The 114635-nt window shown below is 66.4% G+C and carries 109 protein-coding genes and 2 pseudogenes (1 of these 111 running past the window's edge); 78 read left to right on the forward strand and 33 right to left on the reverse strand.

The window, feature by feature from the left end; translation table 11 throughout:
• The first annotated feature begins 389 nt into the window (after positions 1-389).
• The 7 genes from FNH21_RS08225 (at position 390) to FNH21_RS08250 (ending at position 5191) form a co-directional block, all read left to right on the forward strand.
• A complete protein-coding gene (locus FNH21_RS08225) occupies positions 390-860 on the forward strand; it encodes an RES family NAD+ phosphorylase (RefSeq protein WP_152815017.1) in 471 nt (156 codons plus the stop codon).
• A 42-nt stretch (positions 861-902) separates the two neighbouring features.
• Positions 903-1082 (forward strand): hypothetical protein, encoded by a 180-nt coding sequence (locus tag FNH21_RS16875; RefSeq protein WP_206687058.1) that lies wholly within the window; start codon positions 903-905, stop codon positions 1080-1082.
• On the forward strand, positions 1021-1827 hold the full coding sequence (locus tag FNH21_RS08230; protein ID WP_206687046.1) for a phosphotransferase: 807 nt from the start codon (positions 1021-1023) through the stop codon (positions 1825-1827). The genes FNH21_RS16875 and FNH21_RS08230 overlap by 62 nt, the downstream gene beginning before the upstream one ends.
• 78 nt (positions 1828-1905) lie before the next feature.
• The gene (locus FNH21_RS08235; protein ID WP_152814246.1) at positions 1906-2811 is read left to right on the forward strand and encodes a GNAT family N-acetyltransferase; all 906 of its coding nucleotides are present in this window, start codon (positions 1906-1908) and stop codon (positions 2809-2811) included.
• Positions 2812-2923: 112 nt separating this feature from the next.
• On the forward strand, positions 2924-3472 hold the full coding sequence (locus tag FNH21_RS08240; protein ID WP_152814248.1) for a hypothetical protein: 549 nt from the start codon (positions 2924-2926) through the stop codon (positions 3470-3472).
• A 90-nt stretch (positions 3473-3562) separates the two neighbouring features.
• A complete protein-coding gene (locus tag FNH21_RS08245) occupies positions 3563-4558 on the forward strand; it encodes a PIN domain-containing protein (protein ID WP_191931766.1) in 996 nt (331 codons plus the stop codon).
• A gap of 63 nt (positions 4559-4621) precedes the next feature.
• Positions 4622-5191 carry a P-loop NTPase family protein gene (locus FNH21_RS08250; protein ID WP_152814250.1) on the forward strand — a complete coding sequence of 190 codons (570 nt, stop codon included), beginning with the start codon at positions 4622-4624 and terminating at the stop codon, positions 5189-5191.
• Between the two features lie 64 nt (positions 5192-5255).
• Here the strand turns inward: FNH21_RS08250 and FNH21_RS08255 are convergent, their stop codons facing one another.
• From FNH21_RS08255 to FNH21_RS08265, 3 genes are all read right to left on the reverse strand, one after another.
• Positions 5256-5945, reverse strand: a complete 690-nt coding sequence (locus FNH21_RS08255; protein WP_152814252.1) for a hypothetical protein — start codon at positions 5943-5945, stop codon at positions 5256-5258.
• Between the two features lie 228 nt (positions 5946-6173).
• Positions 6174-6980 (reverse strand): hypothetical protein, encoded by an 807-nt coding sequence (locus FNH21_RS08260; protein WP_152814254.1) that lies wholly within the window; start codon positions 6978-6980, stop codon positions 6174-6176.
• Complete coding sequence (locus FNH21_RS08265; RefSeq protein ID WP_152814256.1) at positions 6977-7540, reverse strand: RNA polymerase sigma factor; 564 nt, start codon at positions 7538-7540, stop codon at positions 6977-6979. The genes FNH21_RS08260 and FNH21_RS08265 overlap by 4 nt, the downstream gene beginning before the upstream one ends.
• A gap of 151 nt (positions 7541-7691) precedes the next feature.
• Between FNH21_RS08265 and FNH21_RS08270 the strand changes: the two genes are divergently transcribed.
• Positions 7692-7943, forward strand: coding sequence for a hypothetical protein (locus FNH21_RS08270; protein WP_338403212.1), 252 nt, complete (start codon positions 7692-7694; stop codon positions 7941-7943).
• 58 nt (positions 7944-8001) lie between these two features.
• On the opposite strand, the gene FNH21_RS08275 is transcribed toward FNH21_RS08270, so the two are convergent.
• Positions 8002-9411, reverse strand: coding sequence for an aminotransferase-like domain-containing protein (locus FNH21_RS08275; protein WP_152814260.1), 1410 nt, complete (start codon positions 9409-9411; stop codon positions 8002-8004).
• Here FNH21_RS08275 and FNH21_RS08280 point away from each other — a divergent pair.
• Complete coding sequence (locus FNH21_RS08280) at positions 9410-10348, forward strand: DMT family transporter (protein ID WP_152814262.1); 939 nt, start codon at positions 9410-9412, stop codon at positions 10346-10348. The two genes, FNH21_RS08275 and FNH21_RS08280, sit on opposite strands and share 2 nt — an antisense overlap.
• 50 nt (positions 10349-10398) lie before the next feature.
• Here FNH21_RS08280 and FNH21_RS08285 read toward each other — a convergent pair whose 3' ends face one another.
• Complete coding sequence (locus FNH21_RS08285; protein WP_152814265.1) at positions 10399-11106, reverse strand: class I SAM-dependent methyltransferase; 708 nt, start codon at positions 11104-11106, stop codon at positions 10399-10401.
• Between the two features lie 144 nt (positions 11107-11250).
• On the opposite strand from FNH21_RS08285, the gene FNH21_RS08290 reads away from it, so the two are divergent.
• From FNH21_RS08290 to FNH21_RS08325, 8 genes are all read left to right on the forward strand, one after another.
• A complete protein-coding gene (locus tag FNH21_RS08290; protein WP_152814267.1) occupies positions 11251-11784 on the forward strand; it encodes a hypothetical protein in 534 nt (177 codons plus the stop codon).
• 671 nt (positions 11785-12455) lie between these two features.
• Positions 12456-13202, forward strand: a complete 747-nt coding sequence (locus FNH21_RS08295; protein ID WP_152814269.1) for a hypothetical protein — start codon at positions 12456-12458, stop codon at positions 13200-13202.
• 73 nt (positions 13203-13275) lie between these two features.
• Entirely contained in the window at positions 13276-14079 is an 804-nt protein-coding gene (locus FNH21_RS08300; RefSeq protein ID WP_152814271.1) for an aspartyl protease family protein, read from the forward strand.
• A 134-nt stretch (positions 14080-14213) separates the two neighbouring features.
• The gene (locus FNH21_RS08305) at positions 14214-14582 is read left to right on the forward strand and encodes an SdpI family protein (RefSeq protein ID WP_152814273.1); all 369 of its coding nucleotides are present in this window, start codon (positions 14214-14216) and stop codon (positions 14580-14582) included.
• Positions 14583-14592: 10 nt separating this feature from the next.
• Positions 14593-15141, forward strand: coding sequence for a glycosyl-4,4'-diaponeurosporenoate acyltransferase CrtO family protein (locus FNH21_RS08310; RefSeq protein WP_152814275.1), 549 nt, complete (start codon positions 14593-14595; stop codon positions 15139-15141).
• Positions 15142-15266: 125 nt separating this feature from the next.
• Complete coding sequence (locus tag FNH21_RS08315; RefSeq protein WP_152814277.1) at positions 15267-15986, forward strand: hypothetical protein; 720 nt, start codon at positions 15267-15269, stop codon at positions 15984-15986.
• Between the two features lie 67 nt (positions 15987-16053).
• Positions 16054-17118: a hypothetical protein gene (locus tag FNH21_RS08320; RefSeq protein WP_152814279.1), complete on the forward strand. Its 1065-nt coding sequence runs from the start codon at positions 16054-16056 to the stop codon at positions 17116-17118.
• Positions 17119-17272: 154 nt separating this feature from the next.
• A complete protein-coding gene (locus tag FNH21_RS08325; protein ID WP_152814281.1) occupies positions 17273-17689 on the forward strand; it encodes a RidA family protein in 417 nt (138 codons plus the stop codon).
• Positions 17690-17721: 32 nt separating this feature from the next.
• Here FNH21_RS08325 and FNH21_RS08330 read toward each other — a convergent pair whose 3' ends face one another.
• A complete protein-coding gene (locus tag FNH21_RS08330; protein ID WP_152814282.1) occupies positions 17722-18105 on the reverse strand; it encodes a hypothetical protein in 384 nt (127 codons plus the stop codon).
• A 38-nt stretch (positions 18106-18143) separates the two neighbouring features.
• Positions 18144-18419, reverse strand: coding sequence for a hypothetical protein (locus FNH21_RS08335; RefSeq protein ID WP_152814284.1), 276 nt, complete (start codon positions 18417-18419; stop codon positions 18144-18146).
• A gap of 1010 nt (positions 18420-19429) precedes the next feature.
• Here FNH21_RS08335 and FNH21_RS08340 point away from each other — a divergent pair.
• The 3 genes from FNH21_RS08340 (at position 19430) to FNH21_RS08350 (ending at position 22478) form a co-directional block, all read left to right on the forward strand.
• Positions 19430-19996: a hypothetical protein gene (locus FNH21_RS08340; protein WP_152814286.1), complete on the forward strand. Its 567-nt coding sequence runs from the start codon at positions 19430-19432 to the stop codon at positions 19994-19996.
• A gap of 261 nt (positions 19997-20257) precedes the next feature.
• Complete coding sequence (locus FNH21_RS08345; protein WP_191931860.1) at positions 20258-20935, forward strand: ABC transporter ATP-binding protein; 678 nt, start codon at positions 20258-20260, stop codon at positions 20933-20935.
• Between the two features lie 46 nt (positions 20936-20981).
• Positions 20982-22478 carry a DUF6297 family protein gene (locus FNH21_RS08350; RefSeq protein ID WP_191931767.1) on the forward strand — a complete coding sequence of 499 codons (1497 nt, stop codon included), beginning with the start codon at positions 20982-20984 and terminating at the stop codon, positions 22476-22478.
• A gap of 1162 nt (positions 22479-23640) precedes the next feature.
• On the opposite strand, the gene FNH21_RS08355 is transcribed toward FNH21_RS08350, so the two are convergent.
• Complete coding sequence (locus tag FNH21_RS08355) at positions 23641-24546, reverse strand: helix-turn-helix domain-containing protein (RefSeq protein ID WP_152814290.1); 906 nt, start codon at positions 24544-24546, stop codon at positions 23641-23643.
• Positions 24547-24697: 151 nt separating this feature from the next.
• On the opposite strand from FNH21_RS08355, the gene FNH21_RS08360 reads away from it, so the two are divergent.
• Complete coding sequence (locus FNH21_RS08360) at positions 24698-25024, forward strand: hypothetical protein (protein WP_152814292.1); 327 nt, start codon at positions 24698-24700, stop codon at positions 25022-25024.
• Between the two features lie 386 nt (positions 25025-25410).
• Here the strand turns inward: FNH21_RS08360 and FNH21_RS08365 are convergent, their stop codons facing one another.
• A complete protein-coding gene (locus FNH21_RS08365; protein WP_152814294.1) occupies positions 25411-25677 on the reverse strand; it encodes a hypothetical protein in 267 nt (88 codons plus the stop codon).
• Between the two features lie 580 nt (positions 25678-26257).
• Here FNH21_RS08365 and FNH21_RS08370 point away from each other — a divergent pair.
• Entirely contained in the window at positions 26258-26731 is a 474-nt protein-coding gene (locus FNH21_RS08370; protein WP_152814295.1) for a GreA/GreB family elongation factor, read from the forward strand.
• Positions 26732-26798: 67 nt separating this feature from the next.
• A complete protein-coding gene (locus FNH21_RS17505; RefSeq protein WP_191931768.1) occupies positions 26799-27227 on the forward strand; it encodes a DUF488 family protein in 429 nt (142 codons plus the stop codon).
• A 324-nt stretch (positions 27228-27551) separates the two neighbouring features.
• On the opposite strand, the gene FNH21_RS08380 is transcribed toward FNH21_RS17505, so the two are convergent.
• On the reverse strand, positions 27552-28337 hold the full coding sequence (locus FNH21_RS08380) for an ANTAR domain-containing protein (protein WP_191931769.1): 786 nt from the start codon (positions 28335-28337) through the stop codon (positions 27552-27554).
• A 610-nt stretch (positions 28338-28947) separates the two neighbouring features.
• On the opposite strand from FNH21_RS08380, the gene FNH21_RS08385 reads away from it, so the two are divergent.
• On the forward strand, positions 28948-29388 hold the full coding sequence (locus FNH21_RS08385) for a hypothetical protein (protein WP_152814301.1): 441 nt from the start codon (positions 28948-28950) through the stop codon (positions 29386-29388).
• Positions 29381-29674, forward strand: coding sequence for a transcriptional regulator (locus FNH21_RS08390; protein WP_191931770.1), 294 nt, complete (start codon positions 29381-29383; stop codon positions 29672-29674). The genes FNH21_RS08385 and FNH21_RS08390 overlap by 8 nt, the downstream gene beginning before the upstream one ends.
• Before the next feature lie 1662 nt (positions 29675-31336).
• Here the strand turns inward: FNH21_RS08390 and FNH21_RS08395 are convergent.
• Positions 31337-31585: a hypothetical protein gene (locus FNH21_RS08395; protein ID WP_152814305.1), complete on the reverse strand. Its 249-nt coding sequence runs from the start codon at positions 31583-31585 to the stop codon at positions 31337-31339.
• Positions 31586-31879: 294 nt separating this feature from the next.
• On the opposite strand from FNH21_RS08395, the gene FNH21_RS08400 reads away from it, so the two are divergent.
• The 3 genes from FNH21_RS08400 to FNH21_RS08410 all read left to right on the forward strand — a co-directional run bounded on the left by FNH21_RS08400 (position 31880) and on the right by FNH21_RS08410 (position 34388).
• The gene (locus FNH21_RS08400) at positions 31880-32356 is read left to right on the forward strand and encodes a nuclear transport factor 2 family protein (protein WP_191931771.1); all 477 of its coding nucleotides are present in this window, start codon (positions 31880-31882) and stop codon (positions 32354-32356) included.
• 229 nt (positions 32357-32585) lie between these two features.
• Positions 32586-33230: a dihydrofolate reductase family protein gene (locus tag FNH21_RS08405; RefSeq protein WP_152814309.1), complete on the forward strand. Its 645-nt coding sequence runs from the start codon at positions 32586-32588 to the stop codon at positions 33228-33230.
• A gap of 663 nt (positions 33231-33893) precedes the next feature.
• The gene (locus FNH21_RS08410; RefSeq protein WP_152814312.1) at positions 33894-34388 is read left to right on the forward strand and encodes a hypothetical protein; all 495 of its coding nucleotides are present in this window, start codon (positions 33894-33896) and stop codon (positions 34386-34388) included.
• 215 nt (positions 34389-34603) lie between these two features.
• Here FNH21_RS08410 and FNH21_RS17410 read toward each other — a convergent pair.
• A pseudogene (locus FNH21_RS17410) lies at positions 34604-36121 on the reverse strand (MFS transporter).
• A gap of 241 nt (positions 36122-36362) precedes the next feature.
• Between FNH21_RS17410 and FNH21_RS08420 the strand changes: the two are divergent.
• Together FNH21_RS08420 and FNH21_RS17510 are read left to right on the forward strand one after the other, a co-directional pair.
• Positions 36363-36691 (forward strand): annotated as a pseudogene (locus tag FNH21_RS08420) (DUF4396 domain-containing protein).
• 363 nt (positions 36692-37054) lie between these two features.
• Positions 37055-37186 (forward strand): ribbon-helix-helix protein, CopG family, encoded by a 132-nt coding sequence (locus tag FNH21_RS17510; RefSeq protein ID WP_422108766.1) that lies wholly within the window; start codon positions 37055-37057, stop codon positions 37184-37186.
• 263 nt (positions 37187-37449) lie between these two features.
• On the opposite strand, the gene FNH21_RS08430 is transcribed toward FNH21_RS17510, so the two are convergent.
• Entirely contained in the window at positions 37450-37860 is a 411-nt protein-coding gene (locus FNH21_RS08430) for a hypothetical protein (RefSeq protein WP_152814316.1), read from the reverse strand.
• 405 nt (positions 37861-38265) lie between these two features.
• On the opposite strand from FNH21_RS08430, the gene FNH21_RS08435 reads away from it, so the two are divergent.
• The 3 genes from FNH21_RS08435 (at position 38266) to FNH21_RS08445 (ending at position 39680) form a co-directional block, all read left to right on the forward strand.
• On the forward strand, positions 38266-38703 hold the full coding sequence (locus tag FNH21_RS08435) for a hypothetical protein (protein WP_152814318.1): 438 nt from the start codon (positions 38266-38268) through the stop codon (positions 38701-38703).
• A 95-nt stretch (positions 38704-38798) separates the two neighbouring features.
• A complete protein-coding gene (locus FNH21_RS08440) occupies positions 38799-39146 on the forward strand; it encodes a hypothetical protein (protein ID WP_152814320.1) in 348 nt (115 codons plus the stop codon).
• A 351-nt stretch (positions 39147-39497) separates the two neighbouring features.
• Positions 39498-39680 carry a hypothetical protein gene (locus FNH21_RS08445; RefSeq protein ID WP_152814322.1) on the forward strand — a complete coding sequence of 61 codons (183 nt, stop codon included), beginning with the start codon at positions 39498-39500 and terminating at the stop codon, positions 39678-39680.
• A gap of 216 nt (positions 39681-39896) precedes the next feature.
• Here FNH21_RS08445 and FNH21_RS08450 read toward each other — a convergent pair whose 3' ends face one another.
• From FNH21_RS08450 to FNH21_RS08470, 5 genes are all read right to left on the reverse strand, one after another.
• A complete protein-coding gene (locus tag FNH21_RS08450; RefSeq protein ID WP_152814324.1) occupies positions 39897-40157 on the reverse strand; it encodes a hypothetical protein in 261 nt (86 codons plus the stop codon).
• Positions 40158-40984: 827 nt separating this feature from the next.
• Positions 40985-41272 (reverse strand): DUF1905 domain-containing protein, encoded by a 288-nt coding sequence (locus tag FNH21_RS08455; protein ID WP_338403213.1) that lies wholly within the window; start codon positions 41270-41272, stop codon positions 40985-40987.
• 225 nt (positions 41273-41497) lie between these two features.
• The gene (gene trpS / locus FNH21_RS08460) at positions 41498-42538 is read right to left on the reverse strand and encodes a tryptophan--tRNA ligase (protein WP_152814328.1); all 1041 of its coding nucleotides are present in this window, start codon (positions 42536-42538) and stop codon (positions 41498-41500) included.
• 157 nt (positions 42539-42695) lie between these two features.
• Positions 42696-43871 (reverse strand): IS30 family transposase, encoded by a 1176-nt coding sequence (locus tag FNH21_RS08465; protein ID WP_152815024.1) that lies wholly within the window; start codon positions 43869-43871, stop codon positions 42696-42698.
• Positions 43872-44269: 398 nt separating this feature from the next.
• On the reverse strand, positions 44270-44698 hold the full coding sequence (locus FNH21_RS08470) for a hypothetical protein (RefSeq protein ID WP_152814330.1): 429 nt from the start codon (positions 44696-44698) through the stop codon (positions 44270-44272).
• A gap of 736 nt (positions 44699-45434) precedes the next feature.
• Here FNH21_RS08470 and FNH21_RS08475 point away from each other — a divergent pair.
• From FNH21_RS08475 to FNH21_RS08485, 3 genes are all read left to right on the forward strand, one after another.
• Entirely contained in the window at positions 45435-46808 is a 1374-nt protein-coding gene (locus tag FNH21_RS08475) for an MFS transporter (RefSeq protein ID WP_152814332.1), read from the forward strand.
• Positions 46809-47012: 204 nt separating this feature from the next.
• Positions 47013-47351, forward strand: coding sequence for an ArsR/SmtB family transcription factor (locus FNH21_RS08480; protein WP_152814334.1), 339 nt, complete (start codon positions 47013-47015; stop codon positions 47349-47351).
• Between the two features lie 140 nt (positions 47352-47491).
• Positions 47492-48109 (forward strand): DinB family protein, encoded by a 618-nt coding sequence (locus tag FNH21_RS08485; RefSeq protein WP_152814336.1) that lies wholly within the window; start codon positions 47492-47494, stop codon positions 48107-48109.
• Positions 48110-48238: 129 nt separating this feature from the next.
• Here FNH21_RS08485 and FNH21_RS08490 read toward each other — a convergent pair whose 3' ends face one another.
• Positions 48239-49090 carry a LysR family transcriptional regulator gene (locus FNH21_RS08490; protein ID WP_152814338.1) on the reverse strand — a complete coding sequence of 284 codons (852 nt, stop codon included), beginning with the start codon at positions 49088-49090 and terminating at the stop codon, positions 48239-48241.
• Positions 49091-49176: 86 nt separating this feature from the next.
• On the opposite strand from FNH21_RS08490, the gene FNH21_RS08495 reads away from it, so the two are divergent.
• A complete protein-coding gene (locus FNH21_RS08495; RefSeq protein WP_152814340.1) occupies positions 49177-50067 on the forward strand; it encodes an EamA family transporter in 891 nt (296 codons plus the stop codon).
• A gap of 178 nt (positions 50068-50245) precedes the next feature.
• Positions 50246-51190 carry an oxygenase MpaB family protein gene (locus tag FNH21_RS08500; protein WP_152814342.1) on the forward strand — a complete coding sequence of 315 codons (945 nt, stop codon included), beginning with the start codon at positions 50246-50248 and terminating at the stop codon, positions 51188-51190.
• Between the two features lie 117 nt (positions 51191-51307).
• On the opposite strand, the gene FNH21_RS08505 is transcribed toward FNH21_RS08500, so the two are convergent.
• Entirely contained in the window at positions 51308-52585 is a 1278-nt protein-coding gene (locus tag FNH21_RS08505) for a PrsW family intramembrane metalloprotease (RefSeq protein WP_152814344.1), read from the reverse strand.
• 96 nt (positions 52586-52681) lie between these two features.
• Here FNH21_RS08505 and pyrR point away from each other — a divergent pair, with 96 nt between their 5' ends.
• The 13 genes from pyrR to FNH21_RS08570 all read left to right on the forward strand — a co-directional run bounded on the left by pyrR (position 52682) and on the right by FNH21_RS08570 (position 67962).
• Positions 52682-53269 (forward strand): bifunctional pyr operon transcriptional regulator/uracil phosphoribosyltransferase PyrR, encoded by a 588-nt coding sequence (gene pyrR / locus FNH21_RS08510; protein ID WP_152814346.1) that lies wholly within the window; start codon positions 52682-52684, stop codon positions 53267-53269.
• Positions 53266-54306, forward strand: a complete 1041-nt coding sequence (locus tag FNH21_RS08515) for an aspartate carbamoyltransferase catalytic subunit (RefSeq protein WP_191931772.1) — start codon at positions 53266-53268, stop codon at positions 54304-54306. Before pyrR ends, FNH21_RS08515 begins: the two co-directional genes overlap by 4 nt.
• Positions 54303-55730 (forward strand): dihydroorotase, encoded by a 1428-nt coding sequence (locus tag FNH21_RS08520; RefSeq protein ID WP_191931773.1) that lies wholly within the window; start codon positions 54303-54305, stop codon positions 55728-55730. The genes FNH21_RS08515 and FNH21_RS08520 overlap by 4 nt, the downstream gene beginning before the upstream one ends.
• Positions 55731-55741: 11 nt before the next feature.
• The gene (locus FNH21_RS08525; protein ID WP_241743140.1) at positions 55742-56293 is read left to right on the forward strand and encodes a PH-like domain-containing protein; all 552 of its coding nucleotides are present in this window, start codon (positions 55742-55744) and stop codon (positions 56291-56293) included.
• Positions 56290-57639 (forward strand): glutamine-hydrolyzing carbamoyl-phosphate synthase small subunit, encoded by a 1350-nt coding sequence (carA, locus tag FNH21_RS08530; protein WP_191931774.1) that lies wholly within the window; start codon positions 56290-56292, stop codon positions 57637-57639. The genes FNH21_RS08525 and carA overlap by 4 nt, the downstream gene beginning before the upstream one ends.
• Entirely contained in the window at positions 57639-60944 is a 3306-nt protein-coding gene (gene carB, locus FNH21_RS08535; RefSeq protein WP_152814348.1) for a carbamoyl-phosphate synthase large subunit, read from the forward strand. Before carA ends, carB begins: the two co-directional genes overlap by 1 nt.
• The gene (gene pyrF / locus FNH21_RS08540) at positions 60934-61815 is read left to right on the forward strand and encodes an orotidine-5'-phosphate decarboxylase (RefSeq protein WP_152814350.1); all 882 of its coding nucleotides are present in this window, start codon (positions 60934-60936) and stop codon (positions 61813-61815) included. Before carB ends, pyrF begins: the two co-directional genes overlap by 11 nt.
• Positions 61816-61945: 130 nt before the next feature.
• A complete protein-coding gene (mihF, locus tag FNH21_RS08545) occupies positions 61946-62284 on the forward strand; it encodes an integration host factor, actinobacterial type (RefSeq protein WP_191931775.1) in 339 nt (112 codons plus the stop codon).
• Positions 62285-62293: 9 nt separating this feature from the next.
• Positions 62294-62863, forward strand: coding sequence for a guanylate kinase (gmk, locus tag FNH21_RS08550; protein WP_191931776.1), 570 nt, complete (start codon positions 62294-62296; stop codon positions 62861-62863).
• Positions 62864-62906: 43 nt separating this feature from the next.
• Positions 62907-63167: a DNA-directed RNA polymerase subunit omega gene (gene rpoZ, locus FNH21_RS08555; protein WP_055771293.1), complete on the forward strand. Its 261-nt coding sequence runs from the start codon at positions 62907-62909 to the stop codon at positions 63165-63167.
• 10 nt (positions 63168-63177) lie between these two features.
• Positions 63178-64389, forward strand: a complete 1212-nt coding sequence (gene coaBC / locus FNH21_RS08560) for a bifunctional phosphopantothenoylcysteine decarboxylase/phosphopantothenate--cysteine ligase CoaBC (RefSeq protein ID WP_191931777.1) — start codon at positions 63178-63180, stop codon at positions 64387-64389.
• A gap of 110 nt (positions 64390-64499) precedes the next feature.
• Positions 64500-65711 carry a methionine adenosyltransferase gene (gene metK / locus FNH21_RS08565; RefSeq protein WP_338403214.1) on the forward strand — a complete coding sequence of 404 codons (1212 nt, stop codon included), beginning with the start codon at positions 64500-64502 and terminating at the stop codon, positions 65709-65711.
• A 43-nt stretch (positions 65712-65754) separates the two neighbouring features.
• Positions 65755-67962: a primosomal protein N' gene (locus FNH21_RS08570; protein WP_152814354.1), complete on the forward strand. Its 2208-nt coding sequence runs from the start codon at positions 65755-65757 to the stop codon at positions 67960-67962.
• Positions 67963-68049: 87 nt separating this feature from the next.
• Here the strand turns inward: FNH21_RS08570 and FNH21_RS08575 are convergent, their stop codons facing one another.
• From FNH21_RS08575 to FNH21_RS08595, 5 genes are read right to left on the reverse strand one after another with little or no spacing between them, the layout of a single operon-like run.
• Positions 68050-68334, reverse strand: coding sequence for a hypothetical protein (locus FNH21_RS08575; protein WP_152814356.1), 285 nt, complete (start codon positions 68332-68334; stop codon positions 68050-68052).
• A gap of 34 nt (positions 68335-68368) precedes the next feature.
• Entirely contained in the window at positions 68369-69490 is a 1122-nt protein-coding gene (locus FNH21_RS08580) for a glycosyltransferase family 4 protein (protein ID WP_152814358.1), read from the reverse strand.
• A complete protein-coding gene (locus tag FNH21_RS08585) occupies positions 69487-70365 on the reverse strand; it encodes an alpha/beta fold hydrolase (RefSeq protein WP_152814360.1) in 879 nt (292 codons plus the stop codon). Before FNH21_RS08585 ends, FNH21_RS08580 begins: the two co-directional genes overlap by 4 nt.
• Positions 70365-71198 carry an aldo/keto reductase gene (locus FNH21_RS08590; RefSeq protein ID WP_152814362.1) on the reverse strand — a complete coding sequence of 278 codons (834 nt, stop codon included), beginning with the start codon at positions 71196-71198 and terminating at the stop codon, positions 70365-70367. Before FNH21_RS08590 ends, FNH21_RS08585 begins: the two co-directional genes overlap by 1 nt.
• Positions 71199-71256: 58 nt before the next feature.
• Positions 71257-72255: a sugar-binding transcriptional regulator gene (locus FNH21_RS08595; protein ID WP_152815040.1), complete on the reverse strand. Its 999-nt coding sequence runs from the start codon at positions 72253-72255 to the stop codon at positions 71257-71259.
• Between the two features lie 155 nt (positions 72256-72410).
• On the opposite strand from FNH21_RS08595, the gene FNH21_RS08600 reads away from it, so the two are divergent.
• The 9 genes from FNH21_RS08600 (at position 72411) to holA (ending at position 85397) form a co-directional block, all read left to right on the forward strand.
• Positions 72411-74123 (forward strand): glycerol-3-phosphate dehydrogenase/oxidase, encoded by a 1713-nt coding sequence (locus FNH21_RS08600; protein WP_152814364.1) that lies wholly within the window; start codon positions 72411-72413, stop codon positions 74121-74123.
• Positions 74124-74262: 139 nt separating this feature from the next.
• A complete protein-coding gene (locus FNH21_RS08605; protein ID WP_152814366.1) occupies positions 74263-75009 on the forward strand; it encodes an MIP/aquaporin family protein in 747 nt (248 codons plus the stop codon).
• A 66-nt stretch (positions 75010-75075) separates the two neighbouring features.
• Positions 75076-76593: a glycerol kinase GlpK gene (glpK, locus tag FNH21_RS08610; RefSeq protein WP_152814368.1), complete on the forward strand. Its 1518-nt coding sequence runs from the start codon at positions 75076-75078 to the stop codon at positions 76591-76593.
• 374 nt (positions 76594-76967) lie between these two features.
• Positions 76968-79466 carry a leucine--tRNA ligase gene (leuS, locus tag FNH21_RS08615; RefSeq protein ID WP_191931778.1) on the forward strand — a complete coding sequence of 833 codons (2499 nt, stop codon included), beginning with the start codon at positions 76968-76970 and terminating at the stop codon, positions 79464-79466.
• Between the two features lie 43 nt (positions 79467-79509).
• The gene (locus tag FNH21_RS08620) at positions 79510-80370 is read left to right on the forward strand and encodes a DegV family protein (RefSeq protein ID WP_152814370.1); all 861 of its coding nucleotides are present in this window, start codon (positions 79510-79512) and stop codon (positions 80368-80370) included.
• Positions 80371-80728: 358 nt separating this feature from the next.
• A complete protein-coding gene (locus FNH21_RS08625; protein ID WP_152814372.1) occupies positions 80729-81628 on the forward strand; it encodes a helix-hairpin-helix domain-containing protein in 900 nt (299 codons plus the stop codon).
• A gap of 92 nt (positions 81629-81720) precedes the next feature.
• Positions 81721-82194 (forward strand): hypothetical protein, encoded by a 474-nt coding sequence (locus FNH21_RS08630; protein ID WP_152814374.1) that lies wholly within the window; start codon positions 81721-81723, stop codon positions 82192-82194.
• Positions 82195-82358: 164 nt separating this feature from the next.
• Complete coding sequence (locus tag FNH21_RS08635) at positions 82359-84176, forward strand: ComEC/Rec2 family competence protein (RefSeq protein ID WP_191931779.1); 1818 nt, start codon at positions 82359-82361, stop codon at positions 84174-84176.
• A 207-nt stretch (positions 84177-84383) separates the two neighbouring features.
• Complete coding sequence (gene holA / locus FNH21_RS08640; protein ID WP_152814378.1) at positions 84384-85397, forward strand: DNA polymerase III subunit delta; 1014 nt, start codon at positions 84384-84386, stop codon at positions 85395-85397.
• A gap of 223 nt (positions 85398-85620) precedes the next feature.
• Here the strand turns inward: holA and rpsT are convergent, their stop codons facing one another.
• Both rpsT and FNH21_RS08650 read right to left on the reverse strand, forming a co-directional pair.
• Positions 85621-85881, reverse strand: coding sequence for a 30S ribosomal protein S20 (rpsT, locus tag FNH21_RS08645; protein WP_055771245.1), 261 nt, complete (start codon positions 85879-85881; stop codon positions 85621-85623).
• Positions 85882-86089: 208 nt separating this feature from the next.
• Positions 86090-86650: a type II toxin-antitoxin system PemK/MazF family toxin gene (locus FNH21_RS08650; RefSeq protein ID WP_152814380.1), complete on the reverse strand. Its 561-nt coding sequence runs from the start codon at positions 86648-86650 to the stop codon at positions 86090-86092.
• A gap of 188 nt (positions 86651-86838) precedes the next feature.
• Between FNH21_RS08650 and lepA the strand changes: the two genes are divergently transcribed.
• Entirely contained in the window at positions 86839-88692 is a 1854-nt protein-coding gene (lepA, locus tag FNH21_RS08655; protein WP_191931780.1) for a translation elongation factor 4, read from the forward strand.
• A 27-nt stretch (positions 88693-88719) separates the two neighbouring features.
• Positions 88720-89949, forward strand: coding sequence for a radical SAM family heme chaperone HemW (gene hemW, locus FNH21_RS08660; RefSeq protein ID WP_152814382.1), 1230 nt, complete (start codon positions 88720-88722; stop codon positions 89947-89949).
• A 71-nt stretch (positions 89950-90020) separates the two neighbouring features.
• Here hemW and FNH21_RS08665 read toward each other — a convergent pair whose 3' ends face one another.
• Both FNH21_RS08665 and FNH21_RS08670 read right to left on the reverse strand, forming a co-directional pair.
• Entirely contained in the window at positions 90021-90437 is a 417-nt protein-coding gene (locus FNH21_RS08665) for a DUF4870 domain-containing protein (RefSeq protein ID WP_152814384.1), read from the reverse strand.
• A 79-nt stretch (positions 90438-90516) separates the two neighbouring features.
• Positions 90517-91368, reverse strand: coding sequence for a DUF3097 domain-containing protein (locus tag FNH21_RS08670; RefSeq protein ID WP_152814386.1), 852 nt, complete (start codon positions 91366-91368; stop codon positions 90517-90519).
• A 175-nt stretch (positions 91369-91543) separates the two neighbouring features.
• Here FNH21_RS08670 and hrcA point away from each other — a divergent pair, with 175 nt between their 5' ends.
• The 3 genes from hrcA to FNH21_RS08685 all read left to right on the forward strand — a co-directional run bounded on the left by hrcA (position 91544) and on the right by FNH21_RS08685 (position 94534).
• Positions 91544-92557: a heat-inducible transcriptional repressor HrcA gene (hrcA, locus tag FNH21_RS08675; RefSeq protein WP_191931781.1), complete on the forward strand. Its 1014-nt coding sequence runs from the start codon at positions 91544-91546 to the stop codon at positions 92555-92557.
• Positions 92558-92633: 76 nt separating this feature from the next.
• Positions 92634-93764 (forward strand): molecular chaperone DnaJ, encoded by a 1131-nt coding sequence (gene dnaJ / locus FNH21_RS08680; RefSeq protein WP_191931782.1) that lies wholly within the window; start codon positions 92634-92636, stop codon positions 93762-93764.
• A gap of 2 nt (positions 93765-93766) precedes the next feature.
• Positions 93767-94534 (forward strand): 16S rRNA (uracil(1498)-N(3))-methyltransferase, encoded by a 768-nt coding sequence (locus FNH21_RS08685; protein WP_152814388.1) that lies wholly within the window; start codon positions 93767-93769, stop codon positions 94532-94534.
• A 55-nt stretch (positions 94535-94589) separates the two neighbouring features.
• Here FNH21_RS08685 and FNH21_RS08690 read toward each other — a convergent pair whose 3' ends face one another.
• A complete protein-coding gene (locus tag FNH21_RS08690) occupies positions 94590-95579 on the reverse strand; it encodes a GerMN domain-containing protein (RefSeq protein WP_152814390.1) in 990 nt (329 codons plus the stop codon).
• A gap of 451 nt (positions 95580-96030) precedes the next feature.
• Between FNH21_RS08690 and FNH21_RS08695 the strand changes: the two genes are divergently transcribed.
• The 5 genes from FNH21_RS08695 (at position 96031) to FNH21_RS08715 (ending at position 101533) form a co-directional block, all read left to right on the forward strand.
• Positions 96031-97065 (forward strand): PhoH family protein, encoded by a 1035-nt coding sequence (locus FNH21_RS08695; protein ID WP_152814391.1) that lies wholly within the window; start codon positions 96031-96033, stop codon positions 97063-97065.
• Positions 97062-97535, forward strand: coding sequence for an rRNA maturation RNase YbeY (gene ybeY / locus FNH21_RS08700; protein ID WP_152814393.1), 474 nt, complete (start codon positions 97062-97064; stop codon positions 97533-97535). Before FNH21_RS08695 ends, ybeY begins: the two co-directional genes overlap by 4 nt.
• The gene (locus FNH21_RS08705; RefSeq protein ID WP_152814395.1) at positions 97532-98842 is read left to right on the forward strand and encodes a hemolysin family protein; all 1311 of its coding nucleotides are present in this window, start codon (positions 97532-97534) and stop codon (positions 98840-98842) included. The genes ybeY and FNH21_RS08705 overlap by 4 nt, the downstream gene beginning before the upstream one ends.
• Positions 98829-99758, forward strand: coding sequence for a GTPase Era (gene era / locus FNH21_RS08710; RefSeq protein ID WP_152814397.1), 930 nt, complete (start codon positions 98829-98831; stop codon positions 99756-99758). Before FNH21_RS08705 ends, era begins: the two co-directional genes overlap by 14 nt.
• Before the next feature lie 182 nt (positions 99759-99940).
• On the forward strand, positions 99941-101533 hold the full coding sequence (locus FNH21_RS08715) for an LCP family protein (protein WP_152814399.1): 1593 nt from the start codon (positions 99941-99943) through the stop codon (positions 101531-101533).
• Between the two features lie 78 nt (positions 101534-101611).
• Here FNH21_RS08715 and FNH21_RS08720 read toward each other — a convergent pair whose 3' ends face one another.
• Positions 101612-103585: a M13 family metallopeptidase gene (locus FNH21_RS08720; protein ID WP_152814401.1), complete on the reverse strand. Its 1974-nt coding sequence runs from the start codon at positions 103583-103585 to the stop codon at positions 101612-101614.
• Positions 103586-103811: 226 nt separating this feature from the next.
• Here FNH21_RS08720 and leuA point away from each other — a divergent pair, with 226 nt between their 5' ends.
• The 3 genes from leuA to FNH21_RS08735 all read left to right on the forward strand — a co-directional run bounded on the left by leuA (position 103812) and on the right by FNH21_RS08735 (position 107204).
• Positions 103812-105554 carry a 2-isopropylmalate synthase gene (gene leuA, locus FNH21_RS08725; RefSeq protein ID WP_152814403.1) on the forward strand — a complete coding sequence of 581 codons (1743 nt, stop codon included), beginning with the start codon at positions 103812-103814 and terminating at the stop codon, positions 105552-105554.
• Positions 105555-105660: 106 nt separating this feature from the next.
• Entirely contained in the window at positions 105661-106407 is a 747-nt protein-coding gene (gene recO, locus FNH21_RS08730; RefSeq protein WP_191931783.1) for a DNA repair protein RecO, read from the forward strand.
• Positions 106404-107204 carry an isoprenyl transferase gene (locus tag FNH21_RS08735; RefSeq protein ID WP_152814405.1) on the forward strand — a complete coding sequence of 267 codons (801 nt, stop codon included), beginning with the start codon at positions 106404-106406 and terminating at the stop codon, positions 107202-107204. The genes recO and FNH21_RS08735 overlap by 4 nt, the downstream gene beginning before the upstream one ends.
• A gap of 23 nt (positions 107205-107227) precedes the next feature.
• On the opposite strand, the gene FNH21_RS08740 is transcribed toward FNH21_RS08735, so the two are convergent.
• Entirely contained in the window at positions 107228-108322 is a 1095-nt protein-coding gene (locus tag FNH21_RS08740; protein ID WP_152814407.1) for an alpha/beta hydrolase, read from the reverse strand.
• A 108-nt stretch (positions 108323-108430) separates the two neighbouring features.
• On the opposite strand from FNH21_RS08740, the gene FNH21_RS08745 reads away from it, so the two are divergent.
• On the forward strand, positions 108431-109501 hold the full coding sequence (locus tag FNH21_RS08745) for a quinone-dependent dihydroorotate dehydrogenase (RefSeq protein WP_152814409.1): 1071 nt from the start codon (positions 108431-108433) through the stop codon (positions 109499-109501).
• Between the two features lie 121 nt (positions 109502-109622).
• Here the strand turns inward: FNH21_RS08745 and FNH21_RS08750 are convergent, their stop codons facing one another.
• A complete protein-coding gene (locus FNH21_RS08750; RefSeq protein ID WP_191931784.1) occupies positions 109623-110213 on the reverse strand; it encodes a DUF3043 domain-containing protein in 591 nt (196 codons plus the stop codon).
• Between the two features lie 92 nt (positions 110214-110305).
• On the opposite strand from FNH21_RS08750, the gene FNH21_RS08755 reads away from it, so the two are divergent.
• The 4 genes from FNH21_RS08755 to ctaD all read left to right on the forward strand — a co-directional run.
• The gene (locus tag FNH21_RS08755; protein WP_152814413.1) at positions 110306-111727 is read left to right on the forward strand and encodes a dipeptidase; all 1422 of its coding nucleotides are present in this window, start codon (positions 110306-110308) and stop codon (positions 111725-111727) included.
• Positions 111728-111896: 169 nt separating this feature from the next.
• Complete coding sequence (locus FNH21_RS08760; RefSeq protein WP_152814415.1) at positions 111897-112277, forward strand: HesB/IscA family protein; 381 nt, start codon at positions 111897-111899, stop codon at positions 112275-112277.
• A gap of 203 nt (positions 112278-112480) precedes the next feature.
• The gene (gene ctaC, locus FNH21_RS08765) at positions 112481-113353 is read left to right on the forward strand and encodes an aa3-type cytochrome oxidase subunit II (protein WP_191931785.1); all 873 of its coding nucleotides are present in this window, start codon (positions 112481-112483) and stop codon (positions 113351-113353) included.
• On the forward strand, positions 113353-114635 hold the 5' portion of the coding sequence (gene ctaD / locus FNH21_RS08770) for an aa3-type cytochrome oxidase subunit I (RefSeq protein ID WP_152814419.1). Its footprint extends 445 nt past the window's final position; the window shows 1283 of its 1728 coding nt (coding positions 1-1283); the start codon lies at positions 113353-113355; its stop codon lies beyond the right edge, outside the window. The genes ctaC and ctaD overlap by 1 nt, the downstream gene beginning before the upstream one ends.

A 114635-nucleotide genomic window follows, 5' to 3' on the forward strand; every position in this document is an offset into this window, starting at 1 on the left:
CGATCGTCCCCGGCAGGTTTTGAAATGGGCCAGCTCCAACGAGCTCTACCAAGCCCACATCACCACCTTCGATCAGCCCGCGATACCCTCAAGACCACAGGTGGTGCATTGACCGGTTGAGGTCGCCTTAGGTTTTCGAGACGCGTCTCGGTGGCCGATCGACCGGATCAGCTGTTGCAGTTGTGGTACCTCTGCGCCCGTCTTCATCGTCCCGGGTAAACGTCCCTTCGCCGGTCCGGCGGTGCTGATCGTCGGAACAAAGTGTCAGAAGGTACAGAGAACCACCGGCTTACGGGCGTGTAGACCTGTCCATTCGAGTCGACCGCAGAAGTGCGAAGGTTGTTGTCATGAAGCGAGATGAACCAGTATTTACTCGGGAAGGCGCCGTGATGCGCGCGGTCACGGGTGTGTTCTACCGTGCCGTGGATCCTGCTTACCGTGATACGGCTCTAGCGGGCTCCCGGTCAGCTGGCCGATACTCGCCTCCGGACGTACCAACTCTGTACCTTAGCTCCTCGCCCGAAGGTGTCGCCGCTGCAATGATCGCCCACGCCGACGATCGAACCCCTGATCTTGAGGTGCTGCAATTCGAGGTAGAGGCTGGTCGGATTATCGATCTGCGTGATCACGAAGCTTTGGAGTCGATAGGGGTTAGTCCCGCGGACGCGGCAGCGGATTGGCAGCAAGCAGTTGCCACGGGCGATACGCCTCCATCGTGGAAGGTTCGAGAAGCTCTGCAGAGTCTGGGCGCTCATGGGCTGATAGACCCCTCACGCAAACAGCCGGGTCTATGGCACCTAACCCTGTTCAACTGGAACGCCGACGGCGTTCCGCGTGTCTGGCAGATTCCCGCCCGGTAAGGGACCGTCTTACGGGCAGCAGTGCGCAGTAGTGTCGGCAGCATGGCGATGCACGAGGATCAGCTTGAAGTCAGTGCTGCGACTGTGCGGCAGTTGGTTCTGGAGCAGTTCCCCCAGTGGAGCCACGAAACCGTTGAGCCGGTGGTGGCTCACTGGAACAGTGAACGCGATCTACCGCATTGGAGCACTCAAAACCGCGCGGCTTCCACTTCGCTTTGCTGATCCACTCCTCGTAGCTGCAGACCTGCAGCGGGAAGCGTCGGCTATGCGGGAGATGCTGGCGGTATCTCCGGTTCCTGCCCCGGTACCAATCGCCGTCGGTCGCCCGGGTCGTGGATACCCGTTGCCGTGGTCAATTCAGTCGTGGCTGCCCGGGGACGTAGCGACACCGGAAGGGACCGCTCATTGCGAACAGTTCGCCGAAGATTTAGCCGGCCTCATCGGTGCATGTCGTTCCGCCCCGACGCGAGGGCGCCCCTTCGCAGGTGCTGGGCGTGGTGGGCAGTTGCCGGACTCGGATGCGTGGATGGAGACCTGTTTTCGGGAAAGCCTGGACATCCTCGACGTCCCTGTCCTCAGAGGTTTATGGGCACAACTCCGGGTTCTGCCCCGAACCCAGGCAGATTCCATGACGCATGGGGACCTCATTCCGGCGAACCTCCTGACCGAGAACGGACGTCTGATCGGCGTCCTCGATACCGGCGGCTTCGCACCGGCCGATCCCGCCCTCGATCTCGTAGCGGCCTGGCACCTGTTCGACGCTGAGACCCGGTCGGTCTTCCGTCACGCGCTCGGTACCACCCTCATCGAGTGGCAGCGCGGTGCTGCGTGGGCGTTCCAACAAGCCATGGGCCTGGTCTGGTATTACCAAGCATCCAATCCTGGAATGGCCCAGCTCGGTCGCAGCACGCTTGCACGCATCACTAATGATGATGAGCTTGTGAGCACTCTTCCCTCTGTTCGGTAGAACAATGCATAGGTGGATCAATGCGATGGAAGTACCAACGGTGTGGTTCGGCGCGGTTGCGATGGAAGGTTAGGGCTCATGGATGTCGAAGTGAGAAAACCGCAGGTTGACGAGCTCGATCGGATTCTTCGTGTGCTGAATGAGTGGCAGGATGACAGCGGACCACTGCATCTGCATCCCGGTGATCTGGGTTGGTACTCGCTCCGTGGAGCCACAGCCACTGCCGCTGCAACGCGGGTGTGGTCGCGCGGTGACACCGCTTTGGCGATCGCGCTGATCGACGGTCCCCAGCTGCTGCGGTTCGCGATAGATCCGGCGCTGCACGGGGACGAAACGCTCGCCCGTCGCATCGCCACGGATGTTGGTGAGCCGATCAAGGGTGTCCTCGATCCAGGAAGCGCGACTATTGAGGCGCGCGGCGCATTGGCTCTTTCTGAGCAACTCGCGATAGCGGGATGGTTACCCGACGAGGCATGGACGCCATTACGTCTTGATTTGGCGGAGCCGGTCGCTGATCTGCAAGGTCTCGTCGACGTTGCAGACGTCCGCGTCGAAACTGTTGAACCAGGTCGCACCGATGAGTGGGTAGCTGTTCATTGGTCCGCTTTTCGTGGAACACCGATGCCAGACGAACGGCTTCGTAGCTTCGTGGCCGGATGGCGGGCAGCCGCTGAAGGCCCATTTCTCGACTCCGGGCGCATCCTGTCGCTCTACAACGACGGCAATGTAGTCGCCGTCGCCGCGGTGTGGTCGGCTGGGGCAGGGCGTCCCGGTCTCATCGAACCGATGGGCGTACATCAGGACCACCGCGGTCACGGATACGGCACGATGATGACGCGCGCTGCCGCCACTGCGCTTCGCGAGATGGGTTCATCGAGCGCCACTGTCTGTGCAGAGAGTTCCAATGTCGGTGCGTTGTCCACCTATCTGTCGGCCGGATTCTTGGCCTACCCCGAGGTCACCGACTGGCGCCGCGATTCGTGACGCCTCGGCAAAGCCCGCGTCGTAGCACTGGACCATCCCGCTACGGGACCCCTCCGTGGGGTCGGATCTAGATAGGGTCGTTTCGATGAGTGCCCCGGCATAGGGTTCCGTCATGAACACCATTCATCCCGGTGAGTCCCTCAATCCGCCTCCTGCGGTGATCGTTCAGTTGTTGGAGCGGGTCGTGAGCGAGCAGTGGCCTTCGGGGCCCGAGCATTTCGCAAGCTACTTCACCCGCCTTGGCTGCACGCTATGCGCACGACTAGAGCCTGACGAACAGGCTTCCTTGGGTGTGACTCGAGGGCAGTTCATCGTGCCAGGGTCTGCAGTGGAGAACGCTTCCTGGTCAGCGCTAAGCGATGAGCTCTTCAACCTAAGCTTCTTCGCCTATGCCGGCGCATGGAAGTCCTCGCCCGCGGATGTGAACGCTGGCTATGACGCAATTCGGGCAGGCATCGCTGCTGCCTTCGGTCCTTCACCGGATGAACGCACCGACCAGGGCGGTAATCGATCTGCGGTCTGGTTCAGCCATGGAACCACGATCGAGTTATACGCGCATGTGACCGAGGCGCCTGTGTTGCAGGCCGGCGCCTCCCATCAGGAGCGCACAGCGAGGTTTCAAGGTCTCCTCGAGCAACGACCAGACCAACCGAAATATTGAACTTCTGAATCGAGAGAACATCAGCTACAGCCGCAGCCATCTGTACGGTCAACGATCCTCCTGTGGAGCAGCTCCGCATAGGCTGACCTTGTGCTGCACTTCCTCATCGACACTTCTACATGCCTCGACCTTGCGCAACGACGAGACGGGCAGCGCTGGATCGTCGCTCTGCGGGTACTCATTCACCAGGGAAACCTGCAGCTGCTGGTTCCGCCCGTGGTCATTGAGGAATTCGACCGCAACGAAGCCCGCGTGCAGGCGGCCATGACGTCCAGCATTGCGGCCAGGTTCAAACAAATCCGCCATGATCTCGTGACCTACGGCAGCGACGACGATGGTCACGCCGTGGAGGTCATCGAAAACCTCGGCCGACACCTCCCACTCGTCGGCGCGATGACGACCCGGAACTTCCGCGAGATCCGTGAACTCCTCATCGCCGGTCAGAAGGTCGAGCAATCGGAGGCCGAGACGAACCGCGTCATCGAGCGGGGGTTGAGAAAGGCCGCGCCATTTCACAGCGGGAAGAATAGCGTCGCCGACGCCGTCATCTTCGAGCTCTATCAGACCGCTATCCAGGGAGCTGACCTCACGGAGCATCCACACGCCTTCATCACCACCAACCACACCGACTTCTCTCGAATGAATGGCGATAGGCGAGAACCACATGACGATACTGCAGATGCGTTCGACGGAACCGGTAGTCGATATGCCCTCGGGGTGGACGGCCTCGACATGGTCCTGCGTAACCACTTCGGTGAGGAAGTCGAGGAGCTCTTCGAGGAAAGTGACTTCCAGGAGGAGCCCCGCCGGCTGGACGAGATTCTGGCCGCGGAGACGGAATTGTTCGACCGTCTCTGGTACCACCGGTCCTTGCAGCACGATTACCGGGCCGAGCGGAAAGGGGACGCAGGGGAGCTTGAGCGCCACCAGGCCATCGCCGGCCCCGGCCGGGCGCGCGTCGAGGCCACCTACACCAAGCCCGGGCAGCTCGGGCCGTACACGGACTTCGAGCTCGGGATGCTGAACGGGAAGATGAGCGCTCTGCGGTGGGTGCTCGGTAGCGAGTGGGATTTCCTCGACACCTGATCCACGGTTCGTAAGCCGATCCTTAAGCTTCTTCTCCGGGAATTGGAAGCTACGGTGGAGGCCATGACTCCTCGACCCGCTCAACGGGTGCTCTTCCATGGTGTGACCGGCAGCGGGAAGACCTCCGCCGCCCACGCGTATGCCCTTGCTGTCGACGTCCCCGAATTCTCGGCCGACGACGACCTGGGGTGGCTGCCCGGATGGAAGGGCCGCCCGATCGAGGACCAATATCGGATCGCGACAACCATCGCCACCCAGGACCAGTGGGTCCTCGACAGCGCCTACTCGTCCTGGCGAGAAATTGTCCTCGCCCGTACCGAGCTCATCGTGTTCCTCGACTACCCGAGATGGCTCTCACTCGGACGCCTCGTCCGCCGAACCATCCGACGCATCATCAGCAAACACCCGGTGTGCAACGGCAACACCGAGACTCTCCGCCGCGTCCTCGCGAAGGACTCCATCATCGCCTGGCACTTCAAGACCTTCACCCGAAAACGGGACGCGATCAAGACGATCAGGGCCGACCCGTCCATGCCGCCTGTCCTGTCCTTCCAACGACCACGCGACCTCGACGCCTGGATCGCATCAGGCGCTTACCCGCCCCACGCCGACCGGCCGGCACACAATCAATGAACGTTGTCCGATCCTCTAACGGGCAGAGTTGGCCCGTACATGGTGGTCTGTGGGCCCACCGGTCTTAGGAGGGTGCATCTCCGTCGGTTGAAGCTTGCTTAGCCGCTGCTGTGAGTAGGGATTTGCGGGCGCGCTTGATCGCTATGGTCGCGTTCTTACCGAGCTGCGTTCCTTTCGCGGTCGCCTCGACCTGCTCGAGGTGCGGTATCGCTGCAGCGTTGCCGATCGTTTGTCGTAGCGCCGACATGGCATGAAGGCCTACTTCATGGTCATGAATCAGTTCGAGGAGGACAGGCGCGACGAGCTCACTTTTTCGGTACCGCCAGAGTGAATCAACGAGCTCCTTCCGGGCCGTACCAAAGCGCTTATCGGTGGCGAGTTCCAGCAGCTGTGGCAGCTGGTCGACTGTCGCCGTCGTGGCCAATGAAGCGCCGATCAGCCATCCCGTTGTGTTGGTGACATCTGTGACTGCCCAGCGACGGAAGCCTGCCTCCAGGACTGGGAATACTTGCGGGCGTAACTGTGGATAGCCGAGGTAACTCGCCACAGTGCCGACCACCTTAGGTTGGTTCAACCGCGGGAACCACTCCAACAGGACGGGCCAGGACGCTCTGATATCGAACGTTGATGGTGCGAAGTAAGTGGTGTTGTTGACGAAATGGCCGAAGTCCGCCAAACCCGCAACCCCGTGCGCAGCAAGAGCTGTCAGCAGCGCATCCCGCTCCTCATCCTCCGCAGCATTATGTACATACATACGGTGTAGGCCCTTTCTCGTAGCGACGGTTCCAGCGTATACACGCCGTACTCAGTGCCTGCCGATGCCATCAGCGGGATGATCTGAAGCTCCGTGCTTGCTTATCGGAGGAGCCTGAACGAACTCACGCGTCCGCAGCGTCCCGCTGCGGGATCCTCCTGCGTGCACCTACTGACTTTTGATCACAAAGTGTCCCGGGTAGGGATGGTGGTTCTGGCGGCGGTGCCTTCAGAGGCTGAGCCTGTGCGTTCCGGTGCTGCCGTCTGAGTAGACGACTGTGACATCGAGCCCGCTGCTGGCGTCTCTGAGTTCATCTCCGGGTAGCCAGAGGGCGAACTGACCTCGTGCCACGGTTGCGGTGACTTCTCCCAATATCGGGCTGTTGTAGGTGACTCCGGTGACGTCTGTCCCGGCAATGCCAGCGGCCATGGAGATGTCACCGGCACTCATCGATCCGGTGCCAAGACTCACGGCTTTCAGATCCCTCGAACCTAGAACGGAGTGGTCGGCCGTCCGGCCGATGGAACCGATCATTGCCTTGCTGAAGAGCGAAGCTGAGTCATCGGTGATGCACATGGCGGAGAAACCGTCCGAACCGGTAAGAACAACGGTCGTCCAGGTGCCACGGCGTTCGGCGATCGCGGCCTGCGCCCGGTTTAGGTCATCGGCATACTCGCTAAGGATGCCAGTGTCCTGCTGTGATGCTCGGCAGGCATCAACTGCTTCTGCTTGGTCCTGGACACCATCGATGCTGGCCGGTGTTGCTGTCCAGCTTGCGAAAGCCTGATCGCCGCCCTGTGTGAGAGATGGCATGACGAGTGCTGCGGCAGTGGCAGCCGCTACCAGGCCGCCGGTCAGGACCAACTTGCGTGCGCGTCGAGGCCGCTGTACTTGTGAGCGTGCGGGGGCTGAGACGTCGGTGGTGAGGATTCGGTGGAGGTCCGCTCGGGCGCGCGGGGAATCGGCATGGTGGGCTCGCGCATCGGCAGGGTCGAGGGAGCGCAGGATGTTGTCAACGTCGTGGAGCTTGGTCATGATCGTGGTGTCCTTCCGGAGAGTTCGACGGACTTCGGAGTTATCTGTGGCAAGTGGTCGAGGTGGAGTTGAAGGGCTCGTCTGGCGCGGCTGAGCCGGAGCCGGAACGCGACCGGTGAGATGCCGAGTACCGCGGCTGCTTGTGGTGCTTTGAGTTCCTCGAGGACCGCAAGACCCAGGGTTTCTTGATGGACTGCCGAGAGCATGAGCCACGCTCTGCTGACATCGACGCGAGTCGCGACCAGGTCGGCACCGGAGTCATCGGAGAAGGCGGTCGTATCTGTTAGTCGGACCTCGAGCGAGGAGCGGCGCTGCTCGCTTCTGTGGTTGTTCAGCAAAATGTTCCTGGCGATGCCGAAGACCCAGGCTCGCGCATCTTCATGGTCTTTCGGCAGCTCGTCGAGGCGGCGCCATACAACGAGAAACGCGTCAGCGACGACGTCTTCGGCGTGATGCGCGTGGGTGCGGCGTTGCACGAACCGGATCAGATCCGAGTAGACGGTTTGGTACAGGAGCTGGAAGGTTTCCTGCCGGTCAGGGGGCCGCGAAGAGTCACTCATACCCTGTACATGTCCGGCACTCGGGGAAGTGTGTCGCAAACAATAGGTACCGGATGCATGTTGTCACCAATCCCTCCTCCGGAGGTGTCTGTTAGGACATTCTGGTCCTATGGACCCACGTAGTCACAGATGGCGGGACACCGTCGAAGCGGTGATCACAGCACTGAACGAGCTCGACCCCTACGGGTTAGATCCCGGCACCGTTGACGGCGCACCCCACGACGAGTACGAGCCAGAGGCCCGCCCCATGGCCAGCCTGTTGCTCACCAGAGGCTCAATCAGCCGAGCCCAGATCGACGCGATCTGGCAGGACTGGTTCCACGAACCCCTCAGTGACGTCATCAGCCCTGACGAAACTCAACGCTTCTGCACCAAACTCAACTCGCTTCACCCGCCGGCCTGACATCCTCTCGAAGCGCGCAAGCCGATCTGCTTCCGGGCGCTGGTAAAGCTGTGGTGTTTTAGCTGATCTGGTGGAGGGTGTGGCCGATGATGCGGGCGGCTTCTGGGTAGGCGCCGGGGTTGGGGCCGGAGTAGTTGAGGCGGACGTAGGGGCCGGTGGGCTCGGCGGGGAACCATTCGGTGCCGGGTGCGACAAGGACGTTGTGTGTTTCGCATTCCCGGATGAACGCGGTGAGGTCGGTGCTCTCGGGCAGTCTCAGCCAGAGGTTCAGACCGCCTGGCGGGATCAGGGTGAGGTGCGCCGATGGTGCGTGCTGGGTGAGGCTGGTGATGAGCAGGTCCCGGCGGGAAAGTAGCTGGTGGCGGAGCCCGCGGAGGTGACTCTGCCACCCGGGGTGGGTGACGATGTCCAGGGCGGCGGTTTGCAGGATTCCGCTGACGTACATGGACGCTGCCGCACGGTCCGCGAGAATCCGGTCCCGTGCAGGTCCGCGGGCGATGATCGCGGCGACCCTGAGCGCCGGGGAGACGCTTTTGGTGAGGGAACGGATGTAGACGACGTGTCCGTTGTCGTCCTGGGCTGCTACCGGGGTGGGATTCGTGGTGATCCCGAAGTCGTGGGCCCAGTCGTCCTCGACGAGGAACGCCCCATATGTTCTGACGACGTCGAGGATCTGCTGCGCGGTGGTAGCTGACCATTGGGTCCCGGTGGGGTTGGCGTAGTTCGGTTGGGCGTAGAACGCCCTAGCACCGGTTTCCTCGAACGCCCGTGCGACATGGTCCGGGTCAGGGCCGGACGGGCCGGACGCGATAGGGACCAGGCGGACGCCGGCTTGTGTTGCGGCGAGGATCGCACCCCAGTACGAGGGGGACTCGATAAGCAGCGGCCTACCGCCTGTGACCAGGGCACGGAAGATGGAACTGAGCCCGCTCTGGCTACCCGGGAGCACGATCACATCACTGGCCTGGGGTGCTGTGATACCAGTGGGGGTGGCGGAGGCGAGTTCAGCGGCGAACCACGCCTGCAACTCCGGTATCCCGGCGATGGGTGAGCGGGTGAGCGCGGTATCGCTGCGGCCCGCTCGAGCAAGGGCGGCACGGACCAGGCGTTCGGGCAACAGTTCCCGGTCCGGGTACCCACCATGCAGGGCGATCGCGTCAACCGAGGCGGCACGCATGGTTGCCGGCTCCGAAGACAGGCGGTTGCGCGGAGACCCCAGCGCCCCGGTCTGCCACCCGTAGTCAGAGGGTCTCGCGGTGCGCACAGCACGGACGAACGTCCCTACCCCCGGTCTGCTCTCGATCAGTCCCTGCCCGGTCAAGATGCGTAATGCCTTCTGCACGGTGACCGGGCTCGCCTCGTACCGGGCCACCAGGGATCGGGTTGAGGGAAGTTTCGCACCAGCCGGAGCCGCTGCGATCCACGTTTGGAGGTCGGCCACGATCCTCGTGCTGCTATCGTTGGTCATGAATCCACATAGTAGCGCTACCCTGGAAACATCGATGCCGCTATCGCCTTCCCGGGCGGGACTGGCCTGGGGTTTCCTCGGTGTCCTCGCATTCTCCTTCACCGTGCCGTTCACCCGGGTCGCGGTCGGCGGACTGTCGCCCCTGTTCATCGGCTCGGGTCGGGCCGTGATCGCCGCGACCTTAGCCATCGCAGCTCTGTCCCTGACCCGGCAACGATTCCCCGCCGGAGTCCAGTGGGTGCGCCTGGCCGTGGTCGGCGGCGGTATCGTCATCGGCTTCCCGCTGTTGACCTCGTATGCCCTGACCACCGCACCAGCCAGCCACGGGGCCGTGGTCATCGCACTGCTGCCGGCGGCGACCGCTGTCATGGCCGTGATCCGCGGTAAGGAGCGACCACCGGTGTCCTTCTGGGTGACGGCGGGTATGGGTGCCGTCGTCGCTGTCGGATTCGCCGCCCTGCAAGGCGGCGGCCTCACCCACCTGACAGCCTCGGACCTGTTGCTGTTTGCCGCCGTCCTCGCTGCTGCCATCGGGTACGCCGAAGGCGGTCTCCTCGCCCGTGAACTCGGCGCTTGGCAAACCGTGTCCTGGGCCCTCGTCATCGCGTCCCCGATCATGCTCGCCCTGACCATCACTGCCGTCGCACAACAACCGCCCAATGGCACTCCGACCGAGTGGGCTGCATTCGCCTACCTCGCGGTCGTCAGCATGTTCCTCGGCTTCTTCGCCTGGTACCGGGGACTCGCGATCGGGCCCATGGCGCAGGTCAGCCAAGTCCAACTCACCCAACCCGTCCTCAGCATCCTCTGGGCAGTCTTCCTGCTGGGCGAGCACCTCACGGCTACCACCGTCATCGGAGGGATAGCCGTCATCGCCTGCGCCGGTGTCGCGGTACGGACACGACTCAACCGCCCCAAGCCAGCGTCCCGCCCATGAACGATGACGGATCGTTCAGCGGACGTTCGGCGTAGGGGAACCTTTTAACTTCAGGACGCTTTGCTGACGATGTGTAAGAGATATCCGTACGAGAGTGTGCTTTGTCGTGCGTGAGCCTGGAGCCAGCTGTCGGCAGAGTTGTCTGGGAACTCCATGGCAACGACCTTCGCCAGGTCCTCGGGAGTGTTGAAGGTCCAGCTGCTCATGACTTTCTGAGTGGCGGCTCCTTGGTCCTGCCACCAGCACAGGATGAAATCTCCCGGGCCCTGGTGCTTCGCCGTGTTACCGGCCCGCAGCAGCTCGGCGAAGTCGCCGCCCTCCTGGTCGTTGTCGATGACGATCAGTGAGCCGCCGGGTCGGAGCACTCGGAGTGCTTCACGGAGTCCTGCGGAGCAATCGTTATTGGGTGAAGGAAAGAAGTAAGCGAAGCGAGCGTGGACAACATCGATGGATGAATTGTTGAGGGGGATGTGTTCAGCGGACCCCTGCAGGACTGTCGCGTCGGCCGTTCGGTTCGTTGCCGTTTCGAGCAGGGAGGTATCCGGCTCTACTCCGTACAACGTGCGTGTGGTTTTGGCGTAGCGCGGCAGCCAGTAGCCGGTGCCGCAGCCGAGGTCGAGAAGGTCCTTCCCATCCCACGGGGCGGCGGTGCGAAGTGCCCGCCACAGGGTCTCCTCATGGTCGATCGCGTCGTTCTCTATCTCGTAAAGGTCGACGTTCTGTCCCTGGTTCCAGGCTTTAACGAAGTCCGTGAGCATGCCGTCACCCTTTCATGGAATGACCGATAGGGGATCGACCTGCGAAGATCACTCAGGTCTCCTTCACAGCTCAGCCATGGTGCTGCGGGTACAGTCGTCTCAACTTGAGGTTGGGGGACCGTAGTGGCTAGTGCCGGAAACCGCGTGGTGGCGATCGTCTTCATCGCAGTGGGGCTGATTGCCATTGCTGCAGCCCCGTTTCTGTTTATGCCCGCACTAGTTGCGGGTTCGTGGATCTTCGCGTTGAGACTGAGAACTTCGCATCCCGGCTACTCCCGTGCCTGGTGGTGCGCCGGGCTAGCAGCTGGTTTGCTCGCAGCGGCGATAGGCGCCACCATTTCCGTGGCACCTCAACTGCTCGTGGCCGGGCTTCTGCTTTTGGGTTTCATCGCCTACGCGGCGTCTGTGGTCCTCTTCGGCCAGGCATGGAGTCAGGGAAGCGACAGCCCGACTGCTGCTTGGGTCATAACAGTGTCGTTCGGGCTCGTGCCTGTACTGGGGGTCGCGCTGATGGCAGCATTCGGGCGCGGCATCGCACTGGCTGACGCAGGACAATCCTCCTGGGTGATCGACACCCTGTTCCTGGCAGGACTTGCCGGCGTACCCACGTTTTTCCTGATAGGGCTGATAGCCCTCTCGAGGATGCAAACCCGTCGTGCGACTTCACTTGCCCCGTAGAGGGATCCTTCTACGGGCCACCTTCTAGAGGCCAAGGGCTAGGGTGACTCATGACAACCATCGTTCGGGCACCAGGAAACTTAGTAGTTGCGACCATCGAGAGGGTAGATGTTCGCTTCGCGGGGGTCGACGTCACGAAAGCTCCCCTCCACGTGGACGTTCCCTCAGGCACCCCCTGCGTAGTTGTCTATCTCAGCGCCGTGCGAGGGTACGAGACGGTAAGTCATGACGCGGAAATGGCTCGAACCCGAAGCCGTGAGGACCTTGCGGCAGAAGCTGAGAAAGCTCAAAAGGACGGACCTCCCCAGTTGAGCAATTTCGACAGAGTGGGCGTCACCATTACGGACGACGAGGGTACTCAGTACGAGCCGTCCGCGTTCCGAATGGTGGGTGACGGTCTTGGTTGGGATGACATGTGCGTCTACACGCCGGCGCCACCTTCAGCAGCCGCGATTCTGCACTTGGACTTCACGGTCGATGGGGAGTCCACAAACAGCGGCTGCGACGTAGCCCTATCTCCTGCTGAGGGATCCTCAGTGAAACGGACGGATGCCAGATTTAGCCGTCCTTCGGACGAGGCATATCGCTGGGCAACCCGAGATCCCATAGCGTCAGAGCTTTGGAGAGCTTGAGAGGGAGACAGTGCCATGGGGGCGGGAAGTAACGGGCCAGTGGTTGAGGACATCGGTTCGCTCAACGACTCAGGGGACTTCTCACCTGACGGCCGACCTCAGCAACCGGCTCCTAGCAGTCCTTACCGGAAGGGAACGGCTGCGGCCGCCGCAGGGATAGTGGCTTTCGGGTACATCGTGCTTTACACGGCTCTGACCTCGTCGCCGCCTGTTCCAGTGGTGCCCGAACCAGAGGTCATTCAGAGCGTTCCTTCCAGCGTGAAGTGCGAGGAGTTAACGTTCTTCGTTGCGGATAATCAGCACTACGAGAATGTCAAAGTCGAACCGCCCTTAGGTGCTTGTACGGTCGCAGCACGTCCTCCTGCAGGAGCTGTCATCGATCCGGTGTCAGCGTGTGAAGCCGTTGGCGGTCACGTCACCGCCTGGCATGAAGGTGATTATCCGACCCTATTGGAGCAGCGCCCAGCGCTTCCGAATGGGCAAAGGATACTGACCACGACGGACGCCGAGAGCCAGACCGTGATGGAACTCGGGATCGTGATGCCGAATCAGACTTTCTCCCTGTGCGGGCCTTTGGAGTGGCGCTACGAACACGACGGCCAACAGCTTACTCAGCAGATCCCAGCAGACGCGGACTTAGGTGAACTGCCGAAGGGCAGGTACTACGCCTACGAACGCACGACCGAGGGCAACCTCAAACTGCGTGGTGTTGGAAACCGGCACTATTACATCGAACCGCTTCCCGAGGGGTTCCCTCTTCCCAGCTCACTCAGCAACGAGCCATGAAGTCGTGCACCCACCTAGAGTCACGTATGTGGATCCCCAATGGACGCGTTGGGCCTGCTTCTAGAATCAGCAGATGGTAGCCACTCACCTCCCGCTCGACGTAGTGCCTGATGAGGACGATCCGCTGTGCGCAACAGTGTGGGTCACCGTTCAAGTTGGCGAGGACCGCATCCCTTTCGTCCTGGATTCAGGTGCCCGCCGAAGCCAAGTACGCGCTGACGTGGCAAGCAACTGGCCCGTTCTCAGCGAGGACAGGTCCCACACCGTGTTCTCGGAGCTCCAAAGCGTCTACGTCGCAGCGCCTCCCCTGCTCCTAGGTGAGCTGCGGATCGAGGGTCTGGAAGTGAGTCGGGCCCCGGGTGATGACGCCGGTGCTCACAATCTTCTGGGACTCGACGTACTTCGCCATCACAGTTGCCTCCTCAACCTGGCAGAGCAGACGCTGACCCTCGACGGCCCGACGGACACCACAGGAGCAACGATGCCTCTGTACCTGGACGATGTCGGCCACGCCTACCTCGATGTAGTCGTCGAATCGGCGACAGCATCCGCGGTATGGGACACGGGCGCAGGAATCACCGTGGTCAACCCTTCGCTCATCGCCCAACATCCACAGATGTTCAACGAAGTTGAGCCGACGAGCGGGACAGACGGCGCCGGCCAAACCCAGCAGACACCGACCTACATCATGGGCCCGGTCAGCATCGCCGGCGTTACCTTTCAAACCCAGAAGGTCGCGGCCGTTGACCTCAGCGCAGCCAACGCCACGCTAGATCGACCAATGGACCTCATCCTTGGCTACCCCACACTGTGCCAAGCGACCTGGTACATGGACTTCCCTCGACGCCAATGGGCGCTCTCACTACTACCTCGCTGAATAGCTGGCGCCTCTCCAGGAATACGATCCCCCTGAGTGTCCCGCTCGAGGATGGGTTTGCGGGATGGCTGAAGAAACGGGCTGGATAGACTCGAGAGCATGACAAATGATGTCTCCGTCACTGCTGGTCGCTGATGCCTGAAGAGTATGTCGCTCTGAGCATCCTGCTTCTCACCTTGGTGTTCCTGCCCACTGTCTGCCTGTTTGTCACCCGTCAGGCAGCTGAGGGCTTGATCAGCCGCAACGCAGCAGCCGGGATCCGTACCAGGCACACCCAGGCATCTGATGAAGCTTGGGCAGCCGGGCACAGAGCTGCTCTTCCAGCGTTGAGGAAGATGATGCCGGTCGCCGGTATCGGAATGATCGCGGCCCTGGCCGCACAGGTTCTTGTTGGTGGACAGGCAGGACCGCTGATTGCGTTCGGGGCGCTCATCGCGCAGACCGTGGTCCTTTTCCGCTCGACTGCGCTGGCTAATGCTGCCGCACGCACGGCCACCGAGTAGGGCCCAGGCAGTGAACCCTGATCGGTCCACATCATTTACGTCAGTTGTTGCGGGCCTGCTGGTCGGTGTCGGACTAGCTGGTGCCGGCTGGTTCGCTATCGGGCCCGACCACGTCGTCTACGCGGTCATCGTCCAGGGCGGGTTTCTCTTCATGGCGCTGCTGATCGGTCCGTCACTGGTCGACACTGCGCGCTCCCGCTACCAGGTCAGATCGTTCGAACCACGGATCTATGCGCTGCTGGGTGCTGAGGTCGTTCGGCGTGCCCTCGATGTCGTGGGCTGGAACCGGGTCATCAAGAACATGCGTCAGGCCAACAACGAAGAGCTGGGTACGAGCGGCTTCCCCCGAGGGACTGAACAGTCCGAAACCGGTCACCTTCTCGGCCTCGCCGCCACAGGGCTCCTCGTCCTCATTGCTGCAGTGACGTCCCACCCCGCGGGCGCCCTGCAGATCCTGCTCATCGGAGCCCTCCTCCACGTTTACCCGATCATGATCCAGCGCCTCGTTCGCTTCAGACTCACGCATCGGCCCACCCGCAGCAACCGCCTTGAGCGCTAAGGGATGGTTCACCGGTCGTGGCCGGCGGATGCCATCAGGCATTCGACAGCATCAGTGAGTTCTGAAGGCGGTCAGCATCCGTCGAGCTCATTGACACGTGGAGAGCTTGCTGACTGACTAGCGGGATGACGACCGACGCGGTTCTCGACAAAGTGTTGTCCTTGAGTCACGCGGCGGTGGGGGGACATCTACTCTCCGATGCCGACTCCCTCGCAGCTGGAATCGGTGCGACAGGCTGGAGTCGCTCAATTGACGGAGGACACTGGCACTGCCCTGATGAATCGTCCTGGTCGCTGCTTTCCTCGGATCACGCACCAAATCTTGCGGTCTTCCTGACTGACGAGGACGCGGCAACGGTCTTCACAGCAGGCCAGGAGCTTGCGCGACGACTCGATGAATTCGAGGGCCTGACCCGTCACGGGGCTGATCCCGGTTGGCCGACCTGGCCACTGGGCGACCCTCGCTGGGCAGAGTGGAACGGGCTCGGGCCTGACTGGGTCATGTGGATCGGCGGTCCGGCACGGATCTCGCTGAACGTCAGTCCCGCCTATCAGCCTGGACGCTACCGTTCACCGCCGCACCTGCACTTCCAAATCGAGCGCCTCGACACTCCGTCGGAGGGTCTTCCGGTCGACCATGAACGCGCCCGTCGGATCCTGCGCTCGGGATCACCTATCGCACGGTGGTACCTCGCCGCCGAGAACGACTTGCCCCAGGACGTCATCAACGCACTTCAGCGTGATGACGACACCGCTGTCGTTGCGGCCGTGGAGTCAGGCGAGAAGTTCCGCACCATGCATGCTGCTGCCCAAGAACACATGAGGCGGCAGGAGGATTTACCCTAACGCCGACCGTTGGCATTCCCGCTGAAGGATCCTCTGGTGAACGTGGGCTTGCACGTAGGGTGAGCAGATGGATACGGAGGCGGAAGTGCTGTTGGCAGGGCCGCGTGGGCGACGCCTGTGCTTGCAACTGGTGACAGAGCTGGACCCAGTCATCAGATCCGCAGTGTTCTGGCTCGCCCATGATCTGGATCCGGGCAAAGGCACCTCTCGCGTGCTGCTGACGGCCACCTCCGGCGACGAACCGGAGTTGCCGCCGCGGCCCACCCTTGGTGATCTCATCGCCGCTTTGACCTCACTCGATGTCACGCGGGCTGAGCCCGAGGCCATTGATCGCGCGTTAGCTGAGGCAGTCGACACGTCGCGGCCCTGGCAGGAACCAGACGGGGAGGACGTCCTCGCCGCCCTTTCCGGGGTGACAGCTGCCCTTGCCCCGCTCGCCCACCACGTTGTGACCTCACCCTCCACACAGTGGTGGTCGAGCTGTCGGCAGCTTGAGCAGTGGGCCATCGACTGGCGAGCAGGTGATGATCCAGCACCTCTACCCCGGACACCGTCACAAGCCCTGGCTGCGTGGTCTCGTGGTGCACGCGCCGAAGAGGTCCGCGCCCGCAAGGAACGACCCCGGGATCCTCACGTCCCTTGGTCGGGGACGTGGTGGTCCTTCCCGCAAGGAACTCTGCACACGGCGGGGCAGATGCCGCTGGGCCTGAATCTCATCGAGGACTCCTTCGGCGAGGAGCAGGTCACCGTGATCCCCGTGCGCGGCACCGGGCACACCTACGAAATACACAGTGATGAGGATTGGGTGTCACTGTGCCGTGAGCACCCGTTAGAGGTCACCGCATCCCGGCGTCATGACTGGTTTCGATGCACCGGCACCGACGGTGCGTGGGTGATTCCGGACTGGGAGAAAGTCTCGGAACAGTGGGATGCGGTGCACCTGACCACTTTGGCGTACCTCACGAGCGCCAACCGTGCGCTGCACGTCGACGGCGGAACGTTCACGGTCCTCGCCGGGTGGAATACCGATACGACGATTTGGCTGACCGACGTCGCACGTGAGTGGGAGGGCCCACACCAGCAATGGCAACGATCCACCTATCAGGAGACCTGGAAAAGAACCCTCAACTAGTTCGGCCGGACGCCCTTAAGCCCGTCCCGCAGGAGGATCGGCCTACGGACCGCTGTCTGGGTGTGAAGACGCGTATTTGGGTGTTGATGAGCTCTCCTGTCTATTGCAGGAGTGGGAGGCTTGGGTTCGTTGGTACGAGGAAGGGCGGTGCCTGATGGTTTCAGCAGTGACCTTGATCCGATCCGCTGAGCTGTCGGAGGTGGCGCAGTACGCCTATGCCGCGACCGCGCCGGCGGACGCACGGTTGGTCTTCCTTGCTGGTTCCTGCCCGTTGGACAAAGCGGGAGCGACAGTGGGTGAAGGTGATTACGCCCTGCAGGCGGAGCAATGCGTCGCGAACATGCGGACCGCGCTTCTGGACGCGGGTGCGACTGTCGAGGATGTGATCAGCACGCGCGTGCTTGTGGCATCGGCTGAGCGGCGTGATCTCGTGACCGCCTGGCAGGTCGTGCGCGAGGCGTTCGGGGATCATGATGCGCCGAGCACCCTGTTGGGTGTGACCGTGCTGGGGTACGAGTATCAGCTCGTGGAGATTGAAGCCGTCGCCGCCGTCAGAGACTCCATCATCTAGCGAGGCCGCATGCAGGAGGACTTACGGCACGGTTAGCGGTCGGATGAGCGGTCCTGGTAGACGGCATCGAGCTTGTACTTCGTGCTCGGATCTTCTGCGGTGATAGTCACTGATTGCTTTTCTGGTACGAGTTCAAAGGACGACAGTGCGGTGGTACTGGCCGAGCCGGTTGGGCAGATGACCGTCAGTCCGTCTTCCATGATGAGATTGCCGGCGCTCAGGCAGGTCAGACGGGTGTCGATGTGCGTGGCGTTGTCCGGCGGTTCGCCGAGCTCGATGATGCTCGTTCCGGTGTAGGTGCCCGAAACAGGGTCTGAGATCCCCGTGAAGCTGGTGGGGCCGGATGGATTCTCCTCCTCCAGCTCACCACTCGTGCATCCGGTGATCAGCACGACGGCGATCAGTCCGGTGATCATCACTGCTGGCCGTCGCACCCCGTGGGTGAGCAACAGGGTCACCGGCGGGCGCGGTTTCGGGAGTGACGGCGGACGAGGTCATTGATCGCGAGTGTCGCGATGATGATGGAGACCGCCACGACTGCCAGGCCGACGTAGAGACCGGTCAGCATCATCATGGGCGAGCTCGCTTCGGCGAGGAAGCCGATGCCGCCGATTGCGCCGGCGACCCACAGCACGGCCACGGCAAGCAGAGCAACGATCGAGGGGAAGGCCCCGCGGTGCTCTCTGAACCAATGCGTCGTGCGTGCCTTTTGTGCCCCCATGAGTGCCATGCTCCAAGTCTCCGGTGACAACATCACAAGGAGGCTGACGACACGTACCGGATTGGTCACAGTCCGGTAGGAGAAGACCACAATCGGTGGGCTGACCCGGTCGGGCGGTCTTCACTGAATGTCGAGGCAGTCGTTGATGATCCACCAGACACCGTCGAGGGTGTACCCGCGGTCGTGGTCCTGGCTGAGCGTGTGCGCTCGGACTGCTCGCATGGCAATACCTGCGTGCGCCCAGTCATCGACCGTGGCATTCCGATCGTCAACGTACCGGTTCCACAGGTCATCGTGCTGCTCCTTTGGTAGGCGCACCATCGCACCGTAGGGTCCCCGGAAATCATCGACCGGGCCCTCGAACCGGACGGTCGCGAAACCCAGCCGGGCTTCAGCCGAGAGCAACCTCAAACCGCTCAGACTCGGACAACGCGCAAACGCCCGCTCGATAGCCTGCACATACTCCTCAGACCGCAGTGATGTACTGCGTCCTCTCACATCCCCCATGACAAGAAGTCTCCCATTCCCGCCGCCAGGCACCCCGGATGCAGGAGTGCCTGCGCGCAAGGTCCAAGGTCGGTGTCCTTCACCCCTGAGGGCACTCCCTTCGCTGCCACTGCTGCATGGTCGCCTGGTCGGGGCTTGTGCTGAGCGCACGTGGTCAGGAGGCCGGCCGATCAGGGTTTGCTGTAGGGGGCGCGGTGCCTTCGGCAGATATCGTCGCACAGCTCGTTGACCGACTACGAGAGCATGTCGCGGGGTGAGGACCGAGGTCGCCGAGCGCGGCACGATCCATGTCACAACCACGCGATGAGAAGACGGGGGCAGACACCAATGTATCTACAGATCTACAAACCGACATGTGTAGGGCGCCGTTGCGCGTGTACCACTGCTCACGCGCCCCGCAAGGTGGGGCTCACCTACAGGTGGACAGCTCTGGGCTCCACCCGCCCACGACTTGTTCACCGGGCCCGTGATCGCTTGACACTGACCGCGGCTCTGCCGCGAGAGTAGGACGCATGGGAGATCACCGCGACCAATTCGTAGACCTCGACGCCACCGCCGATACCGCCGAACAGAGGGCGCACGAGGTCAGGACATTCCTGCGGAAGCGTGGCCTTGCCGAGCTGGACGAACGTGCCGGGGACGATCTCTGGCGCGACGCGATCGTCGACCGGCCCGGCCCAGCGTGGCAAGCGCCCTGGCACGAGTACAGCCCCAGCTCACGACGGACTCCGTGGAGAACGATCGCCGTCGTACATACCACTGAGGGGAACGACCAAGGTTTCTTCGCTATGGACGGTACCGGCCCACCGTCGTGCCGCGCATGCGGAGAGAAGTTCGACGAGGACGTGTTCTGGATTTCCTTCAAAGCCTGGTACGAGGGCGGAAGGGAGCCGGTGCTCAGCTGCGCGTCCTGCGGTGAACGTGGCCTGATGGGTGATCAGGACACGACCAGTTCAGCGGTCATCGGTCGGGTCGCGGTCGTGACCGATGGCGCAACTGGGGATGTCATCAGCGAGATGCTGCGAGTATTGCGCGCCGATCTTGGCGGACGGTGGGCATACGTCCACATGCACCTCTGACACACGGACCTGCGAATGAGTGAGTTTGTGAGTCTGAAGAGCGCGACTATCTCGAACATGTCGTAAGGATTTAGCCGGGCTAACTACACGACGAAACTGCTGAAACAGGAACGTACCGGTAGACGATCCTCTAGCGGACTTCTGTAAGAGCGTGCTCCAGAATCCTTTTTGTATGAGCCGACTGGGAGTTTTGTCTGGCGGGAGGGCCCTGAGTGGGGGGGGGGGCTGGTGGTTGCTGTTTAGGGTTGGGGTATGGCTGGTGTGGGGGATGTGCTTGAGGCTGTTGGTTTGGTGGTCGGATATGGGGGCACTCCCGTGTGTGGGGAGGTGAACCTCGGTGTGGCAAGAGGTGAGGTTCTCGCGGTGGTGGGATTCAACGGTGCCGGTAAGTCCACCGTCGTCCGCACACTGGCGGGGCGTCAAGACCCGGTGGCGGGGGATGTGCGGGTTCATGGCCTACCGGTGATGCCCGATGCCGTGATGTTCCGCCGGCAGGTCGCCACGGTGTTCGACGAGGACGTGTTCTTCCCGTCGTTGACCGTACGGGAACATCTGCTCCTGGTTGCTCGGGGTCATTCGGTGGGCGCTCCCGAGGAGGCCGTGGATGCCGAGCTGGACTACTTCGGCATCGCGGACCGTGCCCATGCGGTTCCCGATGCGTTGTCTTCCGGGCAGCGTCGGCGTCTGCTGCTGGCTGCCGGTTTCATCCGTCCGTCATCACTGTTGTTCCTCGATGAGCCCGAGCAGCGTCTGGACCCGGTGATGCGCGACGCGTTGTCCCGACGGATCCGGGAGCGGGCCGATGCCGGCACCACGGTCGTCGTGGTCACCCATGACCCCCGCCTGTTGGTCAGGACGGCGACGTCGTGTCTGGTGATCGACGAGACCGTGACGACGGTGGGCACTGAGCGGGGAGCGCAGATCATTGCAGGCGCCTGACTCTCCGGCAGCACCTCCAGGACCGGCAACGCCCGATGCTGATTCGGTGCTCCTTCCACGGGATGTCGTCCGTTCGACCCGGCGTGCAGCCCGGCAGTACAACAAAGCTCGATCATCGACTCGCGATCTGTTCGTCGATGTGTACTCGAACGCGCTGGCAGCTGTCTGCGTGATGATGATGGTCGGGTCCCTCGTCGTGGCGCTGCGCGAGGAAATCACGGCGAGGAACATCGGCGACTCCACGCTGGTGGCCGAGCAGTCACAGGTGGTGCCCGCTGGGATCTTGTGCATGGTGGTGGCGTATCTGGCCTTGGTCGGAGTCGTGGTGCTGGCCCGCAAGCTGGGACCTGTCACCGTCGGTCAGGCCGAGGCTGCGTGGTGGCTGCCGCTACCGATCGATCGCCGGCCCATGGTCCTTCCGTCGTTCCTCACGCGACTGGTCGCCGTCGGGTCGATCTCTTCGATCACCTACGTGCCGTTCAGTGTCCTGACCACGTTCGACCGTTCACCCTCGGCGCACGGAATCGCAGCAGTGACCTTCGGAGGCGGTGGCGTCGTCGCTGTTACCGGCGCAGCAGTGCTGCAACTGGCACCAGCGACCACCGGACGGCGGGCAGGGATATTCCTCGCTCTCCTCCCGATAGCCGCCCTACCGTTCATCACCTCCACCGTGTTGCCCCTTGTCCTGGTTGCTAGCCTCGCCGCGGCACTCCTCGCCTACTTGGTACCCCGCGTCGGCGACGTGCACGGCACCGAGTTGCAGCGTGGCGGTGCGGTGTCAGGCCATGCAGCGGCATCGATCTTCTTCGTCGACCTCAACGAGCTTCGCCGCTCGCTGATGGTTGCGCCCTCCGCACACGTCAGCTTCCGCGGCTCGCGCTACTACGGACGGCATACCCGCGGGCCACTGGCCGCCCTGGTCCGCGCGGACGTCGTGGCTTTCCTGCGCGTGCAACCACCGCCTACCGCTGCGCTGGTATGGCTGGGGCTCAGCGTCGGCGTCACCGTCATGACGCCGACCCTCCCTGTGGTCCTTCAACTGACCGTGATTCTCATCGCCGGGTGTCTGGTGACAGCAGGAACAGGGACCGTCGCGCGGCAGACAGCAGTCACCGCCGAACTCGACACGCTCCTGCCAATCAGCCCGGCCCTGGTGCGGTGCAGCCGGACGCTCATGCCCGCACTCGCGATGGCAACGTGGACGGGCGCCCTGACCGGGGCACTGGTGGTACTCGGTGCCGGCACTCCCGTTTTCGTACTTCTGGGTGTCCTCGCGGGTGCCGGCATGGGAGCCGGAGCCACCCGGGCAGCAACACGCCCCCCGACGGACTGGACCACACCACCGGTAGAGACCCCCTTCGGCCCCGTCCCAAGGAATCAGATGTCCTCCCTCCTGCGCGGAACGGACATGACCGTCCTCGCCATGACCCCACTCCTCCTCGCCCTCTACCTAGGCACAGTGCACCCTTGGCTGATCATCGCCCAACTCATCGCCAGCACCACCGCCATCACCGTCCAGGCCTCGAACCCCGGCCCCCGCTGAAGGACCCTGCTGCGGGCACCTCGAGTGCATCTCCCGGTCTGATAGCTCTACTGGTAGAAGGGCAGCTTCTCGTTCGCTTCGACCCGGACCACGTCGAGACGCGATTGAGTCAGGAGCGCATCGATTGCCGCAGGGTCAGCTCCAATACCAGCCCAGTGGGGGGCAGCGTCCGAGGTGACGCACCAGGCCCGGTCTGAGGGCCAAATGAAGGCGGGGCTCGGCATGGGGTAACCAGTTTCGGCTGACCACGAGTCTCCGACCGCACCAAAGACCAAGTCCGGGAGCGACACCCTGCAGAGGTAGTACTCACGATTTGGGGTCACCACACGGGGTGTGCGCAGCACGGAGGCAGGAAACTGATCCTCGCCCCATCCATCCCACATCAGCAGATACCCCTCGTTAGGACAGCCGGCGTGCTGCAGCAACACGTCCACCGCGATGCGAAGTTGCTCGGACTCCGAGGGTGCGTCATCTGGCAGGCCGCTGCTCCGGCATGCACCCTCGTGTTCGGGTTGACCCTCATAGGCCGGATCTGGAATAAACCGCAGTCTCGCATACGCGGGAAAACCAGTCGGGCCTAACGTCACGAGATCCCACCAGTGTTCATTACTCGCCACGATCCACTGGGCGGCCGCAAGGTCCCTGCACGGAGAGAACAACATTCCTTCATACTCCTACTCGACAACCACGACGAGTAGGAGGACATCCGTCCCGCAGCAGGATCGCCCTGCGAACCGGTGAGTTAGGCGCCGGCAGCTCTGGTGTCTCTCTCGTGGGCACATGACCGAAGCGATCTACGTGCAAGATATGAAGCGACTCCTCGAGCCCATTTTCGAGTCGATGCTCTGTCCTACAGAACTGCGGTCGTTGATGTTTTGGCTGGAGCGGGTCGCTGACGGGGCGAGGAATCTCCTTCCGATACCCCTATTAAGACGAACGACGCCTGGGTCAGGTGGAAGATACTGGGCGAGGAGGGCGGATCGGGCAGTCTCCGTTCCGACGATGGCGTTGACGCCCTCGTGCGTCTCGTGCAGAGAGAGCTTCAGGATTTTATCGCCGAGAGCAGTTTCGGGTGGGGAGAGCTTCCTCCCCTCCACTACCTGCCCTAGCCGGTCACTTTGTGCCGCAAGCTGACCCCCATGGGGACATCTGTAGTCCCTATTCAAGACGTCGGCTCCGGCGCCTCGGGTGCTCCGAGTTGCACTGCCAGCTCCATGCAGCGCAGGCGGGCCGGGGAGAAGTCGTAGGGCATGCTCTGGATGACCTTCGCCGCGCTTCTGGCGCGGTAGGCCTCTGCCGGCTTGGGGCCGGGCGCTGCGTCGGCGTCCTCGGGCGGGTGCAGCTCTTCCCAAGCGTCAAAGAGAGCGTCCTCCTCCTCCAGCTGGCCGGACTCCTCGATGACGCGTATCAGCGCGGTTTCGAAAGCGTGCCGTTCGGCCGCTACCTGCGCCACGCGGGGGTCGTCGACGGGGACAGTGTCGTCCAGGGCTTCCTCGGCCGCGTCGATCCGGTCGGATTCCGCCCGCAGTGCCGGATCGGCGGCCAGAGCGAGGAAGCGGCCGGCCTGGACGGCGGCGCCGAGCGGGCCGAAGATCCGTTCGGTGACCAGCAGGACGTCCAGGTCGTCCTGGCGTAGCGATCCCTCGGGTGCGCCCTCGAGGCGGCCGGAAACGATACCGTCGAGCAAGCCCAACCGACTGCCGAGGTTCTGCATGCGTTGCACGGAGGCGCGCTTTCGCTGCAACTCGGCCTCCTGGGCGGCGAGGGTGTCCTCCAGTCGAGCGAGGACGCTTGCCATCTCGTCCTCGCCGTCGCCACTGCCTAGTGCGGCGCCGTCGAAGGCGTTGCGGATGTCGTCGAGCGCTATCCCGGCGTCGGCCACGCGTCGGATCCAAAGCAGCCGGATGATTTCCTCGTAGCCGTATCGGCGGCGGCCGTCGCCGCCCCGCTCCCGCTCGGGAAGCAATCCGACCTGGTGATAGTGGCGGATCGCCCGGGGAGTGATGCCGACGAACGCAGCAGCGTCACCGATCAGGACCTGTCGGGGTGGGGCCGGGAACGGGTGCATGGGGAACCTTTCGGAGCGGAACGGGACGTGCTTCGAGCAGACCACATGACGCTGCGGCAGGTGCAAACCCGATCCCACGCGGCGGACGCTCGTGGACCGTCCCACAGGGGATGGATCAGCGAAGGCGGTGTAGGCCCTTTACGATCGGAGGATGATTCCTGAATCGTGGGCGGCGTACTACCGGCAGGACGACGGGGAGCTACTTGGGTACCTCGTTCCTGACGGCGATTTGTTCCTGCCAGTGACCGTCTTCGGGTACGAACTCGGGGAGCCTGTCGATGAATACGATGCGTCCTACGTCCTGGAGAGCATTGGCCTGAGCTATCTGGCCGACACGTGGGCGTTGTCCATCGCGGACCGTCGTGAGCCGATCAGCGTGCAGATCGTCGAGGCGAGCCCTGAGGCCTTGAAGGTGAAGAGCGTGGACTACGGGTGGGGGCAGGACTACGGCACGATTATCGTGTCACAGGTCACATAGTTAAGAGAGCGCTCTCTTGGGGTCTGTCCGGATCTTGCCGGTGTCGCCGCCGTGTTGTGATCGGGGATCGCCAGCGCAAGATCAGAGCGGCCCGTAGTTCCTCGAGTTTGGCCGTGGCGGAGCCAGAAGCGTTGAGCTCATCCTGCGCCTGACCGATGAACCAAGTACCTTCATCCTGCTTGTCACCGACCCCCTCATCCATCTAGGTCGTATGCACGCTAGGCCGTATGCACGGGGTAGCGACCCTCGCCGGCGGGTGCCTCGTTAAACTTGATGCCGGCTGCCTCGAAGTGTCGTGACGTGGTTGTCAGGGAGCTCACTGCAGCGCAGGGGTGGTTTACAGGGAAATGACCGTAAGCACGTGGAGGTGTGCGTCGTCCTGGTGTTCAACGCTCGGGATTTTCTGTGCGGATCCGAGCGTCGTGTAGCTCCAGATACAGGCCAACGGAGCCGAGCATCCCCGTGAGAATGACGATCGCAATCCCGTGATTGACTGGGAAATATTCCTCGCTGAAAACGAAACCCAGTCGAGTGAAGACGGAAAGCATCCATGCCGTGAAGAGAATCAGCAAGATAAGTGCTCCGGTAAACGCCCTGTTTTCTTCACCACGGTCTGTCGGACGTCTTCTTCGCGTCAGGCGTGAAGCAGGCATGAGTCTTACCATCGCTTGCTGAGGAATGCTTGTACGGGCGCTTCACCACTTGTACAGACACAGAGCTATAAATGTGCACCGAGAAGCGGGTGCCGGCACAGGGATTTTGTGCCAGCACCCGACTCCTCGATCATCACCGGTTTCCTGGTAAGTCACGCACGACGACGGCAAAGATCGTTGCGCGGACAGGGATCCAGGGCTGTCTACATCACCGGACGAGTGGTCCGTTGATGCTACCGCTGGTTCTTACGGGGCTTCGCGAACAGCGTGTCGCTGGCGCTTGCTTTCATCTTTTTATCAGCCCGTTTTTCCAGGATCGACTTCCCTGGTTTCTTAGCGCCCACACTTCTGGGAGATTTTCCGGACACCGAGATCACCACCTTTCCGCCTCGGTACTCAACACCATACGCGCTTCTATTTTTTAAGCCAGTCCGACAGATTCGGTTGGTGCGCGCGGCGTACCGGCGGGCGGAATTGCTAAAAAGAAGTTAGGGGCTAGGATTGTGACTTATACCTTTTAGCCGTTTGTTCCGATCGTTCCCGTTCGTGGGGGCGGTCTTCTGTGTTTGAGGAGTGGAAAATGCTGTACCCCGTTGAGAACGTCACCTGGCTCACCCCGGATGCCCACGCACGCCTGCAGCAGGAACTCAATAGGCTCCTCGACACCCGGGGAACCCAGCAGGAGGTCGTGGAGCGGGAGGCCACCGAAAGTCGGATCCGGCAACTCCTGGCAACCCTCAAGAACGTGCGCCTCCACGAGCCGGCCGATGATGGCGTCGTTGAGCCCGGCATGATCGTCGAGGCGTGCATCGACGGACACCCGGAGACGTTCCTGATGGGAAGCAGGGAAATCTTCGCGAATGAGGACCTGCAGGTTTTCAGTGAGCGCAGCCCCCTCGGCGTCGCGATCCACGGTCTGAAAACAGGGGAAGCATCGTCCTACCGTGCACCAACCGGCCGGGACATCACGGTGTCCATCATCTCGGCCAAGCCCTACCCAGGAACAGGCCAGTTACCCACCATCAGGACCGAGACGACTCGCGCAGCAGGTTGATGAGCAGGACGGCGGCACGATGGAGGGCTCACACGGAATCATCGGTCTAGGTCACGGGCGCCGGAGCATGGATAGCTTCACCCAGCTCCTGCGCTCTCTCGACGCCTCAGTTCTCATCGACGTCCGAACCTACCCAGATTTGCCCGCGCGCCCCGACTTCGCGCCCTCGGTTCTCGGACCCGCTCTCATCCGTCAGGGCATCCGTTATCGCCGGATCGAGGTCCTCAGCGGAGCAAGGGAGCATGAATGCCTCACCGTCGAACACCTCCTGCAAGGAACCAGTGATCGAGGCTTTGAACGGCATATGCAATCCAAGCCTTTCCAGGCAGGTCTTGCCGCAGTCATCCGCGAAGCCGGACATGGGCGGGTGGCTCTGATGTGCGCCGAACGTCGATGCCGATGCCATCGCCGTCTGATCGAACAAGCACTAACTGCCCACGGAATCCCCGTAACAGGACCACACGACGTCGAGCCCTTCCACTCAACGGCAGCATGACACCCGACGCCACGTCAGGCGTCGTGAGGCAGGCGTCAGCTCTGTGGCTTAAAACGAGCGTCCAGAGCGGTGGCGCTAAGCGTTGTCCTCATGCCGGCACCCCAGGGAAAACCTTGCTAGCAGCATGACGCCGGCTTCTTCGAATCCCAGCGGCTGCCGTGCATGATGCAACCTGGCGCTGGCGGCTCAACGGACATCGCAGATTATGGTGCTTTCGCGTCCGTCTTCATCTTCCCGGATTAACGTCCCTTCACCGGTTCAACGCTGCTGAACGGGAGGTGATGGTTGGGTGAGCGTGCTGGGTTCGCCTTGTGTCGGGGTGGGTTAGAAGGTGTCGAGGATGGCGCGGGCAGCGAAGAGGGCGTGCGTGTCGGCTTCGTTGATGTGTGAGGTGCTGTTGACGATTGTTCGGGCTACTTCGTTGACTTTGCGGTTGGTGTTCTGACTGCGTCTGCTGAGGAGACGGAAGGCGTCTTCGGCACTGATGCCGGTCTGGCCCATGATGATGCCTTTGGCTTGTTCGATGATGCTGCGTGCCCGGGCTGATGCTGCGACTGCTTCGTGGGCGAGGCGATGTGAGTCGTCACGAATAGAGGCGGTCAAGTCGACCAGGAGACCTGAGATCGCGGTGACGTCGCCGTGCTCGCTGATGGTATTACCGGTGACGAGTACCTGGTGGAAGCGGCCTGCTGCGTCTTCTAGGGTGAGGTAGGTGGAAAGTGGCCCTCCGAGAGCGACCACGTCTTCCCAGAATGCTTGCCCTTGCTCGCGTTGGTGCGGTAGGACGTGGCTGCGCCCGAGCTCGTAGGTCGGGACGATCTCGCCGCGGTGATAGCCGTGGATCGTGTAGGTCTCATCAGACCACTGCAGTTCGCCGGTGGCCAGCTGATAGGTAAAGGTCCCGGTCGGACACACCGAGCCAACGTCAGCCGGCCGATCTGTTTGGGATGGTTCCGCGGACTCGGCCGTCAGGTGTGCTGTCCGCGTGACGGCCGGATCCGTCATCCGCGCTTCCGCGCGATCTTCATTGCCTATGTGGCCAGTCGACGGAGTGTAGGGGCCTAAGGGCTGGCTTGGATCGAGTTCATCGGGACGGTCCATCATGTGCATTCGTTCACTTCGTTCGTCGGCGCTAGCCTCATAGCGCCGTGTGGCCCTGACCATAGCAATCACCACCACTAACGGTCACCCCCTCTCTTGAACCCACACTGACGCGCCCGCACACCGTCTCGGGTCCATCTCTGATTGGTTTCTGCGCCGCACGGGAGGAAAACTGGCCCTGGGAGTCACCCACAGGTGGACGACTTTGAGCCCTACCCTTCTGACTCCACTCGCCCACAGGTGAATGACCTGCCCATCACCCGAGACGTAGGGAGGGTCCCTGCCGGTGCCCGTAAGGGTGGCTCGCTGCCTGATCGGACTCGTAGTTCCGATCCTGGTCACCGGACACGCCATCCTCGACCGGCCAGACAGGTAATAGAAGAGGGCCCTCCCGCGTGAGCGGGGAGGGCCCTTTCCAAGCGCTCGTCCGACTAGGGATGTCGACAAGAACACGAACCAGCGTACGTGGGGGTCCGGCATGCATGCTCGAGCGACGCGCGCCCTGCGCTGACTACTCGGCTGACCCTCGCTCAGAGGTGTGATGGATTGAGCAGTCGGCCCCACAATTTTCGGATCCTTACTGTTGCCTCTATGGAAACACACTGATACTGTTTCTTGTATGGAAACAGGCGGGAGTGTGCCACCGGATCGCCATGAAGCGCGTGCGATGCTACACGCGGCGAAGGAGGCCGAGGAGCAAACGCGTAACCCACCGTTGCCGTGGCGGTTCTTCATCGCTCAGGCGGTCCTGGTGACGGTGATTTGCTGGGCGCAGATCCTTCCCATCAATCCGGCCCGGGTCGTGACGGCTGTCGGTTTCATAGCGATCGCAGGGGTTGGCATGCGCTGGGTGTTTACCAGGCCTGGGTACGGCATCGTGTGGCCGGACGGTCCGGCGGCCTTTCCGTTCATGATGGCGCTGCTCGTCTCAGTCGGCGTTCCGGCAGTGTTGGCCATCGGCTTCGGTGCGTCGTGGCTCTGGTTCATCGCCGGGATAAGTGGCGGTGCGACGACGCTCGAGATGGGTCGCCGCTACCGTAGGGCGACCGCTCGTGTCTGATCCGCTATTCGACCCCCTGATCCATGCACGTCACCGGCTGCAGATCTGCGCGATCACCAGTACGGCGACGCATGTGGAGTTCGGGGAACTGCAAGACAGGCTCGGACTCTCAAAGTCCGCGCTGAGCAAGCACATCTCCCAACTGACCGAGCAGGGCTACCTCCACCAGGAGCAGATAACCCGCGCAGGACGCTCACGCCTGCGACTCACGCTCACGGATCGGGGACGCCGCGCCTACGAAGGACACACCGCAGCACTAAGAGAAATCATCGAAAGCACTCGGTGAAGAGCATTTTTTGGTACGAGCGGTCTGCGACGCCTCTCTTAGGGCCGCTGGTAAGGGGTAAGAGGTCAGAGATGCGTGGCCGGAGCGGCCGCCCCCGTCGGCTGGCTATTTCGGCCCGCCAGCTCGCCCGCTGATTGCGGCCGCTTACTAGTGCCGACCTAATCCGTTGACCAGTTGCTCGGCTGTTGACTCGTCGGCGCGTTGCAGCTTTGCACCCCATCACTTGCTTTGGCGGGAGCCCTTGCCGTGCTTACCGGCGATGAGGGCGAGCCACGCGGTGGAGTGGTTCGGCTGTTTGTGACACTGCTCGATTCGGATGCATTTGATGTCACCATAAACGGGACAGCCGACAACGCACGTCTTTGCCGCGGTACCGGCAGAAGGTCGTCCTACCGATCCATGAGCGCACGAACAGTAGATGCTCGATCGGGCGGCCTTGTGCCGCTGTGTCTTGAGTACCAGCCCACACCATCGGACCCACCGGCATACCGGAAGCCACATTCCCTGCTGCGTTAGGGTGACTCATGATCGCGACGGAGTATCTACGGGACGAATTATTCACCGGTGCGTGGTTCGGATTGATGACGATGGTGTGGTTCGGGTGGGCCCAAGAAGCTCCACCGAAGCGGTGGGCCCTCTGGTTAGGAGTTGGGTCCATCCTTGGGGTCTTGATCTCCGTAGGGCTCGGCATCATGGTGTGGCGTACCTGGGAATCCCCGAGCGCACTGGAGGGCCGTTACCACTGGTTTGGGGTTCTGGTGGTGGGGGAGGTAGTGGCTGCTGGTCTCGGAGCTCGATACTTGCTGAGGCTTCACCAGGGCCGATGGGTCGCTTGGTGGGTTGCGATGGTCGTGGCCCTGCATTTCCTACCATTGGCCGCTCTTTTACAGGCACCCATGCTCTCCGTTCTCGGAGTAGTTCAAATGATCGGACTCCTTGTACTCCTTCCCGTATCGCGTCGACAAAAAGGGCCAACCAGCGCCCTCGTCGGAGTTTGGATGGGGTGCACACTGCTCACGTCTGGCTTAGCCATCGGTGTGCCAGCATTCTCAACGGTGATGGCCTAGGTACAGAACTGACGGTGGGCTGACCCGGTCGGGCGGTCTTCACTGAATGTCGAGGCAGTCGTTGATGATCCACCAGACACCGTCGAGGGTGTACCCGCGGTCGTGGTCCTGGCTGAGCGTGTGCGCTCGGACTGCTCGCATGGCAATACCTGCGTGCGCCCAGTCATCGACCGTGGCATTCCGATCGTCAACGTACCGGTTCCACAGGTCATCGTGCTGCTCCTTTGGTAGGCGCACCATCGCACCGTAGGGTCCCCGGAAATCATCGACCGGGCCCTCGAACCGGACGGTCGCGAAACCCAGCCGGGCTTCAGCCGAGAGCAACCTCAAACCGCTCAGACTCGGACAACGCGCAAACGCCCGCTCGATAGCCTGCACATACTCCTCAGACCGCAGTGATGTACTGCGTCCTCTCACATCCCCCATGACAACAAGTTTCCCACCCTTGCGCGCAGGCACCCCGGATGCAGGAGTGCCTGCGCGAAGGTCCAAGGTCGGTGTCCTTCACCCCTGAGGGCACTCCCTTCGCTGCCACTGCTGCATGGTCGCCTGGTCGGGGCTTGTGCTGAGCGCACGTGGTCAGGAGGCTGGCCGATCAGGGTTTGCTGTAGGGGGCGCGGGGGCTGCGGCAGATATCGTCGTACATCTCGTTGACCGATTGCGAGAGCATGTCGCGGTCGACGGCTGGCAGGTGAGTGAGTCCGTGGAGGTAGGCGTTGACCTCGAACTCGTCCATGCTGCCGCCCATGCTCAGGTAGTACAGCCACAGCTCACCAACAGTGAACCCCGCACGTTGTAGGGCGTCGAAGGTTGCACTGTGCTGGTTTTCGTCAGCGGTACTCACGGTGCCCTCCAGTGGCGGTCACCCGTTTCCGCCATCGTCCCCTTCTGTCCTCTTAGCCTAGGAAGCCAGCCGGCGACCTGCCCGTCGGCTTGGTGCTTGAATACCGGTTGAGGTGAAGAGCTGGCGGGTGCTACAGCCGCGCAGCAGCAATGCCGCCGGCTTCGTGGCGCGGATACATGGTGAAGGTGACTGGATGGTGGAACCGTCGGCGTCGCTGGTAAGTAGATGGCTGATTCACGGGTGGAGCGGCTTACGGGCGGACTTCGGCGGTGGATTCCTGGCTACGATCTGACGATGACGAGCTTCCTGGAGCAACCCGCCTGGCACACCACACAGATACCGCCAGTGCCGGCACAGGCGTCGGTGACGAGGGCCGCGGCGCAGAAGTGGCTTGATGGGTATGTGAGCGCGTGGAAGAGCTATGACGAACGAGCGATCGCCGACCTATGGTCGGAAGCTGCCGTGTGGCATTACCCCTTCCAGACGCGAGCATCAGGACGCTTGGAGATCGTTGCTGAGTGGATGAGTGAGCGAGACGCCTTCATCGGTGAGTCCTTTGACGCCAAGTACTATCCGGTCGTCGTGGAGGGCGACCGAGTCGTCGCTCATGGCCGGACGGTCTTCTACAAACCAGGTACTGATCGAGTGGTCACGGCATACGACAACATCTGGTTCCTGCGCTTTGATGACTCAGGCCGGTGCTCCGAGTTCCATGAATGGTACGCCGGGCGCCCAGAGGACGAACCAGACCGAGCAGCCCCCAATCGCTGAACCAGCTACGAGAAAACGCACCGGTCATCCATCAGGACCACCCTTAGGAGTATCGTCCTACGACCAGGAGTATCGTCCTACGACGCGTTCGGACAGTGAGCTTACGTCCAGGCGCACTTAACGTCTTTCACTGTTGGTTCGGCGAGCAGCGAGCAGCGAACGGCCGCTGAATGTCAGTCGGATCGTCTCGGCATCTGTTTGACCCGCACCGATATCAAGGAGACCTGGCATGACCCGAGTTCGCCTCGACCTTTTCTCATCGCTTGATGGGTACACCGCCGCCGACCCTTCGACGGAGGAGCCGATGGGCCAGGATTGGGGACCGCTCACCGCAGCGTACGCGGCCACGCGCACAGTCCGGCGGAACGTTTTCGGAGACACCAGTGAGGAGGGAACGACCGGCGTCGACGAGTCGTACGCCGCGGCGTTCTTCACTGAGGTCGGCGCCGAGATCATGGGCGCGGGCATGTTCGGCCTGCACGCGCATCCCGATGACCCTCACTGGAAAGGGTGGTGGGGTGATAAGCCGCCGTTTGGCTGCCCGGTCTACGTACTCACCCATACCGCACCCCGCCCTTCGATCGAGATGGCCGGCGCAACGACGTTCCACTTCCGCAGCTGCACGATCCAGGAGGTACTCGGCGAGGCAACCACCGCAGCCAACGGCTCAGACATCCGCGTCGGGGGCGGGGTACGCACTGCGCGCGACTTCCTTCGCGCGGGCCTCGTCGATGACCTGCACGTTGGTATCGCACCGATCATCCTGGGCCGAGGCACCCGTCTGTGGGACGACCTTCGAGGCCTGGAACAGACACACCAAGTGAGGACCGAAGTCGCCGAGAGCGGCACGATCCACGTCACGTTCACCAGATAGACACGACGGGGTGCAAATCTCTATACATCTACAGATCTACAAACCAACATTTGTAGGGCGCCCATGCGCTTGTACAATTGCTCACGCGCCCCGCGAGATGGGGCTCACCCACAGGTGGATGGCTTTGAGCTCACCCTTCGGGCTCCACCCGCCCACAGGTGGATGACCCAATGCCAGCCTTCAACGCCTTCGAAAGCCTCATCGGCCGTGCCGGATCAACCAGATCGTGCTGTTCATGACCATGCTGGTAGGAGGCTGTGCACGCCTACCGCTCGCTCGAGGTGATCTTTCGAGTGTCGGTGAGGTGGTGGGTGTGTGCAGGCAGGCTCCTGGTTCCTGCTGTCCAGGTGTGTGCGGGACAAGCAGCGGAGCGTGGGGAGCTTGTGCCGTGCACAAGTGGTCAAGAGGCGCGCCAACTCCTTCACCCCTGTCGACCAGCCCCGACCGATTGAGCACCGGTGGGTTTTGCTAGACAGCTGATTCCTCAGAGGAAGTGAAGGACTTCTCGTACAGTGGCGTGAGGGGCGACGGAGGAGACACGAGGTTGGCATGACGTATCGGGAACGCTAGATCAGAGCGATCGCACGCACGCCCAAGAAGCTGTTCGGCAGGGGGCACGATTGGACGTATGCCCTTATGGACGGACCGGGTACGGAGCGTCGGATGGTGGGCACGCACGAGCTGTTGACCCAGCTGGTGGAGGACACGAGGTTCCCCGGCAACGACGCGTACAACGCCCTGAATCTGGCCCAGAAGGCGTTTCTCGCGGGTAATAGGAGCTGGGTCGGCTATCCGTCAGGGTCTGAGGTGGAAGACCCGCTGGCGACGAACCTGCACGCAGTGAGTCTCGACATGCTGGCCTTCGGCTCCCTGTTGAGGGTGCGGCGTCTTCCAGCTCTGGCGCAGCAGTACGAGGCGATGGCGCTGGATTTGCGGGCGGACCCCACCGAAGCTGACGTCGAGGCGGCGCGTGAATGGGTCGGACCAACTTTGCGGGGCGGAGCCGGGAGCCTCAACGACGCCTACGTGCAACATCACGGCAAGGTGGACGAGTACCTCGATGACTGGTTCGAGGCGATCAAGCTCAGGCTCTGGGACTTCTCCAGCGGCGGCAAACCATTCCACGACGATGCTCCTGAGCGTGACCGCAAGTCCTAGCTATCCGGTCCGATAATCTGGGAAAGACCCAGCTGTTGGTGAAAGCCGGTCAGCGGCCTCGAGGCGCCCTATCAATTCACCCAATCAGCGTCGGAAGCGTTGCGTATGGGTACACCCCGACGCAATGCGATCCGCGCACGGTCATCCGGGTGCGGGCTCCGCAATAACCTCATTCATTAGTGCCGAGGTCGATGGAGGCGCCTCGATCTCCGAGCTCAGTTGTAGCTGCGGTGCTGGTCGTCGATTTGTGGGCGGACGGTGATCAGCAGGGCGACGATGAGGGCTGCGGTGGCGAGGATGATTGCTCCGCTGCTTAGGGCGGTGGTGTAGCCGTCGACGATGGCTTGGCTGGTGGTTGTTACAGCTTCAGGATCGCTCGCACTTCGGGCGTCGTAGAGCGCTGCAAGGGCGTTGGGTAGCCGGTTCTCTGTGGTGGTGATGCTGATGGTGGATAGGGCGGCGATGCCTAGGGCGACGCCGATTTGCTGGGCTGCGTTGAGCAGCGCCGAGGCGATTCCGGAGTCCTCCGGCCGGACACCGGTGACGGCGGTGAGGGTCAAGGGGACGAAGCTCAAGCCGAAGCCGACGGCAACGGCGAAGATCCCGACCATGAGGTGCTGGACGTACCCGGAATCCGGGGTGATGGTCGACAGCCAGAGAATCGCTGCGGTGGAGATGAGGATCCCGGCGACGGCGACCGTGCGGGGAGCGAACCGGACGACGAGTTTCGAGGCGGTGCCGGCGGAGATGATGATGCCTGCGCCGAAGGGCAACCAGGCCAGGCCGGTGCGGATGGGGTCGTATTCGAGGATGTGCTGCATGTAGAGGGTCAGCAGATAGAAGGTGCCCATGGGGCCGAAGCTGACGAACAGCATGCCGAGCTAGGAACCGGTCCGATTGCGGTCGGCGAACAGGCGCAAGGGGAGCATCGGGTCGGCACTGCGGGATTCAATGATGACGAAGGCCGGTAGCAGAACGGCGGCCAGGGTGACTGCGATCAGTGTCAGTAGGTCGAACCAGCCTGCCTCGCCTCCGTGGATGATGGCGAAGACCAGGGCGGTGATCCCGCCGGTGCCGGTGAGGGCTCCGGGGAGGTCGAGTCGTCCGATGTGGCGGGGTGCGTCGACGAGGATGCGGGTTCCGGCGAGCAGGGCGAGGCCGATGGGGAGGTTAATGAAGAACACCCACCGCCAGCCGAGCGTGCCTTTAAGGACCCCTCCCAGCAGTAGTCCGACGGTCACGCCGAGACCGGACATCGCCCCGTACAGGGCTAGTGCCTTGTTCCGCGCTTCCCCGGCAGGGAAGGTCGTGGTGATCAGGGCCAGTGCGTTCGGCGCAGTCAGTGCCGCTCCGAGTCCCTGGACTGCGCGGGCGGCGACGAGTACTGGTCCGGCCGGTGCGAGGCCGGCCACTAGTGAGGACAGGGTGAACAGTCCGATGCCGATCTGTAGGATCCGACGCCGGCCGAAGAGGTCCCCGAGCCTTCCTCCGAACAGGAGCAGACCGCCGAACGCCAGGATGTAGGCGTTGATCACCCAGGGCAGGCTCGCGGGTGTGATGCCGAGTTCGTTCTGGATCGAGGGCAGGGCTATGTTCGCGATGGAATCATCCAGGACCAACATCAGCTGAGCACTGGCGACCACCAGTAACGCCAACCCCAGGCGCCTGCTATTCACTGCGGCCGGGGCACCGGACTTTGCGCCGGTCGCTGATGGATGGGGTTTCGCTGGCATGACAACTCCTGAGAGGAAAGAAACGCTCCTGACTTGATACCCCTAAGGGGTATTTGCTTTATTTTTTACCCCCTAGGGGTATACGAGTCAAAGGGTTCGTCGTCGGCGACGCTGGCGGTTACTCGAGGTCAGGATGGAGAAATCAATGAGTGGGACAGCACCAATGAGCGAACATCACGGAGGGTATGAAGGACATGCTGGGCATGGCGGGGGTGCTGGGACGTCATGGTCGATGGCAGCCATGGCGACACTGCACTGCCTGACGGGGTGCGCCATCGGCGAAGTGCTGGGCATGGTCATTGGCACCAGCCTTGGTCTGCATCATCTGGGCACGGTTGCCCTGGCGATGCGTTGGCGTTCGTCTTCGGATACGCGCTCACTATGCGCGGGGTCCTGCGGGCCGGTGTGAGTTGGCGCAGCGCGGTGAAGGTCGCCCTCGCAGCCGACACCATTTCGATCGCGGTGATGGAGATCACAGACAACACCGCGATGCTGACTATCCCAGGCGCAATGGACGCCGGCGTTGCGTCCATCCTGTTCTGGCCGCCCTCGCGGCGTCCCTGGCACTAGCCTTCCTCATCACAACGCCGGTGAACCGGTGGCTCATCAGCCGAGGCAAAGGTCACGCCGTAGTTCACCAATACCATCACTGATGGTTGATACAGGCCTCACTCGGACGTAGAGCATGTTGCGTTGGGGTATACCCCAACGCAACAGCGCATCGGCCCTGAAAAAGCGTTGCTTCAGGGTCCATTCGTGGCTTTCGCATCAGGAGTGATCAACGGTCTAGACATGACGCAACGCTTGTGTGTGGGTCGTGGGGGAGTGCTTCGTTGTCAGTGGCCGCTTGTACACCTTGTTTACCAATGACAAGGGGAGGCCTACGTGGCTACTAGCAAGCAGCACCCGCATCCGTCCGGACAGGTCGTCTCCGTGCGACTTCCACCAGACATCATCAAACGGATCGAAGCTCTGGCCGAGCACACAGGCCGCAGCCGCGGCCTCTATATCCGTCTCGCACTAACTGCGTTCCTGCTGCAGCTCGAAAAGGATCACTGGAATTAAAAGACCGCCCGTTACGAGCAGCACGGGTTCGATCGGGACTTTCAAGAGCTCATGATGCGCCACATGGAACGACTACGAGGGTGACTTCCCAGTCCGCTAACCAGCCCCAGCCACCTGCTCGGTCAAGGATCCCTAAGCGGGAATACTGGTTGCGGTCACGGATCGTCGTGCCGCCTCATGTGTTCCTGTGCGCTAGCTAGCGTGGATCCTCCGGTACTTCTGTCTTGACTCGATGGCCGCAACGGCAGCAGGGTCTGAGTCTGTCACCAGTAGGTTTTCTCCGAGGGTGCTGGCAGCCCGGCTGCCTTGCGGGCCCTATCGGCCCGGTATTCCTGACGCATGTAGTGCTGCGCGACCCATATTAGGAAGACGCTCAGCAGGAACGGTAACCAGCTTGCCCCTAGTGATCCTGTATCACGGAACGTTAGGACGGTCAGCACCACAGCGAATCCGAATATCACGAAGGAGAAGGCGAAATACACCGTCCAATCCACCTTCCCGCTTAAGTTTGGACCGAGGCCGCCCCTGCCAGGGCCGTACTGCTCAGGCGTGTAGAGATAGGGCTCTTCGTCCTCCCCGATGGAAAGGATCAGATTCTCCCCATTTATCGTGCGTCGCTGGTGTTCCTCCTCCATCTGAAGCTTGCGTTGGTGCCGTGCTGCGTCATAGGTCACGCTTTTCTCCTGACATTTCTGAGTTCGTCCGCGTTTTTTACCTGCGCGACTGAAATTCGACGACGATCATAGGCCCCGGCATAGCCGTCATAGTGCTCGGCGGGACCGGCTAAACCAGCGCTAGGGCGGGACCGGCGGGAGCGCGGGAGCGGCGGAGGAGCCGGCACTTCCAGTGGTCGTTGTGGTGCTTGAATAGGAATACCACTGAACCAGTCGTTCTTGTCGGAGCAGGTCTGTGCCGCAACCGCGAGAATCCTGCACGCATCGCGCAATGACCCACCAGGTGGCTTCTGTTTGAAGCCATGTCGTGGGTGACGGCGGTGACAGTGCATCAGAGCAGGTAGACCCGGGTCTATTGGTGTCGGTCACCTGCCCGGTTAGTAGAACCACCACCTGAAAGGTCTCATGCGCACCGTCACCAAACTGACATCCCTGTTGCTCGTCCTGCTTATGCTCACCTCGTGTCGCTCCAGCGAAAGTGAGGAGGAAATCACCAGCAGATACGTGGACACTCTTTCCTTAGTGGAAGGGGTCGCCGAGGTCGAGACGGAATGGCGGAAGGGTGGCGGCGTGGCGGGCACTTTCATGGACGTCAGGCTTCGTACGACGACCGACGATCCTGTTGAGCTGGAGGCGATCCAGTACCGTGCCTGGGAGGAAATCATGCCGACAATTGATCTCCAGTCATTGGTGCGCCTGGATTGGCGGGTGGTAAGTGCTGATGGCAGTCTCGTCGCCACACCCACCGAGTTGGGGTTCCAGTCCGACACCACCAACGAAGGCATTTTTAAACGTCAGTGGGAAGACGAGGGGTTGAGGGAGCAGTACCAAGGCCCGAAGTGAGCGCCTGGAGCAGTACCTCCGGCGCAAGCTGGTAGATACTTTCCTCATGCTGAGTCGAGCGGCGATCAGCGTCTAATCCATCGGGGGAGACAGTAGTGAGTGAAGCAGTGGAGATTCTGATTGCGATACTCGTAGTCGTACTGACCTGCGTACTGTTCTGGTGGTTCTGGCGGTGGGAGCTCTACGTGCGACAGCCACGCCGGGACACCCCGAAGGTGAGCGCCGTGGTGAGTCATATCGAGCAGCACGGGGTGAGGATCCGGCCGGGAGAGAAGCTGAAGCCTCACAGCCAGAGGTGGACCCTTCTCGACACCGCAGCGAAGAACCCGCAGCGGTACGGTATGAACCCGCAGCGCCTGCACCGGGCGCGGGCGCAGTATGACCCCTGGATGGAAGACATCAACAAGGACATCGGAAAGAGGTCCTGGTGGATGAGCATCTAAGCCTCGCCCACCACGACTGAAGCGACACCAACAGTCAAAGGATGCGGGTGGGCGGCAGCGCCGGTATTTGTTCTCGCCGTCCGATCCTTCTACACCTGACGGCGGGCGACCCGAGGCATCCAGCGCCCCCGCAACCGCATCCGTATTCTCCACTATGACCACCATCGATCCTGACGCCGCACACGAGCCCAGCGTTCTCTAGGACAACGGAACATTTGCTGCACAGCATCTGGCAGCACCACTAGTCATGCGAAGGTAAGAATCATGAGTGCATCCGATAAGTACCAGGACCAAAGCGCTTCCCGTCATCACGGAGCCGCAGTCCGGCGGTCCCGCCTGCGGAGCCGGCTGATGAATCCCTTGTTCTGGCTGCTCATGTGGCCGCTGTTCTTCGCAGCACTCAAAGGCTTCACCGAGTTACCAGCTATTTGGGTCGCCATCATCGCAGCCATCCTGGCCACGACCGTGGTGTTCCTGACTGCTTATCTCAAGCGCAGACCGAACCTCGGGGACGTCGACGTCACCGGTCTCTGACATACCCAGGCGCCTCGCGGCGAAGAGCAGCACCTAGAAAAGGCATTGAGGTGATGGGATGTAGATGTGACCTACTTGATGTGTTGATGACAACTCCCACAGGGTAGCCGTCGTGCAGGCTTCGGTTGATCCGTGATGTTCGTCCCCGTGTCACGCATGTACTCGCAGTGATGCCGGATGAGGGCCAAGCTCGGAAGCGAAGATCCCCTGTCGCAGTCACAGGGGCCCGAACGGTAAGCCACCAGGTGTGCGGCCGACGGCAATCTTCTCGAGCTCGTGCCGGATGTCCGGTCGGGAGGCGATGTGACGCCGGTAGAGGACGCTGCCGCGCTCGAAATGCCAGCCGGGGATCACCACGATGGCGGCCGTCAACGCGAGGATCACCATCAACCCGATCATGGCCGCGGAAACTCCCGGTGCGCCGGTGGAGATCGCCAGATACGTTACGGCAGCCGAATATGCGGCGCCGACAACCACAACGACAGCCCAGCCGCGCTTCGCCGTCGACGGTGCGCGCCCCGTGTGAAGTTTGGCGTACTGCGGTACCGGGTCTGATCGGTGTCTCAAGTGCACTGCCGCGCCGGTCGTTCCTAACGCCGCGGCGAGGATCAGCAGGTATACGCCGGAGTGAAATGAGAAGCGAGAACCAACACTCCGAGAGCACCCATGATTCCTGCGGAAGCATAGAGAGAGAGGAAGGCCGATCGCCTCAATGAATGGTTTAGCGCGATGCTGCGCAGAACAGTCCGCGACCGCGGATCGCTCGTGGTGGCGTCCTGATCAAGCCAGTGATCCACCTGAGGTGTTTCTGTCGGGGCGCTGCCAGTCTCACTCATCAGCGCTCATCTGGTTAGTCATGCGATCGAGTCTAGGCACCTCCACATCGGTGCCCATAAGCCGATCCGTCTGCGTGACGGCTGAATAAAGGGGCTGGATAGACTCGAGAGCATGACAATGATGTCTCCGTCACTGCTCGCTGATGGCTGAAGAGTATGTCGCTCTGACCATCCTGCTCCTCACCCTGGTGTTCCTGCCCGTTGCCGTCATCGAAATGATCGTGGCCCTGACCGCACAAGTCCTTATTGGTGGATAGACAGGACCTCTGATTGCGTTCGCGGCGCTCATCACGCAGAACGTGGTCCTCTTCCGCTCAACCGCGCTAGCTATTGCCGCCGCATGCACGGCCACCGAGTAGGACCGAGAGCAGCGAACGCGGAACGGCCCATATCATCTCCATCAGTAATTGCGGGTCCGCTGGTCGGTATCGGGCTAGCTGAGCGCCCAATCATGCGGACGATGTGCGGTCAGGTGCGGCGTCCAGTCAGGTGCACGGTAACGGTGTCGCCGAGTTCTTTGCCGAGCTTCTTCCGTAGTTTGGCGCTGATCGAGAGCATGTGCCCCCCGATACCGGTGGGCATGAGACCTGCTGTGAGCGGTTCACCATCGACGGTAGCGACGACCTTGATCGACTTTCCGGTTCCGAATAGGTCAACCGAGTCTGGCACTTCCACGCATGACCAAAGGTCACCTTTCACAGTGACTCCGATCAGCGCGCAGAAGGCAACATCAAGTGGGCCGAGGCTCGTACTCACGGGGTTCTCCTCATCCTCGTTGGTGGCGCAGTCCATCTGAGGGGATCGGGACGACGCCCTCGAGCGGGACCATCACTACTCGTCCGGATGTGTTCGACGCCCGGGTCCAGAGTGGCAAATACGAAGGCGGTCTCAACCAGTCAACGCACCGCGGAGTAAACGAGTTTAGATCGTCGTGTTCGTGCTGTCTGTCGAGCGGCTTTTTGGAATGCTCGAACCGGGCGCCTAGTAGGTGGTTCCCATCACCGTTCTGACTTCGTTCAGTGTTTCTTCTGCGATCTGGTTGGCTCGGTCATTACCCCGTTGCAGGGCGGAACGTGCGACTTGTTCGTCCTGAGCTAGTTCACGCCGGCGGTTGCGGTGCTCGCGTAGGAAGTCATTGATGGCATCTGTGGCTACTTGCTTCAATCGGCCGCTTCCAGCGCCACCAATGTCTTCGGCCAAATCCTCAGGTTGCACTCCCAAGCAGAGGGATGCGGTCGACAGGAGCGCCGACACCCCAGGTCTACCCTCCGGGTCAAAGGTGATGTGTCGGTCCGAATCGGTCCGGGCGCCGCGGATGGTCGAAGCAGTTTCGTCCTCGGTCATGGAAAGGGAGATCGCGTTGCCGTAGCTCTTGGACATTTTTCGCCCATCAATACCCGGGAGCTCAGGGGTTTCAGTGATGAGCGCTTCAGGCTCAGGGAAGACATGTCCGTAGCGTTCGTTGAAGCGGCGCGCGATCACTCGTGTCATCTCCACGTGCGGCAGGTTGTCCTTCCCCACGGGTACCAGATTGCCTTTGCAGAATAAGATGTCGGCAGCTTGATGCACTGGGTAGGTCAGTAGGAGACCGCTTAGTGCGCGCCCCGACGCCGCCAGTTCCGCCTTCACTGTTGGATTTCGGTGCAGCTCGGCCTCGCTGACGAGGCTGAGGAACGGTAGTAATAGCTGGTTGAGGGCAGGCACGGATGAATGCGTAAAGATCGTCGTTTCCTCCGGGTCCAGCCCTGCCGCAAGATAGTCGAGTACGGCGCTATACACGTTTCCCCGGGCATTAGCTGTGGTGTCCCTATCAGTGATGATTTGGTAGTCAGCCAGAACCAGGAACGTCTCAACCCCGGCACGCTGCAGGCGAACCCGCTCGGTGATCGTTCCAAAGTAGTGCCCTAGATGAAGGGGACCGGTGGGCCTCTCACCTGTGAGGACGCGGAACTTTTCCGGGTTCGCTGCGACTTGAACTGCCACGTCGGATGATCTGGACGTCGTTGCTGTGAAGGAATCCATGCTTCGCTCCTGAATAGGGAGCTGCACAGAAGTTCCGCAAAATGTCACGGGCCGCCATGCAGCCCGTGAACATACTTCAACCGGCCGCTAGTGCAGCCACCACCACATGCCCTGGTTGAAGTTCATGATGCATAGCCTAGCCTCCCATGACAGCTCTTCAAGGACGGGAAGCCTGCGGATCTCTTCGAGCTACCACCTGAAACTCATGCGCTGATGTGCCCCAGTCGAGAACTTTCCGCGGGCGTGTGTTGATCTTGTCGGCCATCTCATCAAGGTCCTGCTGGCTGAACTGGCGCAAGTCCCCGTTCTTCGGCAGATATTGGCGCAACAACCGGTTTGTGTTCTCGTTAGTTCCGCGCTGCCAGGGGCTGCGCTTATCGCAGAAGTAGACTGGCAGGTTCAGCTCCGCGGTCAGCTCCTGATGCTCGGCCAACTCTCTACCGCGATCCCAGGTCAACGAGAGCCGTTGGCCCTCGGGCAGGGCGCGGAAGCTCGAGGTCAATGCGGCCCGAACAACATTGGCTTTGATCCCGTTTGGTAGGCGTACCAGGCGCACGTACCGGGTTTTCCGGTCCACCAAAGTCGCCACGGCCGAGGGGCGAGACCCCATCACCAAGTCTCCTTCCCAATGGCCTACTTCGGTCCGCTCCTCAATGCTGGCTGGACGGGCGTGGATGGACACCATGTTCTTCAACCGTCCGCGGTTACTGACCCTCGCCGGCCGCGGAACCCGCATCGTGCGTCCCGAGCGCAAATGCTGGGACGGGCGGCCCAAACACCGAGCGAGGGCCTTGCGCTCAGCGATATAGATCGACCGGTAGATCGCCTCGTGGGACAACCGCATCGTCGCGTCCTCCGGGTACGTGCGGCGTAACCACTGGGAAATCTGCTCCGGCGACCAGTCCTGGCCCAACTTGAACGCCACCACAATCAGCAGCATCAGATTCGTATCCAAACGTTGCGGCTTTGGCCGCTTCGCGTGGAGCATGGCACGTTGATCGGCCGTCACCGCCCGGTACTGCTCACGCCCACCATTACGGTGGATCTCCCGCGACACAGTCGAAGAAGCCCGGCCCAGAACCGTAGCGATAACAGCCGCTGAATAACCCGCAGCAATGCCCCGGGAGATTTCCTCCCGGTCCGCAGCCGAGAGATGCCGCTCGTTGCGCTTTGATGCCGGCAAACGGATACCACCGGACTGCAGCAAGAACCTCCGCACCTTCTGGTGCGTCGTCCCCACATCCATAGCGATCGTCCGCAACGAATCGCGTTGCCGCCACTGCACCCAAAGCTGGTCCTGTTGCTCAGCCGTGAACCCAAAATCACGCACCATCTCACTCACTCGCCCATCATCAGTCATGAGCGGTGCGTTGACTGGTTGAGACCGCCAACGTATTCGCTACACGCAGCTGCGACACCGCGAAACAGCACGTAGAAGCTCCTTTCGCATAGTAATACTCAGTGCTAGAATGTACGTTTCACTTCTGACCGCCAAGAACGGGTTCCGCTACAAGCGGCAGCTCACCCACAGTGGACGGCTTTGAGCTCCATCCTTCGGGCTCCACCCGCCCACAGGTGCATGACCAACACCACGCCCACGGCTGAGCCCAACCCTCGTGGCTCTATTGCCACTATTAGTCCTATGAGCCCTAAGTCGGACCAGCTCCTGCTCCTGCTGTACGCAACCACCAGGAAGCCCAGCCCAGATGCATGCCGTCGGAGCCTCACCCGCTACGCGGCCTTTGTCTCGGCGGCAACCTGCTCTGCGACGTCGTCGGCTGTCGCCGCTAGCGCCGGCTCGGTACGCCCAGCCTCAGCTGGCGAGCTGGTGCCGGCCCCGTCCAGGGCTCGCTTCATCTGGGCGGTGCTGAGTCCTAGGCGGGCGGCAACCGCTGCGCGTCTCTCTCCGGTGTCAAGCATCTGCTGCACCTTCGCGCCGGCCTCTTTCGCGGCCGCCTCGGCGTCCTGCTCGGCTTTCGCCAGGATCGCATCGGCCCGCTCCTGCGCCTCGGCGCGGATCTGCTCGGCCTGCTGCTCCTGCTCGAAGAACTCCGCCGCCAGGTCAATCAAGCGCTCGTGCCCCTCGGTCAGCTCCTGGGCTTTCGCCCTCGCCTTCTCCCGTGCCGCTACCTGCTGCGCTGACTTTCTCTGTGCTGCCATGATGACTCGTCCCCTTCACTCATCCTGCGTTCCATACGCGCCCCGGCCGCGACTTGCGAACCGACGCACTTTCCCTGCCAAACCTAACGGGTGGCGGCCGCCCACCACGGGCCGACCTCGACCGATCACAGACCTGGTCACGCATGACGAGTGCGATTCCCGTATGCCCCGCTCGAGAAAACGCCCGGTGATGGTGCCTTAAACGGGACACCCTCTGGACACCTTGCGTGCTGCCTTGCCCCGATGTGACAGGTCGATCGTTCGAGCTCTAGCTGGTACTGCAGCAGCCCAGGTCAGCTGTATGGACCAGAAGTGCCGTGCGCGAGAGGGCGGTCCGCGTCGATCGAGACGCGTTCTGACACTGGTCGCAGAGCGGTGCGATAGAACACACTCAACGAAACCGCGCGACATCGCTGGAATCGCGTTGCTTCATCGCCCGTTCGCGTTGTCGAAATCGTTGCGCTCGGGGCTCGGAGACCGTGCGACCGGAGTAGCAGGCGGACGGCAGGCCGGGGGGGTACAAGGGGTAGAAGGACCGAATCTCATCCAGCGATGCAGGACCTGTGCAACACCCCCCTGTAGGGCATCCTGTCTCGACTCGTGTGCGAGCGATAGGCGACATCCTCCATACTCCTCGGTTGGACTGTCTGACCCGCACGTCAAGCGCATGTACATCAGTGCGTAATCATGCACGTATCATTACAGGACTTGGTCCTGCTGGAGATAGGTCCCTCGGATGCTTTCTGTTCTGCGCCGCCCGGCGTACCGCAACCTCTTCACCGCTCAGGTGGTCGCCCTACTGGGCACTGGTTTATTGACGGTCGCCCTGGGCCTGCTCGCGTTCGATCTGGCCGGTGGACAGGCTGGTGCGGTCCTGGGAACGGCGTTGACGATCAAGATGATCGCCTACGTCTTCGTGGCCCCCGTGATGGCGGCACTGGTCGAGCGCTTGCCGCGGAAGGGTGTCCTGGTCGGCGCGGATCTGGTGCGGGCGGCGATCGCGCTGAGTCTGCCCTTCATCGATCAGGTCTGGCAGATCTACGTGCTCGTGTTCATCCTGCAGTCCGCCTCGGCGACGTTCACGCCCGCGTTCCAGGCCCTGATTCCCGTCGTCCTGCCCGGGGAGAAGGAGTACACCAAGGCACTGTCCCTGTCCCGGCTCGCCTATGACCTGGAGTCCCTGGTGAGCCCTCTGCTGGCCGCTGCTCTTCTGGCGGTGATGAGTTTCCACAACCTGTTCGTCGGGACGATGATCGGATTCCTCGTCTCCGCGGCCATGGTCCTGGCGACCCGGCTGCCGGCCATCCCGGCGTCGCACTCTCAGGGCTCGTTGCTGCACCGCACCACGCTCGGCACCCGGATCTTCCTCCGGGAGCCTTCCCTGCGTGGCCTGATGGCACTGAACCTGGTGGTCGCCACCGCAACGGCTCTGGTGCTGGTCAACACGGTCGTTTTTGCCAGAGACCTGTTCGGTGGTTCCAACACCGACGTTGCAATCGCTTTGGCCTTCTACGGGGTCGGCTCGATGATGGTGGCCTTCCTCGCACCTCGGGTCCTGGAACGGACCCCGGGCCGCACCTTCATGCTGACGGGTGGGTGGATCCTGATTGCGGGCCTGATCGCCGCGGCCTTCCTCGCGTCCACGGAACAGAGCAGCATCCACCTCACAGACAACTCGTGGGCGATCTTCCTAGGGCTGTGGGTGCTGCTGGGCATCGGTACGTCAATGATCAGCACACCATCCTCCCGTCTGCTGCGCCGGGTCGCGACCGACGACACCCGCAGTTACCTCTTCACCGCCCAGTTCTCGCTCTCCCACGCCTGCTTCCTCCTCGCCTACCCCCTCGCCGGATGGGTCGGCGCCGCCGCAGGGCAGGAGACCGTGGCGCTGGTCCTGGCGGCGTGTGCTCTCATCGCGACGATCGCCGCAGTGGTCCTCTGGCCCGCCACCGGCCCTGACGGACCACAGGAGAGGGTCGGGCCACGTGCACGGATCGGTTCGACGCTGCCCGTAGCGGAGGCTGAGGGAGAAGGATCTGTCGAGGCGGCGCACGGCGGATCAGCTGACGAGGCGAAGCCGGCGCGGCGCAGTACCGAGCGCGGGCAGTAAGGGCAGGGGAGGGCGGTAACGTGGGGACGTACCTGCGGGACGAACACCGGCGTTCGGGACGATCCACCGGCATCAACAGGGCGATCAGGGGGCCAGGAGCATCATGGGCGACGTACAGGCCGACCGGTCGAGGGCATCCACGACCACTTCCGGATGTCCGCGGGTGAGGACGTCCCGCCTGAGGACGTCACGGGGGTGCGCCCCATGATTCCGAGTCTGGTGCACTCGGTCCACCCTGACGCGGATCGCCTGGCCGCAGGAGCGGCGACCTTTCAGATGCTCGCGGACCCCACCAGGCTGCACATCCTCTGGATCCTGACGCAGGGCCCGGCCGACGTCGGGACCCTCGTCGCCGGAACCGGAGCGAACCGCACCGCGGTCAGTCAGCACCTGGCCAAACTCCGCCTCTCAGGGCTGGTCTCCACCCGCAAACAAGCTCGCAACGTCATCTACAGCATCATCGACGGGCACCTCACCCGCCTCATCCTCGAGGGCATGAACCACGCCGACCACCGCGTCACCGGTGAACCCGTCCACGAATAGACGCCGACCGGTTCTCGATCAGTGGTGGATCGCCCGTCAGCACCGCAGAGGCGACCGCCACGAAGCCTGCGCTGCGCTGGCCCTCGCCCGTGATGCGACCCGCCGACACGGCCGCGACTGGTGAGTCTAGGCTGTGCATCATGATGATCAATCGGCGCCTTCAGCCACTGCTCGAGCAGTACGACTGGGCGACGGAACGACTCATCACTCGTCTGACCGGGCCGACCAGCAACTCGGGTGACGACCAGGACGTCGACGTCCCGGTACTGACGGACGCCGAATACCAGTGGGAACCGGTCGGCGGGTGCTGGTCGGTAAGGCGGCGTTCCGACGGTCCCGGGCGCGGCGCTGTGAAGCTGATCGGCGCAGGGGAGTGGGGGCGGGACGGGGCCCCCGACAGTCCGTGGCCTCCGCCTCTCACAACGATCGCCTGGCGGCTCGATCACCTGTCCGAGACGCTCATGGGCCGCTCCAGTCATCTGGGCGGTGATCGCACCTTCACTCGAGCTACCTACGAATCTCCCGCCGATGCAGCCGGCGCCATTGCACAGATCCGGCAAGCGGCGGCCGACTGGCGCCGGTCGATACTCCAGGTCGACGAGTCCGACTACGACCGGACCGGACTCAGCAGCTACCCGTACGGCAGCGATGCCGAGGAGACGTTTCCGTCGATCGTCTGGTGGATGAACCAGGAGATCCTGCACCACGGTGCCGAGATCGCGCTCCTCCGCGATCTCTACGTTCACCGCGCGCGTTGAGGACGGGCGCGAACTCGGACAGGTCGGGTGATGAACGTGCCCCGTGCGCGGCCGTAGCTGCAAACGACCCGCAGAGCCTGCTCCTCGCCGTCATATCCGGAATCCACGCAGGCCACATCTCCGTTGGACTCAACGGTAGAGCCCCGCGAGGAGCACGATGATGTCCTGCAGGATGGCGGGCGGGTCGGTTCGGGTCCAGGCGGCGTAGACGGGTACGGGTGCTGCATCGCGGATAGGTCGGTAGGTGAGCCCTTGGCGGCGGTACTGGTGTGCTGTCGATTGTGCGGTTACTCCACGGGCTTTGCCGCTGCTGATGACGGTGAGCCAGTCATCGACATCGGTGGTGGGGATGGTGTTGCGTGGTTGGCCGGCGTCGGGCCAGAGGTCGAGCTGGGTGCTTCCGGTCCGGTGATCGATCGCCAGCGGAGCTGCAGCTACGTGAGCGAGTGTCACTGTACGTCTGGCCGCCAGGGGGTCCCCGACGGCCATTGCGCAATAGCGTTTCTCGGTACCGATCAGGACCAGGTCGAGGTTTGCCACATCCGGTAGCCGACGCAGGATCACCACGTCACTCGTCCCCTCGGCCAGTCCTGCTGTGGGTGTGTTGATCCGGGTCAGTCGCAGCTCGTGGTGGGGGAGGGCTTCGGCCCATCGGCGTTGAAACTCGGGGGTGTACCTGCCCAGGGCGGACCATGCGTAGCCGACCCGGAGGGTGCTCACGCCGGCAAGAGCTTCCTGGCGCAGATCTCCGACGACAGCCAGGGCTCGGCGGGCATGCCGAAGCACCCTTTCACCGTCCGGAGTGAGGGACACGGTCCGGGTCGTGCGGTGCAGGAGCCGGATCAGGAGGATGGACTCGAGCGCAGCGACATTGCGGGAGACAGCGGTCTGCGAGATACCGAGCTCGATTCCGGCGTCGGTGAAAGTGCCCGTATCGATGACGCTGACGAAGGATCGAAGATGACGCAGTTCGATGTCCATCCCCGAATCCTACTCATGCCTGAAACGCATCAATGCGGTGATTCATGCATTGTGAGCAGGCCATGGCGGGCTTGCACACTTCCAGCATGACAAAGCTGAAGCACGCGGCGGGCGACCGCGCAACCGGTCTGGTAACTGCTCTGGGCGGTGCGCTCTCGAATCAGTTCGGGGCAGCCAGTGGGTCTCTGGCTTTCCCGGTCATCGGGCCGCTCGGTGTCGTTGCCGTCCGCCAGATCGTCGCCGCCGTGATCCTGCTGCCCCTCGTCAGACCCCGGGTGCTCGACCTCACCCGGGCTCAATGGTGGCCGGTCCTACTCCTGGCGCTGGTGTTCGGGACGATGAACCTCACCTTGTACCTGGCCATCGATCGCATCGGCCTCGGACTGGCTGTGACCCTCGAATTCTGCGGACCCCTCGCGGTCGCTCTGCTCACCTCCCGGACCAGGAGCAGTGTGATCTGCGCTGTCATCGCAGGAGCCGGCGTCACCGCGATCACCCGGCCCCAACCCACCACCGACTATGCAGGCATCGGGCTCGCCCTCATCGCTGCGTGTAGCTGGGCCGCTTACATCCTGCTCAACCGGACCATCGGCTCTCGTATCTCGGGAGCACAGGGCACGGCCACAGCGACGGGAGTCTCCGCCGCTCTCTTCCTGCCCGTCGGCGTCTGGATCCTTCTCACCAGCCGTCCGGACGCATTCACCCTGCTTTGCGCCATCGGTGCCGGCGTCCTCGCCTCGGCGGTTCCATTCTTGGCCGACCTGGTTGCCCTGCGGAGGATCCCCACGAACGTGTTCGGCATCCTGATGAGCATCAACCCGGTGCTGGCCGCACTCATCGGAGCGGTACTCCTCGACGAGCACCTGGGAACTGTCGAATCGATCGGGATAGTTCTCATCGTGACCGCGAACACGGCCGCTCTGCGCCTATCCGCCCGCACGACACGATCAGCAACGGCGGGAGCCGCCGAAGGCTGATCAGCAGCAACTTCGACCCACCTGCGCACGACCCCTACCTGAGCCTGAGTTCCTCGGCCTCGATGGGAGCGGGCCGAGGTCCCCGGTCGAAGCGCCGTGTCAGGGCGGTGTTCTACGCTTCGTAGTGGATTCCTGTCCGAGGTGTCCGTCGTACCCGACCTACCGTCGTTGGAGCATCATGCCTGTCAGCTCGATACCGCGCCCCGCCGAAGTGGCCCACCGCGTCCGCAGCGCTTTCCGTGCCCGGGTCTCCGGAGACCCCACCGGTGCACCTGACTGGGTGCGCGACATCGCCCTGGTCGGGGAGGGCCCCGGCTTGTTCGAGCCCGACGGCGTCGTCTGGCAGGTCCACGGTGGCCTCTCCACCCTCGTCGGCGGCGTCGCGGCCCTCCTCGGACAGGGTGCGCACCCCCTCGCCATGGCCGGTGTTGCACGTCACTCCTCCTACCGCAGTGACCCCTGGGCCCGCCTCGCCGGGACGGCGCGCTGGCTCACCATCACCACCTTCGGCTCCGCGGAACTCGCCGAGCGGGACTCGGCTCGGGTCCGCCGCATGCACGGGCGGGTCAATGGCACCACCGACGACGGCCGCGCCTACTCCGCCTCCGACCCCGCCCTCCTGCGATGGGTGCACCTGGCCTTCACCGATGCCTTCCTCGGGGCCCACGAAGCCGTCGGCCACGACCTGGCCCCACGGTTCGGCCGCACCTGGGCCGACACCTATGTCGCCGACTGGTCCCGCAGCGCCCGGACTCTGGGAGCGGAAGATCTCCCGATCAACCGCCGGGAACTCGCGGACGCACTGCGTGCGCTGGAACCCGAGCTCGAACCCGTCCCCGCCGAATTGCTCACGTTCCTGTCAGCCCCGGACGGGCTGAATCGCGCGGAACGGATCTTCTACAGCGGCATCGCCAGCGCTGGAGCGCTGGTCATCTCACCGTCCGTGGCACCCCTCGCGGGTGTGCCCGGCCGCGGTGACCGCTCGCTCGCGAACCGCCTCCGGTTGCAGCGCACCCGCGTGCAGCTGCGGACCTTCCAGCTGGCCCTCGGGCCTCATAGCCCCTCCGTGGATGCGGCGCGCTACCGGTTGGGCCTCGCCGGCCGCCCGGACTGGCTCGACTGACCCTCACGGGCGGAGCGCACGGCGGCGTAGGGCAGGGCGGCCGGCGCATCGGCTTCGCGCCGAACGACCTGCGGTCTGGACTCGCCCGCAGGGACGAAGGGAGTGCGCGGGGAGGACCTACCGGGGCGTCGACGCGAGCTGGAAGATGCGCGCCCGCCGCTGCGTCGCCTCGTCGAGGAGGACGCGCTCCTCGGCCGCGTAGTCGGCGTCGCGCCGTCCGCCGAGCATCCGCTGGCGGGTGTAGGCGATCCGCGATGCCGTGCGGATGAACCCGCGCATCTCCTGCCGGGCACCGATCGAGCCCGCCCAGGCCAGGGCCTGCGAGCGCCCGCGCCGCGTGGCCAGCATGCGCACTTCCTCCGGGGTGAACCAGCCCGCGCGGGCGTAGTCGCCGAGGCGTGATTCCGTCAGACGGCGCTCGGAGCGGCGGAGGAGCACGACGGCGATGACGGCGGCGACGAACAGCGGCACCTGCACCACGAGGTAGAAGAGGAAGAAGTCGTGGAACAGCACGAGAGTGCCGCCGTTCCAGAGCATGTGTCCCGCGATCGCGGGGATCAGCCCCAGCACGAACGCCCCGAGGATCCGCGGGTTGCCGCCCCCGCGGCTGAGGGCGAATCCGAGCACGAAGCCGAGGAGCGAGGTGAACATGACGTGCGCGAAGGGTGAGAACAGGCCGCGGAGGATGAACACGCCCACCACTGCCGCCGCGTTCCCCGACTCCACGACGGCCGAGCCGAAGTAGAGGATGTTCTCCGTGAAGGCGAAGCCGGCCGCCACCGTCCCGGCGTAGACGATCCCGTCCACCGGCCCGTCGAAATGGCTGCGGCGCGTGTAGACGAGGATCAGCACGCCGAGGCCCTTGGCGAACTCCTCGACGAGCGGTGCCTGCAGCACGGGTCCGATGAGGTCGGGTGACGTGGTGGTCAGCGCGCTGCCCAGCAGTTCCACCACGTAGGTCCCCAGGAGCAGGGTCACCACCACGGAGGTCCCGGCGCCCCACAGGAAGGCGAACAGCAGGGCGCCCCTCGGCTCCGGATCCCAGCGGTCGATCCAGCGCAGGCCCAGCAGGCAGATCCCGAGGGGGACGAGTGCGAGGATGCCGCACAGGATGAACGCCGACGGCCCGAGGGAGAGCGAGAGCAGGAGCAGCACTGCCGCCACCACGAGTGCGGCGACGACGACCAGGATCACGTTGAGCACTCCGTGCCGCCGGGCCGGGGCCTGGTCCCAGACGGGCCGGAACGCCGGCCCGCCCGGACGCAGGGGCGCGGGCCGGTGGTGCCGGACGGTGGTGGTGCCCCACCAGCCCTGGTCCGGCCGATGGGGCGCGTACTGCTGGTGGCCGACGTCGCGCGGCTCGCGGCCACCGGGTCGAGGGTTGTTCATAGCCATGCTGCAACCCTAGGGGTCAGCGCCGCTGTGATAGTTTTGACCCCGCAACCAGCCTTTAAATTCCGTCCCGTGAGGCGGGGAAGGAGGAAGCGTGTTATGACTGTGCCTGCCTCGGAATCCGGCATCCACAAGCGCGTCGTTCTCGCAGAAGCAGACATCGATCGCGCTCTCACGCGTATCGCCCATGAGATCCTCGAGGCGAACAAGGGGTCCCGTGACCTCGTGCTCCTCGGCATCCCCCGCAGGGGTTTCCCGCTCGCACAGCGGCTCGCGCAGAAGATCTCCGCCGTGGACCCGTCGGTCGATCCCGACCTGATCACCGGCCAGCTCGACGTCACCATGTACCGGGACGATCTCCGCCGCCACCCCACCCGCTCCCCGCTCGCCACCCAGCTGCCGCCGTCGGGCATCGACGACAAGGTCGTGGTGCTCGTCGACGACGTGCTCTACTCGGGGCGGACCATCCGCGCCGGCCTCGACGCGCTCGCCGACCTCGGCCGCCCGCGCGCGGTGCGCCTCGCCGTCCTCGTGGACCGCGGGCACCGCGAACTGCCCATCCGCGCGGACCACGTGGGCAAGAACCTCCCGACGTCGTCCCAGGAGCGCGTCCGTGTCCACCTCGCGGAGATCGACCTGATCGGCGGGTCGCCGGTCGACGAGGTCGTCATCGAGGACCGCGCGTGAAGCACCTGCTCAGTACGCAGGACCTCTCGGCCCGGAGCGCGCTCCGCCTGCTGGACACCGCGGAGGAGATGGCGGCCGTGGGGGAGCGGGAGATCAAGAAGCTGCCCGCCCTGCGCGGCCGAACCGTCGTGAACCTGTTCTTCGAGGACTCCACGCGCACGCGGATCTCCTTCGAGGCCGCCGCGAAGCGCCTGTCCGCGGACGTCATCAACTTCGCGGCCAAGGGCTCGTCCGTGTCGAAGGGCGAGTCGCTGAAGGACACGGCGCAGACACTCGAGGCCATGAGCGCCGACGCTGTCGTCATCCGCCACCCGGCCTCCGGCGCACCGGCACGGCTGGCCGCGTCGGGCTGGATCGATGCCGCCGTGGTCAACGCCGGTGACGGCACGCACGAGCATCCCACCCAGGCGCTCCTCGACGCCTTCACGCTCCGCCGTCACTGGGCGCGGATCACCGGCACCCCCTCCGCGGGGACCACGCTGGCGGGCATGAAGGTCCTGATCGTCGGCGACGTGCTGCACTCGCGCGTCGCCCGGTCCAACGTGTGGCTCCTCACCACCCTCGGCGCCGAGGTGCTCCTCGCGGGTCCGCCCACGCTCCTGCCGGTCGGCGTCGGCAGTTGGCCCTGCAGGGTGTTCTACAACCTCGACGACGCCCTCGCCGAGCGCCCCGACGCCGTGATGATGCTGCGGCTGCAGGCCGAGCGCATGAACGCCGCGTTCTTCCCGTCCACGCGGGAGTACTCGCGGCGGTGGGGCTTCGACGACGGCCGCCTGGCCCTGCTCGACACCATGGGGCTCGACGACACCGTGATCATGCACCCGGGTCCGATGAACCGCGGGCTCGAGATCTCCTCCGCCGCCGCAGACTCCCCGCGGTCCACCGTGCTGGCGCAGGTGCGCAACGGCGTCTCCGTGCGCATGGCCGCCCTCTACCTGCTGCTGTCGGGTGACCCGCAGGACGACGACGACGCAGTGGACGGCCGCGCCGACCAGGACGATCCGCCCGCCACGACCCCGGAAGGCCGTACTCCGTGAGCCACGACACCACACCCCGTCCCGATGACGCCGGGTACCTCATCCGCTCCGCCTCGCTCCTCGGCGGAGCGCCCACCGACCTCCTCGTCCGTGGCGGCGTGATCGCCGCCCTCGGCCCGGATGCCGGCCGCGACGCCGGCACGGACGCCGTCACGATCGACGCCGACGGGCTCGTCGCGCTGCCCGGCATGGTGGACCTCCACACGCACCTCCGCGAGCCCGGCCGCGAGGACGCCGAGACCGTCGAGACCGGCTCGCGGGCCGCGGCCCTCGGCGGGTTCACCGCGATCCACGCCATGGCCAACAGCTCGCCCGTCGCGGACACGGCGGGCGTCGTCGAGCAGGTCTACCGCCTCGGGCTCGCCTCCGGATGGGTCGAGGTCCGGCCGGTCGGCGCCGTCACCGTCGGGCTCGGTGGCGAGCGCCTGGCCGAACTCGGTGCCATGGCCGAGTCGCGGGCGGGCGTCCGCGTCTTCTCCGACGACGGCATCTGCGTGCACGATCCCGTCCTGATGCGCCGCGCCCTCGAGTACGTGAAGGCGTTCGACGGCGTGATCGCGCAGCACGCGCAGGAGCCTCGCCTGACGGAGGGCGCTCAGATGAACGAGGGCGACGTCTCCGCCGTCCTCGGTCTGACGGGGTGGCCGGCGGTCGCGGAGGAGAGCATCATCGCTCGCGACGTCCTGCTCGCCCAGCACGTGGGCTCGCGCCTGCACGTCTGCCACGTCTCCACCGCCGGGTCGGTCGAGATCATCCGCTGGGCCAAGGCCCGCGGCATCGACGTGACGGCCGAGGTCACACCGCACCACCTGCTGCTGACCGACGAACTGGTCCGCAGCTACGACCCCGTGTACAAGGTCAACCCGCCGCTGCGCACGTCCGACGACGTCCACGCCCTCCGGGCGGCCCTCGCGGACGGCACGATCGACGTCGTCGGCACCGATCACGCCCCGCACCCGAGCGAGCACAAGGAGTGCGAGTGGGCACAGGCGGCGATGGGCATGACGGGCCTCGAGACCGCCCTGTCCGTGGTGCAGCACGCCATGGTGGAGACCGGTCTGCTCGACTGGGAGGGCTTCGCTCGGGTCACCTCGGCGACTCCGGCACGGATCGGCCGCCTGGCGCACCAGGGCCGTCCGCTCGCCGTCGGGGAGCCCGCGAACCTGATCCTCGTCGACCCCGCGGCCCGCTGGACCGTGGACCCGTCGACGATGGCGACCAAGGGGCGCAACAGCCCCTTCCGGGGCCTCGAACTGCCCGGCCGCGTCCGGGCCACGTTCTTCGGGGGCCACCCAACCGTTCTCGACGGCAGCCTCGCGACCCCGCGATCAACCCCGCGTTCGGCCCCGCACGCGTCGCAGTCCGCGCAGGCCGGGGCGCAGGGCGATCTGCAGGGCGGAGAGGCTCCGGCATGGAATATCTAGGCTGGATCCTGATGACCGTCGCGATCATCGTCGTCATCGTGGCGCTCATGGCCCTCGGCTGGCGGAACCGGCTCCGACGCCAGTCGGACGTCCCGCCGCCACCGGAGGTGCCCGCCGATCCCGGACGCGTCCTGTACGAGGCCGACGGCCAGTACGTCGCCACGACGACGGCGGGGGACTGGCTGGATCGCGTCGCCGTCCACGGCCTCGGCCTCCGCGGCAACGCCGTCGCCTCCGTCCACCCCGAGGGCGTCCTGTTCACCCGTACCGGGGCCCGCGCCGTCTTCGTACCGCGTGAGGACCTCGTCTCCGTGCAGCTCGCCGGCGGGATGACGGGCAAGTTCGTCGAGAAGGAGGGCCTCGTCGTCGTCACCTGGCGGCTCGGCACCGGCCCGGACGGCGAGGAGCGCCGCGTGGACACCGGCTTCCGCACGCGCCACGCAGCGCACAAGACCCAGCTCGTCGCGGCCGTCGCCGCCCTCATCCCCGCTCGGCCCCCGAACGGGACCAGCCGCACGACCCACCGAACTCCACCGACCCCCGAAGGCAGGGAACAGCTGTGAGCCACGCTCCATCGACGGCACCGATCCAGGCGAAAGCACCCGCGGTGCTCGTCCTCGAGGACGGTCGGACCTTCCGCGGCCGCGCATACGGCGCCAGAGGTACCGCGCTCGGCGAGGCGGTCTTCGCCACCGGCATGACCGGCTACCAGGAGACCATCACCGACCCGTCCTACGCCCGCCAGGTCGTCGTCCAGACGGCACCGCACATCGGCAACACCGGCGTGAACGCGGACGATGCCGAGTCCCGCCGCATCTGGGTGGCCGGGTACATCATCCGCGACGCCGCCCGCCGCCCGTCGAACTGGCGCTCCGAGCAGAGCCTCGACGACCAGCTGCGCGAGCAGGGCGTCGTGGGGATCGAGGGCGTGGACACGCGCGCCGTCACACGCCACCTGCGCGAGCGCGGCGCCATGCGCGCCGGGATCTTCTCCGGTTCCGAGGCCGGCATGACGGAGGCGCAGCTCGTCGAGAAGGTCCTGGCGCAGCCGTCCATGACGGGCGCCCGGCTCGCCGAGGAGGTCAGCATCGACGAGGCGTACGTCGTGGAGCCCGCCGACCACGGGTGGACCGGCGAGACCCTCGCGACCATCGCGGCGCTGGATCTCGGCATCAAGGCCATGACGCCCAAGCACTTCGCCCAGCGCGGCGTGCGGACCGTCGTCCTACCCGCTGCCGCAACCTTCGAGGACGTCGTCGCGGCGCAGCCCGACGGCGTCTTCATGTCCAACGGCCCCGGCGACCCCGCCACCGCGGACGCGCAGGTGGAGCTGCTCCGCCGTGTGCTCGACGCCCGCATGCCGTTCTTCGGCATCTGCTTCGGCAACCAGATCCTCGGACGGGCCCTCGGCTTCGGGACCTACAAGCTCCGTTACGGCCACCGCGGTATCAACCAGCCGGTCCTCGACCGTCGCACCGGCAAGGTCGAGATCACGTCGCAGAACCACGGGTTCGCCGTCGACGCGCCCCTCGACGGCCCCGTCGAGGCGCCCGCGGGACGCTACGGCCGCGTCGAGGTCAGCCACGTCAGCCTGAACGACGACGTCGTCGAGGGCCTCGCGTGCCTCGACCTCCCCGCCTTCTCGGTGCAGTACCACCCGGAGGCGGCAGCAGGGCCCCACGACTCCGCCTACCTCTTCGACCGGTTCATCGACCTCATGCAGGCCGAGAAGGCCGCGCCCGGCTCGGGGAACGCCGTCCTGGCCTCGGCACTCGATGCCGGCTCCGAAGCCGGGGCGCTGGCTGACGCAGCCGCCGCCGAACTCGGCACCCACGGTTCGAAGGTGACGGGTACACAGCCCCGGCACAGCCACGCAGAACAGACCAGCACCACGCAGGAAGAGAACTGATGCCCCGCAGAACCGACCTCAAGAGCGTCCTGGTCATCGGCTCCGGCCCGATCGTCATCGGGCAGGCCGCCGAATTCGACTACTCGGGCACCCAGGCCCTGCGTGTCCTGCGCGAGGAGGGCCTGCGCGTCATCCTCGTGAACTCGAACCCCGCGACGATCATGACGGACCCCGAGTTCGCCGACGCCACCTACGTGGAGCCGATCACGCCCGACGTGGTCGCGAAGATCATCGAGAAGGAGCGCCCGGACGCCCTCCTGCCGACCCTCGGCGGGCAGACGGCCCTGAACACGGCGATCGCCCTCGACAAGAACGGCGTGCTGGAGAAGTTCGGCGTCGAGCTGATCGGTGCCAATATCGCCGCCATCGAGCTCGGCGAGGACCGCGAGAAGTTCAAGGGCGTCGTCGAGCGCTGCGGTGCGGAGTCGGCGCGGTCGGCGATCATCCACTCGATCGAGGAGGCGCTGGTCGCCGCCGACGACCTCGGCTACCCGATGGTCGTCCGGCCCTCCTTCACCATGGGCGGTCTCGGGTCCGGGCTCGCGTACACCGAGCAGGACCTCCGCCGGATCGTCGGCCAGGGCCTGCAGTACAGCCCCACGAGCGAGGTCCTCCTCGAGGAGAGCATCCTCGGGTGGAAGGAGTACGAGCTCGAGATGATGCGGGACCGGAACGACAACGTCGTGGTCGTCTGCTCCATCGAGAACGTCGACCCCGTGGGCGTGCACACCGGCGACTCCATCACCGTGGCCCCCGCCCTGACGCTCACCGACCGCGAGTACCAGCGCCTGCGCGACATCTCCATCGCGGTCATCCGTGAGGTCGGCGTGGACACCGGTGGCTGCAACATCCAGTTCGCCGTCGAACCCGGCACCGGCCGCGTCGTCGTCATCGAGATGAACCCCCGCGTGTCCCGGTCCTCGGCCCTCGCGTCGAAGGCCACGGGCTTCGCGATCGCCAAGATCGCCACGAAGCTCTCCCTCGGCTACACGCTCGACGAGATCCCGAACGACATCACGCTGAAGACCCCGGCGTCCTTCGAGCCCACGCTGGACTACGTGGTGGTCAAGGTCCCGCGCTTCGCGTTCGAGAAGTTCCCGGCGGCGGATCCCACGCTGACCACCACCATGAAATCGGTCGGTGAGGCCATGGCGATGGGCCGCAACTTCACGGAGGCCCTGCAGAAGGCGCTCCGCTCGCTCGAGCAGAAGGGCTCCCAGCTGTCCTACGCGCCCGTGGCGCCCGAGGAGGTCGACGCCCTCGTCGAAGCCGCGAAGCGCCCCACGACCGAGCGCCTCTCGCAGGTGCAGCGCGCGCTGCTGGGAGGTGCGAGCGTGGAGCGCCTGTACGAGGCGACGGGGATCGACCCCTGGTTCCTCGACCAGCTCGTGCTGCTCAACGAGGTCGCCGAGGAGGTCCGCACCGCCCCCAACCTCTCCGAGGACGTGCTGCGTCTGGCCAAGCGCCACGGCTTCTCCGACGAGCAGATCGGCGCCCTCACGCACACCCCCGACGCCGTCGTCCGCGGCGTGCGCCATGCGCTCGGGATCCGTCCCGTGTTCAAGACCGTGGACACGTGCGCGGCGGAGTTCGCCGCCTACACGCCGTACCACTACTCCTCCTACGACGAGGAGGACGAGGTGGCCCAGCACGAGAAGCCGTCCATCATCATCCTGGGGTCCGGTCCAAACCGGATCGGCCAGGGCATCGAGTTCGACTACTCCTGCGTCCACGCCACCATGGCGCTCCGCGAGGCCGGCTATGAGACCGTCATGGTCAACTGCAACCCGGAGACGGTGTCCACGGACTACGACATCTCCACGCGCCTCTACTTCGAGCCGCTGACCCTGGAGGACGTCCTCGAGGTCATCGCCGCCGAGGAGCGCACGGGTGGTGTGCTCGGCGTCTTCGTGCAGCTCGGCGGCCAGACCCCGCTGAAGCTCGCTCAGGAACTGGCCGACGCCGGCATCCCCATCCTCGGCACCTCACCGGAGGCCATCGACCTCGCCGAACACCGCGGGGCCTTCAGCCGCGTGCTCGACGCCGGCGGGCTCATCGCCCCGAAGAACGGCACCGCGGTGTCCTTCGAGGACGCGAAGCGGATCGCCGACGACATCGGCTACCCCGTGCTCGTGCGCCCGTCCTACGTGCTCGGTGGACGCGGCATGGAGATCGTCTACGACGAGCCCAATCTCTCCCGCTACATCGCCAACGCCACGGAGATCACCGAGGCGCACCCCGTGCTGATCGACCGCTTCCTCGAGGACGCCATCGAGATCGACGTCGACGCGCTGTACGACGGCACCGAGATGTACCTCGGCGGCATCATGGAGCACATCGAGGAGGCCGGCATCCACTCCGGCGACTCCGCGTGCGTCCTCCCGCCCATCACCCTCGGTGCCGACGTCCTCCAGCGGGTCCGCGAGGCCACACTGGCAATCGCGCAGGGGGTCGGCGTCCGCGGACTCATCAACATCCAGTTCGCCCTCGCCTCCGACGTCCTCTACGTCCTCGAGGCCAACCCGCGCGCCTCCCGCACCGTGCCGTTCGTGTCGAAGGCCACGGGGGTACAGCTGGCCAAGGGTGCCGCCCTGATCGGCACCGGTGTCACGGTCGCCGAGCTCCGCACGCGGGGGTTCCTGCCCGCACAGGGCGATGGCGGCTCCCTGCCCCTGGACGCCCCCGTCTCGGTCAAGGAGGCTGTGCTGCCCTTCAGCCGCTTCCGGACGCCCGAGGGCACCGTCGTCGACTCGCTGCTCGGCCCCGAGATGCGTTCCACCGGTGAGGTCATGGGGATCGACAAGTACTTCGACACCGCCTTCGCCAAGAGCCAGGCCGCCGCGAACGCGGCCCTGCCCGTCGAGGGGAAGGTCTTCGTCTCGGTGGCGAACCGGGACAAGCGGTCCATCATCATGCCGGTCAAGCGGCTCGTGGACCTCGGCTTCGAGATCGTCTCCACGGGAGGTACCGCCGACGTGCTGCGCCGCAACGGCATCCACGCCACGACGGTCCGCAAGGTGGCCGAGGGAGCCGGCGAGGGGCAGGGCACGGTGGTGGACCTCATCACCGAGGGCCGGATCGACATGATCATCAACACGCCCTCCGGTGGCCAGGCGCGCGGTGACGGCTACGAGATCAGGGCTGCCGCGACCTCCTACGGCCTGCCGGTCATCACGACGATCCCCGAGGTCGGCGCCGCCGTGCAGGCCATCGAGGCCATGCGGTCCTACGAGTGGTCGGTCACGAGCCTGCAGGAGCACGCCGCCAACCTGCGGGCGTCCACCGAGGCACGCGATGCGTCCTGAGGTTCCCGCCGCCGCATCGCGCACATCCCGCGCCTCCTTCGGGGAGCGCCTCGCGGCGGCCCGGAGCGGCAAGGGCAGCCTCTGCGTCGGCATCGATCCCCATCCGGCGCTCCTCGCGGCGTGGGGCCTGCCGGACTCGCCCGAGGGCCTGGAGCGTTTCTCCCTCGCGGTGCTCGACGCCGTCGGGCCGGTGTCCGTGGCCCTCAAGCCGCAGGTCGCCCTGTACGAGCGGCACGGCTCGCGCGGGTTCGCCGTCCTCGAGACGCTGCTGGTCCGTGCGGCCGAGGCCGGTGTCCTGACGATCGCGGACGCCAAGCGCGGCGACATCGGCTCCACCATGCAGGCGTACGCCGAGGCCTGGCTGAGGGAGGGCAGCCCGCTCGCGGCGGACGCCGTGACCCTCAATCCGTATCTCGGCTTCGAATCGCTGCGGCCCGCGCTCGACCTCGCACGGTCCACGGGGCGGGGGGTCTTCGTCCTCGCCCTCACCTCCAATCCCGAGGGCCGCTCGGTACAGCATGTGGGCGGGGACGCCTCCGTCGCCCGCTCGATAGCGCTCGCCGCGGCCGGCGAGAACGCGGACCCGGACGGCGCGGGCCGACCGGGTCAACTGGGCCATGTCGGGCTCGTCGTCGGAGCGACGGTCGGTGACGCCGCTGAGCGGCTCGGCCTCGACCTGTCACGGTTGAACGGCCCGATCCTCGCCCCGGGAGTCGGCGCGCAGGGGGCGGGGACGCGCGAACTCCGTGCCGCTTTCGGCGGCGCGCTGCCGCTCGTGCTCCCGACGTCGAGCCGCGCCATCCTCGCCGCGGGGCCGGACGGGACCCGGTTGCGGACGGCCGCCGAACGGACACGCGACGAGCTCGCGTGAAGCAGAGGCAGCATTGATTTCAGGGGCGTGCGCCCGGTAGGTTCGGTTCCAGTCCGACCCCGGAACGTGACCGATCCAATCGACGAGCAGCCGCCGCACTCCGTGGTGCCGCCCAGCACAGGGAGCATGAGTGAGCCTGAAGCCATTGACGGATGACGAACGAACCCGGGCGCGTGAGAAGGCGACGGCTGCGCGGGCCGTGCGGGCGGACATCAAGTCCCGGCTGAAGACCGGTAAGCTCTCTGTGGCGGACGTGATCGAGAACCGCGACGGCGACGACGCCGTGGGCCGCCTGAAGGTCCTCGACCTCCTCAAGGCATTGCCCGGCGTCGGAGACGTCCGGGCGGCGGCGATCATGGCGGAGGTCGGTATCGCGGCCACGCGGCGGGTCCGCGGCCTCGGCATCCACCAGCGCAAGGCCCTGGTCTCGCACCTCGAACAACACCACACCGGCCCGGCCGGTAAGTAAGGAACCCCAGTGTCACAACCCCGGTTGACAGTCCTCGCCGGTCCGACGGCGGTCGGCAAGGGAACGGTCTCCACGTACATCCGTGACAACTATCCCGAGGTGTGGCTGTCCGTCTCGGCCACCACGCGCCCGCCGCGCCCCGGCGAGGTGGACGGTGTGCACTACTTCTTCCTCTCGTCCGAGGAGTTCGACCGGCTCGTCGACGAGGGCCAGCTCCTGGAGTGGGCCGTGGTCCACGGACGCAACCGCTACGGGACCCTCAGGAGGACCGTGCAGGCCGCCATGGACGAGGGCCGAAGGGTGCTCCTGGAGATCGACCTGCAGGGTGCGCGGCAGGTCAAGGAGAGCATGCCGGACGCCACTTTCGTGTTCCTGGCCCCGCCCAGCTGGGAGGAGATGGTGCGCCGACTGGTCGGCCGCGGCACGGAAACACCCGACGAACAGCAGCAGCGGCTGGAAACGGCTAAACTGGAACTTGCTGCCGAGCCGGAATTCAACCACACCGTCGTCAACGACACCGTGGAGCATGCGGCAGACGAGCTCGTATCACTGATGGGACTGCTCCCGCTGCAGCGCTGACAACGCCCTGCACCCGCCGTCCCGCCTAAAATTTGGAGATTCTGTGTCAACTCAGCCCGAAGGCATCATCAACCCGCCGATCGATTCTCTGCTAGAGGCCTCGGACTCGAAGTACGCCCTCGTGATCTACGGCGCCAAGCGCGCCCGCCAGATCAACGCGTACTACTCGCAGCTCCACGAGGGCCTGTTCGAGTACGTCGGCCCGCTCGTCGACACCAAGCTGAACGAGAAGCCGCTGTCCATCGCCCTGCGCGAGATCAACGAGGGCATGCTCGTGTCCTCGCCCATGGAGCAGTCCGAGTAACCGCCGAGCGGTGCGCGTAGTACTGGGTGTCGGAGGAGGGATCGCGGCCTACAAGGCTGCATCCCTCCTCCGTCTTTTCACGGAGTCCGGCCACGACGTCACGGTCATCCCCACGGATGCCGCGACCCGCTTCGTGGGGACGGCCACCTGGGAGGCGCTGTCCGGCCACCCCGTCAGCAACAGCGTCTGGGACGACGTCGACAAGGTGAACCACGTGCGCCTGGGCCACGAGGCGGACCTGATCGTCGTCGCGCCCGCCACGGCGGACGTCCTGGCGCGCGCCGCCGCTGGGCTCGCGAACGACCTCCTGACCGGGACCCTCCTGATGGCGCACGGCCCGGTCGTGATGGCCCCGGCGATGCACACCGAGATGTGGCAGCACGCCGCGACCCGCGCCAACGTCGAGACCCTCCGCTCACGTGGCGTGACCGTCATCGAGCCGGCGTCCGGGAGGCTGACCGGCTCCGACTCGGGACCGGGCCGGCTCCCCGAGCCCGCCGACATCTTCGCGGCGGCCATCGCAGCCACGAATGCCGTGGGTTCCGGGATCCTCGCGGGCAAACGGGTGACCATCACGGCCGGTGGCACGCGCGAGGCACTGGACCCCGTGCGGTTCCTCGGCAACAGGTCATCCGGCAAGCAGGGGATGGCCCTCGCCGAGGCGGCGCTGGCGCAGGGGGCCCACGTGACCCTGGTCCTCGCCCACGCCGAGGTGGCCCCGCCGCCCGGCTGCGACCTCGTCCGGGTCGAGTCCGCGCTGGAGCTCCGCGACGCCGTCCTCGGCCTCCTGCCGACCACCGACGTCCTGGTGATGGCCGCCGCAGTGGCCGATTTCCGTCCCGCAGAGGTCATGGCCGCGAAGATCAAGAAGACCGATGACGGCGCCGATCCCGTCATCACCCTCATCAGGAACCCTGATGTTCTCCGTGAGTCGGTGATCGCCCGCTCGTCGCTGGCGGAGCCCCTCGTCATCGCCGGATTCGCGGCGGAGACCGGCGACGCAGCAGCGGACCCGATCACCCATGCCCGGGCGAAGCTCGCCCGGAAGGGCTGCGACTTCCTCGTCCTCAATGTCGTCGGGTCCGGCCTCGTCTTCGGTCAGGACGCCAACGAGGTCACCATCCTCGACGCGGACGGCACCGAATCAGGTCCGGTACGCGGGTCCAAGAGGACGGTCGCGGACGCCGTGATCAACCACGCCGCCCGCCTGCTCGTCCGCTGAAACCGCCGTCCGCCCCTTCCGCCAGTGCGCCGGGAGCTGCCTCCTCGCGCTCCCGTCACGTGGCCCGCCGCCCGGGCAGGATCGTCCCTCCGACCAAGTAGAGTGAGCACGTGAATTCACCCAGCACCGATTCCCCCCTGCGCCTGTTCACCTCGGAATCGGTCACCGAGGGCCATCCGGACAAGATCTGCGACCAGATCAGCGACGCCATCCTCGACGGCCTGCTGACGCAGGATCCCGATTCCCGCGTGGCCGTCGAGACGCTCGTCACCACCGGCCTGGTGCACGTCGCGGGCGAGGTCACCACCGAGGCGTACGTGGAGATCCCCGAGATCGTCCGGAAGACCATCCTGGGAATCGGCTACGACTCCTCCGCGAACGGCTTCGACGGCGCACGCTGCGGCGTCTCCGTGTCCATCGGCCAGCAGAGCGCGGAGATCGCGTCCGGCGTCTTCACTTCCCTCGAGACCCGCGAGGGGACCGGCGTCGACCCCTACGACGCGCAGGGAGCCGGCGACCAGGGCATCATGTTCGGCTATGCCAGCGACGAGACGGCCGTCCTCATGCCGACGCCCATCTGGCTCTCGCACCGCCTCTCCGAGCGGCTCACGCACGTGCGCAAGGACGGTACGCTCCCGTACCTCCGCCCGGACGGCAAGACGCAGGTCACCATCGGGTACGACGGCGATCGCCCCGTCTCCATCGACTCCGTCGTCATCTCCTCGCAGCATTCGGCCGAGGTCTCCCTCGACGAGCTGCGCGCCGATCTCGCCGAACACGTGATCGGACCCGTGCTCGCCGAGTCCGAGCTCGACACCTCCTCGGTCCGGCACATCCTGAACCCCGGTGGAGCCTTCGTCATCGGCGGCCCCGTGGGGGACGCAGGCCTGACGGGCCGGAAGATCATCGTCGACACCTACGGGGGGATGGCCCGCCACGGTGGTGGCGCGTTCAGCGGCAAGGATCCTTCGAAGGTGGACCGATCGGCCGCCTACGCCATGCGCTGGGTCGCGAAGAACGTCGTCGCCGCCGGGCTCGCGCGGCGCGCGGAGATCCAGATCGCCTACGCGATCGGCATGGCCCAGCCCGTCGGCATCTACGTCGAGACCTTCGGCACCGAGACCGTCGATCCCCAGGCCATCGGGGACGCCATCCGGGAGATCTTCGACCTCCGGCCCCTCGGCATCATTAACGCGCTCGACCTGAAGCGTCCCATCTACCAGCGCACCGCGGCCCACGGGCACTTCGGGCGCGAGGACGAGGACTTCACCTGGGAGCGCACCGACCGCGTGGAGAAGTTGCGGAGCTACTTCAACGCCTGACGCGGAGGGACGGGACGGGCCGCAGAGGCGGACGGCCGACACCATGACCGACAACGAGAACCGCACCACCGGGCCGTCCCGGCGCGACGGCCAGAGCGGGGGACAACTCTCCCTCCTGCACGGCTTCGGGGCCGCGAACCTCCCGAAGGCGGATCCCGAACGGGCCGCCACCCTGCCGATCGCACGGGTGGTCCTCGACGCGCAGCTCCCTCACCTCGACCGGTATTTCGACTACGCGGTACCGGCGGACATGGACGTCGACGCCCAGCCGGGGGTCAGGGTGAAGGTGCGCTTCGCCGGACGCGAGCACGCCGGTTTCCTCGCCGAACGCGTCGCTCACTCCAGCACGACCGCGACCCTGCTGCCGCTCGGCAAGGTCGTCTCACCGCTGCGGGTCCTGACCCCCGACGTCCTTGCTCTCGCCACGTCGGTCGCCGCACGCTCCGTGGGCACGGTCAGCGACGTCCTGCGGTCCGCGATCCCGCCGCGCATGGCACGCGTCGAGGCGGAGTTCCTGCCGGCCGCAGGATCGGCCAAGGAACACGTTCCGGCGTCGCCCTCCGGCGTCGCGCCCGCATCGGGCAGCTCGGGCAGCTCCGGCAGCTCCGGTGCCTTCGGGCGGTACGCCAACGGCGTGACCTTCCTCCAACACCTTACGGCCGGCGAGGCGCCCCGTGCCGTCCTCACCAGCCTCGGAGGATTCGGGCCGCGCGCCTGGACCGAGGAACTGACCGATGCGGTCGCGGCGACGGTCGCCTCGGGGCGGGGAGCACTCGTCGTCGTGCCCGACCAGCGGGACCTCGCCCGCACCGAAGCCTCCTTCGTGGCGAGGCTCGGGGCCGGGACCGTCGCACGGCTCACGGGTGAGGACGGGGCGACGCCGCGCTACCGGAACTTCCTGCGCCTGCTCCAGGGGTCCGCCCGTGTCGCCGTCGGGACCCGCTCGGCGGCCTACGCCCCCGTGAAGGACCTCGGCCTCGTCTGCCTGTGGGACGACGGCGACGACCAGCACGTCGAGCAACGAGCGCCCTACCAGCACGTCCGGGACGTCCTCCTGCTCCGCGCGGAGCAGGAGGGTGCGGGCATGCTGCTGTCCTCCTTCGCCCGCTCCACCGAGGCTCAGCGCCTCGTCGACACAGGATGGGCGCGTGCCATCCAGGCGGACCGGGCGGAGGTGCGTCGGGCGACCCCGCGTGTGGTGCACGCCGCGGACGCCTTCCAGATGGAGCGGGACCCGCATGCGGCGCAGGCCCGAATCCCGCATGCCGCGTGGGCTGCCGCGCAGGCCGGACTCACCCGCGGGCCGGTGCTCCTGCAGGTGGCCCGGACGGGGTTCTCGCCGGCGCTGGCGTGCGACCACTGCCGGCACCCCGCTCGATGTTCCGCCTGCTCCGGGCCGCTCGCGCAGGGCAGCCGCAACGCCCCGCTGTCCTGCCGCTGGTGTGGCCGGCCCGACAACCACTGGGCCTGCGCCGAGTGCGGCGGCACGCGCGTCCGGGCGACCGTGGCGGGCGCCACGAGGACCGCCGAGGAACTGGGCCGGGCCTTCCCCGGGATCCCGGTGATCTCCTCGGCGGGCGACCACATCATCGACACCGTCCGGGACTCTCCCGCCGTCGTCGTCGCCACACCGGGTGCCGAGCCGGTGGCCGCGGGCGGATACGCGGCGGTCATCCTGCTCGACGGCAACGCCCTGCTCAGCAGGGAGTCGCTGCGTGCGGGCGAGGACGCGCTGAGACGCTGGTTCTCCGCGGCGGCGCTCGCGCGGCCGTCGTCGGACGGGGGCACGGTGGTGATCACGGGCGACGACGACGTCGCCCTGGGCCACCTGGTCCGCTGGGATCCCGCGGGCGCCGCGTCACGCGAACTGGCCGAGCGCCGCGAGCTGGGCCTCCCGCCCGCGGTGCGCTACGCCGTGCTGACCGGCACGCGCGAGGCCCTCACGCACTTCCTCGAGGATCTGGAGCTCGAGGGAGCCGCCCGCGTGGTGGGGCCGGCCCCCATCCCGCCCGACATCCGCCGGGAAGCCGTCCTCGCCGCGCGGTCCTCCGGAGCGCTGCGTGGTGCCGGCAAGAGTGCGCCCTCGACGGAGGTGCTGGCCGGGCAGGGGAGCCACCGTGTCCTGCTGTTCTTCCCCTACCGGGCTGCGGCCGGCATCACCCGGCAGCTGCGTGCCCGCCGCGCGGCGCTCTCCGCCAAGCGGACGGGTGATCCCGTGCACGTCCGGCTCGACGCGCTGGACGTGCTCTGACCGAGTCCGGCCGCGCGCGGTCATCGGCCTCCGAGGTCGGTTCCGGGTGCGCCCCGAGGTGTCGGGTCCGGTCGGGGACACCGTCCGTCACGGCGAGCGCACCGTCCACCCCTCGGAGTCGACCCCGACGACGACGGGCGGTGCGCCGCCGATGCCGTGGGCGCGGAGGGCCGCCACCACGTCGGAGACAGGGGCCGCAAGGACGACGGTCTCGCCCCGGAACCGATCGGCGGCGTCGTCGACGAGGGCACAGACATCCGCCTGCGCCGGGGCGTCGATGGTCCCGGCGATCGTGAGTCGGCCGAGCCAGGCCGGTTCCGGAGCGCCGATCCCGAGCAGGACGACGACGGCAGGGCACTGCAGGTCCGTCACGCGCCCGGCCCGTGTCTGCCCCGGGGGCGCGCGGTCATCGCGATGGACCTCGTCCGGCCCGCGTCCGCGAACCCGGTCTCCGCCGTCCGTGCTCCTCGATGGCGCGGCGGCAGGCGTCGCGCAGCTGACCGGCGGACGCCGACCACGAGTACATGGCGGCCCGCTCGAGGCCCAGGCGTGAGGCCTCCGCCCAGCGCCCGGGCTGGTGGAGCTGACGGACCGCGTCCGCGACCGCCTGCGGATCGGCCGGGTCGACGAACAGCGCCGCATCCCCGCCCACCTCCCGGAAGATCGGGATGTCGCTGGCGATCACGGGCGTGCCGGTCGCCATCGCCTCGATGATCGGCAGGCCGTACCCCTCGGCCCGGGACAGGGTGACCAGCGCAGTGGCGTCGTCCAGCAGGTCCTCGTACTCCGCGTCCGTAACCCCGCCGTGGAAGACGACACTGCCGGCCGGCGCCCGCAGTGCTTCCAGTTCGGCCTGCCGTTCCGGGGTGATGCGGCTCAGGAGGTGGAGCGCGTGTCCGGGAAGCCCGGACATCGAGCGGACGAGCGTCTCGACATTCTTGTAGGGCATGAACGAGCCCATGTAGAGCAGCGACGGCGAGCGGGGAGCCTCGGGATCGCGGCGTCGTCCGGTCGGCTGCGGGGCGTTGCCGACGAGCATGACGGGCCGCCGGGTGAGGCGGTGCGCGGCGATGAGGCCGGCTGTGGTGCGGGAGATCGTGGCGACGACGTCGGCACGGTCCAGCAGCAGCCGCTGGGGCCAGTACGCGCGGTGGTAGAGCCGCCACAGGAGGCGCACCGGCAGGGGAAGGAAGGAGGGCGGCGTCGGGTTCTCGTAGTAGATGAGGTCGTGCAGGGTGAGGACCAGCGGGTAGCGGCGCCCCCAGGAGCCCATGGTCTGCATGGGGCAGACGACGACGTCGGGTCGCAGGGCGTTGATGCGCCGCGCCACGAACAGCTCGGCGGGGGAGAGCGGGCTGCTGATCCGCACGTGCGGTACGTCCGGCAGCAGGGCGAGCTGCCGTGGGTCGCTGATCAGCATGACGACGTCGTCCGTACGAGCGAGGGCCTCGATGAGGCTCGCCCCGTACCGGCTGATGCCGTCGTGGTGGTCGGTCCGCGTGAAGCGGGCGTCGAACAGGATCCTCATGCGGGCAGGGCCTCCAGGAAGGTCTCGATGAGCTGCGCCGCCTCGCGCGGCTTCTCGTAGTGGACGAGGTGTCCGACGTCGGGGATGACCTGGAGGGTCGCGGCAGGGAAGAGCGCGGCGAGTTCCCGCTGGCTCGCGACCGACCCGATGTCGTCCTGCTCGGCGGCGATGAGCAGGACCGGCACGTCGATGTCCTGCGCGCGGTCGCGGACCGTGCCGGAGATCGACGCCTGGAAGGCCTCGAGGACCACGCGCCGGCTCGCGAAGGAGCTGAACCAGGCGTCGTGCTGCCCGTGGATCCAGCGGCGCAGCGTCCGGTCCTTCGTCTTCGCCATGAAGGCGCTCATACCGCGCACGATCACCGGGTTGGCGAGCAGTGCGCGTCCCGCCGCCTCCGGCAGCCGGTCGGCAGCCACGTAGTAGCCCTCCGCGACCCGCGACGCCGCGCGGCTGGGTCCCTCGAGGGCAGGGGTACTGATCGGATTGACCAGCACCAGGACCGCAGCGAGGTCCGGGTCCGCGGCCACCGCCTCGGCCGCGACGATGGACCCGAAGGAGTGACCGAGGAGTATCCGCGGTCCGGGACCGGCGAGTCGCGCGACATGGGCGACGAAGCGGGCATAGGTGCCGACGTCGTGCGTGGAGGTCAGTTCCTGGCCCTGACCGAACCCGGGCAGGTCCGGCAGGACGACCCGGTGGCCCGGCAGCTCCTCGACGAGCCGCAGCAGGCCGTGGTGGTCACCCCGGAAACCGTGCACCATGACGATCGGGGGCGCAGCCGGCGTGGCCGGTCCCGAGGACCTGACGGCGGGGAAGTCCCAGACGCGCTGCAGCGTGCCTTCCCAGCCCGTGGTGCGAACGACGGCCTCGCGCATCAGCCCACCCTGTCCGGGTGGGACCCGAAGCGGCGGCCACGCTCGAGCCCGTCGAGGGCGGCCATCCGGGCGTCGTCGAGCTCGAAGCCGAAGATGTCGAGGTTCGAGGCGATGCGTTCCCGCGTACTGGCCTTCGGGATCGTCAGGATGTCCTGCTGGTGGTGCCAGCGGAGGATCACCTGGGCAGGCGTACGCCCGAGTTCCGCGGCGATGCGGACTATCTCGTCGTCGTCGAGCACGTTGCCGCGCCCCAGGGGGCTCCACGCCTGGGTGGCGATGCCGTGGTCGGCGTGGAAGGCGCGCAGCTCCCGCTGCTGCAGGTAGGGGTGCAACTCCACCTGGTTGAGGACCGGCACCACGTCGGTCTCGTTGATCAGGCGTTCGAGGTGTGACTGCTGGAAATTGGAGACACCGATCGAGCGCACCCGGCCGTCGCCCTGGAGCCGCTCGAGGGCACGCCAGGTCTCCACGTACAGGTCCTTGGAGGGGCAGGGCCAGTGGATGAGGTAGAGGTCCAGCCGGTCGAGTCCGAGGAGGTCCATACTCGCGTCGAAGGCCCGGAGCGTCGCGTCGAAGCCGTGGTCGTCGTTCCACACCTTGGAGGTGATGAAGAGTTCGTCCCGGTCACCCGATCCGAGGTAGTCCCGGACCGCCGCTCCCACGCCGGACTCGTTGCCGTAGAGCGATGCGGTGTCGAGGAGTCGGTAGCCGGCGTCGAGCGCCGTGGAGCAGAGGCGCGCTGTGTCCTCGGGCGGCACCTTGTAGACGCCGTAGCCCACCCGGTCGATCGTTCGTCCGTCGGCGAGTGCGGCGCGGGGCACGGGGGAGCTCATGCGTGCACTCTATCGAGGACGGGGCACGGCCTGCTGCAGTCGTGTCCCGACCGGGCCGTCAGGAGTGCACGAGCCGCCGGGCCGAGCCTTCGTCGAGGATGAGGTCCGTGGCGAGCCCCGCCGCCAGGGCGCCGCGGAGTCCGTTGATCTTGGACTCCCCGGACACCACGCAGATCCGGCGTCGGACCGTGCACAGCTGGTCGAGTTCGGGGCCCGTGCTGCGGGTGTTGAGCACGATGTCGCGATGCGTGCCGTCGGCGCGGAAGAACATCGTGGCCACATCGCCGACCACCTCGTCCGTCTCCAGCGTCTCGAGGTCCTCGCGGTCCAGGTAGCCGCCGCTGTAGACGTGGCTGGGGATCCCCGCCCCGATCGACCCCACGCCGAAGATCGCCATGGTCATGCGCCGCTGCAGGTCGAGGATGCGGCGTACGCTGCGTTCCTCCCACATGGCGGTCTTCGTGGCGGCATGGTCGAAGAAAGCGGGTACGGGGAACTGCTCCACCCGCGCTCCGTAGGCCTGGCCGAAGCGCCGCAGGATCTCGCTGGCGTAGGTGATCCCCGTGGTCTGCGTGTTGCCTGCTCCATTGAGCTGCACGATCGTGCTGTCATGGGTCTGCTTCCGGGTCAGGTGGTGACTCACCGCGCTGAGCGTGGATCCCCACGCGACACCGACGATGGCGTTCGAATCGACGAGGGGGCCGATCGTCCGGGCGGCCTGGATGGCGACGCGGTCGAGCACCTCACTGTCGTTCACGCTGTCGGCCACCGGGACCACGTGCGCCTCCACGCCGAAACGGCGGCTGATCTGCTGCTCCAGCGCAGGAGCCCGGTCGGACGGGTTGTTGACCTGGATCTGCACCAGTCCTGTCTCCCGTGCCATCGAGAGCAGGCGGGAGACGGTGGACCGGGAGGTGCGCAGCTCCCGCGCGATGGCGTTCATCGTGAGGTCCTGCAGGTAGTACATCTGCGCTGCCCTCAGGGCATCGCGCGAGCGGTTGCCCGGTGTGCGGTCGACGCCACCGGCACCGTCCGTCCACCCGTCCTCGATGGTCATCATCCCGTCAGTCTGACGCGCTGTGCACGTTTGTGCAATGCAGTTGACTGTTATTCCCACTGCTCGAAGAATTGATACCGCAGTAAACATTCCCGACATTGAAGTTACGGAGTAGTCCTTTGAGCATTCCAGCCGACCGCACCCCCGGTGAAGGCATGACATCTTCGACGCGCACCGTGGTGCAGGAGCTCAGGGACAACCCCCGGGCATCCGTGCTCATCATCGGTGGCGGCATCAACGGGGTCGGAACCTTCCGCGACCTCGCACTGCAGGGCATCGACGTCGCTCTCGTGGAACGGGGCGACTACTGCCAGGGCGCCTCGGGCGCGTCCTCCCACATGATCCACGGCGGCATCCGCTACCTCGAGAACGGCGAGTTCCGTCTCGTGCGCGAATCGGTCATCGAGCGGAACGCGCTCATGAAGATCGCCCCCCACTACGTCAAGCCGCTGCAGACGACCATCCCGATCTACACCACGTTCTCGGGCATCCTCTCCGCCCCCCTGCGTTTCCTGACGCACAAGCAGGGCAAGCAGGTGGAGCGTGGCGCGGTCCTCATCAAGGCCGGCCTGACCATGTACGACTTCTTCTCGCGTGACGGCGGCAACGTGCCGCGTCACTCCTTCGTCGGTCGCAAGAAGGCGCTCGCCGCCATGCCCGAACTCCGCAAGGACATCAAGTACGCGGCCACCTACTTCGACGCCTCCGTCCACAACCCGGAGCGCCTGACCCTCGACGTCCTGCGCGACGGACAGATCGCGAACCCGGCTGCGCGGGCCGCGAACTACGTCAGTGCCGTCGGCACGACCGACGACGGCGTGCTCCTGCGTGACGAGCTCACCGGTGAGACCTTCGGCTTCCAGGCCGACGTTGTCGTTAACGCCACCGGCGCGTGGACGGACGGCACCAATGCCGCCCTCGGCACCGAGACCCTGTTCATGGGTGGTACCAAGGGCTCGCACATCGTCCTCGACCACCCCGAGCTGCTCAAGGCCTGCAACGGCACCGAGATCTTCTTCGAGCACGTCGACGGCCGGATCGTCCTCATCTACCCCATGGGCGACCGCGTGCTCGTCGGGACCACGGACATCGACGTCGACGTCGAGGAGCAGGCCGTCTGCACGGACGAGGAGATCGACTACTTCTTCGAACTGATCGGCCATGTCTTCCCGGACATCGCGGTCTCGAAGGACGACATCGTCTACAGCTTCTCCGGCGTGCGGCCGCTGCCGCGCCACGACGACACCCAGCCGGGCTTCGTGTCCCGCGACTACCGCATCGAGAAGCGCCAGGAGAAAGTGGGCGACCGCCAGGTCACCACCCTGAGCCTTGTCGGAGGCAAGTGGACCACCTTCCGCGCCCTCTCCGAACACCTCGCCGACGACACCCTTGCCGCTCTCGGGGCTCCTCGCAAGACCTCCACGGCGGGAGTCGCCATCGGTGGTGGCAAGGACTTCCCGACGGACGACGACGCCGAGCGCACGTGGATCCGGAGTGCCGTCCGGCCGGGCTTCGACGAGGCCCGGGTGGACGTTCTGCTCACCCGCTACGGAACACGCGCAAAAGACGTCATCGAATACCTCGCCGAAGGCCCCGACAGGATGTTTAATTCCACGAAGGAGCTGAGTACGCGTGAGCTCGCCTACATGGTGGAGCACGAGCAGATCGGCCACCTGATCGACGTCCTGATCCGCCGTACATCGCTCGCCTTCCGGGGACTCGTCTCCGAGGAACTGCTCTCAGAACTCGCCGGGACCCTGGCCCCCCTGCTGGGGTGGGACGCTGCACGGTCCGCATCGGAGATCGAGCTCGCCGAGAACGTCCTCGCCGAGGCCCACAGGGTTGAGGTCAAAAGCCTGATCGCCTAGCGGCTCCCGCCGCTACGTGATCGAACCGCTGTCACTCGCAGCGGTGCTATGCCAACGGCAGTGGTTGCCGGGGGGAACCAAACGGGTGCCGTCGAGGCGGCGGAACCCGTCGATAAATGAATAGATAGAGGAGTCAAAGATGTCTCTGGAAGTATTTGTTGCCGAAACCTTCGGCACGATGCTGCTGTTGTTGCTCGGTACGGGTGTCGTCGCGAACGTGGCGCTGGCCAAGACCAAGGGTAATAACGGCGGCTTTCTCATGGTCAACTTCGGCTGGGGCCTCGCGGTCTTCGCCGGTGTCTATGTCAGCGCCCTGTCGGGAGCACACCTCAACTTCGCGGTGACGATGGGCCTGCTGTTCAACGGCGACGCGGCCGAATACGCGCCGGGCGTGGACAAGACCTTCGCCACCACCCTGGCCTACCTCGCCGCCCAGATGATCGGTTCGATCCTCGGCGCGGTGCTCTGCTGGCTCTCCTACAAGCAGCACTTCGACGACGAGCCGGATCCCGCCAACAAGCTCGGTGTCTTCGCCACCGGCCCGGCCATCCGTAACTACGGCTGGAACCTGGTCACCGAGATCATCGCCACCTTCGTGCTGGTCCTGGTCATCCTCTCCTTCGGCAACACGCCGTCGGGCCTGGGCCCGCTGGCCGTCGCCCTCCTCGTGGTCGGCATCGGCGCTTCGCTCGGTGGCCCCACCGGGTACGCCATCAACCCGAACCGTGACCTCGGGCCGCGTATCGCGCACGCCTTCCTGCCGATCAAGGGCAAGGGTGGCAGCGACTGGGGCTACGCCTGGGTGCCCATCGTCGGCCCGATCATCGGCGGCGCACTCGCGGGTATCGTCATCCAGTTCATCTCGTTCCCCGTCCCCGCCGCCTAGGCCCCGACGCCAGCATCGCGGTCGTCACCGACCGCCACCACTTGTCATCCAATGAAGGAGTAGGACATGTCGCAGCAGTACGTCATCGCCATCGACCAGGGCACCACTTCCAGCAGGGCCATCGTCTTCGACCATAAGGGCGACATCGTGTCCTCGGGTCAGAAGGAGCACGAGCAGATCTTCCCGAAGGCCGGGTGGGTGGAGCACGACCCCGCCGAGATCTGGGACAACACCCGCGAGGTCATCGGTACGGCACTCTCGAAGGCCAACCTGACCCGCCACGACATCGCCGCGGTGGGCATCACGAACCAGCGCGAGACCGCCGTCGTGTGGGACAGGACCACCGGCAAGGCCGTCTACAACGCGATCGTCTGGCAGGACACCCGCACCCAGAACATCGTCGACGAACTCGCGAAGGACGGGGGCGTGGAGCGGTACAAGTCGAAGGTCGGACTTCCGCTGGCCACCTATTTCTCGGGGACCAAGATCAAGTGGATCCTGGACAACGTCGACGGCGCGCGTGCCAAGGCCGAGGCCGGTGACCTCATCTTCGGCAACACCGATTCATGGGTCACCTGGAACCTGACGGGCGGTGTGGACGGCGGCGTCCACATCACCGATGTCACCAACGCGTCGCGCACGCTCTTCATGGACCTCGAGACACTGTCGTGGGACGAGTCGATCCTCGCCGATTTCGGCGTGCCCCTGTCGATGATGCCCGAGATCAAGTCCTCCTCCGAGGTCTACGGCTCGGTCCACACCTCTCAGCTGCTCCGCGAGACCCCGGTGGCCGGCATCCTCGGTGACCAGCAGGCGGCGACCTTCGGTCAGGCGGCATTCGACAAGGGTGGCGCGAAGAACACCTATGGCACCGGCAACTTCATGATCGTCAACACCGGCGAGGAGATCGTCCACTCGAAGAACGGTCTGCTCACCACGGTCTGCTACCGGCTCGGTGACGCGAAGCCCGTCTACGCGCTCGAGGGATCGATCGCCGTCACGGGTTCGCTCATCCAGTGGCTCCGTGACAACCTCGGCATCATCAAGAGCGCGCCCGAGGTCGAGCAGCTCGCCACGACGGTCGACGACAACGGCGGCGTGTACATCGTCCCCGCGTTCTCCGGCCTGTTCGCGCCGTACTGGCGCTCGGATGCGCGCGGTGCGATCGTCGGCCTGACCCGGTTCGTCAACAAGGGCCACATCGCCCGCGCCGCTCTCGAGGCGACGGCGTTCCAGACCCGCGAGGTGCTGGACGCAGCGAACGCCGACTCCGGAGTCAACATGGAGGACCTGAGGGTCGACGGCGGCATGGTCGCCAACGACGCTCTCATGCAGTTCCAGGCGGACATCCTCGGTATCCCCGTGATCCGTCCGAAGGTCACGGAGACCACGGCTCTCGGTGCCGCCTACGCCGCGGGCCTCGCCGTCGGGTTCTGGAAGGACACCGACGAGCTGGCCACCAACTGGGCCGAGGACAAGCGCTGGAACCCGTCCATGGACGACGCCGAGCGTGATCGCCAGCTGCGCCTCTGGAAGAAGGCCGTCACCAAGACCTTCGACTGGGTCGACGAGGACGTCAGCTAGCACGGGCGCCCCCACGGGGCACCTGGCACCACTCGACAGCGCCCGGTCCGACCTTCGACGGCCCGGGCGCTGTCAGGCCGCTCGTAGGTCGGGTGCGGTCGTGCTCCTGTCGATCGGGCGCCGTCGTCGCTGCCGCCACCGCTGCGCACACTGCTAAACTGTCCGCATGTCCCGGAACCTCCTGCTTACCTAGCCGCACGGTCTCGACCGTGCGGCGGCCCCTCCTGTGTGAGGGGCTTTTGTGTGTCCGGCGCAGGGTGCGTCGGATCCCCGGTTCCGGATCGCAGGACGAAAGGCAGGAGCAGCATCACCCCGCGCGTCCCGTCGCCTTCCACCACGTTCCACCAGGTTCCACCGACAGAACAGGTCACACAGTGAGCACCAATCCCGAGGTCGCCCAGCCGGACGAGAACACCTACGACGTCGCCGCCATCGAGGCGCGATGGCCGGCGGTCTGGGACGAGCTCCGGGCCTTCGCCCCGGCGGATGACGGCTCACGGGAGCGACGTTACGTGCTCGACATGTTCCCCTACCCCTCCGGAGACCTGCACATGGGCCATGCGGAGGCCTTCGCCATGGGTGACGTTGCCGCGCGCTTCTACCGGCAGAAGGGCTACGACGTCCTGCACCCGATCGGCTGGGACTCCTTCGGGCTGCCCGCCGAGAATGCCGCCATCAAGCGGAACGCGCACCCGGCGGAGTGGACCTACGCCAATATCGAGACGCAGGCCCACTCGTTCAAGCGCTACGCCATCAGCGCCGACTGGGAGCGCCGCCTGCACACCTCGGATCCCGAGTACTACCGCTGGACCCAGTGGCTGTTCGTCCGGTTCTTCCAGAAGGGCCTCGCCTACCGTCGCAACTCGCCGGTCAACTGGTGCCCGAAGGACCAGACCGTCCTCGCGAACGAGCAGGTCATCAACGGTGCGTGTGATCGCTGCGGCACGATGGTCACCAAGAAGAACCTGAACCAGTGGTACTTCAAGATCACCGACTACGCCGACCGCCTGCTGGATGACATGGAGCAGCTGAAGGGTCACTGGCCCGAGCGGGTGCTGGCCATGCAGCGCAACTGGATCGGCCGGTCGGAAGGCGCGCACGTGCGCTTCCGCATCGAGGCCGATGCCGACCAGGCGGCGTCGGACGTGGCCGTGTTCACGACACGTCCCGACACCCTGTACGGGGCGACGTTCTTCGTCGTCGCCGCGGATGCCGACCTGGCCCTGGACCTGGTCACGCCCGCGCACCGTGCCGAACTGGAGGCGTATCGCGAACAGGTCAAGGGCCTGTCCGAGATCGAGCGCCAGGCCACCGAGCGTGAGAAGACGGGGGTCTTCACGGGCCGCTACGCCGTGAACCCCCTGACCGGGGAGAAGCTGCCGGTCTGGGCCGCTGACTACGTGCTGGCCGACTACGGCACGGGCGCCATCATGGCGGTACCCGCACACGACCAGCGTGACCTCGACTTCGCCCGCGCCTTCGACCTGCCCGTGCGCACCGTCGTGGACACCGGTGCGGAGGATGCCGCCGCGACCGGTGTCGCCACCACCGGCGAGGGCACGCTGGTCAACTCCGGCGAGCTGACCGGCCTGGACAAACCCACCGCCATCCGCCGCGCCGTCGAACTGATCGAGGAACAGGGGACGGGCGAGCACACCATCAACTACCGGCTCCGCGACTGGCTGCTGTCCCGTCAGCGGTTCTGGGGTACGCCCATCCCGATCATCCACTGCCCGTCCTGCGGCGAGGTACCCGTACCGGACGACCAGCTTCCCGTGACGCTGCCCGAGGGGTTGCGCGGGGAGTCACTCGCGCCGAAGGGCACCTCGCCCCTGGCCGCCGTCGAGGACTGGGTGAACGTCTCCTGCCCGTCCTGCGGCGGCGCCGCGAAGCGCGACACCGACACCATGGACACCTTCGTCGACTCGTCCTGGTACTACCTGCGCTTCGTGAACCCGGACCTGGAGACGGCACCGTTCGACACGGACGCCGTCAACCGCTGGCTGCCGGTCGGCCAGTATGTCGGCGGCGTGGAGCACGCCATCCTGCACCTGCTCTACAGCAGGTTCTTCACCAAGGTGCTGTTCGACCTCGGCATGGTCGGCTTCACCGAGCCCTTCAGCGCACTCCTCAACCAGGGGCAGGTGCTCAATGGCGGCAAGGCGATGAGCAAGTCGCTCGGCAACGGCGTGGACCTGGGGGAGCAGCTCGACCGCTACGGCGTCGACGCGGTGCGCCTCACCATGGTGTTCGCGTCCCCGCCCGAGGACGACGTCGACTGGGCGGACGTCTCGCCGTCGGGCTCCGCGAAATTCCTGGCCCGTGCCTGGCGCCTGGGGAACGACGTGACGAGTGCGGTCGGGTCCGACCCGGCAACGGGCGATCGCGCGCTGCGGTCGGTGACGCACCGGACGGTCTCCGACGCCGCCGAGCTGATGGAGGCCAACAAGTTCAACGTGGTTATCGCCAGGCTCATGGAGCTGGTCAACGCGACGCGGAAGGCGATCGATTCCGGCGCCGGCGGTGCGGATCCCGCCGTCCGGGAGGCCACCGAGGCCGTCGCGATCCTGCTCAGCCTGTTCGCGCCCTACACGGCCGAGGACCTGTGGAACCGGTTGGGCCACGAGGCCACGGTGGCGACGGCCGGATGGCCGGCGGTGGACCCCGCGCTCCTCACGCAGGCGACCGTCGTCGCCGTCGTGCAGGTGCAGGGCAAGGTCCGTGACCGCCTGACGGTGTCGCCCGACATCACCGAGGAGGAGCTGCGGGAGCTGGCCCTGGCGAGCGAGCAGGTGCAGCGGGTCCTGGACGGCCGGGGCATCCGCACGGTGATCGTGCGGGCGCCGAAGCTGGTCAACATCGTCCCGGCCTGATGTCTACCGCTCCGGGTGCGGCACGCACGATCGGCGTACGCCGGTGCGGATAGCGGTCGTCACCGATTCGGCGGCCGGCTTCGCTCCCGAATGGAGCGCGGCCGGCGGCCTCGCCGACGGCGTCCGGGTGGTGGCCATGCCGGTGCTCGTCGGCCACGACATCCTGACGGGTGAGCACGATGACGTCACCGCACCCCTGATGGTCGCCCTCGCCGCCGGTGCGGACGTGAGGACCTCGCGGCCCTCGCCCGGCCAGTTCGACCGTGTCTACCGTTCCCTCGCGGAGGAGGGGTACGACGGCGTCGTCAGCGTGCACCTCTCGGGCCAGCTGTCCGGCACCGTCGAAGCGGCGAGGATGGCGTCCTCGCGATCCGTCCTGCCTATCGAGGTGATCGACACGAGGACGGCCGGGATGGCCCAGGGCCGGGCTGCCCTCTCGGCGCTGGCGGCAGTGCAGAGGGGTGGGGACCTGCAGACCGCCGCTGCCGCCGCCGCGATGGCTGCCCGGGCCTCCGCCCTCTATTTCTACGTCCCGAGCCTGGAGCAGCTACGCCGCGGCGGGCGCATCCCTGCCGCGGCCGGCTGGCTCGGCACGCTGCTCTCGGTCCGGGTGATCCTGCACGTCCAGGGTGGACGGCTCGTACCCCTGGAACGCCTCAGGTCGGCACCGAAGGCCCTGCAGCGGCTGGAGGAGGTGGTCCTCGCGGACGCCGCTGCGCGGGTCGGTGCGGTGGACCTCACGGTGCACCACTTCGGCAACGAGGCGGAAGCTGTCGCGCTGGCAGGACGGATCGAGGCCGCCGGTGGGGGCAGGGTCACCACCGCTCCCTGCCCGTCGGTGCTCGCGGCCCATGCCGGTCTCGGTGTCGTCGCCGTCACCGTGAGTCCGTCGGTTAGATCATGAGTCAGTCGGTTCGTCGGTTCGTCGGTTCGACCGTGAGTCCGTCGGTTCGACCGTGAGCCCGCCCGTCCGGTACCCGGTCCGTTCCGTCGGTCCGTTTATCTGGTCTGTCCGGCCTGCCTGTGCCGCACTCCTGGCTGCGTTGTCCACATAGTCGCATCCGGCCGCGAAGGCCATGCGGCCGGCTCCTAGCGTTACCTCCATGGGAAAGCACCGATGGCCGACGACCGGCGACGCAGACATCCCAACGGTGGCGCAGGATGTCCGGGGACGACTGCGCCTCCGTATGCGCAGTGACAGTGACGATGGGTCGAGCGATTCCTCCGATCCGGCCGGCCGGCGATCCTCGTTCCATCCCACCGTGTCCGAGCAGGACGAGGACGAATGGCCGTCGGAGGACGATGACGGCGTGGTGGAACGTCGTCCAGCCGTGACCCGGGGGCTGCAGTGGCGTGTCGCCCGATCTGCGGCACTGGTCTTCCTCGGGATCGCACTGGCGGTCGGCGCGGCCCTGTTCCTCGTCCGCAGTTCGGAACCGTCGGCCGCGGCGATGTCGATCGAGCTCGAGGGCCCGCACGAAACCGTCGGGACCGAACGCGACAGCACCGACGACACCGACGACACCGACACCCGGGACGCCCCTGACAATACTGAGGGCGCCGCTGCCGACGGCGCAGCGGTGCCCTCCGCAGTATCGACCGTGCCACCCCCTGGCGGGGCCGGCGAGGGTCGTGACGAGGTGCCCCACACGCTCTGGGTCTATGTCACCGGTGCAGTCGCAGTACCGGGAGTCGTGGAGGTCGACGCCGACGCGCGTCTTGCCGATGTCCTCGAAGCAGCCGGTGGTGCCTTGCCGGAGGCCGACCTCGAACGGGTGAATCTGGCGGCGCGGCCGGCCGACGGGCAGCATCTTCACCTCCTGGCCGTCGGCGAGGAAGCACCGGTGATCCCCGAGGGCCTGCAGAACCCGACGCCGCTGGGCACGCCGGCCGAGCCAGGTGGCGAGGACCGCCCGCCCGAGGGCCGCCCCGACGGCACTGACAACCCGACCGGGACGTCAGGCGCCGGTCTCATCGATATCAATGCGGCGACGCTCGCCGAGATCGAGACCCTTCCACGCGTGGGCCCGGTGCTCGGTCAGCGAATCCTGGACTGGCGGACGGAGCACGGTCCCTTCATGCAGGCCTCCGATATCGAAGCGGTACCGGGCATCGGGCCTGCCCTGCTCGAGGGGATCCTGCCGCTCATCGTGGTGCAGTGATCCGGCGGGCGGCGGCCGCAAGGGAGCCCCTGGCAGCCCGCGGGACCGGTCCGTCGCGATGGACGGCTGACCTGCGTCTCCTCCCGTCAGCCGTGGCCGCCTGGGCGGCAGCGGCCATTGCGAGCGGGGGAACGGCAGCGGGCTCGACGGCATGGGGGCTGGGCACTGCGGCACTCGCCCTGATCCTTGTGGTCTTCGTCGTCGTACTCCGCCGGCGGCTGGCCGGGCGATGGTCCGCAGGGCTCGCCCACGGACTGGTTCCCGTCGCGACGATCGCCTTCGTCCTGCTGGCCACGGGTGGGAGCCTCGCTCGTGCAGAGGCCGGTCCGGTGTCGGGCGCCGTCCGCAGCGGGTCTCCGATCACTGCCGTGCTGCGTGTCACGGGGGAGCCGTCCGCTCTACCTGCGGGCGCCTTCGGGGACGGTGAGCGGTTCCTCGTCGACGCCGACGTCGTCGGAGGGGTCCTGCGGGGGTCCGGTTCACCTCGGCGACGCCCGTCGTGGTGCTGGGCGGAGCACCGTGGTCAACGGTGGGAACGGGTGACAGCGTGCGAGTGCTCGGCGTGATGGAGCCGAGCGACCGGCCGGGCCGGGCGACCGCGATGTTCCTCCCGTCGAGCAGGCCGACCATTGTGCGAGCCACCGGCTGGCTCGGCACCACGGATACGCTCCGGGCGGATTTCCGCAGCGCAGCGGAGCAGGACGGGCGCGATCGGGGTCTCCTCCCAGGGATGGTTCTCGGCGATAGGACTGCACTGGACCCCGCTCTGGAGTCGAACATGAAGACCACCGGACTGACGCATCTGACGGCGGTCAGCGGGGCGAACTGCTCCTACGTGCTGGCCTTCACGTTCATCGGGCTCAGGGTTGCGAGGACACCCCGGGCCGTTGCGGCGGCGGGCGCGGTCCTGGCCCTTGCCGCCTTCGTCTTCCTGGTGCGGCCGGAGCCCAGCGTGCTCAGGGCCGCCGTCATGGGGGCCATCGGTGTCGCCGCGGTCCTGTCCGGCAGGGGGAAGGTCTCGCTGACACTGCTGATGCTGTCGATCATCATCCTGCTGGCCGTCGATCCCTGGCTGTCGGTGTCGTTCGCGTTCATGCTGTCGGTCGCTGCAACCCTCGGACTCGTCATCGCTGGTCCGTCGGTGGTCGAGTCGACGTGCCGCGTCATGCCCCGCGTCCTCGCCCAGCTCCTGGCGATCCCGCTGACGGCCCAGCTGTTCTGCACGCCGATCCTCGTCCTGCTCCAGCCGTCGCTGCCGGTGTACTCGCTGCCGGCGAACGTCGCCGCCTCGCCCGTCGTGCCGGCGATCACGCTCCTCGGGATGGTGTCCGTCCTCGCTCTCGCGGGCGCACCGGCGCTCGCGCACCCCCTCGTCATCGCGGCGCAGTGCGGCACACGGTGGGTCGGAGCCGTGGCCGACACGTTCGCCGACTTGCCGGGCACCTCCGTGCCGTGGGCCACCGGCCCGGTCGGCGTCGTACTCGCCGCACTGGCCTCGGCGGTGGTGCTGTCGCTGCTGATCAGGAAGCCGGGAAGCTCGACGGCACCGCTCAAGACCCCTTACCGGCCGCTCGATCGGCGACGGCCGCCGTGGGAATACGCGGCTCCTGACACGGGAGGCGCCGGCCCGTCCGCTCCTGTCATGTCGCACCCGGGGGGAGCGGCAGGCACCCCTGCGTCCCCTCCACGGTCTCGTACGCATGCGGATGCCGTGAGCATGGCCCACTCGCAGCGACGACGCAGCGGCCGGTGCCGGGCGGCTGTTGCCACCTGCGTCGTCCTTGCCGTGGTGGTGGGCGCCATCGTCAATCACGCCCGGCAGCCTGCTGCGCCCTCCGACTGGTTGCTCGCCGTCTGCGATGTCGGGCAGGGAGACGGCCTTGTCGTCCGGACGAAAGCCGGGCACGCCCTCGTGGTCGATACCGGGCCGGACCCGGACGCCATGGACCGGTGTCTCGACCGGCTGGCGGTGGACGTCATCGACGCCCTCGTCATCACCCACCTCCATGACGACCACTACGGCGGCACCGCCGGAGCGGTTCGCGGCAGGACCGTCGAGGCGCTCTACTACTCCACCGGCGAGGAGGGCCTCCCGCGAGAGCTGGCCGACGCGGCCTCGGAAGCCGGGGTGCTGCCGACAGAGCTCGATGGCGGCACGGCGCTGGACCTCGATGGCGTGAAGGTGGACGTCCTCTGGCCCGAGGGGCCAGTGAGCGGCGGCGAGGAGAACGATGCGAGCGCCGTGCTCGATCTGCTCGTCGACACCCCACGCCGTCCGGTGCGGATCCTCCTCACGGGCGATCAGGAGGAGGACATGGCGGCCCGCATGATCGCTGCCACGCCGGCTCTCCATGAGGGGGTGGACGTCCTGAAGATCGCCCATCACGGGGCGAGGAACGGCGGGACCGTCCTGATCGACGGGCTCCACCCGCGCCTGGCCGTCATCTCCGTCGGAGCGGACAACGACTACGGGCACCCGCACCCCATGATCGTCAGAGCACTGGAGACCGCGGGCGTCCCGACTGCGCGCACCGATGAACTCGGCTGATTCCTCATCCGTATCGCGGGGAACCGTCTCGAGGTGAGGCCGCTCGGCTGACGGGAGAATCCTGCGTCGAGCGGGCGCAAGCACCACGCGATGACTGTGGAGGCGGAGAACGGACGTGACCAGGATCAGGAGACCCGAGGACGGGTTGGAGGCGCGGCGCCATCGTGCAACAGTAGGTACCGATCTTTTCGAGAGGAACTGCGCTTCATGGCGACAAGAACACCGGCGAGCCGCGCGGGCAGCGCCGCGCAGGCCCCGACCCCCTGGCGTGACGTCCGGCCTGCCGCTGTGGTGCTGCTGTCCGGGCCTGAGGACTACCTCGCGTCGAAGGCGGCAGAGTCCATCCGCCATCAGGTCAGGACCGCCCAGCCCGGCGCGGAGCTCGTGCGGTTCGATGCGGGCACCTACGAGGCCGGAACGCTCACGATGCACGCGAGCCCATCGCTGTTCGGCGACTGGAAGATCATCGAGGCGGCCGGCCTCGCGCAGATGAACGACGCTTTCCTGGTCGACGCCCTGGCGTACCTGACGGATCCGGCGCCCGACGTCGTGCTGGTCCTGCGGCACGCAGGAGGGAACCGGGGCAAGAAGCTGCTCGACGCAGTCCGTGCCGCCCAGGCCACGATCGTGGACTGTCAGCCCCTCAAGAAGGACGGTGAGAAAGCCGAGTTCGTCACCGCCGAGTTCAAGCGGGCCAAGCGCCGCATCGACCCGGACGCGGTTCGTGCGCTCGTCGCCGCCGTGGGCTCACAGCTGGCGGAACTGGCGGCGGCCTGTCAGCAGCTGATGGCCGATACCGCTGTGGATGTCACCGCCGAGCTTGTCGAGCAGTACTACGGCGGCCGTGTGGAGGCGACGGGATTCAAGGTCGCCGACGCAGCGCTCGCAGGCCGGACGGCTCAGGCACTGTCCATGCTCCGTCATGCCCTGGCCACCGGCGCGGACCCGGTGCCGATCGTCGCGGCCCTCGCCATGAAGGTCAGGGCCGTCGCGAAGGTCCACGGGGTGCGTGGTTCCTCCGCCCAGCTCGCCCGGGACCTCGGCATGGCGCCATGGCAGGTGGACCAGGCGCGAAGGGAGGCTCAGCGCTTCAGCTCCGACGCCCTGGCCCGCGCCATCAGGGCTCTGGCGGAAGCGGATGCGCAGGTCAAGGGGGAGTCCCGTGACCCGGTGTACGCCGTCGAGCGTGCCGTGACCGTCATCGCGCTCGGCGACGGCTGAGGGTCGGGACGGCGGCGTCCCGCCCGGGAGGGCGACCGGCCGGCCCCGCGCGTGGCGGTCGAGCCGCGTCGTGTGACGATCCATCGGCGCTCGTCAGGTGCTCCTGACCCCTCCGGGATGAGCGCCGGGTGGGGGATGCAGGTCGCCTGCAGTCGGACGTCAGCCCGGACGACGAAGGGCCGGCTCCCTGTGGAGCCGGCCCTTCGTCACTGAGGTCCGCAGCTTAGAGCGCGTTGACCTTCTTGGAGATCGCGGACTTGCGGTTCGCTGCGTTGTTCCTGTGCAGGACACCCTTGCTGACAGCCTTGTCGAGCTTGCGGCTGGCGGCCTGGAGGGCCGTTGCGGCAGCGTCCTTGTCAGCACCTTCGACGGCCGTGTTCACGGCGCGGATGGCGGTCTTCAGCTCGGACTTGACCGAGTTGTTGCGCTGCCTCGCCTTCTCGTTGGTGAGGATGCGCTTCTTCTGGGACTTGATATTTGCCACGTATGAGAACTTTCTTTGTATTGCGGACTGGGTCGTGAGGGTATTTCGGCCAACCGGAGACTGAGCGGCGTGGGGATACCGTGCGGTGATCGGCCAAAGTGCCCGAAGACCTGCGCGGACACACAGCTGTCAAGGTTACCAGAAACGCACCGGGCAGAGGACCTTCGAGGCAGGGTGAGCCGGTGATCAGTGCAGGATCATTGCAGGATCATTGCAGGAGATGGGCAGGTACGGCGGCGATCACGCGCTCGAAGCGCTCACGCGGGAGGACCGAGCCCTCACGCCTGATGTCCGCGGCGGACAACCGCAGCACGCGGTCCACCTTCACCTCGCTCGGCCGGCCCTGCCGGTCCCAGCCTCCGGTACCGACGTCCACATACCTGTCGTCGTGGTCCCGCTCGTTGTTGCGGTCCCGGCTGGTCAGCATGAGCCCGAGCAGGTCCGTGCCCGACCGGCCGATGAGGAGCACCGGGCGGTCCTTGCCCTGCGTCGGATCATCCTCGTAGGCGACCCATGACCAGACGATCTCGCCGGGATCCGGGTCACCGTCCGCGGAGGGCGAGTAGGAGACGACGGCCTTGAGGCGGCGCGCCGAAGCGTCCGGGCGGGCGGCGGGCCGCTTCGTCGAGGTCGACGACGGGTTCGTCGCGCGTCCGGCGTCCCGGGTGCCGCCCCCGCCCGTGCGACGGTCCGTCGTCCTCGATGGGCGGGCCACCACCCGAAGGACGTCGCGGGCGAGTGACACGAGGGCGTTGACCGAGAATGCCATGCAGCGATCCTACCGAGCCGGCCCAGGCGGGCTGCGGGGCCCGCCGTCGTGCGTCCTCGCGCGATTGTCGGGGCCGACCGGCGTCGTGGGAGACTAGGGGCAGGCCGCCGCGACCGGGCGGGTCGCCGCACGAGGGTGACCGCTCGCCCAGTACGCCGACCCCCGTCCCGTCGAAGTGAGGAACACACGTGTCACCCATGGCCCGCACCGCGCCGGTGCCTGCCGCCACCGATCCGGCGATCATCAGGAACTTCTGCATCATCGCCCACATCGATCACGGGAAGTCCACCCTGGCTGACCGCATGCTCCAGCTCACGGGTGCCGTCGAGCAGCGGGACATGAAGGCGCAGTACCTCGATCGCATGGACATCGAGCGCGAGCGCGGCATCACCATCAAGTCCCAGGCCGTGCGTCTCCCCTGGGAGGTCGACGGGACCGCCTACGCGCTGAACATGATCGACACCCCCGGGCACGTCGACTTCACCTACGAGGTCTCGCGGTCCCTCGCGGCGTGTGAGGGGGCCATCCTCCTCGTGGACGCCGCGCAGGGCATCGAGGCCCAGACCCTGGCGAACCTGTACCTCGCCATGGAGAACAATCTGACGATCATCCCGGTCCTCAACAAGATCGACCTCCCGGCAGCGCAGCCGGAGAAGTACGCGGCCGAGATCGCGAGCCTCATCGGCGGCGAACCCGAGGACGTCCTCATGGTGTCCGGTAAGACCGGTGTCGGCGTCGAGGCGCTGATGGACAAGATCGTGCGTGACCTTCCCGCACCGACCGGCGATCCGAACGCGCCGGCACGCGCCATGATCTTCGACTCCGTGTACGACACCTACCGCGGTGTGGTCACCTACGTCCGCGTGGTGGACGGCAAGCTGAGCCCCCGTGAGCGCATCCAGATGATGTCGACGCGCGCGAGCCACGAACTGCTCGAGATCGGCGTGAGCTCGCCCGAGCCGAAGCCCTCCAAGGGACTCGGTGTGGGCGAGGTCGGCTACCTCATCACGGGCGTGAAGGACGTGCGCCAGTCGAAGGTCGGCGACACCGTCACCAACCTGCAGAAGCCGGCCTCGGAGTCGCTCGGCGGCTACGAGGACCCGAAGCCCATGGTGTTCTCCGGGCTGTACCCGCTCGACGGCACCGACTACCCGGTGCTGCGCGACGCCCTCGCGAAGTTCACGCTGAACGACGCCGCGCTCGTCTACGAGCCCGAGACCTCGGCCGCGCTCGGGTTCGGGTTCCGTGTCGGCTTCCTCGGCCTGCTGCACCTCGAGATCACGCGCGAGCGCCTCGAACGCGAATACAACCTCGACCTCATCTCCACGGCTCCCAACGTGGAGTACGACGTCACGCTCGAGGACAAGCGCGTCCTGAAGGTCACCAACCCGAGCGAGTACCCGGTGGGGAAGATCGCCGAGGTCCGGGAGCCCATGGTGTCCGCGACCATCCTCGCGCCGTCGGAGTTCGTCGGCGCCATCATGGAGCTGTGCCAGCAGCGCCGCGGCGTGCTGGGCGGCATGGACTACCTGTCCGAGGACCGCGTGGAGATCAGGTACCGACTGCCCCTCGCGGAGATCGTCTTCGACTTCTTCGACCTCCTGAAGTCGAAGACCCGCGGCTACGGCTCGCTGGACTGGAAAGCCGACGGCGACCAGGTCTCGGACCTCGTCAAGGTCGACATCCTGCTGCAGGGCGAGCAGGTCGACGCCTTCAGCGCCATCACCCACCGGGACAAGGCGTATGCCTACGGCGTGATGATGACGGGGAAGCTGCGCGAACTGATCCCGCGCCAGCAGTTCGAGGTGCCCATCCAGGCGGCCATCGGCGCCCGCATCATCGCCCGCGAGAGCATCCGGGCCATCCGCAAGGACGTCCTCGCCAAGTGCTACGGCGGTGACATCACCCGTAAGCGCAAGCTCCTCGAGAAGCAGAAGGAGGGCAAGAAGCGCATGAAGATGGTGGGTCGCGTCGAGGTTCCCCAGGAGGCGTTCATCGCCGCACTGTCCTCGGACGAGTCCAAGGACAAAGCTAAGAAGTGACGTTCCACCCCTCGAAGGAGGCCAGGAATGCCTAGCGCCCTGCCACTCGGCCTGCCCGCGCCGGCGGACGGGATCCTGCCGGCGGAGGCCGCCGTCGATGCCGGTGCGCGCGACTTCGGCCTCTACGTCCACATCCCCTTCTGCGCCGTGCGCTGCGGCTACTGCGACTTCAACACCTATACCGCCACCGAACTGGGTGGGGGAGCGTCCCAGGACGCGTACGCCGGTTCCGTCCTCGCTGAACTGGAACTCGGAGCACGGGCGCTGGCGGGCTCCGGCGTGCCGGCCCGCCCGATGTCCACCGTGTTCTTCGGCGGCGGGACGCCCACCCTGCTGCCCGCGGAGGATCTCGCCTCGATCCTCCGGGCCGCGACGGCTCGCTGGGGACTGGCGCCCGGCGCGGAGGTCACCACCGAGGCCAACCCGGACTCGGTGACCCCGGCCTCCCTGCGCATCCTCCGTGACGGGGGCTTCACGCGCGTGTCCTTCGGCATGCAGTCCGCTGTGCCGCACGTCCTCGCGGTGCTTGACCGGACGCACGCGCCGGACCGCGTGCCGCAGGCCGTCCAGTGGGCCCGCGAGGCGGGCCTGGCGGTGAGTCTCGACCTGATCTACGGGACGCCCGGCGAGAGCCTGGACGATTGGCGGACTTCGCTGACGACGGCGCTCTCCTACGCGCCGGACCACATCTCCGCATACGCGCTCATCATCGAGGAGGGTACCCGTCTTGCGTCGCAGATCCGTCGCGGGCAGGTCCCACCCATCGACGACGACGACCACGCGGACAAGTACGCCCTCGCCGACGAGCTGCTGACGGCCGGGGGACTGCACTGGTACGAGGTGAGCAACTGGGCCAGGACGCCCGACGACGCCTGCCGTCACAACCTGGCCTACTGGCGCGGGAGCGACTGGTGGGGCGCCGGCCCCGGCGCGCACTCGCATGTCGGCGGGACGCGCTGGTGGAACGTCAAGCATCCGCGCGCCTATGCCGCCGCGCTGGAGGGCGGGGCGTCTCCCGCAGCCGGCCGCGAGATCCTCAGTGGCGAGGACCGCTACGTCGAGGACGTCATGCTGAGGGTGCGCCTGCGGGAGGGACTCCCGACGGCGGTCCTGACGCCGTCGGGCAGGAAGGCCGTGGCCGGCCTCATCGCCGATGGGCTGGTGGAGCCCGTCGACGCCTTCGCGGGCCGCGTGGTCCTGACCTTCAGGGGACGCCTGCTGGCCGACGCCGTCGTGCGCCGCCTGCTGCCCGACTGACACCGATGGAGCGCCGCCGCACACCGCCGGAGCGCCGCGGCACCCGGCCGGAGGTGTACCGGCGGGCGTGCCTAGCGGATGAGCCGCAGGTTCAGGGCGTAGCGGTAGGGCCGTCCACGGTTCACCTGGATGCCGGCGTTCACGGAGAAGATCGTGATGGCGACCCAGATGAGGGCGTTGACGACGGCGAAGATGCCGCCGATGTCCGGCACGAGGGACAGCAGCCAGGCCGTGAGGGCCAGAAGGGTCGGTGGGAGCGTGAAGTTCAGCGCCTCCTTCGATTCCTGGGCGGTGAACGGGCCGCGGTCCTTGAAGATGAGGAAGATCAGCAGCGAGGGGATGAACCCGAGGATGCCGCCGAAGTGTGCGAGGGTGGCGAACTGCCGGTCCTCGGACGCCGTGAGCGGCAGGGCGTTGGCCGGAGTTCCCTCGAAGGCGGGGAGGGACGCGCTCCGTCCTTCGTGCTGATGGTCGGCGGTGTTGGACAACGGTATTCCTTTGCTGGCTCGCGGAATTCCTCCGCCGTGACTGTGCTCCAAGGATACGGGGTGGCCACCATGGATCGCTTCAGGCCGTGCCCGGTGGAGCGGTCAGGAAATCGATGACCTCCTCGACGCGACCGAGCAGCGAGGGCTCAAGGTCCGCGTAGCTCCCGACGCCGCCGAGGATGCGCTTCCACCCCTGGGCGACGGCCGCCTGGTCCTGGTACGGCCAGCCGAGCCCTGCGAGGATGCCCGTCTTCCAGTCCTGACCCCGCGGCACCACGGGCCAGGCCGTCCGCCCGAGAACGGCCGGCTTCACCGCCTGCCAGACGTCCACGTAGGGGTGCCCGACGATCAGCACGTGGTGACGTGCTCCGGGTACGGTCATCGCCTGCTGCGCGATCCGTGACTCCTTCGTGCCGGGCAGGAGGTGGTCGACGAGGATCCCCAGGCGGCGGGTCGGTCCGGGTCCGAACGCGCGGATCGCGCCCTCGAGATCATCGACTCCGTGGAGGGGTTCGACGACGATCCCCTCCAGCCGCAGGTCGTCGCCCCACACCTTCTCCACGAGTTCGGCGTCGTGCTGGCCCTCCACCCAGATCCGGCTCGCCCGGGCCGTCCGGGCACGCGCCCCCTCGACGCGGACACTCCCCGACGCCGTTCGCGTGCGTGCTGCGGCCGGCACCGGGCGCGGGGCGACCAGCTGCACCGGAGCGCCGTCGAGCAGGAAGCCGTGTCCCAGCCTGAACGTCCTGTGTCTGCCCCGACGGTCCTCGAGCACCATGACGTGCAGTCCGCCGGACTTCTCCACGCGCACCACGGCGCCCACGAATCCGCTCTGGACGTCCTCGAGGACCATGCCCCGCTCGACCGGGACCTCCGGGAGGGCCACGCGTCGCGGAGCCGAGATGTCCTGTGCTCCCCAGCCGTGATCCATCCCGAACACCCTTCCGACGAGGGCTCCGGCGGTATGCCGCGGCCCGGGTTGCCAATGCTAACAATCGCTCGCGACGTACTAGACTTGGCACTTGGGTGTGTCGAGTGCTAACCGCTCGGAACCACCCTGACCGCGTGCCCGTGAGGTAGGGACAGACCCGGAGGTGACTTGAGGAGTGAGTGAACCGCGACGCCTGGAGGTGCTCCGGGCCATCGTCGAGGACTACGTCCACTCGAGGGAGCCGGTCGGCTCCAAGGCGCTCGTCGACCGCCATCAGCTCGGGGTGTCCTCGGCCACCATCCGCAACGACATGGCGGTGCTCGAGGAGGAGGGGCTGATCGCCGCCCCGCACACGAGCTCCGGCCGGATCCCCACGGACAAAGGCTACCGCCTGTTCGTCGACCGCATCTCGGAGGTGAAGCCCCTCTCCGGTCCGGAGAAGAAAGCCATCCAGACGCTGCTCGAGGGTGCCGAGGACGTCGACGACGTCATGGACCGGACGGTGCGGCTGCTCGCGCAGCTGACGAACCAGGTCGCCGTCGTGCAGTTCCCCCGCGTGGGAGGGGCATCGGTACGCCACATCGAGTTCGTCCTGCTCGCTCCCCAGCAGATCCTGGTGGTGCTGATCGCGACGAGCGGGACGGTGCAGCAGCGGATGGTACGGACGCCGTCGGACATCCAGGAGAGCGAACTCGCCGAGCTCAAGCAGCGGATCCTGTCCGCGGTCTCGGGTGTCAGGCTGACGAACCTCCCCGGAGAGCTCGGCTCCGCGCTCGCGCAGTTGCCGGCCGGCCTCCGGACGCACGGGGGTACGATCGTCAGGGCGCTCGAGCAGCTGGCCGGGCTCGGCCGCGAGGACCGGATCCTGCTCGCGGGGACGGCCAACCTCGCGCGGTCCACCGGTGACTTCCCGCTGAGCATCGGCCCGATCCTCGAAGCACTCGAGGAGCAGGTGGTCATGCTGCGGCTCCTGTCCGAGATGGAGTACGACGCGCGCGGGATCTCGGTGCGGATCGGCAGCGAGAATCCCTACGGCGGCCTCTCGGGGGCGTCCGTGGTGGCGACCGGCTACGGACCGGACGCCGGAGCGAAGCTCGGTGTCCTCGGACCCACCCGCATGGACTACCCGACCACGATGGCCGCCGTGCGCGCCGTCGCCCGTTACCTCTCGAGGATCCTCGAGGAGTAGCGGGGCCCGCAGGATTCCCACCGGCACTGCCGGTGAGCAGACGACAGTTGTCTCCAACAGGAAGTGATGTGCACGAGTGAGTAATCACTATGAGGTCCTCGGTGTGGCGCAGGGCGCGACCGGGGAGGAAATCAAGAAGGCTTACCGCAAGCTGGCCCGCAAGCTCCACCCGGACGTCAACCCGAGCGATGATGCGGCCGAGGAGTTCAAGCTGGTCACCCGCGCCTACGAGGTGCTGTCCGACCCCCAGAAGCGTCGCGTGTACGACACGACCGGGAACGAGAACGGGACGGACACCGGCTACGGCTCGGGCTACTCCGGCTCCGGGTTCGCCTTCCAGGACATCTTCGAGACGTTCTTCGGGGGCAGCGGCCAGCAGGGCGGCGCCCCGTCCCGGACGCGCCGTGGCCAGGACGCGCTGATCAACGTGCGGATCGACCTGAAGGACGCCGTCTTCGGCGCCAACAAGAAGATCGAGGTGGACACCGCCGAGGTGTGCCCCACCTGCGACGGCTCCTGCTGCCAGCCCGGTACCTCACCACGCACCTGCGACATCTGCGGTGGCTCCGGACAGGTCCAGCGGGCCGTCCGGTCCATTCTCGGCCAGGTCATGACCAGCGCGCCGTGCGGTACCTGCCAGGGTTACGGCACCGTCATCCCGAGCCCCTGCCACGAGTGCAGCGGCGAGGGACGCATCCGTGCCCGCCGGACCCTGACCATCAAGGTCCCCGCAGGCGTGAGCACCGGCACTCGCATCCAGCTCGGCGGCCAGGGTGAGGCCGGGATCGCCGGTGGCCCCCAGGGTGATCTCTATGTGGAGATCCGGGTCAACACGGATTCCACCTTCCTGCGTGACGGCGACGACCTCCACGTGACGCTGAGCGTCCCCATGACGGCGGCAGCGCTCGGAACCTCCGTCCACCTGGACACCTTCGACGGCGACCAGGAGCTGACGATCAAGCCGGGCACGCAGTCCGGGGAGATCCTGACCCTCCGCGGGCTCGGCGTCACGCACCTGCGCAACCAGGGCAGGGGAGACCTCCGCGTCCACCTCAATGTTGAGACGCCACGCAACGTCGACCACCAGCAGGAGGAACTCCTCCGGAAGCTGGCCGAGCTCCGTAACGAGGAATACACCGACGGTCAGCTGGCGAGCAGTGGCTCCGGCGTCTTCGCCCGCCTGCGGGAGCGGCTCGGGAACCGCTGACCATGACGCGTCCGCTGTTCTTCGCGCCGGGCACCGAGGTCCGTTCCGCCCGACCCGGGGGCGCCTTCGTCCTCGGGGGTGACGAGGGACGCCATGCCGCCACGGTGCGTCGACTGGGCCAGGGCGAGCGGATCGATGTCTCGGACTCCGCGGGGTACCGCCTGACCGGTGTCATCGCCGCCGTCGGAGCGGGGACCGTCGAGCTCACGGTCGAAAGTGCCGGGCAGGACCCCGCACCCCTCCACCGTCTCGTCCTCGTCCAGGCCCTGGCGAAGGCCGGCCGCGACGAACAGGCGGTGGAGGCGGCGACGGAACTGGGGGTCGACGCGGTGGTGCCGTGGCATGCCGAGCGGAGCATCGTGCGGTGGCGGGGGGAGAAGGCGGAGAAGGGCCGGCAGAAGTGGCTGTCCCTCGTGACTGCCGCGTCGAAGCAGTCGCGGCGGTCGTTCGTCCCCGACGTCCTCCCCGTCATGGACACCGCCGGGCTCACCGCGTGGACCGCCTCGGTCGATCACGTCGTCGTGCTGCACGAGGACGCCGACGCCTCGCTGTCCGATCACCTCGCCGTGCTCCGCAGTTCCGGCGGACTCGACGGGCCGACGACCACGGCCGTCGTCGTCGGACCCGAGGGCGGGATCGGCGACGCGGAACTCGGGAAGCTGCGATCCGCGGGCGCCGAGAGCGCTCGGCTGGGGCCGCACGTGCTGCGGTCCTCGTCCGCCGGTCCGGCGGCCCTCGTCCTGCTGAACCACCTGCTGGGGCGCTGGTAGACGCTCGACCACCTGCCCGGGCGCTGGTGGCCGCACGGCATGGAGGCGAATCAGGTCAGCGGACGACGACGGACTTCGAGTCCTCGGCGACACCGTCGCCCGAGGGCGCCGAGACCGTGATGTCGTAGCTCCCCGGGGGCAGGCCGACGGCGAAGGAATAGGCGCCCGGTGCACCATCCGCCGGCACGATGTCGACCACGCCGTCCAGGAACAGGTCCGTGCCGCCGGCGGAGCCCTCGGACCTGCGATCGATGCGCCAGACCACGGAGTCGTCTCCAGCGGGCCCCAGCCCGTGGACGGTGAGGCTCTCGCTGCCGAGTTCGACGCCCTGCTGCGGGTCGATGATCCACACCGGAGCGAGGACGCCGGTGTCCCTGGTCAGTTGCCCGCCGAGGTCAACCGACCCGAAGGCCCGGTAGTCCGCGGTCCCGTCGACCAGCACCACGACGGAGCTGGCTTCACCGCCCGTGATGAGACCGCCGTCCGACGCCGCCGCCGTCGCCGTGAACACCAGTTGCTGCAGTGCGAGCCGGGCATCCTCCTCGTCGAGGCGCTGCGCCAGGGCGTCGGAGGAGATGTCGAGGGTGATGACATTCCTCGTCGAGACGGAGGAACTGATGCTCGAGGCGGGATCCCAGGGGGAGGTGTAGTCGGGGTCCAGGGGTTCGCCCTCGGTCATGATCCGCACGGCTTCGGAGATGGGATCACCGCTCGACGCGGCAGGGGAGGGCAGGAACTCCCGGAAGAGCCTGTCCGCCCCGTTCACATCACCCAGCCAGTAGACCGGCACGAGCGGCCGCGAGGTATCCGCCGGCCCCGCAGCGGCACCCTGCGACTCCAGGGCCTCCTCGGACGGGGCGCCGGTGACGGTTCCCTGACCGGAGGCCTCGACCGGTCGGGCCAGGTCCGTCCTCGCGGCACTGCCCTCGAACACGTCGAGATTCGGGACGAGGAAGACGCTGCTCGCCACCAGGACGCCGCCGGAGACGAGCAGGATCCCGCGGAGGCCGAGCCTGCTCTGCCGGAGGGGGTCCTGGCTGTTCATGCTGGCCCCTTTCCGTCAGGCGCTTCCGGGCGCGATGGGTCGATCGGTACGAAATTCTCGGGTGACGAGCGGGCACCGGGGGTGCTGTCGCCAGGCCGGCCGCAGGACGAGGTTTCCCTGCCGGACCTGAATCAGCTTGGCACAGCCGGAAGGGCGGTCCCGCAGGAATACGAGGGGTGTGGAGGACTGAAACCGGATCGATACGAAGCCGTTGCCGATTCGCGACGGGGAGTTGCGGCGTCGGCAGCCCCGGGAGGTGTCGCGCGCCGTCGTGCGCCCGGTGCATCGACTCCTGCTGCGCCGTGGTGTATGACGTAGGATTAAGGTCTCTGCCATCTGTCGAACCCGGCCGCCCTGAACGGGCGGACACGGTTGCGGCACACGGCTACACGGGCACGGAGCCGGGACGACAACGCGAACGAGGGGCGATCGAAGGCCGCAGGGCCGAGCTATGAGCGAATCTTCAACAGGGATCAACGTGGCAGGACTGGATACGAGGACCGTCTACTTCGACTCGACGGAGCAGATGGTGCAGGCACTGGGCTCCAATGACGAGGCCCTCCGCCTGATCGAGGAGTCCTTTCCCGGCGTCGGCCTCCAGGCCAGGGGCAATGAGCTCACCATCTCCGGGCCGTCGGCCGACGTGCTGCGCACCGAGCGCCTCGTCAGCGAGATCCGCACCATGGCGAGCAACAACGCGACCGTCTCCCCGCAGGTGCTCGAGCAGCTCGTGACGATGCTCAAGACACAGAGCGCCGCACGACCCTCCGAGGTGCTCTCGGTCAACATCCTCTCCTCCCGCGGGAAGACGATCCGCCCGAAGACCCTGAACCAGAGCACCTACGTTGAAGCGATCGACCGCAACACGATCGTCTTCGGCATCGGACCCGCGGGTACCGGCAAGACCTACCTGGCGATGGCCAAGGCGGTGCAGGCCCTGCAGCAGAAGGAGGTCAACCGGATCATCCTGACCCGGCCCGCCGTCGAGGCAGGGGAGCGTCTCGGCTTCCTGCCGGGAACGCTCAACGACAAGATCGATCCGTATCTCCGCCCGCTGTACGACGCCCTGCACGACATGATGGACCCCGACTCGATCCCGCGCCTGATGGCCGCCGGCACGATCGAGGTGGCCCCGCTCGCCTACATGCGCGGCCGGACGCTCAACGACGCCTTCATCATCCTCGACGAGGCACAGAACACGACGCCGGAGCAGATGAAGATGTTCCTCACGCGGCTCGGGTTCGGCTCCAAGATGGTCGTGACCGGGGACGTCACCCAGGTGGACCTGCCGAACGGGACCAGTTCAGGACTGCGTATCGTGAGCGAGATCCTGCGCGACGTCGACGATGTCTACTTCAGCGAACTCGACGCCTCGGACGTGGTGCGCCATCGCCTCGTGGGCGACATCGTCAGCGCCTACAGCGCCTGGGACGAGGAGCAGCGCGGCAGCCAGCAGCGCTCCGGCCGCCCGGTGACCGGCCGATGAGCGTCGAGGTCAACAACGAGTCCGGGTACGACGTCGACGAGGAGTCCCTCGTCCGGCTGACCAATTTCCTGTTCGAATCGCTGTTCATCCATCCCGAGGCCGAGTTGTCCGTCATCCTCGTGGACACCGCCGCGATGGAGAAACTCCATGTCGAGTGGATGGACGAGCCGGGCCCCACCGACGTGCTCTCCTTCCCCATGGACGAACTACGGCCGGGGACCGCGGGCCGGGTGACACCCGCGGGGCTCCTCGGTGACATCGTGCTGTGCCCCGAGGTGGCCGCTGCACAGGGTGCGGCTGCAGGCCATGGGACCCGGGACGAGCTGCTGCTGCTGACCACCCACGGTGTCCTGCACCTTCTCGGCTTCGACCACGCGGAGCCCGACGAGGAGAAGGAGATGTTCGGCCTGCAGCGCCAGCTGCTCGCGGACTTCCTCGGCGGCGACGCCCCCCGGGAGACCCGCGCTTGACCGTCTGGCTCCTCGGGCTCATGGGCCTGCTCTTCGCCCTGACCGCTGCACTGGTCACGGCGGCCGAAGCGGCCTTCAGTTACCTGCCGCGACAGGAGGGTGAAGCCCTCGTCCAGGGCTCGCGGACCTCGTCCCTGCGCCGTATCCTGGACGCCCCCGTGGCCCACATGCACGCACTGCGGTTCTGGCGGGTCTGGTTCGAGATGGCCGGCGCCGTCGCGGTGGCGATCCTCTTCCACGACCTGCTGGACAGCATCTGGCTGGCAGGACTCCTCGCCACCGCGGTGATGGCGGCCATCGGGTTCGTGATCGTCGGTGTGTCCCCGCGCCAGCTCGGACGGATGCACGCCGCGACCGTCGTCCGCCTGACGGCCGGTCTGGTGGCGTTCCTCCGTGCCCTGCTCGGCCCTGTCCCGCGCTGGCTGGTCCGCATCGGCAGCGCGATCACGCCGGGGGCCGCGCGAGACGAGGCGGCCTTCTTCACGCAGGAGGAGTTCCGGGAACTGCTCTCGCGTGCCTCCGATGCCGAGATGATCGAGGACAACGAGGCCGAACTCATCCACTCGGTGTTCGAACTCGGCGATACGAAGGTCCGCAGCGTCATGGTTCCGCGCACCGACATGGTCACCATCGAGTCCGGCTCGACCCTGAGCCAGGCGATGTCCCTGTTCCTCCGCTCCGGCTATTCGAGGATCCCCGTGATCGGCGAGAGTTCGGACGACATCAAGGGTCTGCTCTACCTCAAGGACGTCGTGGCCAGCCTCCACGGCAGGCCGGCATCCAACCTCGCGCGACCGGTCGACGCCGAATGCAGGCCTGCCCGGTACGTCCCCGAGTCGAAGCCCGTGGGCGACCTCCTGCGGGAACTGCAGCGGGAATCCACGCACGTGGCCATCGTCATCGACGAGTACGGCGGTACCGCGGGTCTGGTCACCCTCGAGGACCTGATCGAGGAGATCGTCGGCGAGATCGTCGACGAGTACGACTCGGAGGTACCGGAGCAGGAGAGGCTCGACGACGGCGAATTCCGCGTGAGTGCGAGGATGGGCATCGACGACCTCGGTGAGCTCTTCGGCCTCGACCTCGACGACGAGGAGGTCGACACCGTCGGTGGGCTGCTCGCGAAGACCCTGGGCAGGGTGCCGATCGTCGGATCAGAGGTCACAATTGACGGTATCGGGCTACGGGCCGAGCGCGTGGAGGGTCGGCGCAACAGGGTCTCGCACGTGATCGCCCACCGCATAGCGCCGTTGAACACCGAGCACCACGAACGAGAGACGACAGAGGCAGATCATGAGCGACGCTAAGCACAGGGCGGGGTTCGTCTCGCTCGTCGGACGCCCGAACGCCGGGAAATCGACTCTCACCAACGCCCTGGTGGGCCAGAAGGTCGCCATCACGTCCGCCAAGCCCCAGACCACCCGCCACACCATCCGCGGGATCGTCAACCGGGATGACGCACAGATCGTGCTCGTCGACACACCCGGCCTGCACCGTCCGAGGACGCTGCTCGGGCAGCGCCTGAACGACCTCGTCGCGGACACGCTGGCCGAGGTCGACGCCGTCGGATTCTGCCTGCCCGCCAACGAGAAGATCGGTCCGGGCGACCGCTTCATCGCCGAGCAGCTCGCACGCCTGCGTCGCAAGCCGCTGATCGCCGTCGTCACCAAGACGGACCTCGTCGACCGCAGGTCGCTGACCGAACAGCTGCTGGCCGTCGCGAAGCTCGGCACCGAGGTCGCCGGACCCGAGGGGTGGGCCGACATCGTGCCCGTCTCCGCCGCCGACGGCTTCCAGGTGGACACCGTGGCCGACGTCTTCAGCCGGCACATGCCCGAGTCGCCCGTCCTGTACCCGGACGGCGAGCTCACCGACGAGCCCGAGGCGATCATGGTCGCCGAACTCGTAAGGGAGGCGGCTCTCGAGGGAGTGCGTGACGAGCTGCCGCACTCCCTCGCCGTCGTCGTCGAGGAGATGATTCCCCGCGAGGGGCGCAGCGAGGACAATCCGTTGCTGGACGTCCACGTCAACCTCTATGTCGAGCGGCCGTCCCAGAAGGCCATCATCATCGGGAAGGGCGGTGCCCGCCTCCGTGAGGTGGGCACCAACGCGCGGCGTGGGATCGAGGCGCTGCTCGGTACGCGGATCTACCTGGACCTCCACGTCAAGGTCGCCAAGGACTGGCAGCGCGACCCCAAGCAGCTCGTCAAGCTCGGCTTCTGACGGGCACCAACGCCCCGCCCCGGTCGTTGGGAGCACAGCGGGGTCCCGTCCCGTGCACCGTGGATCACCGACGATCCGGTCCCTCCACTCCGTCGGGGCGCGCCGCGGGTGCGCCGCGCACCCGGGCGAGCGGACGGTGACAGAATGATCCGAATCGTCCAGCCATCCGAAGGAGCCCGGGCATGACCCGCCGACAGCCACCCGAGGGCGCCGACCCCGCCGCCGCCCCGCCATCAGGCGCGTCGGGTGAGCCGACGGGTGAGCCGACGGTCGGAGACGGAGCGATCCGCGGAACGAGCGACGGCGATGGTCCTATCGGCCGCCACCTCGGGCACGCCCGGCGACACCGCGGACTGAAGATCACGGCCCTCGTCATGACGACGCTCATCGTCGCGGCGGTCGCCTTCGTCGGGGTCCAGGTGCTCAGGCTGCAGTCCAACGTCGTCACCCTGCCGCTCAACCTCGCCGAGGGTCAGGAGTCCGCGCTTCCGGTCGACTCGAGCACCGACCCCCTCCAGATCCTGATCCTCGGCTCGGACACGAGGACGGGCAACTCGGGTGAGTTCTTCGGTGACGAGAGTGATTCCTCGGGTGAGGGCAACTCGGACGTCATGATGCTCCTGACCCTCTCGGCCGATCGGGAGAACGTCACGGTCGTCTCGTTCCCGCGGGACCTCCTCGTCCCGCTGCCCGCGTGCATGAATCCCGACACGGGGCAGCCGTCGGAGGCCCAGGAGCTGGGCCAGCTCAACGCGGCACTCAACGAGGGGGGGCCCGGCTGCACCGTCGCCGCGATCAACAACCTGACCGGACTCTCCGTCGACCACTTCATGATGGCGGGGTTCAATGCGGTCAGTGAGCTCTCGTCCGCGGTGGGCGGCGTCGAGGTCTGCGTGCAGGAGCCGGTCGACGACGAGTTCTCCGGCCTGAGGCTGCCCGCGGGAACCAGCGAGGTCGAGGGCGACCAGGCCCTCGCGTTCCTCCGGACGCGCCACAGCTTCGGTGACGGAGGGGACATCGGCCGTATCGCGGCGCAGCAGTCGTTCATGGCTTCGCTCGCCCGCAAGGTGCGCGCCGAGGGCACCCTCACCAACCTGCCCAAGCTCTACTCCATCGCGGAGGTCGTCACGCGGAACCTCACCGTGGACGAAGGCCTGTCCCAGCCCGCGGAGATCCTGAAGATCGCCGACCGGCTCAAGGACGTGGACCTCGGCAACATGGCGTTCGTGACGGTCCCGGTGCAGCCCTGGGACCAGGATCCGAACCGCCTCGTGATCGACGAAGCGGCCGCAGCACCCCTGTTCGATGCCCTGCGTGAGGATCGTGGCCTGACCGAGGAGAGCGCGGCACCGTCCGCACCGGCATCGACGCCGGCCCCCTCCGAAGCTCCTGCCACACCGGAGGCACCCGCCTTCGATCCGGCGTCCGTGCCGCTGCTCGTCGTGAACGCGACGACGGACGCGGGCCGTGCTGCAGAGGTGCAGCGGCTGGTCCTCGAGGCCGGGTACACGCAGGCGGTGACGTTCGAGTCGGCGCCTGCGGCGACCACGCTCGTGGTCTACGGACCGGGGTACGACGGCGCCGCGGAGGACGTGGCGACGCGCTTCGGCGTCGCCGCGGCGAACATCATCGCCGATCCGGGCCTCGTCGGGGTCCAGCTGCAGGTCGGAGCGGATCTCGCGACCGGCTCCGCCGTCGTGGTCCCGCCGCTCGGCAACGAGCTCGACGGCCAGACCGCCGACCAGGTCACCTGCCAGGCGTCCTCCGGGCTGTAGTCGCGCGAACCCTGCACGACCAGGGTCCATATCCCGGGGAGGTCCGACCCCGAGCCGGCGGGCGGACCTCCCGCCACGTCACCAGATGCGGACGCGGTCCTCAGGCCCGAGCCACAGGCGGTCCTGCTCACCCACGCCGAAGGCCTCGTGGAACTCGTCGAGGTTCCGTACCACCTGGTTGCAGCGGAACTCGTTGGGGGAGTGCGGGTCCACTGTCAGACGACGCCGGGCCTCCTCGGGGCGGATCTTCTGCTGCCAGCACGTGGCCCAGGAGAGGAAGAAGCGCTGCGTCCCCGTGAGGCCGTCCACCACGGGTGCCTCCCGGCCCTCGAGGCTGAGGAGATACGCGCGGTAGCTGATCCCGAGTCCGCCGAGGTCGCCGATGTTCTCGCCGAGGGTCAGTTCGCCGTTGACCGCCTGCCCCGGGACCTCCGAGGGCTCGAGGGCGGCATACTGGGCGACGAGGCGGCCCGTGAGTGCGTCGAAGGCCTTCCGATCGTCCTCGCTCCACCAGTTGGACAGCATCCCGGTCCCGTCGAACTGCGAGCCCTTGTCGTCGAAACCGTGTCCGATCTCGTGTCCGATGACCGCGCCGATCGCGCCGTAGTTCACGGCGTCGTCGGCCTCGATGTCGAAGAACGGCGGCTGCAGGATCGCCGCCGGGAACACGATCTCGTTCATGGTCGGCATGTAGTAGGCGTTGACGATCTGCGGTGTCATGAGCCACGCACCCCGGTCGATGGGCCCGCCGAGCTTGCCCAGCTGCCGGCCGTGCTCGAACTCCGCGGCGCGGAGGACGTTGGCATACAGGTCCGAGGGGGCCACCTCGAGCGGAGCGTAGTCGATCCACTCCTCCGGGTACCCGATCTTCGTGGTGAACTGCGAGAGCTTCTCGAGTGCCCTCGACCGGGTCTCGTCGGTCATCCACGCGAGCCCGCGGATGCTCGTCTCGTAGGCCGCGATGAGGTTCCGGACGAGAGCCAGCATCGCCTCCTTGTGGGTGGCGGGGAAGTGCCGCTCGACGTACTTCTGCCCGATCGCCTCGCCCATCGCCCCCTCCACGAGGGCGACCCCACGCTTCCAGCGGTCCTTCAGGCGGGGGGTCCCCGCGAGGTGGGTGCCGTAGAACGCGAAGGTCGCGTCGACGAAGCGATCGTCGAGGTAGTCGGACGCATGCAGCAGGACGCGGCTCGCGAGCCACTCGCGCCACGTCCCGAGATCCTCCTCGCGGAGCGCGGCGTCCAGCCCACGCACGAAGTCGGGCTGGTTGACGACGAGCTCGGCGTAGTGCGCCGGAGTGTCCGTCACCGTGGAGAGCCAGGGCACCAGGTGTGCGGAGAGACCCCCGAGGTCCCCGTGCCCGAGGAGGTTGTAGGTCTTCTGGGGGTCCCGGCGCTCCACCGAGCCCATCGACGAGGACGCCAGGCGCGTCTCCAGTGCGACGACACGCGCGGCCGCTCCGGCGGCGTCGGCAACCTCGACGAGCGCGAACAGCTGCTCGAGGAGCGCCTGGTACTTCTCCCGCGTCTCGGCGAAGCCGTCCTCGCGGTAGTAGGACTCGTCCGGCAGGCCCAGTCCGGACTGGTACAGGTGCAGCAGGTAGCGTGTCGGGTTCCCGGCGTCGTTGCTGACGTACGGCGCGAGGAGGCCCTGCACGCCCGAGCGCGACAGGTTTGCACTGAGGTCCACCAGCTCACCGGCCGTCGTGACGTCCGAGATGCGCTCGAGCAAGGGCCGGATCGGCGTCGAACCGTCCCGCGCGACGCGGTCCGCGTCCATGAAATCCGCGTAGAGCGTGCCCAGCTTCGCGTCGATCCCGTCCGTGGCCGCATCACCACCGGGGTCAGCCCCCGATCGCGCGGCGGACTCCTCGATGATCGCGCGGACGGCCAGCTCCGAGGCGTCGCGCAGCGCGGTGAAGGACCCGGCGAGCGGGCGGTCCTCAGGGATCACGGCGTCCTTCAGCCACACGCCGTTGGCATGCCGGAAGAGATCGTCCTGGGGACGGGTGGTCCCGTCGAGATGGGTTGGATCGAACGTGCTGATGGTCAAGATCGGCTCCTGGTTCTCCGTGGTGCAGCGCAGGACGACGCCCGTCCGGGCGCCCCGGAACCCATCCTAGGGGCCGTGCTAGGGTGACGGAGTGCGCGCACAGACGACTCTCCTTCGGTGCCGCGGCGAGGCCTAGGACGCTGTAGAGCTACTGGCCACCCCTCGCCGCGGAGTCCGCGATGCCCGGCCGCCAGCACCTCACCTCCCACAGACAAGGCCGATGTTCATGGACAACGCTCAGAAGACCTCCGGAATGCCGTTCGGCAAGTACATGCCGTTCCAGGACCAGATCACGGTCGAGCTCCCGGACCGTACGTGGCCCGACCGCACGATCACGAAGGCACCGCGCTGGTGCGCCGTCGACCTCCGCGACGGGAACCAGGCCCTCATCGATCCGATGAACCCGGAGCGCAAGCACAAGATGTTCGATCTCCTGGTCCGCATGGGCTACAAGGAGATCGAGGTCGGTTTCCCGTCCGCCTCGCAGACCGATTTCGACTTCGTGCGGCAGCTGATCGAGGGCGACCGCATTCCCGACGATGTCACCATCCAGGTGCTGACCCAGTCCCGCGAGCACCTGATCGAACGGACCTATGCGTCCCTCGAGGGAGCGGACCGGGCGATCGTCCACCTCTACAACTCCACCTCGGTCCTCCAGCGCCGTGTCGTCTTCAACCAGGACCAGGACGGCATCATCGACATCGCGACGCAGGGTGCTCGCCTGTGCCGCAAGTTCGAGGAGACCATGGGTGACACCCTGATCACCTACGAGTACTCGCCCGAGTCCTTCACCGGTACGGAGCTCGACTTCGCGGTACGCATCAGCAACGAGGTCTCCGCCGTCTTCGAGGCCTCCGCCGACCGGCAGATGATCCTCAACCTCCCCGCGACCGTCGAGATGGCCACGCCCAACGTGTACGCCGACTCCATCGAGTGGATGAGCCGCAACCTCGCCGACCGGGACAGCATCATCCTGTCGCTGCACCCGCACAACGACCGGGGGACCGGCGTCGCCGCCGCCGAACTCGGTTATCTCGCCGGCGCGGACCGGATCGAGGGCTGCCTCTTCGGCAACGGTGAGCGGACCGGCAACGTGGACCTCGTGACGCTGGGCATGAACCTGTTCAGCCAGGGCATCGACCCGCAGATCGACTTCTCCGACATGGACTCCATCCGCCGCACGGCCGAGTACTGCAACCAGCTCAGCGTGCCCGAGCGCTCCCCGTACGGAGGCGACCTCGTCTTCACCGCCTTCTCCGGCTCCCATCAGGACGCCATCAAGAAGGGCTTCGAGAGCATGGAGCGCGACGCCGCTGCAGCGGGTGTGGGGGTGGATGACCTGCCGTGGGCGGTCCCCTACCTGCCCATCGACCCGAAGGACATCGGCCGGTCCTACGAGGCGGTCATCCGCGTCAATTCCCAGTCCGGCAAGGGCGGTGTGGCGTACCTGCTGAAGAACGAGCACAGCCTCGACCTGCCGCGCCGCGCGCAGATCGAGTTCTCCGGCGTCATCCAGCGCCGCACCGAGACGCAGGGCGGGGAGGTCAGCGGCGCGCAGCTGTGGTCGGTCTTCCAGGACGAGTACCTGCCGACCCGTGCGGACGGCGGCTCCGAGGCCTGGGGCCACTACGAACTGACCTCGGTCAACACCGACACGGCCGAGGACGGCTCGTTCAAGCTCGTCGCCACCCTGCTGGTGGACGGCGTGCAGCAGCGTAGGTCCGCCACGGGCAATGGCCCCATCGACGCTCTCCTGACCATCCTCGGGGAGGACGGTGTGGATGTCAGGGTTCTGGACTACACCGAGCATGCGCTGTCCTCCGGCGGCAACGCCCGCGCTGCTGCGTATGTGGAGTGCGCCGTGGGCGAGCGGGTGCTGTGGGGCGTCGGGATCGACGCCAACACCACGATGGCCGCGCTGAAAGCCGTCGTCTCGGCCGTCAACCGCGCCATCCGCGACGCCGCCTGATCATCGCGGCGCGTGACCGGGCCCTTCTGCCGGAGCCCGGGACCGCCGCCCCTGCGCTCCCGCGCCGCTCGGCCGGCGCGGGGGTGGCAGGTGGAAGAATGAGGACGTGACTTCCTCGTCGGCCTTGCGTACCTACCGCACCCACGGAGTAGTGCTGCGCACGTACAAGCTCGGTGAAGCGGATCGCATCATCGTGCTGCTGACCCGTGACCAGGGGCAGGTGCGGGCCGTCGCCAAGGGGGTCCGCCGCACCAGCAGCAAGTTCGGCTCGAGGCTGGAGCCCTTCATGTCGGTCGACCTGCAGCTGGCGCGGGGCCGCACGCTCGATGTCATCACCCAGGTCGAGACGAAGGGGCTGTACGGCCACGGGATCGCCTCTGACTACGGGTGCTACACGGCGGCGACCGCGATCGCCGAGACCGCCGAACGGCTGACGGACATCGGCGAGACCGGGGGAGCGCAGTACGCCCTCGTGGCCGGCGCGTTCTCCGCCCTCAGCCGCAACCTGCATCCCTCCGAGCTCATCCTCGACTCCTATCTCCTGCGCGCCCTGGCCACCGCGGGATGGGCCCCCAGCTTCACGGACTGCGCGCGCTGCGCCGCGCCCGGACCGCATTCCGCGTTCTCCGCACCGCTCGGCGGGGCCGTCTGTCCCGACTGCAGGCCGCCGGGAGCGGCGTCACCGTCGTCGGCCACCATGGAGCTGCTCGGCGCCCTCCTGACCGGGGACTGGACCGTCGCCGACACCTCGGAGGCCGCGGCCCGGCGCGAAGCGGCCGGCCTGGTCGCGGCCTACCTGCAATGGCACCTCGAACGCGGGGTCGCCTCCCTCAAACATGTGGAGCGTGTATGAAGCCCGACGGACCCGTAGCACCGTGGCCGCACCCGAGCGGTGAGCGGGCGCCATCGATTCCCGCACAGTTCGTCCCCGGGCACGTGGCGATCGTCATGGACGGCAACGGACGCTGGGCCAACGAACGCGGGCTGCCGCGCACCGAGGGGCATCGCGCCGGCGAGGCAGCCCTGCTGGACGTCATGGCCGGGGCGATCGAGATCGGCGTGAAGCACGTCTCGGTCTATGCCTTCAGCACCGAGAACTGGAAGCGGTCGCCCGAGGAGGTCCGGTTCCTGATGGGCTTCAACAAGGACGTCCTGCGGCGCCAGCGTGACCAGCTGAACCAGTGGGGGGTCCGCATCCGCTGGTCCGGGCGGCGGCCCCGGCTGTGGCAGTCCGTGATCCGCGAACTGGAGGACGCCGAGCGCCACACGGTCGCGAACACGACCTGCACCCTCACGATGTGCGTCAACTACGGGGGCCGTGCGGAGATCGCGGACGCGGCGAAGGCCATCGCCGAGGACGTCGCGGCGGGCACGCTGAAGGCGTCCTCGGTGAGCGAGAAGACCGTCCAGCGGTACCTCGACGAACCCGATCTGCCCGACGTCGACCTCTTCCTCAGGACCTCCGGGGAGCAGCGGCTGTCCAACTTCATGCTCTGGCAGTCCGCCTACGCCGAGATGGTCTTCATGAACACGCTGTGGCCGGACGTCGATCGACGCACGCTCTGGCGGGCCATCGAGGAGTACGCCGCGCGCGATCGCCGATACGGCGGAGCCGTGGATCAGGCATCGGCGGGGCGGACGTCCTCCTGAGATGAGGGCCGTTCCGACAGGGGTCAGACCGTGCGCCGGCGGTCGGATCCCGTCACCGGGGGAGTAGCGCGGGCGGTGCGGAGGGGGCGCACGGAGGCATCGAGCCACCACTCCACCGTCTCGATGGCCTGTTCGCGAACGTCGCTCCGGGACAGGAAGACATCGTGCAGCGCGTCCTGCAGCCGCCGGATGGTCACCGTGTGGCTCAGTTCCGCCGCGCGCCGCACCATCGCCGACACGTCCAGGACGCTGTCGGTGCGCAGCATGGCATCACTCCACGTGGTGCTGAGGGTGGACGCCGTCGAGCACAGGACGAGGACCGGAACGTCGATCGCGATTCCCCGGGCCACGGCGGCGTGGCCCGCGAGGACCGCTGCCAGCCAGCCCGCCCTGATGGGGAAGCCGGCCTCCGGTCGCCAGGCCGCATCGATGGGCCACTCGCCGTCGCGCGTGTCGCTGATGCTCCTGAAGTAGAAGCCGAGCTCGGGCAGGCGCAGGCGTGCCTTGGGTCGTCGGCGTGAGACCGTGTCCAGGATGCCCTGTGCCGCGGAGCGCAGCAGCGCGCTGCCCTGCGTCTCCAGCCAGGGGCTGTTGAGGACCAGGCCTGCCACCCGGCCGGGATGCCGCGCCGCCCAGAGCGCCGCCGTCAGGCCGCCCGTCGAATGCGCCATCAGGACGAGGTCCACGGACCCCGGCGCCGGGTCTTCGGGCACCGGCCGGGCACGGCCCGCGATGCGCCTGCCGAGGGCTGCGATGGCGGCCTCCAGATCGGCGTCGTACTCGTCGAGGGAGGTGGCGAAACCGGGAGTCTGGCCGGGACGGAGGCTGCGCCCGTACTTGTGGAGGTCCACGGCGAAGAAGGCCCACCCGCGTTGGTGCAGGGCTGTGGCGAGCTCCCGGTGGAAGAAGTAGTCGCTGAAGCCGTGCAGGTACAGGACTGCGCGGGCCGGCGGATCGTCCTGTGGACCGGTTCCCGGCGCAGGAGGAATGGCGGGCCCGTCGAGCGGCTCGTAGGCGACGAGCGTGGCCACGCGGGGGCCCTCGTCGTCGGGCCCGAGGTGCAGGGTCAGGGCCCGGAAGTCCTCGCCGAGGATGTCCTCCACCCAGGGATCGTCCATGCAGCGACAGTACCGCGCGCGCAGGGGATCAGCTTCAGGTGCCCCGACACTGCATCCATGGCGGCCGGCGACTTGGTCCGGGGCGAGGGAGCGTGGAATTCTGGGACCATGCGTATCTACCCGACCTTCTTCCGGATCGTCTTCTCCGGGATGGACGCCGAGAAGGCCCACAGGATCGGGTTCGCCCTCATCCGTGCCGCGGACCTCATCCCTGCAGGCTGGGCCCTGCGCCGCTTCTGTGCACCGCACCACGCCCTCGCGACCACGGCGTTCGGGGTGAACTTCCCGTCGCCGTTCGGACTGGCCGCCGGATTCGACAAGGCGGGGAAGGGCATCCTCTCCCTGACCGCGCTCGGGTTCGGGCACGTGGAGATCGGCACCATCACCGGGCAGGCGCAGCCGGGGAATCCGGCACCGCGCCTGTTCCGGCTCGTCGAGGACCGTGCCGTGATCAACCGCATGGGTTTCAACAACGACGGCGCCGCCGCCGTCGCCCCGCGCCTGCGGTCCGCGAGGACCAGGCTCACCCGCCGCTACGGGCCACGGACCCGGCCGGTGGTGGGTGTGAACATCGGGAAGACGAAGAAGGTGGACCTCGTCGACGCGGTCGCCGACTACCTCGTGAGTGCCGAGCAGCTGGCTCCCGTGGCCGATTACCTCGTCGTGAACGTCTCCTCGCCGAACACGCCCGGCCTCCGCCTGCTGCAGAGCGTCGAGTCGCTGCGACCCCTGCTCGAAGCCGTCAGGACGACGGCGGACACGGCCGCCGGCCGACACGTCCCCCTCCTCGTGAAGATCGCGCCGGATCTCACCGATCAGGACATCGACGACGTCGGTGCCCTCGCCCTGGACCTCGGCCTCGACGGCATCGTGGCGACGAACACCACGATCACCCGCGAGAATCTGGCCACCGACGCTGCGACCGTCATGTCGAAGGGCGTCGGCGGGCTCAGCGGTGCACCCCTCAAGGCGCGTTCGCTCGAGGTGCTGAAGCGGCTCCGCGCGGCCGTCGGCGATGGTCTGGCGATCATCGCCGTCGGGGGAGTGGAGACACCCGAGGACGTGAGGGAGCGCCTCGATGCAGGAGCGACCCTCGTCCAGGGGTACACGGCGTTCCTCTACGAGGGCCCGTTCTGGGCTCGCCGGATCAACCGCGGACTGGCACGCTCGGGCGACTGACGCCTCGCGTCCTTCCGGAGGCGACCGCCGTCGTCCCCGGGTGACCGTCGTCGAAGACGCGACGAGCCGGGCCCGAAGGCCCGGCTCGTGAAGTGGCTGAGGAGACGCCTCAGGAGGGGCGTCAGGAGGGGTACTGGCCGCGCTTCACCTGGGGCTTCGGCAGCCGGAGCCTGCGCAACTGCAGCGCACGCGTGACGCCGTACCAGAGGTCTCCCTGATTCGGTGATCCGAACTTCTCCGTCAGCTTCTTCTTCAGCTTCCGCCGCAGCAGCACGCAGTCGACCACCACGGCGACGATCAGCACCCAGAACGCCATCAGGACCGCGCTCTGCACGGCGAGGGACTGGAAGAAGCTCAGGATCACGAAGACCAGTGCGGCGATCATCAGGAACTCGCCGATGTTGACGCGGGCGTCGACGAACTGGCGGATGTACCGTCGGTTCGGACCCTTGTCCCGCAGCGGCAGGTACTTCTCGTCGTCGGTGTCGAGCGCCTGGCGCATCCTCGCGCGTTCGTCCCGCACGGTCGACCGGCTCTGCTCGCGGGCTGCCTTGCGGTCGTTCGGGACGAGAGGGCGCTTCCGCGCCGCCTCCTGCACGCTGCGCTTGGGCGTCGGCGCTCCCTTGCCCTGCACACGCAGGGCTTCCTGGGAGCGCGAGGCCCCGTCGACGACAGCAGGGGCAGCGGGAGTCTTCTCTTTACGTCCGAACACCCCCTCAGGATACCGGCTCCCCGCCCGCCGCCATCCCTGCGACGGATCACGACGGGGAGGGCGGAGCGGATCCGGCTGTGTAGGGTTTCGGCATGACCTCCTCGAATACCTCCCCAGCGCTCCCGGACGAGCCGTCGACCGTCAGCTCCCGCCTCCGCGCCAGCGTGGACGCGGCCTTCCCGCGGATCGTGCAGCAGCTTTCCGACCTCGTCGCGATCCAGGGCATCGCCTGGGATGCCTTCGACGCCCACGAACTCGATCGCAGCGCCGAGGCCGTTGCCGCGCTGGTCCGCAGCGTGGGGATCGACGACGTGCGCATCCTCCGCGTCGACAACGAGGGCACGCCAGGCGGGCCCGCCGTCGTCGCCCGCCGTGCACCCGCCGAGGGCCGGCCGACCGTCCTGCTGTACGCCCATCACGACGTGCAGCCGCCCGGGGACCCCGACCTGTGGGAGTCCGAACCCTTCGTCGCAACGGAGCGCGACGGTCGGCTCTACGGACGCGGAGCCGCCGACGACAAGGCCGGCATCATGGCCCACATCGGTGCCTTCGGCGCGCTCAGCGAGGTGCTCGGCGACTCGTTCGGCGTCGGCGTGACCCTCTTCATCGAGGGTGAGGAAGAGGCCGGCTCGCCGACCTTCCGCTCGTTCCTCGAGACCTACCGTGACGATCTCGCAGCGGACGTCATCATCGTGGCCGATTCCAGCAACTGGAAGGTCGGCGTCCCCGCGCTCACCACCAGCCTGCGCGGTCTCGTCGACGGCACCATCGAGGTGCAGGTCCTCGACCACGCCGTGCACTCCGGGATGTTCGGCGGCCCCGTGCTCGACGCGCCGACCCTCCTCGCGCGGCTCATTGCCACGCTGCACGACGACGCCGGTGACGTCGCCATCGCGGGACTCGCAGGCGGCGACCACGCGACGGTGGACTACGACGAGCAGGACTACCGCTCGGACGCGTCGGTGCTCCAGGGCGTGCAGCTCGCGGGAACTGGATCGATCGCCTCGCGCCTGTGGCACAAGCCGGCCCTCTCCATCATCGGGATGGACGTCCCGACCGTCGCGCTGTCCTCGAACACGCTCCTGCCCAGGGCGCGCGCCAAGTTCAGCCTCCGGCTCGCCCCGGGTCAGCAGCCCGCTGCCGCCATGGATGCCGTTCGCGCGCACGTGGAATCACACGCCCCGTTCGGTGCCACCGTGACCTTCACGCCGGGGGAGACCGGCAGCCCCTTCAGCACCGACACCAGCGAGCCCGCCTCGCGCCTCGCCCTGGAGTCCCTCGAGGAAGCCTGGGGCGTCAAGGCCGTCGAGGCGGGGATGGGCGGGTCCATCCCGTTCATCGCGGACCTCACGGAACTGTTCCCGTCCGCGCAGATCCTCATCACCGGCGTCGAGGACCCGGACTCGCGCGCGCACAGCGCGAACGAGTCCCTCCACCTCGACGAGTTTCGGAAGGCCGTCCTCGCCGAGGCCATCCTCCTGGCCAGGATCAACGACGGCGGCCTCAGCGCCTGAGGCGTACCGACAGCGGGTACATGAGGGGACGGGTGGAAATGTTTCCGCCCGTCCCTTCGTTATGACCAGAGCGGGCCCGGCGTACCATGGAACGAAGCCGTGCGCGCGACACCGCGGACAGCACTGAGAGCGGACACACCATGCTGTCGTCCGAGCTAGGAGAAACACCATGAGTACTTCGACCACCGAGACCGGCTCCCTCGAGGAGACCACAGAGCTCCCCGCGCACGAGGTGGACCTGTCCGACGTCGCTGCCGGCAAGGTCCGCAGCCTCCTCGAGCAGGAAGGGCGCACCGACCTGCGGCTGCGCGTCGCAGTCCAGCCCGGGGGCTGCTCCGGCCTCATCTACCAGCTCTACTTCGACGAACGCGTGCTCGACGGCGATGCCGTCCGCGACTTCGACGGCGTCGAGGTCATCGTCGACAAGATGAGCGTCCCGTACCTGTCGGGCGCGTCCATCGACTTCGAGGACACCATCTCGAAGCAGGGTTTCACCATCGACAACCCGAACGCGGGCGGATCCTGCGCCTGCGGGGACTCCTTCCACTGACCTCCGGTAAACACCGCAGCCGCGGTACGACAGCATCGCTGAAAGGCCCGGGACGGCACGCTGGACGTGCTTCCCGGGCCTTTTGCATGTCACCGAATCGTCGGTGTTACGGGTAAGCTCTACAGTGAGTAGTAAAACTGGATGTGCACCCCGGGCAGCTTCATGAGCGGGTGGCAACGCACGTAGAAAAGGAAGGTCCGTCTGTGATTTTGCAGGACCGAACCGGTAGCAAGCGCGTCAGGATCGCGAAGATCTCCAGCATCTCGCTGGTCGGCGCCCTCCTACTGACCGGCTGTTCGGCTGAAGCCCAAAAGGGCTGGCTTCCGGCAGACCGGGACAACACCAACCACACCGGCATCATCACGGACCTGTGGGTCAACTCGTGGATCGCTGCGCTTGCCGTCGGCATCATCACGTGGGGCCTGATCATCTGGTGCATGATCGCCTATCGCCGCCGGAAGAACGACACCGGGTATCCGCGCCAGATGAGCTACAACCTGCCGCTGGAGATCTTCTACCTGACCATTCCGCTGTTCATGGTGCTGGTGTTCTTCTACTTCACGGAACGCGACATCGCCACGATCGACGCCCGCGTCGAGGATCCGGACGTCATCGTGGACGTCCGCGGCAAGCAGTGGTCGTGGGACTTCAACTACGTCAAGGAAGACAAGTACTCGACCGGTGTCCAGGGCAGCCTGAACGGCGAGGAAGGTGTTCCGGAGAACCTCCCGACGCTGTACCTGCCGGTGAACCGGAGCGTCGAACTCCAGCTCAACGCCCGCGACGTCCAGCACTCCTTCTTCGTCCCCGCGTTCCTGCAGAAGCGCGACCTCTACCCGGGCCGCACCAACTACATCAACCTCACGCCCACCAAGGAGGGTACCTTCGCGGGCAAGTGCGCCGAGCTGTGCGGGCAGTACCACTCGGAGATGCTCTTCAACGTCGAGGTCGTCTCCCAGGAGGAGTTCGACGCACAGATGGCGCAGCTGGAGGACGGACAGCTCGGCGACGAGTACGACCGCGACTCCTACCCGGAGGACGATCCCGATACCGACCCAGCTAGGAGCAGCAGCTGATGTCCACCTTCGAATACACCCTTGAGGAAGCCGGTACCATTGCCGCTCCCCGTGTAGTTCCGAGGTCCAAGGGACGCATCGTCGTCAACTGGATCACCTCCACGGACCACAAGACCATCGGGTACATGTACCTGATCGCGTCCTTCGTGTTCTTCTGCTTCGCCGGCGTGATGGCGCTGATCATCCGCGCAGAGCTCTTCGAGCCGGGCATGCAGATCCTGCAGACCAAGGAGCAGTACAACCAGCTGTTCACGATGCACGGCACCGTGATGCTGCTGATGTTCGCCACGCCGCTCTTCGCCGGCTTCGCCAACGTCATCATGCCGCTGCAGATCGGCGCTCCCGATGTCGCCTTCCCCCGTCTCAACGCTCTCGCGTTCTGGTTCTTCCTGTTCGGCAGCAGCATCGCCGTCTCCGGCTTCATCACCCCGCAGGGAGCGGCGTCCTTCGGCTGGTTCGCCTACGCCCCGCTCTCGAGCACCACGTTCTCCCCGGGCGTCGGCGGGGATCTGTGGGTCTTCGGTCTCGCCCTCTCGGGCTTCGGCACCATCCTCGGTGCGGTCAACTTCATCACCACCATCATCTGCATGCGGGCTCCCGGCATGACCATGTGGCGGATGCCGATCTTCACCTGGAACACGCTGATCACGGCGATCCTGGTCCTCATGGCCTTCCCGCCGCTCGCCGCCGCCCTGTTCGCGCTCGGCGCGGACCGTCGCTTCGGGGCGCACATCTTCGACCCCGAGGCCGGCGGTGCCATCCTGTGGCAGCACCTGTTCTGGTTCTTCGGCCACCCCGAGGTCTACATCATCGCGCTGCCGTTCTTCGGCATCGTGTCCGAGATCTTCCCCGTCTTCAGCCGCAAGCCGATCTTCGGCTACAAGGGCCTGGTCTACGCGACGATCGCCATCGCCGCACTCTCCGTGACGGTCTGGGCGCACCACATGTACGTGACCGGGGCGGTGCTCCTGCCGTTCTTCGCCTTCATGACCATGCTCATCGCGGTGCCGACGGGCGTGAAGTTCTTCAACTGGATCGGCACCCTGTGGAGGGGCTCGCTGACGTTCGAGACCCCGATGCTCTGGAGCCTCGGCTTCCTCGTGACCTTCCTCTTCGGTGGCCTCACCGGGATCATCCTCGCGTCGCCGCCCCTGGACTTCCATGTCTCCGACACCTACTTCGTCGTCGCGCACTTCCACTACGTGGTCTTCGGGACCGTGGTCTTCGCGATGTTCGCGGGTTTCTACTTCTGGTGGCCGAAGTTCACCGGCAAGATGCTGAA

Origin of the sequence: Arthrobacter bussei, from assembly GCF_009377195.2 — a bacterium.
In the GTDB taxonomy this organism is placed as follows: domain Bacteria; phylum Actinomycetota; class Actinomycetes; order Actinomycetales; family Micrococcaceae; genus Arthrobacter_D; species Arthrobacter_D bussei.

Bases quoted from the DNA above. Each gene is read 5' to 3' on its own strand.
- FNH21_RS08225 (WP_152815017.1), top strand. From the start codon at position 390: ATGCGCGCGGTCACGGGTGTGTTCTACCGTGCCGTGGATCCTGCTTAC.
- FNH21_RS16875 (WP_206687058.1), top strand. From the start codon at position 903: ATGGCGATGCACGAGGATCAGCTTGAAGTCAGTGCTGCGACTGTGCGG.
- FNH21_RS08235 (WP_152814246.1), top strand. From the start codon at position 1,906: ATGGATGTCGAAGTGAGAAAACCGCAGGTTGACGAGCTCGATCGGATT.
- FNH21_RS08240 (WP_152814248.1), top strand. From the start codon at position 2,924: ATGAACACCATTCATCCCGGTGAGTCCCTCAATCCGCCTCCTGCGGTG.
- FNH21_RS08250 (WP_152814250.1), top strand. From the start codon at position 4,622: ATGACTCCTCGACCCGCTCAACGGGTGCTCTTCCATGGTGTGACCGGC.
- FNH21_RS08255 (WP_152814252.1), bottom strand. From the start codon at position 5,945: ATGTATGTACATAATGCTGCGGAGGATGAGGAGCGGGATGCGCTGCTG.
- FNH21_RS08260 (WP_152814254.1), bottom strand. From the start codon at position 6,980: ATGACCAAGCTCCACGACGTTGACAACATCCTGCGCTCCCTCGACCCT.
- FNH21_RS08265 (WP_152814256.1), bottom strand. From the start codon at position 7,540: ATGAGTGACTCTTCGCGGCCCCCTGACCGGCAGGAAACCTTCCAGCTC.
- FNH21_RS08280 (WP_152814262.1), top strand. From the start codon at position 9,410: ATGAATCCACATAGTAGCGCTACCCTGGAAACATCGATGCCGCTATCG.
- FNH21_RS08275 (WP_152814260.1), bottom strand. From the start codon at position 9,411: ATGACCAACGATAGCAGCACGAGGATCGTGGCCGACCTCCAAACGTGG.
- FNH21_RS08285 (WP_152814265.1), bottom strand. From the start codon at position 11,106: ATGCTCACGGACTTCGTTAAAGCCTGGAACCAGGGACAGAACGTCGAC.
- FNH21_RS08300 (WP_152814271.1), top strand. From the start codon at position 13,276: ATGGTAGCCACTCACCTCCCGCTCGACGTAGTGCCTGATGAGGACGAT.
- FNH21_RS08305 (WP_152814273.1), top strand. From the start codon at position 14,214: ATGCCTGAAGAGTATGTCGCTCTGAGCATCCTGCTTCTCACCTTGGTG.
- FNH21_RS08315 (WP_152814277.1), top strand. From the start codon at position 15,267: ATGACGACCGACGCGGTTCTCGACAAAGTGTTGTCCTTGAGTCACGCG.
- FNH21_RS08320 (WP_152814279.1), top strand. From the start codon at position 16,054: ATGGATACGGAGGCGGAAGTGCTGTTGGCAGGGCCGCGTGGGCGACGC.
- FNH21_RS08325 (WP_152814281.1), top strand. From the start codon at position 17,273: ATGGTTTCAGCAGTGACCTTGATCCGATCCGCTGAGCTGTCGGAGGTG.
- FNH21_RS08330 (WP_152814282.1), bottom strand. From the start codon at position 18,105: ATGATCACCGGACTGATCGCCGTCGTGCTGATCACCGGATGCACGAGT.
- FNH21_RS08335 (WP_152814284.1), bottom strand. From the start codon at position 18,419: ATGGCACTCATGGGGGCACAAAAGGCACGCACGACGCATTGGTTCAGA.
- FNH21_RS08340 (WP_152814286.1), top strand. From the start codon at position 19,430: ATGGGAGATCACCGCGACCAATTCGTAGACCTCGACGCCACCGCCGAT.
- FNH21_RS08355 (WP_152814290.1), bottom strand. From the start codon at position 24,546: ATGCACCCGTTCCCGGCCCCACCCCGACAGGTCCTGATCGGTGACGCT.
- FNH21_RS08360 (WP_152814292.1), top strand. From the start codon at position 24,698: ATGATTCCTGAATCGTGGGCGGCGTACTACCGGCAGGACGACGGGGAG.
- FNH21_RS08365 (WP_152814294.1), bottom strand. From the start codon at position 25,677: ATGCCTGCTTCACGCCTGACGCGAAGAAGACGTCCGACAGACCGTGGT.
- FNH21_RS08370 (WP_152814295.1), top strand. From the start codon at position 26,258: ATGCTGTACCCCGTTGAGAACGTCACCTGGCTCACCCCGGATGCCCAC.
- FNH21_RS17505 (WP_191931768.1), top strand. From the start codon at position 26,799: ATGGATAGCTTCACCCAGCTCCTGCGCTCTCTCGACGCCTCAGTTCTC.
- FNH21_RS08380 (WP_191931769.1), bottom strand. From the start codon at position 28,337: ATGCACATGATGGACCGTCCCGATGAACTCGATCCAAGCCAGCCCTTA.
- FNH21_RS08385 (WP_152814301.1), top strand. From the start codon at position 28,948: ATGGAAACAGGCGGGAGTGTGCCACCGGATCGCCATGAAGCGCGTGCG.
- FNH21_RS08400 (WP_191931771.1), top strand. From the start codon at position 31,880: ATGACGAGCTTCCTGGAGCAACCCGCCTGGCACACCACACAGATACCG.
- FNH21_RS08405 (WP_152814309.1), top strand. From the start codon at position 32,586: ATGACCCGAGTTCGCCTCGACCTTTTCTCATCGCTTGATGGGTACACC.
- FNH21_RS08410 (WP_152814312.1), top strand. From the start codon at position 33,894: ATGGTGGGCACGCACGAGCTGTTGACCCAGCTGGTGGAGGACACGAGG.
- FNH21_RS08435 (WP_152814318.1), top strand. From the start codon at position 38,266: ATGCGCACCGTCACCAAACTGACATCCCTGTTGCTCGTCCTGCTTATG.
- FNH21_RS08445 (WP_152814322.1), top strand. From the start codon at position 39,498: ATGAATCCCTTGTTCTGGCTGCTCATGTGGCCGCTGTTCTTCGCAGCA.
- trpS (WP_152814328.1), bottom strand. From the start codon at position 42,538: ATGGATTCCTTCACAGCAACGACGTCCAGATCATCCGACGTGGCAGTT.
- FNH21_RS08465 (WP_152815024.1), bottom strand. From the start codon at position 43,871: ATGGTGCGTGATTTTGGGTTCACGGCTGAGCAACAGGACCAGCTTTGG.
- FNH21_RS08470 (WP_152814330.1), bottom strand. From the start codon at position 44,698: ATGGCAGCACAGAGAAAGTCAGCGCAGCAGGTAGCGGCACGGGAGAAG.
- FNH21_RS08475 (WP_152814332.1), top strand. From the start codon at position 45,435: ATGCTTTCTGTTCTGCGCCGCCCGGCGTACCGCAACCTCTTCACCGCT.
- FNH21_RS08480 (WP_152814334.1), top strand. From the start codon at position 47,013: ATGATTCCGAGTCTGGTGCACTCGGTCCACCCTGACGCGGATCGCCTG.
- FNH21_RS08485 (WP_152814336.1), top strand. From the start codon at position 47,492: ATGATGATCAATCGGCGCCTTCAGCCACTGCTCGAGCAGTACGACTGG.
- FNH21_RS08490 (WP_152814338.1), bottom strand. From the start codon at position 49,090: ATGGACATCGAACTGCGTCATCTTCGATCCTTCGTCAGCGTCATCGAT.
- FNH21_RS08495 (WP_152814340.1), top strand. From the start codon at position 49,177: ATGACAAAGCTGAAGCACGCGGCGGGCGACCGCGCAACCGGTCTGGTA.
- FNH21_RS08500 (WP_152814342.1), top strand. From the start codon at position 50,246: ATGCCTGTCAGCTCGATACCGCGCCCCGCCGAAGTGGCCCACCGCGTC.
- FNH21_RS08505 (WP_152814344.1), bottom strand. From the start codon at position 52,585: ATGGCTATGAACAACCCTCGACCCGGTGGCCGCGAGCCGCGCGACGTC.
- pyrR (WP_152814346.1), top strand. From the start codon at position 52,682: ATGACTGTGCCTGCCTCGGAATCCGGCATCCACAAGCGCGTCGTTCTC.
- FNH21_RS08525 (WP_241743140.1), top strand. From the start codon at position 55,742: ATGACCGTCGCGATCATCGTCGTCATCGTGGCGCTCATGGCCCTCGGC.
- carB (WP_152814348.1), top strand. From the start codon at position 57,639: ATGCCCCGCAGAACCGACCTCAAGAGCGTCCTGGTCATCGGCTCCGGC.
- pyrF (WP_152814350.1), top strand. From the start codon at position 60,934: ATGCGTCCTGAGGTTCCCGCCGCCGCATCGCGCACATCCCGCGCCTCC.
- FNH21_RS08570 (WP_152814354.1), top strand. From the start codon at position 65,755: ATGACCGACAACGAGAACCGCACCACCGGGCCGTCCCGGCGCGACGGC.
- FNH21_RS08580 (WP_152814358.1), bottom strand. From the start codon at position 69,490: ATGAGGATCCTGTTCGACGCCCGCTTCACGCGGACCGACCACCACGAC.
- FNH21_RS08585 (WP_152814360.1), bottom strand. From the start codon at position 70,365: ATGCGCGAGGCCGTCGTTCGCACCACGGGCTGGGAAGGCACGCTGCAG.
- FNH21_RS08590 (WP_152814362.1), bottom strand. From the start codon at position 71,198: ATGAGCTCCCCCGTGCCCCGCGCCGCACTCGCCGACGGACGAACGATC.
- FNH21_RS08595 (WP_152815040.1), bottom strand. From the start codon at position 72,255: ATGACCATCGAGGACGGGTGGACGGACGGTGCCGGTGGCGTCGACCGC.
- FNH21_RS08600 (WP_152814364.1), top strand. From the start codon at position 72,411: ATGACATCTTCGACGCGCACCGTGGTGCAGGAGCTCAGGGACAACCCC.
- FNH21_RS08605 (WP_152814366.1), top strand. From the start codon at position 74,263: ATGTCTCTGGAAGTATTTGTTGCCGAAACCTTCGGCACGATGCTGCTG.
- glpK (WP_152814368.1), top strand. From the start codon at position 75,076: ATGTCGCAGCAGTACGTCATCGCCATCGACCAGGGCACCACTTCCAGC.
- FNH21_RS08635 (WP_191931779.1), top strand. From the start codon at position 82,359: ATGGTTCTCGGCGATAGGACTGCACTGGACCCCGCTCTGGAGTCGAAC.
- holA (WP_152814378.1), top strand. From the start codon at position 84,384: ATGGCGACAAGAACACCGGCGAGCCGCGCGGGCAGCGCCGCGCAGGCC.
- FNH21_RS08650 (WP_152814380.1), bottom strand. From the start codon at position 86,650: ATGGCATTCTCGGTCAACGCCCTCGTGTCACTCGCCCGCGACGTCCTT.
- hemW (WP_152814382.1), top strand. From the start codon at position 88,720: ATGCCTAGCGCCCTGCCACTCGGCCTGCCCGCGCCGGCGGACGGGATC.
- FNH21_RS08670 (WP_152814386.1), bottom strand. From the start codon at position 91,368: ATGGATCACGGCTGGGGAGCACAGGACATCTCGGCTCCGCGACGCGTG.
- FNH21_RS08685 (WP_152814388.1), top strand. From the start codon at position 93,767: ATGACGCGTCCGCTGTTCTTCGCGCCGGGCACCGAGGTCCGTTCCGCC.
- FNH21_RS08690 (WP_152814390.1), bottom strand. From the start codon at position 95,579: ATGAACAGCCAGGACCCCCTCCGGCAGAGCAGGCTCGGCCTCCGCGGG.
- FNH21_RS08695 (WP_152814391.1), top strand. From the start codon at position 96,031: ATGAGCGAATCTTCAACAGGGATCAACGTGGCAGGACTGGATACGAGG.
- ybeY (WP_152814393.1), top strand. From the start codon at position 97,062: ATGAGCGTCGAGGTCAACAACGAGTCCGGGTACGACGTCGACGAGGAG.
- era (WP_152814397.1), top strand. From the start codon at position 98,829: ATGAGCGACGCTAAGCACAGGGCGGGGTTCGTCTCGCTCGTCGGACGC.
- FNH21_RS08715 (WP_152814399.1), top strand. From the start codon at position 99,941: ATGACCCGCCGACAGCCACCCGAGGGCGCCGACCCCGCCGCCGCCCCG.
- leuA (WP_152814403.1), top strand. From the start codon at position 103,812: ATGGACAACGCTCAGAAGACCTCCGGAATGCCGTTCGGCAAGTACATG.
- FNH21_RS08735 (WP_152814405.1), top strand. From the start codon at position 106,404: ATGAAGCCCGACGGACCCGTAGCACCGTGGCCGCACCCGAGCGGTGAG.
- FNH21_RS08740 (WP_152814407.1), bottom strand. From the start codon at position 108,322: ATGGACGATCCCTGGGTGGAGGACATCCTCGGCGAGGACTTCCGGGCC.
- FNH21_RS08745 (WP_152814409.1), top strand. From the start codon at position 108,431: ATGCGTATCTACCCGACCTTCTTCCGGATCGTCTTCTCCGGGATGGAC.
- FNH21_RS08755 (WP_152814413.1), top strand. From the start codon at position 110,306: ATGACCTCCTCGAATACCTCCCCAGCGCTCCCGGACGAGCCGTCGACC.
- FNH21_RS08760 (WP_152814415.1), top strand. From the start codon at position 111,897: ATGAGTACTTCGACCACCGAGACCGGCTCCCTCGAGGAGACCACAGAG.